The 81,569-nt window shown below is 64.7% G+C and carries 74 protein-coding genes, 1 other RNA gene and 4 pseudogenes; 49 read left to right on the top strand and 30 right to left on the bottom strand.

Annotated features, from left to right (window positions below; translation table 11 throughout):
• The 17 genes from rnpB to lpxC form a co-directional block, all read left to right on the top strand.
• Nucleotides 1-302, top strand: an RNA gene (gene rnpB / locus ABWY06_RS18840) — RNase P RNA component class A; the annotation flags it as partial.
• A 351-nt stretch (nt 303-653) separates the two neighbouring features.
• The gene (gene mraZ / locus ABWY06_RS18835) at nt 654-1,109 is read left to right on the top strand and encodes a division/cell wall cluster transcriptional repressor MraZ (RefSeq protein ID WP_353927110.1); all 456 of its coding nucleotides are present in this window, start codon (nt 654-656) and stop codon (nt 1,107-1,109) included.
• A gap of 2 nt (nt 1,110-1,111) precedes the next feature.
• The gene (gene rsmH / locus ABWY06_RS18830) at nt 1,112-2,053 is read left to right on the top strand and encodes a 16S rRNA (cytosine(1402)-N(4))-methyltransferase RsmH (protein ID WP_353927109.1); all 942 of its coding nucleotides are present in this window, start codon (nt 1,112-1,114) and stop codon (nt 2,051-2,053) included.
• The gene (gene ftsL / locus ABWY06_RS18825) at nt 2,050-2,343 is read left to right on the top strand and encodes a cell division protein FtsL (RefSeq protein WP_353927108.1); all 294 of its coding nucleotides are present in this window, start codon (nt 2,050-2,052) and stop codon (nt 2,341-2,343) included. The genes rsmH and ftsL overlap by 4 nt, the downstream gene beginning before the upstream one ends.
• Nucleotides 2,340-4,076 (top strand): peptidoglycan D,D-transpeptidase FtsI family protein, encoded by a 1,737-nt coding sequence (locus ABWY06_RS18820; protein ID WP_502948226.1) that lies wholly within the window; start codon nt 2,340-2,342, stop codon nt 4,074-4,076. Before ftsL ends, ABWY06_RS18820 begins: the two co-directional genes overlap by 4 nt.
• Complete coding sequence (locus tag ABWY06_RS18815; RefSeq protein WP_353927107.1) at nt 4,076-5,539, top strand: UDP-N-acetylmuramoyl-L-alanyl-D-glutamate--2,6-diaminopimelate ligase; 1,464 nt, start codon at nt 4,076-4,078, stop codon at nt 5,537-5,539. Before ABWY06_RS18820 ends, ABWY06_RS18815 begins: the two co-directional genes overlap by 1 nt.
• On the top strand, nt 5,532-6,911 hold the full coding sequence (locus ABWY06_RS18810) for a UDP-N-acetylmuramoyl-tripeptide--D-alanyl-D-alanine ligase (RefSeq protein WP_353927106.1): 1,380 nt from the start codon (nt 5,532-5,534) through the stop codon (nt 6,909-6,911). The genes ABWY06_RS18815 and ABWY06_RS18810 overlap by 8 nt, the downstream gene beginning before the upstream one ends.
• Nucleotides 6,911-7,993, top strand: a complete 1,083-nt coding sequence (gene mraY, locus ABWY06_RS18805; RefSeq protein ID WP_353927105.1) for a phospho-N-acetylmuramoyl-pentapeptide-transferase — start codon at nt 6,911-6,913, stop codon at nt 7,991-7,993. Before ABWY06_RS18810 ends, mraY begins: the two co-directional genes overlap by 1 nt.
• Nucleotides 7,994-7,999: 6 nt before the next feature.
• Nucleotides 8,000-9,346, top strand: a complete 1,347-nt coding sequence (gene murD, locus ABWY06_RS18800; RefSeq protein WP_353927104.1) for a UDP-N-acetylmuramoyl-L-alanine--D-glutamate ligase — start codon at nt 8,000-8,002, stop codon at nt 9,344-9,346.
• A complete protein-coding gene (gene ftsW, locus ABWY06_RS18795) occupies nt 9,346-10,590 on the top strand; it encodes a putative lipid II flippase FtsW (RefSeq protein ID WP_353927103.1) in 1,245 nt (414 codons plus the stop codon). The genes murD and ftsW overlap by 1 nt, the downstream gene beginning before the upstream one ends.
• Nucleotides 10,580-11,650: an undecaprenyldiphospho-muramoylpentapeptide beta-N-acetylglucosaminyltransferase gene (gene murG, locus ABWY06_RS18790; RefSeq protein WP_353927102.1), complete on the top strand. Its 1,071-nt coding sequence runs from the start codon at nt 10,580-10,582 to the stop codon at nt 11,648-11,650. Before ftsW ends, murG begins: the two co-directional genes overlap by 11 nt.
• A 13-nt stretch (nt 11,651-11,663) precedes the next feature.
• Nucleotides 11,664-13,088, top strand: coding sequence for a UDP-N-acetylmuramate--L-alanine ligase (gene murC / locus ABWY06_RS18785; protein WP_353927112.1), 1,425 nt, complete (start codon nt 11,664-11,666; stop codon nt 13,086-13,088).
• Nucleotides 13,085-14,044, top strand: a complete 960-nt coding sequence (locus ABWY06_RS18780; RefSeq protein ID WP_353927101.1) for a D-alanine--D-alanine ligase — start codon at nt 13,085-13,087, stop codon at nt 14,042-14,044. Before murC ends, ABWY06_RS18780 begins: the two co-directional genes overlap by 4 nt.
• A 2-nt stretch (nt 14,045-14,046) precedes the next feature.
• The gene (locus ABWY06_RS18775; RefSeq protein WP_353927100.1) at nt 14,047-14,922 is read left to right on the top strand and encodes a cell division protein FtsQ/DivIB; all 876 of its coding nucleotides are present in this window, start codon (nt 14,047-14,049) and stop codon (nt 14,920-14,922) included.
• Nucleotides 14,923-14,942: 20 nt separating this feature from the next.
• Nucleotides 14,943-16,196, top strand: coding sequence for a cell division protein FtsA (gene ftsA / locus ABWY06_RS18770; RefSeq protein ID WP_353927099.1), 1,254 nt, complete (start codon nt 14,943-14,945; stop codon nt 16,194-16,196).
• A gap of 46 nt (nt 16,197-16,242) precedes the next feature.
• Complete coding sequence (ftsZ, locus tag ABWY06_RS18765; protein WP_353927098.1) at nt 16,243-17,424, top strand: cell division protein FtsZ; 1,182 nt, start codon at nt 16,243-16,245, stop codon at nt 17,422-17,424.
• A 112-nt stretch (nt 17,425-17,536) separates the two neighbouring features.
• Nucleotides 17,537-18,448: a UDP-3-O-acyl-N-acetylglucosamine deacetylase gene (lpxC, locus tag ABWY06_RS18760; RefSeq protein ID WP_353927097.1), complete on the top strand. Its 912-nt coding sequence runs from the start codon at nt 17,537-17,539 to the stop codon at nt 18,446-18,448.
• 112 nt (nt 18,449-18,560) lie between these two features.
• On the opposite strand, the gene ABWY06_RS18755 is transcribed toward lpxC, so the two are convergent.
• Nucleotides 18,561-19,025 carry a DUF721 domain-containing protein gene (locus ABWY06_RS18755; RefSeq protein WP_353927096.1) on the bottom strand — a complete coding sequence of 155 codons (465 nt, stop codon included), beginning with the start codon at nt 19,023-19,025 and terminating at the stop codon, nt 18,561-18,563.
• A 72-nt stretch (nt 19,026-19,097) separates the two neighbouring features.
• Here ABWY06_RS18755 and ABWY06_RS18750 point away from each other — a divergent pair, with 72 nt between their 5' ends.
• The 5 genes from ABWY06_RS18750 (at nt 19,098) to ABWY06_RS18730 (ending at nt 25,989) form a co-directional block, all read left to right on the top strand.
• Nucleotides 19,098-20,021, top strand: a complete 924-nt coding sequence (locus ABWY06_RS18750; RefSeq protein ID WP_353927095.1) for a M23 family metallopeptidase — start codon at nt 19,098-19,100, stop codon at nt 20,019-20,021.
• 118 nt (nt 20,022-20,139) lie between these two features.
• A complete protein-coding gene (secA, locus tag ABWY06_RS18745; protein ID WP_353927094.1) occupies nt 20,140-22,875 on the top strand; it encodes a preprotein translocase subunit SecA in 2,736 nt (911 codons plus the stop codon).
• A gap of 115 nt (nt 22,876-22,990) precedes the next feature.
• Nucleotides 22,991-24,208, top strand: coding sequence for a bifunctional glutamate N-acetyltransferase/amino-acid acetyltransferase ArgJ (gene argJ, locus ABWY06_RS18740; RefSeq protein ID WP_353927093.1), 1,218 nt, complete (start codon nt 22,991-22,993; stop codon nt 24,206-24,208).
• Nucleotides 24,209-24,415: 207 nt separating this feature from the next.
• On the top strand, nt 24,416-25,051 hold the full coding sequence (locus ABWY06_RS18735) for a glutathione S-transferase family protein (protein WP_353927092.1): 636 nt from the start codon (nt 24,416-24,418) through the stop codon (nt 25,049-25,051).
• Nucleotides 25,048-25,989, top strand: a complete 942-nt coding sequence (locus tag ABWY06_RS18730) for a Nudix family hydrolase (RefSeq protein ID WP_353927091.1) — start codon at nt 25,048-25,050, stop codon at nt 25,987-25,989. The genes ABWY06_RS18735 and ABWY06_RS18730 overlap by 4 nt, the downstream gene beginning before the upstream one ends.
• A gap of 43 nt (nt 25,990-26,032) precedes the next feature.
• On the opposite strand, the gene ABWY06_RS18725 is transcribed toward ABWY06_RS18730, so the two are convergent.
• From ABWY06_RS18725 to ABWY06_RS18710, 4 genes and pseudogenes are all read right to left on the bottom strand, one after another.
• On the bottom strand, nt 26,033-26,608 hold the full coding sequence (locus ABWY06_RS18725; protein ID WP_353927090.1) for a cob(I)yrinic acid a,c-diamide adenosyltransferase: 576 nt from the start codon (nt 26,606-26,608) through the stop codon (nt 26,033-26,035).
• Nucleotides 26,609-26,610: 2 nt separating this feature from the next.
• On the bottom strand, nt 26,611-28,635 hold the full coding sequence (locus ABWY06_RS18720; RefSeq protein WP_353927089.1) for a sensor histidine kinase: 2,025 nt from the start codon (nt 28,633-28,635) through the stop codon (nt 26,611-26,613).
• A gap of 44 nt (nt 28,636-28,679) precedes the next feature.
• The gene (locus ABWY06_RS18715) at nt 28,680-29,594 is read right to left on the bottom strand and encodes a putative 2-dehydropantoate 2-reductase (RefSeq protein ID WP_353927088.1); all 915 of its coding nucleotides are present in this window, start codon (nt 29,592-29,594) and stop codon (nt 28,680-28,682) included.
• Nucleotides 29,591-30,616 (bottom strand): annotated as a pseudogene (locus ABWY06_RS18710) (response regulator); the annotation flags it as partial. The gene ABWY06_RS18715 and the pseudogene ABWY06_RS18710, both read right to left, overlap by 4 nt.
• A gap of 100 nt (nt 30,617-30,716) precedes the next feature.
• Here ABWY06_RS18710 and ABWY06_RS18705 point away from each other — a divergent pair.
• Nucleotides 30,717-31,196, top strand: coding sequence for a YajQ family cyclic di-GMP-binding protein (locus tag ABWY06_RS18705; RefSeq protein ID WP_353927087.1), 480 nt, complete (start codon nt 30,717-30,719; stop codon nt 31,194-31,196).
• 197 nt (nt 31,197-31,393) lie between these two features.
• Here ABWY06_RS18705 and ABWY06_RS18700 read toward each other — a convergent pair whose 3' ends face one another.
• On the bottom strand, nt 31,394-32,950 hold the full coding sequence (locus ABWY06_RS18700) for an AmpG family muropeptide MFS transporter (protein WP_353927086.1): 1,557 nt from the start codon (nt 32,948-32,950) through the stop codon (nt 31,394-31,396).
• Between the two features lie 37 nt (nt 32,951-32,987).
• Nucleotides 32,988-33,356: an MGMT family protein gene (locus tag ABWY06_RS18695; protein WP_353927085.1), complete on the bottom strand. Its 369-nt coding sequence runs from the start codon at nt 33,354-33,356 to the stop codon at nt 32,988-32,990.
• A gap of 172 nt (nt 33,357-33,528) precedes the next feature.
• Here ABWY06_RS18695 and ABWY06_RS18690 point away from each other — a divergent pair, with 172 nt between their 5' ends.
• Entirely contained in the window at nt 33,529-34,536 is a 1,008-nt protein-coding gene (locus ABWY06_RS18690) for a DUF481 domain-containing protein (RefSeq protein WP_353927084.1), read from the top strand.
• 88 nt (nt 34,537-34,624) lie between these two features.
• Here ABWY06_RS18690 and ABWY06_RS18685 read toward each other — a convergent pair whose 3' ends face one another.
• Nucleotides 34,625-35,383, bottom strand: a complete 759-nt coding sequence (locus ABWY06_RS18685) for an SDR family oxidoreductase (protein ID WP_353927083.1) — start codon at nt 35,381-35,383, stop codon at nt 34,625-34,627.
• A 106-nt stretch (nt 35,384-35,489) separates the two neighbouring features.
• Here ABWY06_RS18685 and ABWY06_RS18680 point away from each other — a divergent pair, with 106 nt between their 5' ends.
• The 8 genes and pseudogenes from ABWY06_RS18680 to ABWY06_RS18645 all read left to right on the top strand — a co-directional run bounded on the left by ABWY06_RS18680 (nt 35,490) and on the right by ABWY06_RS18645 (nt 42,257).
• The gene (locus tag ABWY06_RS18680; protein WP_353927082.1) at nt 35,490-36,218 is read left to right on the top strand and encodes a HugZ family pyridoxamine 5'-phosphate oxidase; all 729 of its coding nucleotides are present in this window, start codon (nt 35,490-35,492) and stop codon (nt 36,216-36,218) included.
• 68 nt (nt 36,219-36,286) lie between these two features.
• Entirely contained in the window at nt 36,287-36,742 is a 456-nt protein-coding gene (locus tag ABWY06_RS18675; protein ID WP_353927111.1) for an FxsA family protein, read from the top strand.
• A 191-nt stretch (nt 36,743-36,933) separates the two neighbouring features.
• Nucleotides 36,934-37,227 carry a co-chaperone GroES gene (locus tag ABWY06_RS18670; RefSeq protein ID WP_353927081.1) on the top strand — a complete coding sequence of 98 codons (294 nt, stop codon included), beginning with the start codon at nt 36,934-36,936 and terminating at the stop codon, nt 37,225-37,227.
• A gap of 59 nt (nt 37,228-37,286) precedes the next feature.
• A pseudogene (gene groL / locus ABWY06_RS18665) lies at nt 37,287-38,933 on the top strand (chaperonin GroEL).
• Between the two features lie 190 nt (nt 38,934-39,123).
• Nucleotides 39,124-39,807 (top strand): response regulator transcription factor, encoded by a 684-nt coding sequence (locus tag ABWY06_RS18660; protein ID WP_353927080.1) that lies wholly within the window; start codon nt 39,124-39,126, stop codon nt 39,805-39,807.
• Entirely contained in the window at nt 39,797-41,107 is a 1,311-nt protein-coding gene (locus ABWY06_RS18655; protein WP_353927079.1) for a sensor histidine kinase, read from the top strand. Before ABWY06_RS18660 ends, ABWY06_RS18655 begins: the two co-directional genes overlap by 11 nt.
• A gap of 251 nt (nt 41,108-41,358) precedes the next feature.
• The gene (locus ABWY06_RS18650) at nt 41,359-42,039 is read left to right on the top strand and encodes a lipopolysaccharide kinase InaA family protein (protein ID WP_353927078.1); all 681 of its coding nucleotides are present in this window, start codon (nt 41,359-41,361) and stop codon (nt 42,037-42,039) included.
• Complete coding sequence (locus ABWY06_RS18645) at nt 42,036-42,257, top strand: hypothetical protein (RefSeq protein WP_353927077.1); 222 nt, start codon at nt 42,036-42,038, stop codon at nt 42,255-42,257. The genes ABWY06_RS18650 and ABWY06_RS18645 overlap by 4 nt, the downstream gene beginning before the upstream one ends.
• A 52-nt stretch (nt 42,258-42,309) precedes the next feature.
• Here the strand turns inward: ABWY06_RS18645 and ABWY06_RS18640 are convergent, their stop codons facing one another.
• The 12 genes and pseudogenes from ABWY06_RS18640 to ABWY06_RS18590 form a co-directional block, all read right to left on the bottom strand.
• The gene (locus tag ABWY06_RS18640) at nt 42,310-45,366 is read right to left on the bottom strand and encodes a multidrug efflux RND transporter permease subunit (RefSeq protein WP_353927076.1); all 3,057 of its coding nucleotides are present in this window, start codon (nt 45,364-45,366) and stop codon (nt 42,310-42,312) included.
• A gap of 27 nt (nt 45,367-45,393) precedes the next feature.
• On the bottom strand, nt 45,394-46,545 hold the full coding sequence (locus tag ABWY06_RS18635; protein WP_353927075.1) for an efflux RND transporter periplasmic adaptor subunit: 1,152 nt from the start codon (nt 46,543-46,545) through the stop codon (nt 45,394-45,396).
• Nucleotides 46,546-46,831: 286 nt separating this feature from the next.
• Nucleotides 46,832-47,536: a methyl-accepting chemotaxis protein gene (locus tag ABWY06_RS25975; protein ID WP_502948227.1), complete on the bottom strand. Its 705-nt coding sequence runs from the start codon at nt 47,534-47,536 to the stop codon at nt 46,832-46,834.
• 228 nt (nt 47,537-47,764) lie between these two features.
• Nucleotides 47,765-47,875, bottom strand: a pseudogene (locus tag ABWY06_RS25970) (hypothetical protein); the annotation flags it as partial.
• Nucleotides 47,876-48,648: 773 nt separating this feature from the next.
• A complete protein-coding gene (locus ABWY06_RS18625; RefSeq protein ID WP_353927073.1) occupies nt 48,649-49,743 on the bottom strand; it encodes a DUF1513 domain-containing protein in 1,095 nt (364 codons plus the stop codon).
• 52 nt (nt 49,744-49,795) lie between these two features.
• Nucleotides 49,796-50,857: an imelysin family protein gene (locus ABWY06_RS18620; RefSeq protein ID WP_353927072.1), complete on the bottom strand. Its 1,062-nt coding sequence runs from the start codon at nt 50,855-50,857 to the stop codon at nt 49,796-49,798.
• 20 nt (nt 50,858-50,877) lie between these two features.
• Entirely contained in the window at nt 50,878-52,323 is a 1,446-nt protein-coding gene (locus tag ABWY06_RS18615) for a di-heme oxidoreductase family protein (RefSeq protein ID WP_353927071.1), read from the bottom strand.
• A 174-nt stretch (nt 52,324-52,497) separates the two neighbouring features.
• Nucleotides 52,498-53,826, bottom strand: a complete 1,329-nt coding sequence (locus tag ABWY06_RS18610; RefSeq protein WP_353927070.1) for an imelysin family protein — start codon at nt 53,824-53,826, stop codon at nt 52,498-52,500.
• Between the two features lie 186 nt (nt 53,827-54,012).
• The gene (locus ABWY06_RS18605) at nt 54,013-56,076 is read right to left on the bottom strand and encodes a putative bifunctional diguanylate cyclase/phosphodiesterase (RefSeq protein WP_353927069.1); all 2,064 of its coding nucleotides are present in this window, start codon (nt 56,074-56,076) and stop codon (nt 54,013-54,015) included.
• Between the two features lie 310 nt (nt 56,077-56,386).
• Nucleotides 56,387-56,968: a superoxide dismutase gene (locus ABWY06_RS18600; protein ID WP_353927068.1), complete on the bottom strand. Its 582-nt coding sequence runs from the start codon at nt 56,966-56,968 to the stop codon at nt 56,387-56,389.
• Nucleotides 56,969-57,159: 191 nt separating this feature from the next.
• Nucleotides 57,160-57,762, bottom strand: coding sequence for a LysE/ArgO family amino acid transporter (locus ABWY06_RS18595; RefSeq protein WP_353927067.1), 603 nt, complete (start codon nt 57,760-57,762; stop codon nt 57,160-57,162).
• A gap of 12 nt (nt 57,763-57,774) precedes the next feature.
• Nucleotides 57,775-58,173 carry an ACT domain-containing protein gene (locus ABWY06_RS18590; protein WP_353927066.1) on the bottom strand — a complete coding sequence of 133 codons (399 nt, stop codon included), beginning with the start codon at nt 58,171-58,173 and terminating at the stop codon, nt 57,775-57,777.
• Nucleotides 58,174-58,268: 95 nt separating this feature from the next.
• Here ABWY06_RS18590 and ABWY06_RS18585 point away from each other — a divergent pair, with 95 nt between their 5' ends.
• Together ABWY06_RS18585 and ABWY06_RS18580 are read left to right on the top strand one after the other, a co-directional pair.
• Nucleotides 58,269-59,159 (top strand): LysR family transcriptional regulator ArgP, encoded by an 891-nt coding sequence (locus ABWY06_RS18585; RefSeq protein ID WP_353927065.1) that lies wholly within the window; start codon nt 58,269-58,271, stop codon nt 59,157-59,159.
• A 111-nt stretch (nt 59,160-59,270) separates the two neighbouring features.
• Nucleotides 59,271-60,257, top strand: a complete 987-nt coding sequence (locus tag ABWY06_RS18580; RefSeq protein WP_353927064.1) for an NAD-dependent epimerase/dehydratase family protein — start codon at nt 59,271-59,273, stop codon at nt 60,255-60,257.
• Here the strand turns inward: ABWY06_RS18580 and ABWY06_RS18575 are convergent.
• Entirely contained in the window at nt 60,248-60,538 is a 291-nt protein-coding gene (locus ABWY06_RS18575) for a hypothetical protein (RefSeq protein ID WP_353927063.1), read from the bottom strand. The genes ABWY06_RS18580 and ABWY06_RS18575 overlap by 10 nt on opposite strands.
• A 394-nt stretch (nt 60,539-60,932) precedes the next feature.
• On the opposite strand from ABWY06_RS18575, the gene ABWY06_RS18570 reads away from it, so the two are divergent.
• Nucleotides 60,933-61,775 (top strand): ATPase, encoded by an 843-nt coding sequence (locus tag ABWY06_RS18570; RefSeq protein ID WP_353927062.1) that lies wholly within the window; start codon nt 60,933-60,935, stop codon nt 61,773-61,775.
• Nucleotides 61,776-62,190: 415 nt separating this feature from the next.
• Here ABWY06_RS18570 and ABWY06_RS18565 read toward each other — a convergent pair whose 3' ends face one another.
• The 4 genes from ABWY06_RS18565 to ABWY06_RS18550 all read right to left on the bottom strand — a co-directional run bounded on the left by ABWY06_RS18565 (nt 62,191) and on the right by ABWY06_RS18550 (nt 66,447).
• Complete coding sequence (locus ABWY06_RS18565; protein WP_353927061.1) at nt 62,191-63,642, bottom strand: DUF2867 domain-containing protein; 1,452 nt, start codon at nt 63,640-63,642, stop codon at nt 62,191-62,193.
• Between the two features lie 207 nt (nt 63,643-63,849).
• Nucleotides 63,850-64,899, bottom strand: a complete 1,050-nt coding sequence (locus ABWY06_RS18560) for an alkene reductase (protein ID WP_353927060.1) — start codon at nt 64,897-64,899, stop codon at nt 63,850-63,852.
• 31 nt (nt 64,900-64,930) lie between these two features.
• Entirely contained in the window at nt 64,931-66,091 is a 1,161-nt protein-coding gene (locus ABWY06_RS18555; protein WP_353927059.1) for an MFS transporter, read from the bottom strand.
• 53 nt (nt 66,092-66,144) lie between these two features.
• A complete protein-coding gene (locus ABWY06_RS18550; protein WP_353927058.1) occupies nt 66,145-66,447 on the bottom strand; it encodes an ArsR/SmtB family transcription factor in 303 nt (100 codons plus the stop codon).
• Between the two features lie 256 nt (nt 66,448-66,703).
• Between ABWY06_RS18550 and ABWY06_RS18545 the strand changes: the two genes are divergently transcribed.
• On the top strand, nt 66,704-67,297 hold the full coding sequence (locus ABWY06_RS18545) for an acyl carrier protein phosphodiesterase (protein ID WP_353927057.1): 594 nt from the start codon (nt 66,704-66,706) through the stop codon (nt 67,295-67,297).
• 6 nt (nt 67,298-67,303) lie between these two features.
• On the opposite strand, the gene ABWY06_RS18540 is transcribed toward ABWY06_RS18545, so the two are convergent.
• Together ABWY06_RS18540 and olsB are read right to left on the bottom strand one after the other, a co-directional pair.
• Nucleotides 67,304-68,104, bottom strand: a complete 801-nt coding sequence (locus ABWY06_RS18540) for a lysophospholipid acyltransferase family protein (protein WP_353927056.1) — start codon at nt 68,102-68,104, stop codon at nt 67,304-67,306.
• On the bottom strand, nt 68,104-68,862 hold the full coding sequence (gene olsB, locus ABWY06_RS18535; protein WP_353927055.1) for an L-ornithine N(alpha)-acyltransferase: 759 nt from the start codon (nt 68,860-68,862) through the stop codon (nt 68,104-68,106). Before olsB ends, ABWY06_RS18540 begins: the two co-directional genes overlap by 1 nt.
• Nucleotides 68,863-68,995: 133 nt before the next feature.
• Between olsB and ABWY06_RS18530 the strand changes: the two genes are divergently transcribed.
• The 9 genes from ABWY06_RS18530 to ABWY06_RS18490 all read left to right on the top strand — a co-directional run bounded on the left by ABWY06_RS18530 (nt 68,996) and on the right by ABWY06_RS18490 (nt 76,831).
• Nucleotides 68,996-69,874 carry an acyl-CoA dehydrogenase middle domain-containing protein gene (locus ABWY06_RS18530; RefSeq protein ID WP_353927054.1) on the top strand — a complete coding sequence of 293 codons (879 nt, stop codon included), beginning with the start codon at nt 68,996-68,998 and terminating at the stop codon, nt 69,872-69,874.
• A 374-nt stretch (nt 69,875-70,248) separates the two neighbouring features.
• Nucleotides 70,249-71,034, top strand: a complete 786-nt coding sequence (locus tag ABWY06_RS18525; RefSeq protein WP_353927053.1) for an oxygen-binding di-iron domain-containing protein — start codon at nt 70,249-70,251, stop codon at nt 71,032-71,034.
• Nucleotides 71,035-71,101: 67 nt separating this feature from the next.
• Nucleotides 71,102-72,214: a serine hydrolase domain-containing protein gene (locus ABWY06_RS18520; protein WP_353927052.1), complete on the top strand. Its 1,113-nt coding sequence runs from the start codon at nt 71,102-71,104 to the stop codon at nt 72,212-72,214.
• A complete protein-coding gene (locus tag ABWY06_RS18515; protein WP_353927051.1) occupies nt 72,211-72,564 on the top strand; it encodes an amidase in 354 nt (117 codons plus the stop codon). The genes ABWY06_RS18520 and ABWY06_RS18515 overlap by 4 nt, the downstream gene beginning before the upstream one ends.
• A gap of 126 nt (nt 72,565-72,690) precedes the next feature.
• Entirely contained in the window at nt 72,691-73,266 is a 576-nt protein-coding gene (locus ABWY06_RS18510; protein WP_353927050.1) for a YceI family protein, read from the top strand.
• Complete coding sequence (locus ABWY06_RS18505) at nt 73,266-74,423, top strand: phospholipase D-like domain-containing protein (protein ID WP_353927049.1); 1,158 nt, start codon at nt 73,266-73,268, stop codon at nt 74,421-74,423. Before ABWY06_RS18510 ends, ABWY06_RS18505 begins: the two co-directional genes overlap by 1 nt.
• 85 nt (nt 74,424-74,508) lie before the next feature.
• Nucleotides 74,509-75,111 carry a DUF2846 domain-containing protein gene (locus ABWY06_RS18500; RefSeq protein WP_353927048.1) on the top strand — a complete coding sequence of 201 codons (603 nt, stop codon included), beginning with the start codon at nt 74,509-74,511 and terminating at the stop codon, nt 75,109-75,111.
• A gap of 289 nt (nt 75,112-75,400) precedes the next feature.
• The gene (locus ABWY06_RS18495) at nt 75,401-75,892 is read left to right on the top strand and encodes a PA2171 family ribosome-binding persister protein (RefSeq protein ID WP_353927047.1); all 492 of its coding nucleotides are present in this window, start codon (nt 75,401-75,403) and stop codon (nt 75,890-75,892) included.
• A gap of 30 nt (nt 75,893-75,922) precedes the next feature.
• Nucleotides 75,923-76,831, top strand: a complete 909-nt coding sequence (locus ABWY06_RS18490) for a hypothetical protein (protein ID WP_353927046.1) — start codon at nt 75,923-75,925, stop codon at nt 76,829-76,831.
• A gap of 326 nt (nt 76,832-77,157) precedes the next feature.
• On the opposite strand, the gene ABWY06_RS18485 is transcribed toward ABWY06_RS18490, so the two are convergent.
• Nucleotides 77,158-77,490 (bottom strand): DUF2834 domain-containing protein, encoded by a 333-nt coding sequence (locus ABWY06_RS18485; protein WP_353927045.1) that lies wholly within the window; start codon nt 77,488-77,490, stop codon nt 77,158-77,160.
• A gap of 185 nt (nt 77,491-77,675) precedes the next feature.
• On the opposite strand from ABWY06_RS18485, the gene ABWY06_RS18480 reads away from it, so the two are divergent.
• The 3 genes from ABWY06_RS18480 (at nt 77,676) to ABWY06_RS18470 (ending at nt 79,278) form a co-directional block, all read left to right on the top strand.
• Nucleotides 77,676-78,257, top strand: a complete 582-nt coding sequence (locus ABWY06_RS18480; protein ID WP_353927044.1) for a DJ-1/PfpI family protein — start codon at nt 77,676-77,678, stop codon at nt 78,255-78,257.
• A 40-nt stretch (nt 78,258-78,297) separates the two neighbouring features.
• Nucleotides 78,298-78,600 carry a ribbon-helix-helix domain-containing protein gene (locus tag ABWY06_RS18475; protein ID WP_353927043.1) on the top strand — a complete coding sequence of 101 codons (303 nt, stop codon included), beginning with the start codon at nt 78,298-78,300 and terminating at the stop codon, nt 78,598-78,600.
• A 180-nt stretch (nt 78,601-78,780) separates the two neighbouring features.
• Complete coding sequence (locus ABWY06_RS18470) at nt 78,781-79,278, top strand: hypothetical protein (protein WP_353927042.1); 498 nt, start codon at nt 78,781-78,783, stop codon at nt 79,276-79,278.
• A gap of 230 nt (nt 79,279-79,508) precedes the next feature.
• On the opposite strand, the gene ABWY06_RS18465 is transcribed toward ABWY06_RS18470, so the two are convergent.
• Nucleotides 79,509-80,453 carry a hypothetical protein gene (locus tag ABWY06_RS18465; RefSeq protein WP_353927041.1) on the bottom strand — a complete coding sequence of 315 codons (945 nt, stop codon included), beginning with the start codon at nt 80,451-80,453 and terminating at the stop codon, nt 79,509-79,511.
• 121 nt (nt 80,454-80,574) lie between these two features.
• The gene (locus ABWY06_RS18460; RefSeq protein ID WP_353927040.1) at nt 80,575-81,030 is read right to left on the bottom strand and encodes a hypothetical protein; all 456 of its coding nucleotides are present in this window, start codon (nt 81,028-81,030) and stop codon (nt 80,575-80,577) included.
• Nucleotides 81,031-81,315: 285 nt separating this feature from the next.
• On the opposite strand from ABWY06_RS18460, the pseudogene ABWY06_RS18455 reads away from it, so the two are divergent.
• Nucleotides 81,316-81,569, top strand: a pseudogene (locus ABWY06_RS18455) (IS4 family transposase); the annotation flags it as partial.

The following is an 81,569-nucleotide window of genomic DNA, read 5'->3' as shown; positions in this document are numbered from 1 at the left end:
TCCGGGCTCCATAGGGCGGAGTGCCAGGTAACGCCTGGGAGGCGTGAGCCTACGGAAAGTGCCACAGAAAATAACCGCCTAAGCGCTTCGGCGCCGGTAAGGGTGAAAAGGTGCGGTAAGAGCGCACCGCACGACTGGTAACAGTTCGTGGCTAGGCAAACCCCACTCGGAGCAAGACCAAATAGGGTTCCATTGGCGTGGCCCGCGCTGGAACCGGGTAGGTTGCTAAAGGCGTCCAGTGATGGCCGTCGTAGAGGAATGACTGTCCTCGACAGAACCCGGCTTACAGATCGACTCTCCACCTTTTTTATCCCCGCAAGGCCTCGTAGTCGAATACCCCCGCATATCGTTCCGTCTAGCTTCGCTTCCTGAACACCCCGGTTAATGCCGAAACGGTCTTACTCTTAAGAAGTTACTTTAACTTCTACCTCCATGTGATTGCGCACGCTTATTTTTTCCTCGAAAACCTCATGTTTCGCCTTAACTCTGGCCCCCGTTTTGTTCGCTAAATTGCCGATCCGTAAGGGTTTTTCCCGATCGACGCGCCTTGACGCTTGGGTCCGCCCATTCCTATAGTGTGCGCCAGTGGCATGAAGTGGCACAAAGTGGGTTTTTCGGCAGGGATAGCTAAACAATAGTGGGGAAACAAGACCTTGTTTCGCGGAGCTAATGCCATCTCTCTCGACGCCAAAGGGCGACTCGCGATGCCAAGCCGGTATCGGGATGAGCTCGTCTCGAGATCGGCCGGCCAGCTTATCGTCACTATCGACGCCGTTGACCCCTGCTTATGTGTGTATCCGCTGCCCGAGTGGGAGCTGATCGAGGCCAAACTGCGTGAATTGCCATCCCTGCGTGATGAAACCCGTCGCCTGCAGCGCTTGTTGATCGGTAACGCGGTCGACCTGGAGCTGGATGCCAGCGGGCGTTTTCTGGTGCCGCCGCGGCTACGTGAGTACGCCGGACTGGACAAACACGCGATGCTGGTCGGGCAATTGAACAAATTCCAATTGTGGGACGAGGGTGCCTGGAACGCGGTGGCTGAAGCGGACCTGGCGGCCATTAAACAACCGGGCGGTTTGCCCGCCGAATTGCGTGATCTGATTCTGTGACCATGACCCCGACGTTCCGCCATATCACCGTGCTGCTCGACGAAGCGATCGAGGCGTTGGCGATCCGCCCGGACGGCTGCTACCTGGACGGCACCTTCGGGCGCGGCGGGCACAGCCAATTGATTCTCCAGCACCTGGGGCCCGACGGTCGTTTGCTGGGGTTCGACAAGGATCCCCAGGCGATCAGCACGGGAAATGCGTTGGCGGCCGAGGATGGCCGCTTTGTCGTTGTGCAGCGCAGTTTTGCCGAGTTGGGCGAGGAATTGGCCGCACGGCAGATGGCCGGCCAGGTGTCCGGCATTTTGCTGGACCTGGGGGTGTCTTCGCCGCAGCTGGACGATGCCGAGCGCGGCTTCAGCTTTCTCAATGATGGACCGCTGGACATGCGCATGGACCCGTCACGCGGGGTCAGTGCTGCGCAGTTTATCGCCAGCGCCGAAGAACACGAAATCGCCCGCGTCTTCAAGGAGTACGGCGAGGAGCGTTTTGCCAAGCGTATGGCCCGCGCCGTGGTGCTGCGTCGCAGCGAGCGCCCGTTCGAGCGCACCGCCGATTTGGCGGAAGTGCTGAAGGTGGCCAACCCCGCCTGGGAGAAGGGCAAGAACCCGGCCACCCGCGCGTTCCAGGGCCTGCGTATCCATGTCAACAACGAGCTCGGCGACCTCGAGCGCGGCCTGGAGGCGGCGCTGGCGGCCCTGGACGTCGGTGGACGCCTGGTGGTGATCAGCTTCCACTCGCTGGAGGACCGCATGGTCAAGCTGTTTATGCGCCGGCATTTCAAGGGTGAAGCTGACACCTTGCCGCGTAACCTGCCCGTACGCCATGTGGCGTTCGAGCCACGCCTGCGCCTGCTGGGCAAGCCGCAGTTCGCCTCCGAGGCCGAGCTCAAGGCCAATCCGCGCTCGCGCAGCGCCGTCATGCGGGTCGCGGAGAAATTGCGTTGATGCGGCCAGGGGTCAAGTCCATGCCAGCGGGCAGCCTGTTAATGCTGCTGCTGTTCCTAGCTGTCCTGCTGTCGGCGATCGCGGTGTCCTACAGCGCGCACTGGAACCGTCAGTTGCTCAACGCCCTGTACGCCGAGCTGAGCGTGCGCGACAAGGCGCAGGCGGAATGGGGGCGGCTGATTCTCGAGCAGAGCACCTGGACGGCCCATAGCCGGATCGAGACCCTGGCCACCGAGCAACTGAAAATGCGCATTCCCGATCCGGTGGACGTGCAGATGGTGGCGCCATGATGAAGCTCGAGGGCGCGCTCTACCCTTGGCGTTTTCGACTGATCCTGGTTCTGCTGGTCGGCATGGTCGGCGCCATTGCCTGGCGCATCGTCGACCTGCAGGTGATCGACCATGACTTCCTGCAGGGCCAGGGTGATGCGCGCAGCATGCGGCATATCTCGATCCCGGCGCACCGCGGGCTGATCACCGATCGCAACGGTGAACCGCTGGCCGTCAGCACCCCGGTGTTGACCCTGTGGGGCAATGGCAAGGAGCTGCAAGCGGCGCGCGCGCAGTGGCCGGCACTGGCTGCGGCCCTGGGGCAGGAGCCGGCAGCCTTTATCCAGAACCTGGAAAAAAATGCCGGCCGCGAATTTTTCTACCTGGTCCGTGGCTTGACCCCGGAGCAGGGGCAGGTCGCCCTCGACCTGAAATTGCCGGGGGTCTACAGCATCGAGGAGTTTCGCCGCTTCTATCCCGCCGGCGAAGTCACCGCGCACGTGGTCGGCTTTACCGATATCGATGACCGCGGTCGCGAAGGCATGGAGCTGGCGCTGGATGAGTGGCTGGCCGGCGTGCCCGGCACCCGCCAGGTGCTCAAGGATCGGCGAGGGCGCCTGATCAAGGACGTCCAGGTGACCCAGAACGCCAAGGCTGGCAAGGCCCTGGCGCTGTCCATCGACCTGCGGTTGCAGTACTTGGCGCACCGCGAACTGCGCAATGCCCTGGCTGAATCGGGCGCCAAGGCGGGCAGCCTGGTGATGCTCGACGTCAAGACTGGCGAGGTGCTGGCGATGGTCAACCACCCGACGTACAACCCCAATAACCGGCGCAACCTGCAGCCGGCGATGATGCGCAACCGCGCCATGATCGACGTGTTCGAGCCTGGCTCCACGGTCAAGCCCTTTTCGATCAGCGCGGCCCTGCAAACCGGACGCTGGAAACCCACCGACAAGGTCGACGTCTACCCCGGGACCTTGCAGATCGGCAAGTACACCATTCGCGATGTGTCGAAGAACGAGGGGGTGCTCGACCTCACCGGTATCCTGATCAAGTCGAGCAACGTCGGCATCAGCAAGATCGCCTTCGACATTGGCGCTGAGTCCATCTACGGCGTGATGCAGCAAGTCGGCCTGGGTCAGGACACGGGGCTGGGCTTTCCGGGCGAACGCGTGGGCAACCTGCCCAATCACCGGATCTGGCCCAAGGCCGAGACCGCCACGCTGGCATACGGTTATGGCCTGTCGGTGACTGCCGTGCAGTTGGCGCACGCCTACGCCACCTTGGCCAATGGCGGGCGTAGCGTGCCCCTGACCCTGACCCGCGCCGACGAACGCCTGCCCGACGGGGTTCAGGTGATTCCCGAGGAGGTCGCCAAGACCGTGCAAGGCATGTTGCAACAGGTGGTGGAGGCACCCGGTGGGGTGTTCCGCGCCAAGGTGCCGGCCTACCACGTGGGCGGCAAGAGCGGCACCGCGCGCAAGGCCACCGTGGGCAGCAAGGGTTATACCGCCAACGCCTACCGTTCGCTGTTCGCCGGCTTCGCGCCGCTGAGCAACCCGCGCATCGCCCTGGTGGTGGTGCTCGACGAACCCAATTCCAGTGCTTATTACGGTGGTCTGATTTCAGCGCCGGTGTTCGGTCGGGTCATGGCCGGCGCCTTGCGCCTGATGAATATCGCCCCCGATAACCTGCCGCCGCCGGTCGAGCCCGCCGCGGTGGCCGCCGTGACCGCTCAGGGAGTGACGCGCTGATGCCCATGCCGCTCAATCAATTATTGCCCGAAGCCGAGAGCGCGGTGCTGATCCGCGAACTGACCCTGGACAGCCGCAAGGTGCGCCCAGGCGATCTGTTTCTGGCCGTGCCCGGCGGCCGTCAGGATGGCCGCCTGCACATTGCCGATGCCATCGCCCGTGGCGCGGCCGCGGTGGCCTACGAGGCGCAAGGCGCCCAGCCGATCCAGGCCGAGGGCGCGGCCTTGCTCGCGCTGAAAAACCTCGGCGGTCAGCTCTCGGCCATCGCCGGGCGTTTCTATGGCGAGCCGAGCCGCGGCTTGCACCTGGTCGGCGTGACCGGCACCAACGGCAAGACCAGCGTCAGCCAGTTGCTGGCCCAGGCGCTGGACCAGCTGGGCGAACGGTGCGGCATAGTCGGGACCCTGGGTACCGGCTTTCACAACGAACTGGCCCTGGGCCTGCACACCACCCCGGACCCCATCGGCGTGCAAGCGGTGCTGGCGAACCTCAAGCAGGCCGGTGCACGCGCCGTGGCCATGGAGGTGTCGTCCCATGGCCTGGAGCAGGGCCGTGTCGCGGCGCTGGCCTTCGATGTGGCGGTGTTCACCAACCTGTCGCGCGATCACCTGGACTACCACGGCTCGATGCAGGCCTACGCCGCCGCCAAGGCCCAGCTGTTCGCCTGGCCGGGTTTACGCTGTCGGGTGCTGAACCTGGACGACGACCTGGGCCGGCAGCTGGCGCAGGACGAGCAGCCCTCGCGCCTGATCACCTACAGCCTGGATGACCAGCGTGCCTACCTGTATTGCAAGGCGGCCAGTTTTGCCGACGACGGCATCCGCGCCACCCTGGTCACCCCCCAAGGCGAAGGCAACCTGAGAAGCCCGCTGCTCGGTCGCTTCAACCTGAGCAACCTGCTGGCGGTGGTGGGTGCCTTGCTCGCCATGGACTATCCACTCGACGAAATCCTCCGCCTGCTGCCCACCCTGCAGGGGCCGGCCGGGCGCATGCAGCGCCTGGGCGGCGGCCAGCAACCGCTGGTGGTGGTCGACTATGCGCACACCCCGGACGCCCTGGAAAAAGTCCTCGGCGCCTTGCGTCCGCATACCCGTGGCCGCCTGCTGTGCCTGTTCGGGTGTGGCGGCGACCGTGACCGCGGCAAGCGACCCTTGATGGCGCAAGTGGTCGAACGCCTGGCCGATGGCCTGCTGGTCACCGACGACAACCCGCGCAGCGAAGCGCCTGAGCAGATTTTCGAGGATATCCGCGCCGGCCTGCACGCCCCGCAAAGCGCCCTGTTTATGCAGGGTCGCGGTCAGGCCATCGACCATCTGATCACCAGTGCGGATGCCGCCGATGTGGTGGTGCTGGCCGGCAAGGGCCACGAGGACTACCAGGAAATCGGCGGCGCCCGCCAGCCGTTTTCCGACCTGGAGCAGGCGCGCCAGGCCCTGGCACGCTGGGAGGCGACCCATGCTTAAGGCGTTGCGGCTCAGTCAGGTCGCGGCCGCCCTCGAGGGGCAGGTGCTGGGCGACGACGTGGCGTTCTCCGCGGTCAGCAGCGACAGCCGGGCCCTGCAGCCCGGGCAACTGTTTGTCGCCTTGAGCGGTCCGCGTTTCGATGGCCATGACTATCTGGCGCAGGTGGCCCGCAGCGGCGCGGCCGCCGCGCTGGTCGAGCGCGCGGTTCCCGAGGTGGATGTGCCCCAGCTGCGGGTGGCCGATACCCGCGTGGCGCTTGGTCGCCTGGCCGCGTTGAATCGCCAGGCCTATACCGGCACCCTGGCTGCCGTGACCGGTTCCAGCGGCAAGACCACCGTCAAGGAGATGCTCGCCAGCATCCTGCGCGCGGCGCACGCCGGCCGTGAGGCGGCGGTACTGGCCACCCGCGGCAACCTGAACAACGAACTGGGGGTGCCGCTGACGCTGCTGGAGCTGGGCCCCGAGCATGCCGCCGCAGTGATCGAGCTGGGCGCCTCGCGGGTCGGCGAAATCGCCTACACCGTGGGCCTGACCCGGCCGCAGGTGGCGATCATCACCAATGCCGGCAATGCCCATGTTGGCGAATTCGGTGGGCCGGACAAGATCGTCCAGGCCAAGGGCGAGATTCTCGACGGTCTGGACCCGGCCGGTGTGGCGGTGCTCAACCGCGACGACCCGGCGTTCGAGCTCTGGCGCGCCCGGGCCGGTACCTGCCGTGTGCTGAGTTTCGCCTTGCACGACCGTGCCGCCGACTTCCAGGCCCATGAACTGAGTCGTGACGCGCGCGGCTGCCCGGGCTTCACCCTGCAGGGGCCGGCCGGAGAGGTGCGCGTCCAGCTTAACCTTTTGGGTCTGCACAATGTCGCCAATGCCCTGGCTGCCGCCGCCGCCGCCGCGGCCCTGAATGTGCCATTGGTCGCCGTGCAGGTCGGACTCGAGCGTTTGGCACCGGTCAAGGGCCGCGCGGTAGCCAGCCTGGCGGCCAATGGCGTGCGGGTCATCGATGACAGCTATAACGCCAACCCGGTGTCGATGTGCGCCGCTGTCGATATACTGGCCGGCTTTTCCGGTCGCACCCTGCTGGTGCTCGGCGATATGGGCGAGCTGGGCGAGTGGGCGGAACAGGGCCACCGGGATGTGGGGGCTTATGCCGCCGGCAAGGTCGATGCCTTGTATGCGGTAGGGCCCCTGATGGCCCATGCCGTGCGCGCATTCGGCCCCGCGGCGCGGCACTTCGCCGACCAGGCCAGCCTGATTCAGGCCCTGGGCTCGGAACAAGGCGATACCACCATTTTAATCAAGGGTTCGCGCAGCGCGGCGATGGAACACATCGTCGCGGCCCTCTGCGCCACCCCGCGGGAGATTCACTAATGCTGCTGCTGCTGGCGGAGTATCTGCAACAGTTCCACAAAGGCTTCGCGGTCTTCCAGTACCTGACCCTGCGCGGCATCCTCGGTGTGCTGACCGCGTTGTCGCTGTCGCTGTGGCTGGGCCCCTGGATGATCCGCACCCTGCAGATCCGCCAGATCGGCCAGTCGGTGCGCAACGATGGACCGCAGTCGCACCTGTCCAAATCCGGCACCCCGACCATGGGCGGTGCGTTGATTCTCTCGGCGATCACGATCAGTACCCTGCTGTGGGCCGACCTGGAAAACCGCTATGTCTGGGTGGTGCTGGGTGTCACCCTGCTGTTTGGCGGCATTGGCTGGGTCGACGATTACCGCAAGGTGATCGAGAAGAACTCCAAGGGTCTGCCCAGTCGCTGGAAATACTTCTGGCAGTCGGTGTTTGGTCTGGGCGCCGCGACCTTCCTTTACCTGACCGCCCCCAGCGCCGTCGAGACCACGCTGATCCTGCCGATGTTCAAGGATTTCAGCCTGGAGCTGGGCCTGGGCTTCGTGGTGTTGAGTTACTTCGTGATCGTCGGCTCGAGCAACGCGGTCAACCTGACCGACGGCCTCGATGGTCTGGCGATCATGCCAACGGTGATGGTCGGCGGCGCGCTGGGGATCTTTTGCTACCTCTCGGGCAACGTGAACTTTTCCGACTACCTGCTGATTCCCTATGTGCCGGGCGCCGGTGAGCTGATCGTGTTTTGCGGCGCGCTGATCGGTGCGGGGCTTGGTTTTCTCTGGTTCAACACCTATCCGGCCCAGGTTTTCATGGGCGATGTCGGTGCCCTGGCCCTGGGGGCGGCGCTGGGTACCATTGCGGTGATCGTGCGCCAGGAAGTGGTGCTGTTCATCATGGGCGGGGTGTTCGTGATGGAAACCCTGTCGGTGGTGATCCAGGTCGCCTCGTTCAAGCTGACCGGCAAGCGGGTGTTTCGCATGGCGCCGATCCACCATCATTTCGAATTGAAAGGCTGGCCCGAGCCCCGGGTCATCGTCCGCTTCTGGATCATCACGGTGATCCTGGTGCTGTTCGGTCTTGCCACCCTGAAGTTGAGGTAAGCGCGCGTGTCCCTGATCGCTTCGGATCATTTTCGTATCGTCGTCGGCCTCGGGAAGAGTGGGCTGTCGCTGGTGCGTTTTCTCGCGCGGCAGGGCGTGCGATTTGCCGTGGCCGATACCCGCGAACAGCCGCCGGAACTGGCCAGCCTGCGTCGTGACTACCCCGAGGTGGAAGTGCGTTGCGGCGCGCTGGACGTCGACTTCCTCTGCCGTGCCGACGAGCTGTATGTCAGCCCGGGCCTGGCCTTGAGCAACCCGGCGTTGCAGGCCGCGGCGCAGCGCGGGGTCAAGTTGTCCGGTGACATCGAGCTGTTCGCCCGCCATGCGCGGGCGCCCATCATCGCCATCACCGGCTCCAATGCTAAAAGCACCGTCACCACCCTGGTGGGTGAGATGGCCGTGGCGGCCGGCAAGCGCGTGGCGGTAGGTGGCAACCTCGGTACCCCGGCCCTGGACCTGCTGGACGACGACGTCGAACTCTATGTACTCGAACTGTCCAGTTTCCAGTTGGAAACCACCGACCAGTTGAACGCCGAAGTGGCCACCGTGCTGAACGTCAGCGAAGACCATATGGACCGCTACAGCGGCCTGCCGGCGTATCACCAGGCCAAGCACCGGGTGTTCCGCGGGGCGCGCCAGGTGCTGGTCAATCGGCAGGACGCGCTGTCGCGGCCGCTGGTGGGCGAACAGGTACCTTGCTGGACCTTCGGCCTGAACAAGCCGGATTTCAAGGGTTTTGGCCTGCTCGAGGTCGAGGGTGAAAAACACCTGGCCTTCCAGTTCGAACCGCTGCTGGCGGTGCGCGAGCTGAAAGTGCGTGGTGCACACAACCAGGCCAACGCCTTGGCTGCCCTGGCTCTGGGACACGCCGTCGGTCTGCCGTTCGCACCGATGCTGCAGGCGCTGCGGTCCTTTACCGGCCTGGCGCACCGTTGTCAGTGGTTGCGTGAGCACCAGGCGGTGGCCTATTACGACGACTCCAAGGCCACCAACGTCGGCGCGGCGCTGGCGGCCATCGAAGGCCTGGGCAGCGATATCGACGGCAAGCTGCTGTTGATCGCCGGTGGCGATGGCAAGGGCGCGGATTTTGCCGCCCTCAAAACGCCGGTACAGCGTTTCTGCCGGGCGGTACTGCTGATCGGGCGGGATGCCGAGCGCTTGGCCGCGGCCCTCGGGGACCAGGTGCCCTTGGTCCGTCTGGACAGCCTCGAACAGGCCGTGCAGGCCGCCGCGCAACGGGCCCAACCGGGTGATGCGGTGTTGTTGTCGCCGGCCTGCGCCAGCCTGGACATGTTCAAGAATTTCGAAGAGCGCGGCCGCTTGTTCGCCGCTGCGGTGGAGGCGCTCGTCTGATGCTGACCTTCCTGCGCCCCAACCCATCGCCCTTGTTCAGCCGCCGTGGCCTGGACCTCGACTTTCCGTTGTTGGCCGGCTGCCTGGCGTTGCTCGGGTTGGGCCTGGTGATGATCACCTCCGCCTCGTCCGAGGTGGCCGCGGTGCAGACCGGCAATCCGCTGTACCACATGATCCGTCACCTGCTTTACCTGGTGATCGGCCTGGTCGCCGCCGGCGTGGTGCTGATGATTCCCCTAGAAACCTGGCAGCGTCTGGGTTGGCTACTGCTGCTCGGGGCCTTTGGCTTGCTAGTGCTGGTGCTGATCCCCGGGATCGGTCGTGAAGTGAACGGAGCGATGCGCTGGATCGGCTTCGGCGCCTTCAACGTGCAACCGTCGGAGATCGCCAAGGTCTTCGTGGTGATCTACCTGGCCGGTTACCTGGTGCGGCGTCAGGCTGAGGTGCGGGAAAGTTGGGGCGGATTCTTCAAGCCTTTTGTGGTGCTGCTGCCCATGGCCGGCCTGTTGCTGATGGAGCCCGATTTCGGCGCTACCGTGGTGATGATGGGCGCGGCGGCCGCCATGTTGTTCCTCGGCGGCGTCGGTCTGTTCCGTTTCGCCCTGATGGTGTCCCTGGCCATCGGCGCGGTGGTCATCCTGGTGCAGGCGCAGCCCTATCGCATGGCGCGCCTGACCAACTTCACCGATCCCTGGGCAGACCAGTTCGGTGCCGGCTACCAGCTCAGCCAGGCCTTGATTGCCTTTGGTCGCGGCGAGTGGTTTGGCGTCGGCCTGGGCAACAGTATCCAAAAGCAGTTTTACCTGCCCGAAGCCCATACCGACTTCGTGTTTTCGGTGCTAGCCGAGGAGTTGGGCCTGGTCGGTGCGTTGGCGACCGTCGGCTTGTTCCTGTTCGTCTGCATCCGCGCGCTGTACATCGGCCTGTGGGCGGAAAAGGCCAAGCAGTTCTTTGCCGCCTACGTCGCCTACGGACTGGCATTTCTCTGGGTGGGCCAGTTCCTGATCAATATCGGGGTGAACACCGGGCTGCTGCCGACCAAGGGCCTGACGCTGCCGTTCCTCAGTTACGGCGGCAGTTCGCTGGTGATCTGCTGCGTCAGCCTGGCGCTGCTGCTGCGTATCGAATGGGAGCGGCGTACCCAGTTGGGCAGCGAGGACGTCGAGTTCGTCGAGTCCGATTTCATCGAAGACGAGTCGCCCTCCCACCTGGCCGCCGAGAAGGAGCCGCACTATGGGCGGTAATGTACTGATCATGGCCGGCGGTACCGGTGGCCATGTGTTTCCGGCGTTGGCCTGCGCCCTGGAGTTCAAGGCGCGCGGCTACAGCGTGCATTGGCTGGGCACGCCCCGTGGCATCGAGAACGAGCTGGTGCCACAGGCGGGTTTCCCGTTGCACCTGATCCAGGTCAGCGGCTTGCGTGGCAAAGGCAAGCTGGCGCTGCTCAAGGCGCCCCTGCAGTTGCTCAAGGCGCTGTTCCAGGCGTGTCGGGTGATGCGAGAGCTGCAGCCGGTCTGTGTGCTCGGCATGGGCGGTTATGTCACCGGCCCCGGCGGCCTGGCCGCGCGCCTGAACGGCGCGCCACTGATCATCCATGAGCAGAACGCGGTAGCCGGTACCGCCAACCGCAGCCTGCGGCCCTTCGCCCAGCGGGTCTGCGAAGCCTTTCCGAACACCTTTCCCGCCAGCGCCAAACGGCGCACCACCGGCAATCCGGTGCGCGAGGAGCTGTTTCTGGAAACCCCCCGTGCGGCCTTGGCCCGCCGTCGGCCTCGGCTGCTGGTGCTGGGCGGCAGCCTGGGCGCCGAGCCGCTCAACCAGCTGCTGCCCGCGGCGCTGGCCCAAGTGTCGGCCGAGCTCTGTCCGGAAGTCTTCCACCAGGCCGGCAAGCAGCACGACGGAATCACCGCCGAGCGTTATCGCGAGGCCGGGGTGCAGGCGCGGGTCGCTCCCTTTATCAAGGACATGGCGGCCGCTTATGCCTGGGCCGACCTGGTGGTCTGCCGTTCCGGCGCGCTGACCGTCAGCGAGCTGGCGGCAGCCGGCTTGCCGTCCTTTCTGCTGCCGTTGCCCCATGCCATCGACGATCACCAGACCCATAACGCCGCTTATCTCGCCCGGGACGGCGCGGCCGTCCTGCTGCCACAACGCTCCACTGACGCGGCCACGCTGGCCGCGCAGCTGACCGAGGTGCTGATGCAACCTGAACGACTGATCCATATGGCGGGCATTGCCCGCAGCCTGGCCAAACCTGACGCCACCCGATGCGTCGTCGACACCTGCCTGGAGGTCGCCCGTGGTTGAGCGTCAGAAAGCCATGGCGCAGCCTGAGATGCGCCGCATTCGCCGTATCCATTTCGTCGGCATCGGTGGCGCCGGCATGTGCGGTATCGCCGAGGTGTTGTTGAACCTGGGGTATCAGGTTTCGGGCTCGGACCTCAAGGCGTCGGCCGTGACCGAGCGCCTGGAAAATTTCGGTGCCACGGTGTTCGTCGGCCATCGCGCGGAAAACGCCGAGCAAGCCGATGTGCTGGTGGTGTCCAGCGCGATCAACACCGCCAACCCGGAAGTCGCCAGTGCCCTGGAGCGGCGCATTCCGGTGGTGCCGCGCGCCGAAATGCTGGCCGAGTTGATGCGCTATCGCCACGGCATCGCGGTCGCCGGCACCCATGGCAAGACCACCACCACCAGCCTGATCGCCTCGGTGTTCGCCGCCGGCGGCCTGGACCCGACCTTCGTCATCGGTGGCCGGTTGAATGCCGCCGGCACCAATGCCCAGCTCGGAACCAGCCGCTACCTGGTGGCCGAGGCCGATGAAAGCGACGCCAGTTTCCTGCACCTGCAGCCGATGGTCGCCGTGGTCACCAACATCGACATGGACCATATGAGCACCTACGAAGGGGACTTCAATAAACTGAAGAAAACCTTCGTCGAGTTTTTGCACAACCTGCCGTTCTATGGCCTGGCCGTGGTCTGCGTGGACGATCCGGTGGTGCGCGAGATCCTGCCGCAAATCGCCCGGCCGACCCTGACCTACGGCTTGGATACCGACGCCGATGTGCGCGCCATCAATATCCGCCAGGACGGCATGCTGACCCATTTCACCGTGCTGCGTGCCGGCCATGCCCCGCTGGATATCTCGGTCAACATGCCTGGCAACCACAATGTGCTCAACGCCCTGGCCACCATCGCCATCGCCACTGACGAAGGCATCGCCGATGCCGCCATCGTCCAGGGCCTGTCGCAGTTCCAGGGCGTCGGACGGCGCTTCCAGGTCTACGGGCAGCTGCCGGTGGACGGCGGTAGCGTGATGCTGGTCGACGACTACGGCCACCATCCACGCGAAGTGGCGGCAGTGATCAAGGCGGTGCGCGGTGGCTGGCCGGACCGGCGCCTGGTGATGGTTTACCAGCCGCACCGCTTCAGTCGTACCCGTGACCTCTACGAGGACTTCGTGCAGGTGCTGGCCGAAAGCAACGTATTGCTGCTGATGGAAGTCTATCCGGCCGGTGAAGAGCCGATTCCCGGCGCCGACAGCCGTAACCTCTGCCACAGCATCCGGCAACGGGGGCAACTTGACCCGGTCTACATCGAGCGGGGTGTCGACCTGGCGCCGCTGGTCAAGCCACTGCTGCGTGCCGGCGACATCCTGCTGTGCCAAGGTGCCGGCGACATCGGTGGCCTGGCGCCGCAGTTACTGCAGAGCCCCTTGTTCGCTCCACGGGCGGAGGGCGCGGTATGACCCAGGCGCATTTCGACCAGCTGCATTCCACGCTGGCGCCCGCCGCCTTCGGCCGGGTCGCGGTCCTGTTCGGCGGCAAGAGCGCCGAGCGCCCGGTCTCGCTCAAATCCGGCAACGCGGTGCTGCAGGCCTTGCAGAGTGCCGGCGTCGATGCCTTCGGCCTCGATGTGGGCGACGACCTGCTGCAGCGCCTGGCAAGCGAGCGCATTGACCGCGCCTTTATCGTGCTGCACGGTCGCGGCGGTGAAGATGGCAGCATGCAGGGTTTACTCGAGTGCCTGGGCATTCCCTACACCGGCAGCGCGGTGCTGGCCTCGGCCCTGGCCATGGACAAGCTGCGCACCAAGCAGGTCTGGCAGAGCCTCGGCCTGTCGACCCCGCGCCATGCGGTATTGGCCAGCGTCGACGATTGTCTTGCCGCCGCCAGGGAACTGGGGATGCCGTTGATCGTCAAACCGGCCCATGAAGGTTCCAGTATCGGCATGGCCAAGGTGCATGACATCGAACAGTTGATCAGCGCCTGGCAGGCCGCCAGCGTCTACGACGCCCAGGTGCTGGTCGAACAGTGGATCCAAGGGCCCGAGTTCACCATCGCCACCCTGCGCGGTCAGATATTGCCGCCGATCGGCCTGGGCACGCCGCACGCCTTTTATGACTACGACGCCAAGTACCTGGCCTCCGATACCCAGTACCACATTCCCTGTGGCCTGGCGCCGGACAAAGAAGAAGAACTGCGCCAGCTGACCGCTCGCGCCTGCGAGGCCGTGGGTATCCGCGGCTGGGCGCGGGCCGATGTGATGCAGGACGCCGACGGACGTTTCTGGCTGCTGGAGGTCAACACCGTGCCCGGCATGACCGACCACAGCCTGGTGCCCATGGCGGCCCGTGCCGCCGGACTGGACTTCCAGCAACTGGTGCTGGCGATCCTGGCCGATAGCGTGGAGGCACGAGCTTAACCATGCGCGCTCCCGTCCGCCCTCAAACCTCGGTTCCCGGCCGTGCTCCCGCACGCAAGCCGGTGCCGCGGGGCGCGAGCCGGATGGTGGCCAAGGAGCCGCTGGCACAGCGGCTGCCAAAGCCCAGCGGGGCGGCGTTCAAGCGCCTGGGCTGGCCGCTGTTGCTGGTGGTGCTGGGGTTTGCCGCCTATGAATTGGCGCAGCGGGTACTGCCCTATGCCGATCGACCGATCGCCAAGATCAGCGTGCAGGGTGATTTGAGCTACATCAGCCAGCAGGTGATTCAGGCCCGTATCGCCCCTTACGCGGCGGCCAGCTTCTTCAGTGTCGACCTGGCCAGCATGCGCGCCGAGCTGGAGGCCATGCCCTGGATTTCCAGCGCCGAGGTGCGCCGGGTATGGCCCGACCAGGTGCTGATTCGCCTGGAAGAACAACTGCCCATCGCCCGCTGGGGCGACGAGGCACTGCTGAACAACCAGGGGCAGGCGTTCGCCCCACGTGACCTCAGCCATTACGAACATCTGCCCAAGCTGTCCGGGCCGCAGCGTGCCCAGGAGCGGGTCATGCAGCAGTACCAGGTACTTAGCCAGATGCTGCGGCCGCTGGGGTTTTCGGTGGCGCGCCTGGAGTTGCGTGAACGCGGCAGCTGGTTCCTGTCCACCGGACCGGACAGCACGGGGCAGAGCATCGAGCTGCTGCTGGGCCGCGATCACCTGATGGAAAAGATGCGCCGTTTTATCTCCATCTATGGCAAGACCCTGAAAGAACAGATCGCGAATATCGCGCGCATCGATCTGCGTTACGCCAACGGCCTGGCCGTTGGCTGGCGTGTACCGGTGACGCCCCCGGTGGCGGATAAACCCGCCACCGTGCAGTGAACGAGGAGAAGGCAGGACCCATGGCAAACGTGCAAAGCGGCAAGATGATCGTCGGCCTCGATATCGGCACCTCCAAAGTGGTGGCACTGGTCGGCGAAGTCACGGCCGATGGACAACTGGAAATCGTCGGTATCGGTACCCACCCTTCCCGCGGCCTGAAAAAGGGCGTGGTGGTGAATATCGAGTCGACGGTGCAGTCGATCCAGCGTGCCATCGAGGAGGCGCAGCTGATGGCCGGCTGCCGGATCCACTCGGCTTTCGTCGGGGTGGCGGGGAACCATATCCGCAGCCTTAACTCCCACGGTATCGTCGCCATTCGCGACCGCGAAGTCAGCCAGGCCGACCTGGAACGGGTGCTGGATGCCGCCCAGGCGGTAGCCATTCCGGCCGACCAGCGGGTCTTGCACACCTTGGCCCAGGATTACGTGATCGATAACCAGGAGGGTGTGCGCGAGCCCCTGGGCATGTCCGGCGTACGCCTGGAGGCCAAGGTGCACGTGGTCACCTGTGCGGTGAACGCCGCGCAGAACATCGAGAAGTGCGTGCGTCGCTGCGGCCTGGAAGTCGACGATATCATTCTGGAGCAGCTGGCCTCGGCCTACGCGGTGCTGACCGATGACGAGAAGGAACTCGGTGTCTGCCTGGTGGACATCGGCGGCGGTACCACCGATATCGCCATCTTCACCGAGGGCGCGATCCGTCATACCGCGGTGATCCCGATCGCCGGCGATCAGGTCACCAACGACATCGCCATGGCCCTGCGCACGCCGACCCAGTACGCCGAGGAAATCAAGATCCGGTATGCCTGCGCCCTGGCCAAGCTGGCCGGTGCCGGTGAAACCATCAAGGTGCCGAGTGTCGGCGACCGGCCGCCGCGCGACCTGTCGCGCCAATCGCTGGCCGAAGTGGTCGAGCCGCGGTACGACGAACTCTTCACCCTGATCCAGGCCGAGTTGCGCCGCAGCGGTTACGAGGACCTGATCCCGGCCGGCATCGTGCTGACCGGCGGTACATCGAAAATGGAAGGTGCGGTCGAACTGGCCGAAGAGATTTTCCATATGCCGGTGCGCCTGGGCGTGCCACACAGCGTCAAGGGCCTGGCCGACGTGGTGCGCAACCCGATCTATTCCACCGGTGTAGGCCTGCTGATGTACGGCCTGCAGAAGCAGGCCGACGGCATTTCCCTGTCCGGCGGCAGCTCCAGCCATTTTAACGATGAACCCAAGACACCTGTACTGGAACGGCTGAAACGCTGGGTCCAAGGCAATTTCTGAAAAATAAGCGGTAGGCGTTACAACTAGAAAGGAAGGAGAGAGAACCATGTTCGAGCTCGTAGACAGTATCCCGCAAAGCGCCGTGATCAAGGTTATCGGCGTCGGCGGCGGCGGCGGCAACGCCGTCAACCACATGGCCAAGAACAACATCGAAGGCGTCGAATTCATTTGCGCCAACACCGATGCCCAGGCCCTGAAAAACGTCGGTGCGCGCACTGTGCTGCAACTGGGCACTGGCGTGACCAAGGGTCTCGGCGCCGGCGCCAACCCGGAAGTCGGCCGGCAGGCGGCCCTGGAAGACCGTGAGCGCATCGCCGAAGTGCTGCAGGGCTGCGACATGGTCTTTATCACCACTGGCATGGGCGGTGGTACCGGTACCGGTGCAGCGCCGATCATCGCTGAAGTGGCGAAGGAGATGGGCATCCTGACCGTTGCCGTGGTCACCCGGCCGTTCCCCTTCGAGGGCCGCAAGCGCATGTTGATCGCCGAGGAGGGCATTCGTGCTCTGTCCCTGAGCGTCGACTCGCTGATCACCATCCCCAACGAAAAATTGCTGACCATCCTCGGCAAGGATGCCAGCCTGTTGTCCGCCTTTGCCAAGGCCGACGATGTGCTGGCCGGTGCGGTGCGCGGCATCTCCGACATCATCAAGCGCCCAGGCATGATCAACGTCGACTTCGCCGACGTGAAAACCGTCATGAGCGAGATGGGCATGGCGATGATGGGCACCGGCTGCGCCAGCGGCCCGAACCGTGCGCGTGAAGCGACCGAGGCGGCCATCCGCAACCCGCTGCTGGAAGACGTCAACCTGCAGGGCGCGCGTGGCATCCTGGTGAATATCACCGCCGGTCCCGACCTGTCCCTGGGCGAATACTCGGACGTGGGTAATATCATCGAACAGTTCGCCTCCGAGCACGCCACCGTCAAGGTCGGTACCGTGATCGATCCGGACATGCGCGACGAACTGCACGTCACCGTGGTCGCCACTGGCCTGGGCGCGAAGATCGAAAAACCGGTCAAAGTCATCGACAACACCCTGCAGGTGTCGCCGTCGGCTGCCCCGGCCGTCGCCTCGCGTAGCGAGCCGACCGTCAACTACAAGGACTACGAGCGCCCCACCGTACAGCGCCAGAGTCATGCCGGCGGTGCCGCCGCAGCCAAGCTCAGCCCGCAGGACGACCTGGATTACCTGGACATCCCGGCCTTCCTGCGTCGCCAAGCCGATTAATGGAATTTATCAGGAGTATTAGGGTGATTGGTGTTCAGCAAAGGCCGGCTCTGCTATCATCGCCGGCCATTGTTGAAAACAATTCGCAACTAGTGTTATAGCGGCCAAAGCCATGATCAGACAACGCACCCTGAAGAACATCATCCGCGCCACCGGTGTCGGTCTGCATTCCGGGGAGAAGGTTTACCTGACCCTCAAGCCCGCACCGGTGGATACCGGTATCGTGTTCTGTCGTACCGACCTGGATCCGGTCGTGCAGATTCCTGCGCGGGCGGAAAATGTCGGCGAAACCACCATGTCGACAACGTTGATCAATGGTGATGTCAAGGTGGACACCGTGGAGCACCTGCTTTCGGCCATGGCTGGCCTGGGCATCGATAACGCCTACGTCGAGCTCTCGGCGTCCGAAGTGCCGATCATGGATGGCAGTGCCGGTCCCTTCGTATTCCTGATTCAGTCCGCGGGTCTGCAAGAGCAGGACGCCCACAAGAAGTTCATCCGCATCAAGCGCGAAGTCACGGTGGAAGAGGGCGACAAACGTGCCACCTTCATTCCCTTCGATGGCTTCAAGGTGAGCTTCGAGATCGATTTCGATCACCCGGTGTTCCGCAATCGCACCCAGACCGCCAGCGTGGATTTTTCCAGCACCTCCTTTGTCAAGGAGGTCAGTCGGGCGCGGACCTTCGGTTTTATGCGCGACATCGAGTTCCTGCGTTCACAGAACCTGGCCCTCGGCGGTAGCGTGGAAAACGCCATCGTGGTCGATGAGAACCGTGTACTTAACGAAGACGGCCTGCGGTATGAGGACGAATTCGTCAAGCACAAGATCCTCGATGCGATCGGCGACCTGTACCTGTTGGGCAATAGCCTGATTGGCGAATTCCGGGGTTTCAAGTCCGGTCACGCCCTGAACAATCGCCTGCTGCGCAGCCTGATCGAGCAGCAGGACGCTTGGGAAGTGGTGACCTTCGACGACCCGAAAAGCGCACCGATCTCCTATATGCGCCCGGCCGCGGCGGGTTAAGCGACATCTCTCTCCGATGTATTTGAAGGCCACCCGCGGGTGGCCTTTTTTTTGCTCGGGCATCCGTTCAGCGCTGCAGCCGGTGGGGCCGTCATGGCGGCGCTTGTCGCCCTCAGCTGGGTTCCTGGCGGACCTTGCCGTGGCCCGCCAGGCGTTCGAGGGCGGCTTTGAGGCGGGGGTCGCGAATGCCCTCTGCGGTCTCGTGCAGGCTCTCGGCGGCGCTGCTGGACAGCTGGCGCACCGCGCTTTGAGGCGTGCGCTGGGTGGTGGGAGGTTGCACCTTGAAGAGGATTTTCGTTAAGGTCGCGAACTCTTCGAAGGCCTGCAACTGGCGTTGCAGACGCTTCTGCTGGTAGCGCAGGCGTGTCGCCCAGTGACCGTCGGTGACGATCAGCAGCAGGCACTGCTCGCGCCAGGTGGCCACGTGACAGTGCTCACGGGCTGCCGGTTGCAGTTGGCTTTCGACCAGCTGTTGCAGGCGGGCGAGGCGCTGGGCTTCGCCGAACAACGCCTTGAGCGGTTTGGCTTCGCGTATCAGCGCAGCGCTGGCGCGGGCCGGCAAGGGACGAAAGGTCATGGCGGAACGCCTTGAATAACAGAGTCGGCATGGTAGCAGAAGCCTGCTGCCGGGACTGCCGCAAGGGGATCTATGGATATTATGTTTCTCAGTCGCCGGCACGGCGCGACGCGGGCCTTGAGCCTGGACTTGCGGCTGTTGACGGGCCTGCTGTCATTGGTCGTGGTGCTCGCCGGACTGGCCGGTGCAGGGCTCGGCGGGCGCTGGCAGACACCGGTGGCGGTGCAGGATGAGCAGCAGCTGGATCGGCTGATGGACGAGCAGCGCGCCGAGGTGGGCGTCGTGCGTGGCGACGCACAGCGCCAACTGCAGGCCTTTGCCGTGCACCTGGGGGAGTTGCAGGCGCGGCTGACCCGCCTGGACGCCCTGGGCGCACGACTGACCGAGCTGGCGGAACTGGATGCCGACGAGTTCGATTTCTCCACCGAGGTCGGTCAGGGCGGGCCGCAGGAATTGCTCGAAGGCAGTGCCTATGCCGCGCCGCCCTTTATGGCCAGCCTCGATGAGTTGGCGCAGCGCCTGGACAGCCGCGAGCAGCAGCTCGAAGTGCTGGAGCAGCTGTTGGCCGAGCGGCGTCTGAACGAGGCCGAGACCCTGTCGGGTCGCCCGGTGCTCAAGGGCTATGTCTCCTCGCCCTTTGGCCGGCGCACCGATCCATTCAGTGGACGCCTGAGCGTTCATAAGGGGGTCGACTTCGCGGCCAAGGCCGGCAGTGCCGTGGTGGCGGTGGCCGCCGGGGTGGTGACCGCGGCAGGGCGCAAGTCCGGATATGGCAATGTAGTGGAAATCAGCCATGCCGATGGTTATGTGACCCTCTATGGGCACAATCAGAGCAACCAGGCGAAGGTCGGCGACCTGGTCAAGCGCGGCCAGGTCATCGCCACCGTGGGCAGTACGGGGCGCTCCAGTGGCTACCATGTGCACTTTGAGGTAACCAAGGACGGGCAGGTGGTCGATCCGGCCAGTTATATTGCGCGAGCCAGCACTCCTGAATAACGCCGCTTTCCTCGATCCCGTTTCCGGGTAGAATGCCGGCTTCGCACGCAGCCATCAGGGCTGCATGGGTGACTCTACGGGCCACCCTCCATCCATACGCGTGGAAGATCCTGTCGATATGTTTGCGCCTTTGTTGAAAAAACTCTTTGGAAGCAAGAACGAGCGTGAAGTCAAACGCATGCTCAAGACGGTGCAGCTCGTCAACTCCTTCGAAGAGCAGCTGCTGGCCCTCTCCGACGAACAACTGCGCGACAAGACCGAGCAGTTCAAGGCCCGCTTAGCCAAAGGCGAGACCCTTGACCAGCTGCTGCCGGAGGCCTTTGCCGTGGCCCGTGAGGCCGGCAAGCGGGTGATGGGCATGCGCCATTTCGACGTTCAGCTGGTCGGTGGCATGACCCTGCACGAGGGGCGCATCGCCGAAATGCGTACCGGTGAGGGCAAGACCCTGGTGGCGACATTGGCGGTCTACCTTAATGCGCTGTCCGGCAAGGGCGTGCACGTGGTCACGGTCAACGACTACCTGGCGCGTCGTGATGCCAACTGGATGCGTCCGCTCTATGAGTTCCTCGGCCTGACGGTGGGCATCGTTACCCCGTTCCAGCCGCCCGAGGAAAAGCGCGCGGCCTATGCCGCCGATATCACCTACGGCACCAACAACGAATACGGTTTCGATTACCTGCGCGACAACATGGCCTTCAGCCTGGAAGAGAAATTCCAGCGCGGCCTGAATTTCGCGGTGATCGACGAAGTGGATTCGATTCTGATCGACGAGGCGCGTACCCCGCTGATCATTTCCGGCCAAGCCGAAGACAGCTCGAAGATGTACGCGGAGATCAATCGCCTGATCCCGCGCCTCGAGTTGCACATCGAGGAAGAGGAAGGGGTGGTCACCCGCGCCGGTCACTTCACCGTGGACGAGAAGACCCGCCAGGTCGAGCTGAACGAGGCCGGGCATCAATTCATCGAGGAGATGCTCACCGAGGTCGGGCTGCTGGCCGAAGGCGAAAGCCTCTATTCGGCGCATAACCTGGGTTTGTTGACCCACGTGTATGCCGGCTTGCGCGCGCACAAGCTGTTCCACCGCAACGTTGAATATATAGTGCAGAAGGATCAGGTACTGCTGATCGACGAGCACACCGGGCGGACCATGCCTGGTCGTCGCTTGTCCGAAGGCCTGCACCAGGCCATCGAAGCCAAGGAAGGGTTGCCGATCCAGGCCGAGAGCCAGACCCTGGCCTCGACCACCTTCCAGAACTATTTCCGTCTCTATAGCAAGCTGTCCGGCATGACCGGCACGGCCGACACCGAAGCCTTCGAGTTCCACCAGATCTACGGCCTGGCCGTGGTGGTGATCCCCACCAACCGGGGCATGGCGCGCAAGGACTTCAACGACCTGGTCTACCTGACCCAGGAAGAGAAATACACCGCCATTGTCGCCGACATCAAGGACTCCATGGCCCAGGGTCGCCCTGTGCTCGTCGGTACCGCCTCGATCGACAGCTCCGAATACGTTTCGCAGTTGCTGACCCAGGCGGGCATCGAGCACAAGGTGCTCAACGCCAAGTACCATGAAAAGGAAGCCGAGATCATCGCCCAGGCCGGCCGCCCGGGAGCCTTGACCATTGCCACCAACATGGCCGGTCGTGGTACCGACATCCTCCTGGGCGGTAACTGGGAGGTCGAAGTGGCCGCCCTGGAAAACCCCAGCGACGAGCAGGTTGCGCAAATCAAGGCCGAGTGGCACAAACGCCATCAACAGGTCATCGAGTCCGGTGGCCTGCATGTGATCGCCTCCGAGCGGCATGAGTCGCGGCGTATCGACAACCAGCTGCGTGGCCGTTCCGGTCGCCAGGGCGACCCGGGCTCCAGCCGTTTCTACCTGTCGCTGGAAGACAGCCTGATGCGCATCTTCGCCTCTGATCGGGTGAAGAACTTCATGAAGGCGCTGGGCATGCAAGCCGGCGAGGCCATCGAGCACCGCATGGTGAGCAACGCCATCGAGAAGGCCCAGCGCAAGGTCGAAGGCCGCAACTTCGACATGCGCAAGCAGCTGCTCGAGTTTGACGACGTGGCCAACGAGCAGCGCAAAGTGATCTATCACATGCGCAACACCTTGCTGGCCTCCGACGAAATCGGCGAAACCATCGCCGAGTTCCGTCACGAAGTGCTGGATAACACGGTCAACACCCATATTCCGCCGCAATCGCTGCCGGAACAGTGGGACGTGGCAGGTCTGGAAGCGACACTCTTCAGCGATTTCGGTGTCAAGTTGCCGATTCAGCAGTGGCTGGACGACGACCATAAACTCTATGAAGAGCCCCTGCGGGCCCGCCTGCTGGAAACTCTGGTGGCGGCTTACCACGAGAAGGAAGAGCAGGCGAGCGCCGAAGCCCTGCGCACCTTCGAGAAGCAGATCCTGTTGCGGGTGCTGGACGACCTGTGGAAAGACCACCTGTCGACCATGGATCACCTGCGTCACGGTATTCACCTGCGTGGTTACGCGCAGAAAAACCCCAAGCAGGAATACAAGCGCGAGTCCTTTACCCTGTTCCAGGAGCTGCTGGACTCGATCAAGCGCGATACCATCCGGGTGCTCTCCCACGTCCAGGTCCGTCGCGAAGACCCTGCCGAGGAAGAGGCGCGTATGCGTCGCGAAGCCGAGGAAATGGCTCAGCGCATGCAGTTCGAGCATGCCCAGGCCCCTGGTTTGGATCAGCCGGTGGACGCTGTCGAGGGTGAGGAGGGCGACCTGGCTGTGGCTCCGGTACGTACCGAGCCGAAGATCGGCCGTAACGAGCCGTGCCCCTGTGGCTCCGGCAAGAAGTACAAACACTGCCACGGCCAGCTCAGCTAAATCAGGCTGACGTTGTCTCGACGCCGCGAACGGCCTAGCCGTTCGCGGCGTTTTACCATCGATTCGTGTCCGGACCTGCCGCCAGCAGCCGGCGTTTTAACAAGGAGCGTACCCTATGCCCGTTGGTCTTGGCCCTCTGCCCACCCTGCACCCGGTCCCCGGTTTCGAACTGGGGATCGCCTCCGCCGGCATCAAGCGTCCCGGGCGCAAGGATGTGGTGGTCATGCGCTGCGCCGAAGGCTCCAGCGTGGCGGGCGTGTTCACCCTCAACGCCTTTTGTGCGGCACCGGTGATCCTGGCCAAGAAACGTGTATTGGGCCCGGTGCGTTACCTGCTGACCAACACCGGCAACGCCAATGCCGGCACCGGTGAGCCGGGGCTGCTCGACGCCACGCGCACCTGCGCGCGGCTGGCGCACCTGGCTGGGGTGTCCGAGGCGGCGGTGCTGCCGTTTTCCACCGGGGTGATCGGCGAGCCGTTGCCGGTGGAGAAAATCGAGGGGGCCCTGCAGGCGGCCCTGGACGACTTGGCCGAGGACCACTGGGCCGAGGCCGCCAGCGGCATCATGACCACCGATACCCTGCCCAAGGGCGCCAGCCGGCAGTTCGTGCAGGAGGGCGTGACGGTCACGGTCACCGGTATTTCCAAGGGGGCGGGGATGATCAAGCCGAACATGGCGACCATGCTCGGTTATATCGCCACCGACGCCAAGGTGTCCCAGGCGGTGCTGCAGGACCTGCTGCGCGATGCGGCGAACAAGTCGTTCAACCGCATCACCATCGATGGCGACACCTCCACCAACGACTGTTGCATGCTGATCGCCACGGGCAAAGCGGCGTTGCCGGAGATCAGTCAGGCCTCGGGCGCGTTGTTCGCCGCGCTCAAGCAGGCGGTGTTCGAGGTGTGCATGGAGGTGGCCCAAGCCATCGTCCGCGACGGCGAGGGTGCTACCAAGTTCGTGACGGTCCAGGTCAACGGCGGTGCGACCCATCAGGAGTGTCTGGACGTCGGCTACGCGGTGGCCCATTCGCCGTTGATCAAGACGGCGTTGTTCGCCTCCGACCCCAACTGGGGACGTATCCTCGCCGCCGTTGGCCGCGCCGGCCTGGCCCAGCTGGACGTCGGCAAGATCGACGTCTACCTGGGCGAGGTGTGCATCGCCAGCCGCGGCTGCCGCGCCGCCAGCTACACCGAAGCGCAAGGCGCGGCGGTCATGGCCGAGGCTGAAATCGGCATCCGCATCGAGCTGGGCCGCGGGACCTGCAGCGAAACGATCTGGACCACCGACCTGTCCCACGAGTATGTGAAGATCAACGCCGAGTACCGGACCTAGCACAACGGCAGTTGCAAGCCTCAAGCGGCAAGCAGCAAGCAGCAAGCGGCAAGCGGCAAGCGGCAAGCGGCTGGCGCGGCGTACGCGCTGGACTGCAGCGCTGCTATTCCGGACGCTTATCCAGGGATAAACAATCGGAATTTGCCGCAGGTGTCTGGCCGCCGTATGGTCAGGGTCCTTCTTTCGCGATATGACACGGGTGGCTCCATGGCTTTGCACTTGGTAATCGGCGACAAAACCTATTCCTCCTGGTCGTTGCGCGCGGCCCTGGCGCTGGAGCTGACCGGTGCTCCCTATACCGAGCAACTGATCCGCCTGAACCAGCCCGATACCCGCGCGCAGATCCTGGTCCACTCGCCCACCGGCAAGGTGCCGCTGCTGGTCACTGAGGAGGGCTCGATCTGGGACTCCCTGGCGATCGGCGAATACCTGGCCGAGCGTTTCCCCGAAGCGCCGCTGTGGCCCCGAGACCGCTATCCACGTGCGGTGGCGCGTTCGGTGTGTGCGGAGATGCACAGCGCCTTCGTTGCCCTGCGCAGCCACTTGCCGATGGACCTCAAGCGTGACCAGGCGCTGGCCGAGGTGCCGTCCGAGGTGCAGGTGGAGTTGCAGCGGCTGTTCGCCCTGTGGGCCGATTGCCGTGCCCGTTTTGGCCAGGGCGGTCCCTTCCTGTTCGGCCTGCCGAGCCTGGCCGATGCCTTTTTCGCCCCGGTGGCGACGCGCCTGCGCAGTTATCGGGTCGCGCTGCCGAGCGAAGCGGTGGCCTATGTCGAGACCATTTACCAGTGGCCGGCCTTCCAGCGCTGGTACCGTGCCGCCCAAGACGAGGACGCCATCGCGTGAAACCGTTGCATGTAGCCGCCGCAGTGATCCGCGGCCGGGATGGCCGGGTGCTGATCGCCCGGCGTGGAGAGACGCAGGATCAGGGCGGGCTGTGGGAGTTTCCCGGCGGCAAGCTGGAGGACGGCGAGGCGGTCCTGGCCGCCCTGCACCGCGAGCTGGCCGAGGAGCTGGGCATCCAGGTGCGCGCCGCCCGGCCGTTGATTCAAGTACGCCATGCCTATCCGGACAAACAGGTGTTGCTGGATGTCTGGGAAGTCTCGGCGTTCGATGGCGAGCCGCGTGGCGTCGAAGGCCAGCCCTTGGCCTGGGTCGCACCGCGGGCGCTGGCCGACTACGCCTTTCCCGCCGCCAATCAACCGATTGTCGCCGCTGCCCGACTGCCGTCGCAGTACCTGATCACCCCCGGCGGCTTGTCCACGCCGGAGCTGCTGCAGGGCCTGCAAAGGGCCCTGGCCAGTGGCATCACACTGGTCCAGTTGCGCGCCCCGGATTTCTACGACCCGCAGTACCGCGACCTGGCGGTGGATGCGGTGGGCTTGTGCGCCGGCAAGGCGCAATTGATGCTCAAGGGGCCGCTGGAATGGCTGGGGGACTTCCCTGCGGCCGGGTGGCATCTGACGGCTGCACAATTGCGCAAGTATGCCCGCAATGGCCGGCCGTTTCCCGCGGCGCGCTGGTTGGCGGCTTCCTGCCATGACGCCGAGGAGCTGGCCCTGGCGCAGCAGATGGGGGTGGACTTTGTCACCCTGTCACCGGTGCAGGCGACCGAGAGTCATCCGCAGGCCGAGCCGCTGGGCTGGGACGCTACGCAAGCCTTGATCGCCGGCTTCAACCGGCCGGTCTACCTGCTCGGCGGCCTGGGGGCGGGCGACTGCCAGCGTGCCTGGCACGCTGGCGCCCAGGGTGTGGCCGGCATTCGCGGGTTCTGGCCGGCGTAAAAAAGTGGTTGATGGGTATCGACGCTGCGCGTCTCCACCCATCCTACGGTTTTTGCGCGGCCTGCCAGAGGATCTCGGCGATCCCTTGGCGGCGGGCGATCAACCGCGCCGCGACAAACAGCAGGTCGGACAACCGATTGAGGTAGGCCAGGCCGACCCCGTCCAAGGGCTCCACCGCATTGAGTTGCTGGCAGCGGCGTTCGGCGGTGCGTGCCAGGCTGCGGCACACGTGAGCCTGGGCGATCAGGTTGGAGCCCCCGGGCAGGATAAAATTCTCCAGCGGACCGAGCTCTTCGTTCCAGCGATCGATGACCGTCTCCAGGGCCTGTACTTGCGCCGCATTCAGGGCCTGGTAGACCGGCATGGCCAATTCGCCCCCGAGGTCGAACAGGCGGTGCTGGCAGGGGCTCAGGACTTCCACCAATTCGCCCAGTGCCGGCCAGCGCGGCAGCTGCTCGGTCAACGTGGCCAGTAACAGGCCCAGTTGGCTGTTGAGCGTGTCCACCTCGCCCATGGCTTCGACGCGCGGGTGGTCCTTGGGTACCCGTCGGCCGTCGGCCAGGCCGGTTTCGCCCTTATCTCCGGTGCGGGTGTAGATTTTCGACAGACGATAAGCCATGTTCAATCCTGTTCGGTGGCGTTGGGTTCCGCGGGCAGCTGCTGCGGCAGGCGCAGGGTGATGCAGGTGCCCTGGCCGGGCGTCGACTGCACTTCCATCTGACCCTTGTGGTTGTTGGTGATGATGAAGTACGAGACCGACAGGCCCAGGCCGGTGCCCTGGCCGACTTCCTTGGTGGTGAAAAACGGCTCGAAGATGCGTTTGCGCACCGGCTCGGGCATGCCGGCGCCGTTATCCTCGACCTGCAGTTCGACCCAGGGCGGGTTGAGTCGGGTGCGCAGGATGATGCGCCCGGGTTCGCGCTCATCGTCGCGCTGATGAATGGCCTGGGCGGCGTTTTTCAGCAGGTTGAGCAGGACCTGCTCGAGTTCATTGGCGGTGCAGGGCACCAGGCCGACCTGCGGATCGAATTCGCGCTGCAGGACCAGGCTCTTGAAATCGAACCCTTCAATCAGGGCAAAGTCGTTGCCGGCAATCTCCACCGCCTGGTCGATCAGGGCGGGTAGGGAACAGGGCGCCAGTTGCCGGTTGCTCAGCCGGCTGAAACTGAGCATATGACTGACGATCCGCGCTGCTCGGGTGCCGGCGTGCTGGATGCCGTCGAGCAGTTGGGGGATTTCGCGGTTGATCAGGTAGCGACTGACCGTCTCCAGGCTGATGCCGAGCGCCGCGGCCTGCTCCTGGTTCTTGGCCAGGTCGTTGGAGAGGCGCCGGCGGATATTTTGCACGTTGTGCAGGATTGCCCCCAGCGGGTTGTTGATCTCATGGGCCATGCCGGCCGCCAGCCCGCCGACCGAGAGCATTTTTTCGGACTGCACCATCAGTTCTTCCATGGCCAGGCGTTGGCTGATGTCGTCGATACGGATCACCACGCCGCGGCCGCTGCCGCCCATCAGCGGGTAAAAGGTCAGGGCATAGTGCCGCGGCTGCTCGTCCTTGATCCAGGTGACCCGCTCGATTTTTTCCACCCGGTGCTGCTCGGCGGTGCGCTTGAGTTGCAGGTGGAAGGGCTTGAGCGGTGGAAAGGCGAGGAATACCGGCTGGTTCAATGCCTCGTCCAGGCGTGTGCCGGAGAGGGCGCTGGCCTCCTGGTTCCATTGGGTCACGTAGAGCTGCTCGTCCAGGGCGATCAGCGCCGACGGCATGGAGTCGATGATGCTGTTGAGGTAGTTCTGGAAACCGGTGAGTTTCTTTTCGATCTTGCTGCGCACCTGCACTTCCAGCTCCAACTTGCGGTTGGAGTGGCGGGTTTCCTCCGCCAGGCTTTGGGCCTGGTCAAAGGCCAGCTGGGAGTCGTCGCGGGCCCGTTTGAGCTGCTGCTCACGGGCCTCGATACGCGACAGCATGGTATTGAACGCTTCGGCCAGGCTGCCGATTTCGTCATGATTGCCGCGTCCGGCCCGCAACGCATAGTTCTCCTCGCGGGTGACCTGACGCGAAAGCTCCTCCAGCTTGCGGATGGGCCGGGTCACCAGGCGACGGATCTGCCGGGCGACCAGGAACCAGAGCAGCACGCTGATCAGCAGAATCGCACCGCTGGCGGTCAGGGTCCCGGTGAAAAAGGCTCCCGGCAGTTCGCTGGACGCCACCAGCAACAGGTGCCCGGGCGGTCCCTCGGGTTGCGGCAATTCGAGCAGCAGGTTGGTGCGGAATTCGCCATGGCGCCAGCTGTCGAGTGCTTCCAGGCGGTCTGGCAGCAGCAGGCGTTGCCCGCGCAGGTGCGCCAGGCCATTGCCCTGGCTGTCATAAATGGCCGCGGCCCGCAGCGGCGCGTAGTCATCCAGGCGCTGCAACACATCGGCGGCGGCAGCGGGCGATCTCAGCGCCTCGTGGCTCAGGGCCGGGGTGGTGATCAGCCGACCGAGGGTGTGCAGCGCCTGGGGCGCCATGTTCTCCTGGGAGATCCAGTAGGCCGCGCTGATAAACGCCAGATTGGCCACCACCAGCACGGCGGCCAGCAGGGCCAGCAGGGCGGCCAACACCTTGCGGCCGACCGGCAGGTTTTCGAGGCGTTGGCGCAGGGTCATGGGCGATCGCATCGCAGGAGGAGCGGGTCAGGGTAACGCGTCGGTCAGTGGCTCGGCAATCCGCGGGCGGTCAGGTGCGCGACCAGCCGCCGCTGCAGCGCCTTGAGGTGCGGCAGGCCAAGGCGATGGCGGGTCGCCACCGCGCAGGCCTGGTCGAGCAACACACCGATCTCGGTGCGGCGTTGGCGGGCCACGTCTTGGTGCATCGACGAGTAGTTGCTGGCGGTCGCCTGGATCACCCGCAGCACCTCGCTGTGCAGGTCCTCGGCCGCGGCCGGTTGGCCACTGATCAGCAGCAGTTCGGTCAGTTCGGCGCAGAGGGTGGCGACCTCGGCGGGGTGTTCCAGCAGGCCACCGTTGCGGCAATCGTGCAGCACGGTCAACGGATTGATCGCGCAGTTGAGTGCGAGTTTGCGCCACAGACGCGTGAGAATATCGGTCGTCCATTCATGGGCAATGCCGGCCTCGTCCAGCACTGTCAGCCAGGGCGGGGGGCTGGGATCGCGCGGATCGCCCAGCCAGGTGTAGCCGTGACCGGCAAACACCACGCGAAAATCCGCCTCGCGAAAGGCGCCTTCGGTACTGGAGGCGAGGATACAGCGGCTGCGCGGCAACCGAGCGGCCACTGCGTCCTGGCTGCCCAGGCCATTCTGCAGCAGGATCAGTTCGGCGTCCGGTGCCAGGCGCGCGGCCAGGGCGGCCACCGCTTCCTCTGCGTCGTAGGCCTTGCAGGCCAGCAGCAGACGGTGGATCGGGGTGGTCGCGTTGGCCGTCTCGGCAGGGATGGGGTAGGCGCTGCTGCCACCCGGCTCGACCAGGGTCAGGCCGCCAGCGGCGCGGTACGCCGCCAGCCGCGCCGAATCTCGCAAGATCAGCCGCACCGGCTGCCCGGCACGCGCCAGGCGTGTGGCCCAGAGACTGCCCAGGCTGCCGACGCCCAACACGTGCCAGGCGGTCATGGCTTGTTCAGAGGCGACAACCGCATGGCGGCGACGCGGCCACTTTCATAGGACTGTGGCAGCTGCAAGGCGGCCTGCTCAATCAGGGTCAGCGGATCGACCGGCAGCGACTTGGCATCCAGCCCCACCAGGCTGATGCCGGCCTTGAGGGAAATAAACCCTTCGCTGGTCTTGAACGCCTTGAGGTTCAGCCCCTCGTGCAAGCGCTTGAAGCTGCTGGGCGAGCACTCGTGCAGGTCTTCGAGCAGCGTGACCAGGCCAAAATGGTTGTCATCCAGGCGCGTCAGCACGTCCAGCGGACGCACCAGCTGTTGCAGGCGGCGCGCCACCCCATGCAGCAATTCGTTATAGAACAGGCTGCCGTACTGCTGGCGCAGCTCGCCGGCCTCCTGCAGGCCGATCAGCAGGTAACACACCGCGCCACCGCGAGACTCGACCTGGCGCAGGCTGTCCACCAGCTTTTGCTGCAGGTAGCGGGGATTACCCAAGCCGGTCAGTGGGTCGACCAGGTTGCGCTCCTCGAGGCTGGCGATGTTCTGCGTCAACAGGCGATTTTCCTGCAGCAGGCGTTGCAGCGTATTGCACAGGCGGTCGGCGGCGTACACCCGCGGCACCAGCTGCTCGTTCATCACCGCCTTGCTGATGAAGTCGTCGACGCCACGGTCAAAGGCCTCGCTGAGGACGTTCTCGCCTTCCTTGCCGGTCAGCAGCATCACATAGGTGTAGTGGTGGGCCATCTCGTCGAGCTGACGCACGCGGCCGGTGAGTTCCAGGCCGTCGATTTCCGGCATCAGCCAGTCGGCCAGCAGCACGCTGGCTGGGCGTTGTTCCAGCAGTTGCAGCGCTTCGACCGCGCTGCTGGCGAAGCGTACGTCCAGATAACCGGCCTGGGCCAGGGCGCGTCCGATCATGGCGCTGGAGAATTTGGCATCGTCCACCACCAGAATGCTGAGATGGGGGTTGGGCATGGGCAGGCTCGCAGGGGAGAAAAAAAGAAGTACCGGTACATGGCCGGACAGTGAGTATGGCTGCGGATATATAATGGGGGTGCATTTTAACCGTCAACAAGCTTGGTGCGGCCCGTCCGTGAGGTCCGTCGCGCCGTTTATCTGGAGGAATTCCATGCCCTCGTTTGACGTGGTGTCCGAATTGGACAAACACGAAGTGACCAACGCCGTCGATAACGCCCTGAAAGAGCTGGAGCGTCGCTACGATCTGCGCGGTAAAGGCACTTTCGAACTCAAGGACCTGACCATCAACCTCACCGCCGACGCGGATTTCCAGCTCGAGCAACTGGTCGAGATTCTCAAGCTCAGCCTGGCCAAGCGCAAGATCGAGGTGCAGTGCCTGGAGCTCAAGGATGCCTATCCATCGGGCAAGTCGGTGAAGCAGGAAGCGACGCTGCGTGAAGGCATAGACAAGGAATTGGCGAAAAAGATCGTTGCCCATATCAAGGAGTGCAAGCTGAAAGTGCAGGCGGCCATCCAGGGCGAACAGGTGCGTATCACCGGCAAAAAGCGCGATGACCTGCAGGAAGCGATCGCCGCGCTGCGGGCCAAGGACTTCGGCATGCCGCTGCAGTACAACAATTTTCGCGACTGAACAGCGGCCTTCTACGGCCGCTGCAGCGCCCAGTGCTGACCGGCAGCGTCCCCGGCGAAGGGGGCCCTGTTCGGCGGATCAGCGGCGCGAGGGAGGCTGCCGCGTGGCGGCTGATGGCTCGCTGTGCCGTGGGGCATGTCAGCCCGGTACAGTGACCGGATGTGCCGCCACGGCGGTCTGAGGCCGTTCAGCGCTGATCATGGCGTGCGGGGTTCGGGCTCGGCGGTGGCGATCGACGTGGTCTCCACCGCCGGCTGGCTGTCGCGCCGCCATTGCCAGGCAATCAGGATCAGGGTCGGCACCCCCAGCAGGGCGGTCGCCAGAAAGAACTGCGCATAACCGAGCTTTTCCACCATCACCCCTGAGTAGCCCCCGATCAGCCGCGGCAGCAGCAGCATGATGGAGCTGAGGAGCGCGTATTGGGTGGCGGAAAATTTCAGGTTGGTCAGGCTCGAGAGATAGGCGACGAACGCCGCGGTTGCCAGGCCGGCGCTGAAGTTGTCGCAGGAGATGGTCAGGATCAGCATGTTCAGGTGCGCGCCCATACCGGCCAGCAGCAAGAACAGCAGGTTGGTCACCGCCGAGCTCAATCCACCGATAAAGAGGATGGGCATGATGCCGAATCGCACAATCAGCAGCCCGCCCAGGCCTGCACCGAGCAGGGTCATGACCAAACCGAAGAGTTTGCTGACACTGGCGATCTGGTCCTTGCTGAACCCCTGGTCGATATAGAACACGTTGGCCATGACCCCCATCACCGTGTCCGACATCCGGTAGGTGGCCACCAGCCCAAGCAACAGCAGCGCCTGCCAGCGGTAGCGCAGGATAAAGTCGTTGACCGGCGTCAGCACTGGCGCCAGTCCGCGGCGGCCCATGGACGACAGGCACAGCACCGTGAGCACGGTGTAGAGCAGGGCGCGCAGCAGCGCCCGATCGTGGCGCAGCAGCTCGACCAGGCTCTGCTCACCGCTGAGGACACTGCCGAAGTCGGTGCGAAAGAACTGGGTAAGCATGGCCGGGACCGATATCAGCAGTACGATCAGCACCAGCACCGACACCAACTGGTGATTGAAGCCGTAGCGTGCCGCGGCTAACTGGGTGCGCAACGGCACTGCCGGTTCGCTCATCCACAGGCTGGTGGCCAGTCCCGGCAGCATCAGCAGCGCGAAGATCAGGTAGGTGCCGGCCCAGGCGCTGTGGTTGTACAGCTGCACGGTGGAGCCCAGGCCCTCGGCGAAATACAGCGCGCCGGCGGTCGCCAGCAAGGCGGCGACCCGATAGCCAGCCATGTAGCTGGCGGCCAGGGCTGCCTGGCGGCTGTCGTCGGCGATTTCCAGGCGGTAGGCGTCGACCGCGATGTCCTGGGTCGCCGAGGCGAAGGCCACCAACACGGCCAGGGCGATCAGCCAGCGCAGACTTTGCTGGGGGTCGCACAGCGCCATGCCAATCAGGCCGACGGCGACCAGGCTCTGCGACAGCACCAGCCAGGAGCGACGGCGCCCCAGGCGGCCCAGCAGCGGCAGGCGCCATTGGTCGAGCAGCGGCGACCAGACCCATTTGAAGGCATACGCGAGTCCGATCAGACTGGCGAAGCCGATGGTGTCGCGGGCCACCCCGGCTTCACGCAGCCAGACCGATAGGGTGGAGAACACCAGCATGTAAGGCAGGCCCGCGGCAAAACCAAGCAAAAGCAATGCCAGGGTGGCGGGGCTGGAGTAGGCGGCGAGGGCGGCCCGCCAGGTTTTACGGGGCATTGAGCGGGATTCTGTTCGGCTAGGCAAAGCGCGCACTCTAACCGCTGTGCTCCATCGGGCGCCAGCCGTGACGGCGCATATCCACACGATCGTTGTGTAAAAACACCCCCTCGGCCCGTAGGCGGGCCCGTTGTTCCTGGCCGGACGGGCTGTCAGCCGGCAAACTGAGCCGGCCCGTGGCGCCCACCACCCGGTGCCAGGGCAGGCGGCTGCCGGCGGGCAATTGGCTCAGCGTGCGGCCAACCCAGCGCGCGGCGCGGCCCAGGCCGGCGGCCTGGGCCAATTGGCCGTAGGCGACGACCCGACCGGCGGGCACTTCGGCCAAGGCGATGTACAGGGCCTCGCGTCGCACCTGGGGGGCGTTGTCGTCGGGCAGGTCGGGGGCACTGGCAGCGTCGCGTTGCATGGGCGGTGGGGTTCCTGAATGACGGGTGGGCAGTGGGCGAGGGACTCGCCGGGGTTCGATTGCCGCGCTGCCCGGGTGAACTTTGCGGCGCGACTATCGGTCTGTGCTTGTTCTACAGCTGAGTATGCGGATAATGCACAGCTTTTTCGCGAACCGAGCCTGAAGCTGAGATATGTCGTCCAGAACCCTGCTGTGCCTAGCGCTTGGCCTTGTATCGGTGCCCGTCGTGGCCGATACCGTATGGCTGAAAAACGGTGACCGTCTGACGGGCACCATCAAACTCTTCGACGGCGGCAAATTGCTGCTGCAGACCGACTACGGCGGCGCCATCGCGGTCAAGCTGGATAAAATCGCCACCCTGCAGAGTGATCAGCAACTGCTGATCAAGCAGGACGATCTGGTCGGCGAGGTGGCCAAGTCGCTGCAGCCCGCCGAGTCGGGCAAGGTCACCCTGCTTAACGGCGATGCGCCCAAGACCGTGGAGTTGGCCAGTATCGAGCAGATACTGCGGCCCAAGCCGGTGGTGCAGGACCTGGTCTGGTCGGGCAATGTGGATGTCTCGCTGGATTACGAAGAGGCGGAAAACACCACGGAAGACTACGACCTCGACTTCAAGACCAAGGCGCGCCATGGTCAGTGGCGCCACATCGCCGAGGGCGGCTACAACCGCGAGTTCAAGGACGACACCAAGGTCACCGACAACTGGGACGCCGAGTACTCACTCGATCGCTTCCTCGACGAACACTGGTTCTGGCAGGGTCGCCTGGAGTACAAGCGTGACCGTGTCGAGGACGTCGCCCGGCAACGCACGGTCGGTACCGGCCCCGGCTACCAGTTCTGGGACAACGAGCTGGGAGCGTTTTCCCTGGGTTCGCTGCTCAACCGTACCGACTATGAGTACCGCAACGGCGAGAAGGAGAATTTCTACTCGCTCGGCATGAAGTGGGACTACAACCGCTACCTGATCGGCAAGAGCGTCGAACTGTTCACCAACGGCGAAGTGGGCAAGCCCCTGGACAGTGTGGCGGACTACTCGCTGGATGCCGAAGCCGGTTTGCGCTACAAGGTCACCGAATGGGCTTCGCTTAACCTCAAGGCGGAGAAGGAAATGGTCAGCGGTGGTTCCGATGGCGAGCTGGACGAGACCCGCTACAGCATCGGGTTCGGCGTCGGCTGGTAATTGCGCCGCGCGTGATAAAAAGCCCCGCATGCGGGGCTTTTTTTGCCTGGCGATCGGCTCCCTGGTGGGGGGGGGCTCGGCGCTCGAATTACAGGCGCAGGCCGCCATCGAGCTCCAGAATACGCCCGGTGTAATAGTCGTTTTCCAGGATATAGGCCACCGAGTGGGCGATTTCCGCCGGTTTGCCCATGCGCTTGAGCGGAATGCCCGAGGTCATTTTTTCCAGCGCTTCGGGTTTCATGCCCAGGGTCATTTCGGTTTCGATAAAGCCGGGTGCCACACCCGCCACCCGAATGCCGTAGCGTGCCAGCTCCCGGGCCCAGACCACGGTGTCGGCCGCGACGCCGGCCTTGGCCGCGGAATAGTTGGCCTGACCGATGTTGCCCGCGCGGGAGATCGAGGAAATATTGACGATCGCACCTTGGGTGTTCAACTCGATCATCTTCGCCGCCACTTCACGGGTACAGAGGAATACGCCGGTGAGGTTGACGTCGATCACCGACTGCCACTGGGCCAGACTCAGTTTGGTGATCTCGCCATCCTTGACCTTGATGGTCAGGCCATCGCGCAGGATGCCGGCATTGTTCACCAGGCCATGAATGGCGCCGAAATCCTCGGCGATGCGGGCAACGGTCTGGATGACCTGTTCTTCATCGGCAACGTTGCACAGGTAGGCGCGAGCCTCGCTGCCAGCGGCCTTGCAGGCGGCCACGCTGTCGTTGAGTTTCTCCTGGTTGAGGTCGACCAGGGCCAGTTTGGCGCCCTTGCCCGCCAGGTACTCGCCCATGGCGCGTCCCAGTCCCTGGCAACCACCGGTGATGATGATGACCTTATCCTTCAATTGCATGGCAATATCCCCTCAAAGTGAGTCTGTAGGTGCCCCCGCCTGCGCCGTAAACCGTTAAATCGAGCGCCTGTCCGTTTGTGACGGATTCTGTACGAGGAGTCATATTGTGAGTGTTAAGGCCGGCAAGCATGCCCGAGAATTGCTGCTCAAGGAATACCGCGGGGTGCTCAGCACCCTGTCCAAGGCCATGCCGGGATACCCTTTCGGATCGGTGGTGCCTTACTGCCTGGACGAGCTGGGGCGGCCGCTGATGCTGATCAGCCGCATCGCCCAGCACACCCATAACCTGCAGCAGGACCCCAAGTGTTCGCTGCTGGTCGGCGAGCGTGGGGCCGAAGACGTGCAGGCGGTGGGGCGCCTGACCTTGCTCGGCGAGGCCCGTCGGCTGGAGGTTGCCGAGCAGGTCGAGGCGGCGGCACAGCGTTATTACCGTTATTTTCCCGAATCGCGCAATTACCACAGTGCCCACGACTTCGAGTTTTGGCGGCTGGAACCGGTGCGCAGCCGTTACATCGGCGGGTTTGGCGCCATCCATTGGCTGAATACCGTGACGCTGGAGAACCCCTTTGCCGGTGCGGTGGAAACCAGCATGGTTGAACATATGAATGCCGACCATGCCGCGGCCATCGCCCACTATGTGCTCCTGGCGGGCTTGCCCGACACCGCGCCTGCCGAGCTGGTCGGCATCGATAGCGAAGGCTTTCACCTGCGCATCGGCCAGGGCCTGCACTGGCTGCCCTTTGCCGAACCCTGTACCAGCGCGGGCGCGGTGCGCCAGGCGCTGGTGGCCTTGGCCCGCGCCGAATGCTGGCCGAATACCGCGAAGCCGGCTTGAAAAGCCTGGCCTTCGTCGCCACTTAATGATCATTGGAAGTTCGTCTTCCGTACAGGACCTGCTGCGTGATGCGAGTTTTTTTGCTGCTGTTGCTGTGTTTGCCCATCATCGAGTTGGCGGTGCTGATTCAGGTGGGGCGTACCATAGGGCTGCTGCCCACCCTGGCACTGGTGGTCGGCAGCGCGCTGCTGGGCAGTTACCTGTTGCGGGTGGCTGGGCTGGCGACGGCGCTGCGTGCCCGGGAGCGGCTGGCCCGCGGTGAGTTGCCTGAGCAGGAAGTGCTGGAGGGGCTGCTGATCGCGGTCGGTGGCGGGTTGCTGCTGTTGCCGGGCTTCGTCAGTGACCTGGTCGGCCTGTTCTGCCTGTTTCCGCCGACGCGCCGTGCCTTGGTCGATCGCTTGCGCCGTCGCGCCGTAGCCCAGGCCCTGCGCCAGCGCGCCTTTGTCGACGAGCCGCCCGGCGCGGGCGCGGCCAGCGGTCGAGCGAACCTGATCGAAGGCGAGTTCGAACGGCGCGATCCGTAAAAAAAATCACCGCGCCCCCTTGAAATACCCTTGTCCGCCCACACATAGAGGTCACCGCAAGGTTTCTGTCGGTCACGACAGGCAGTCTTCAGCGGTTCGCTCCGCGGGCCGCACCCGGCAACGCCGGCTGTACCAATCCGCCGATGAGTTCATCGGCCGCTCTAAACCACTTTTTTGGGAGAGATTCGACAATGAAGCTTCGTCCTCTGCATGACCGCGTTGTGATCCGTCGCAGCGAAGAAGAATCGAAAACCGCAGGCGGCATCGTGTTGCCAGGTTCGGCCGCTGAGAAGCCGAACCGTGGCGAAATCCTGGCGGTGGGTACCGGCCGTGTGCTGGACAACGGCGAAGTGCGTGCTTTGGCCGTGAAAGTCGGTGACAAAGTGGTGTTCGGTCCTTATTCCGGCAGCAACGCCATCAAAGTCGACGGCGAAGAACTGCTGGTGATGAGCGAGAACGAAATCCTGGCCGTGGTCGAAGGCTGATTTCGTCGCCCACCGTACCGAATCCTGTGCCACCGAAACGAATTTGAGGAAAGATCATCATGGCTGCTAAAGAAGTTAAATTCGGCGACTCCGCACGTAAAAAAATGCTGGCCGGTGTCAACGTCCTGGCCGACGCGGTAAAAGCCACCCTGGGCCCGAAAGGCCGTAACGTGATCATCGAGAAGAGCTACGGCGCTCCGACCATCACCAAGGACGGCGTTTCGGTTGCCAAGGAAATCGAACTGAAGGACCGTTTCGAGAACATGGGCGCGCAACTGGTCAAGGACGTTGCCTCCCGTGCCAACGATGACGCGGGCGACGGCACCACCACCGCCACCGTACTGGCTCAGTCGATCGTCAACGAAGGCCTGAAAGCCGTCGCTGCCGGCATGAACCCGATGGACCTCAAGCGCGGCATCGACAAGGCGACCATCGCCATCGTCGCCCAGCTCAAGGCTCAATCCAAGCCATGCGCCGACACCAAGGCCATCGCTCAGGTCGGTACCATCTCGGCCAACTCCGACAGCTCCATCGGTGACATCATTGCCGAAGCCATGGAAAAAGTCGGCAAGGAAGGCGTGATCACCGTTGAAGAAGGCTCGGGCCTGGAAAACGAACTGTCGGTCGTCGAAGGCATGCAGTTCGACCGTGGTTACCTGTAGCCCTACTTCATCAACAAGACGGACACCATGGTCGCCGAACTCGACGGCCCGCTGATCCTGCTGGTCGACAAGAAAGTCTCCAACATCCGCGAAATGCTGCCGGTGCTGGAAGCCGTGGCCAAAGCCGGTCGTCCGCTGCTGATCGTGGCTGAAGACGTTGAAGGCGAAGCCCTGGCCACCCTGGTGGTGAACAACATGCGTGGCATCGTCAAGGTCGCGGCCGTCAAGGCCCCGGGTTTCGGCGACCGTCGCAAGGCCATGCTGCAGGACATCGCCGTCCTGACCGGCGGTACCGTGATTTCCGAAGAAATCGGCCTAAGCCTGGAAAGCGCCACCCTGGAGCACCTGGGCAACGCCAAGCGCGTGATCCTCAGCAAGGAAAACACCACCATCATCGACGGTGCTGGCGTCCAGACCGACATCGAAGGTCGTGTGCTGCAGATCCGCAAGCAGATCGAAGACACCTCGTCGGACTACGACAAGGAAAAACTGCAAGAGCGTCTGGCCAAACTGGCAGGCGGTGTTGCCGTGATCAAGGTCGGCGCCGGCTCCGAAGTGGAAATGAAAGAGAAGAAGGCCCGCGTTGAAGACGCCCTGCACGCCACCCGTGCCGCCGTCGAAGAAGGCGTGGTACCTGGCGGCGGTGTGGCCCTGGTGCGTGCCCTGCAAGCCATTTCCGAACTGAAAGGCGACAACGCCGATCAGGACGTTGGCATCGCGCTGCTGCGCCGCGCCGTTGAAGCGCCGCTGCGTCAGATCGTCGCCAACTCCGGTGACGAGCCGAGCGTGGTGGTCGACAAGGTCAAGCAAGGTAGCGGCAACTTCGGCTACAACGCGGCGACCGGCGAGTACGGCGACATGATCGAAATGGGTATCCTCGACCCGGCCAAAGTGACCCGTTCGGCCCTGCAGGCCGCGGCGTCGATCGCCAGCTTGATGATCACCACCGAAGCCATGATCGCCGAGATCGTGGAAGACAAACCGTCCGCCGGTGGCGGCATGCCGGACATGGGCGGCATGGGTGGCATGGGCGGCATGATGTAAGCCGAGCTGTCCCCGGGGCTTGTCCCTGTTGTAACGGCTGTAGAAAAAGCCCCGCCTCGTGCGGGGCTTTTTTATGCCTGCCTGGTCGCCGCCAGGCTATGGGCGATTTCCTCAGTGAAAAAAACGTCAAAGCGCTCGAGCGACGGCCGCCGCAGGTTAAGGTAGCGGCACTTTGTGGAGCACCCTGGTCATGCGTATCCTGTTGGTTGAAGACAATCGCGACATCCTGGCCAACCTGGCCGACTACCTGAGCATCAAGGGCTACAGCGTCGACTGTGCCCAGGACGGCTTGTCGGGGCTGCACCTGGCCAGTAACGAGCATTACGACCTGATCGTGCTGGACATCATGCTGCCGGGGCTGGATGGCTACACCCTGTGCAAGCGCCTGCGCGAGGAGGCCCGGCGCGATACGCCGGTGATCATGCTGACCGCCCGTGATCAGCTCGATGACCGCCTGCAGGGGTTTCGCGCCGGTGCCGACGACTATCTGCTCAAGCCCTTCGCCCTGTCGGAGCTGGCCGCGCGAATCGAAGCGGTGCTACGCCGCAGCAGCGGTGGCGGACGGCGCAGCCTGCAGGTTGGCGACCTCAGCTACGACCTCGATACCCTGGAAGTCAAACGCCAGGAGCGGCCCCTCAAGCTCAACCCGGTGGGCCTCAAGCTGCTCGCGGTGTTGATGCAGAAAAGCCCGCACGTGGTGCGCCGCGAGGTCCTCGAAGAAGCGCTCTGGGGCGACGATTGCCCGGACAGCGACAGCTTGCGCAGTCACGTGCACCAGCTGCGCCAGGTGATCGACAAGCCCTTCTCGAGCCCGCTGTTGCACACCCTGCATGGGGTGGGTTACCGCCTGGCCGAGGTGGTCGATGGAGTTTAAGCAAAGCCTGTCACGCCGGATCGTCATCGCCTTCGCGCTGATGACGGCCCTGGTGGCCGGGGTCTTTGGCCTGGGCATCGTCGAGACGGTGCACCTGGTGGAGGAGCGCCTGCTGTCCAGCGAACTGGGCGGTGACCTCGATCGGCTGCTGAAGATGGATAGCATGGAAGCCTGGCGGCACCGCCCGGAAACCGGGCAACTGTTCTATTTCAGCGGTGGCCGCGACGACTTCGACCTGCCCGCTGACTTGCGCAATCTGCCGCCGGGCTTTAGCGAGGTGTTTCGCGAGGAGCACTCCTACTACGCATTCTCCCGTGAAGTGGTGGGGCGTCGTTATGTGCTGCTGCAGGACCAGAGCGAGTTCGAGGAGCGCGAGCAAGTGCTGTTTGCCGTGGTCCTCAGCGGTTTTCTGCTGAGCATCGCCCTGGCGGTGGTGCTGGGCGGGGTGCTGGCGCGCAAGGTGATCGAGCCGGTAGTGCGCCTGGCGCGCCAGGTGCGCCACCGTGACCAGTTGTTGGCACTGGCGCCGCCGCTGGCGCTGGACTATGCGGCGGACGAGGTCGGTCAGCTGGCCGCGGCCTTCGACACCACCCTCGGGTTGCTGCGCCATGCGCTGACCCGCGAGCGTCTGTTCACCAGCGATGTCAGCCATGAGCTGCGCACGCCGCTGATGGTGCTCGCCAGTTCCTGCGAGCTGTTGCTGGCCAATCCCGGGCTGGACCCCCGGGCGCGGGCCCAGGTGGAGCGCATGGGGCGGGCCTCCGAGGAAATGCGCGACCTGGTGCAGACCTTCCTGCTGCTGGCCCGGGCGCAGCGGGAGGACACCCAAGTGGCGCCCAAGGCCAACCTCCTGAGCGTCGCCGAAGAGATGCTGGCCCAATGGCGAGGGGCGGTTGAGAGCAAAGGCTTGCGCCTGGACTATCGGCTCCTGGCCAGTCATTTTGGCGACTACAACGGCCCCTTTCTGCGGGCGGTGATTGGCAACCTGTTGCGCAACGCCTTGCACTACACGGACCAGGGCTCGATCAGCCTGAGCCTGGGGGCGCAGGGCTTCGTGGTCGAGGACACCGGTGTCGGCATCCCGGAAAATGAGCGTGAGGCGATGTTCCAGCCTTTCGTCAGGGGCGGGGAGCAGCGCGGCGACGGGCTCGGCCTGGGGCTCTCGCTGGTGCTGCGGATCTGCGAGAGCCAGGGCTGGCAGGTCAGCCTGAGCGCGGTGGAGCCCAGTGGCTGTCGCTTCGAGGTCCGTCTCGAGGCCGCCTGCGCTGACGAGGTGAGGGACAGAATCGCCGCGCGCTGACTGGGTCTTGGCCTTGCCTTGTGCCCCCGCTAGGGGGGCTGGGCAATCCGGCCCGCCGGTGTCCGTGGTCGGTTGGACCGGACAGACGCGCCCGAGGCTGCCAGAATAGCCGCGGCCAGCCGCGTCACTCAATGACGGGGGTAACTGCCCGGCCGCCGCCGCTGGACGGCGGCGGTGCAAGCTCGATTCAATACCGTGCCTCGATGGGGTGCGGATGGTGCGGTATCTACAGCTTAGGGGTGAGGCGGTTGATGTATTCGGCACGAGAAGGCCAATTCGAAGCCTGGTGGCAGTGCAACGGTGAGTGGGTCGAGCCGCCCAATGTCCGACGTGGCGGCGAAAGTGGCGTGCAGCGCCTGCAGACCCCGGACGCCGGCCTGGTGTACGTCAAGCGCCAGACCGGGCACGTCTACCGCAGTCTGCGGCATCCCTTCGGCTATCCGACCGCCATGCGCGAGCGCAAGGCGCTGCTGGCCTACCAGCAGCTGGGTGTGGCCGTGCCGGCCCTGGTCTTCGCCGCGTGCCGGCGTCAGGCCGGTGATTGGCAGGCCCTGCTGGTGACCGAAGCGCTGGACGACTACCGCTGCCTGGAGGAACTCTACGCCGCGGGGCAGGCCGAGCGCTGGGGCGAAGCCCTGCACCTGCGGATCCTGCAGCAGGTCGGGCAGACGTTGGGGCGCCTTAACCGCGGACGCTGGCAACATGGCTGCCTGTACCTCAAGCATGTATTCGTCCGCCTGCGCGGCGAGCAGATCGAGATCGCCTTGCTCGACCTGGAGAAAAGCCGCCAGCGCTTGAGCGCTCGCCAAGCGGCGCGCCATGACCTCAGGCAGCTGCGCCGCCGTTCGTCGTGGAGCGACGTGCAGTGGCAAGCCGTGGTCTACGGTTATCAGACAGCGTATGGCAGCGCTATCAAGGGGTTGCAGCTATGAAATTAGAAATTGCACGAGGTTTGTTCCTGGTCGCCGCGCTCGGTGTGGCTTCTCTGGCTGCCGCCGCCTGGCAAGAACCGGCCCCCCAGGTGCTCAGTGCCCAGGCGGATGCCTGTCCGATGCCGGCCAAGGCACGGGCGCAGATTCAGTTCCAGCCCGACCATAACCTGCCCTTGTTGCTGCTGAGCCTGTCCCGGGTCCTGATCCCGCTCGGCTGAGCCCACCCATAAAAAAGCCCCGCCAGTGCGGGGCTTTTTTGTGGGCAGGGCTTTAGCCGTGCAGTGCGACACCGGTACCGGCCGGTTTGAGCTCGGGCTTGGCCAGCAGGCTGTAGACGCAGGGCAGCACGAACAGCGTAAACAGGGTGCCGATCGACATCCCGGTGGCGATCACCAGGCCGATATCGAACCGGCTGACGGCCCCCGCACCGGTGGCGAGGATCAGCGGCACCATGCCAAAAACCATGGCCGCGGTGGTCATCAGTACCGGGCGCAAGCGGATCGAAGCGGCTTCCTCCACCGCCTCGCGGGCCGACAGGCCCTTATCCCGGCGCAGTTGGTTGGCGAACTCGACGATCAGGATGCCGTGTTTGGTGATCAGCCCGATCAGCGTCACCAGGCCCACCTGGGTATAGATGTTCAGGCTGGAGAAGCCCAGGAACAGCGGGATCAGCGCGCCGCAGATCGACAACGGCACCGTCACCAGGATCACCAGTGGGTCGCGGAAACTCTCGAACTGCGCCGCCAGCACCAGGAAAATCAGTGCCAGCGCCAGGCCGAAGGTGACGTACAGGGCGCTGCCTTCCTGGACGAACTGACGGGAGGCGCCGGCGTAGTCGAAGGCGAAGCCCGGGGGGGCTTCTTCCTCGGCGATTTGCCGTACCACCTCGATCGCCTCGCCCATGCTGACGATCGGAAAGCCTTGGATGATCGCCGAGTTGAGCTGCTGGAACTGGTTGAGCTGGGTCGGGCGCGCGCGGTCGCTGATGGTGATCAGGGTCGACAGCGGCAGCATCTCGCCGCCCTCGCTGCGCACATAGTAGTTGGACAACCAGCCCGGGTTGTCGCGGTAGGCCCGCTCCACCTGGGCGATCACCTTGTAGCTGCGGCCGTCGATGGTGAAGCGGTTGATCTCGCCTTCGCCCAGCAGGGTCGCCAGGGTCGAGCCCAGGTCTTCCATCGAGACGCCCATCTGCGCGGCTTTTTGCCGGTCGATATCGACCACCACCTCCGGTTTGTCGAAGGCCAGGTCGACGTCGAGGAAGGCGAACTTGCCCGAGGCTTCGGCGCGCTTTTTCACCCGTTCGGTCAACTGCAACAGCGACTCGTAGTCGTTGGGGGTGTTGATCACGAACTGGAAGGGCAGACCTTCGCCAGTGCCCGGCAGGGAGGGCAGGTTGAAGCCGAAAATCTGCAGGCCGGGGATTTGTGCCAGGCGTTCCTGCACCTCGGGCAGGATCTCCATCTGGGTGCGTTCGCGCTCGTCCCAGGGCGTGAGCAGGAAGCCGCCGATCCCCGATTGCACCCCGTTGAAGCCGTTGATCTGGAACGAGGAGTAGTACTCGGGGAACTCCTTGAAGATCTTCACGAACTGTTCGGTGTAGGCATTGAGGTAGTTCAGGTTGGTCGGCTGCGGCGCGGTGGCCATCAGGAACACGATGCCCTGGTCTTCCTCCGGCGCCAGTTCGCTCTTGGTGAACTTCAGCAACACCGGGATCAGGCACAAGATGATCACGGCGAACACCACCACCACCGGCCGGGTATTGAGCGTGCCGTGCAAGGCGCGCTGGTAGCGACCCTTGAGGCGATCGAAAATCTTGTCCAGGCGATGAGCCAGTCCCGACGGATTTTCCTCATGGCGCAACAGCAGCGAGCACATCATCGGGGACAGGGTCAGGGCCACGATCCCGGAGATAATGACCGCCCCGGCCAGGGTCAGGGCGAACTCCTTGAACAAGGCCCCCGTCAGGCCTTCGAGGAAGCCGATCGGCGCGTAGACCGCCGCCAGGGTAATGGTCATCGAGACCACGGGCACGGCGATCTCGCGGGCGCCTTCGACGGCGGCGTCGAACGGGGTCTTGCCTTCCTCGATATGCCGGTGGATGTTTTCCACCACCACGATGGCATCGTCCACCACCAGGCCGATGGCCAGGACCATGGCCAGCAGTGTCAGCAGGTTGATCGAGTAACCGAGCAACTGCATAAAGAACATCACGCCGATCATCGACAGCGGAATGGTGATCACCGGGATCAGCACCGAGCGAAAAGCGCCGAGAAAGAGGAATACGACCACTATGACGATCAGCACCGCTTCGAACAGGGTCTTGACCACCTCGTCGATCGAGGCCTGGATAAACAGGGTGGCGTCGTAGGCGATGGACACCTTCAGATTTGGCGGCAGCTGGGCCTCGAGCTGCGGCAAAAGCTTGCGCACCTCCTTGATCACGTCCAGGGGGTTAGAGCTGGGGGTGCCCTTGATCGCGATATAGACCGACGGGGTGCCATCGAAGGAGCTGATCGAGTCGTAGTTTTCCGCCCCCATCTCGACCCGCGCCACGTCGCCGATCAGTACCCGGCTGTCGCCGACAGTCTTGATCGGGATGGCGGCGAAGGCCTCGGCGGACTTGAGGTCGGTGCTGGCATTGATGCTGGTGACCACGTATTCGCCCTTCACCTCGCCCGCGGCCGAGAGGAAGTTGTACTTGCGCACCGCGTCGTTCACCTCGGTGGCGGTCAGGCCGTAGGCCGCCAGCTTGATCGGGTCGAGCCACAGGCGCATGGCAAAGATCTGGTTACCGAGGATTTCCGCTTCGGCCATGCCCGGCAGCGTCGCCAGCTTGGGCTGGATCACCCGCGACAGGTAGTCGGTGATCTGCGGGTTGCTCAGTTCCTCGCTGTAGAAGCTGATGTACATCAGCGCGGAAGCATCGGCCGCCTCCTTGCTCAGCACCGGGGCCTCGGCGTCCTGGGGCAGCTGGTTTCTCACTTCGTTGGCCTTGGCCAGCAATTCGGTGAACAGGCGATCGGTGTCCGCGCCGATGCGCGCATAGATCGAGACGATCGACAGGTTCTGCCGGCTGACCGAGGTCATGTAGTCAATGCCTTCGGCGCTGGCCAGGCTCTGCTGCAGCGGCTGGGTGATATAACCCTGGATGGTTTCGGCGTTGGCCCCGGGGTAGGCGGTGGTCACCGTGATCAGGGCGTTTTCCATCTCCGGGTACTGGCGGATGGTTAGCTTGCTGAACGCCTGGAACCCCAGGAGGATGATCAGCAGGCTGACGACCGTGGCCAGTACCGGGCGACGGATAAAGGGATCGGTAAAAGCCATGTTGGAGTTCCTTTCGCCAGCGGCGGATCAATCGGCGGAGGTCGGGCCGTTCAGGGTGGCGGCCTGGGCCGGATCATCGACCAGGGCCACATGGGCGCCGGTGTCCAGTTTGAGCTGACCGGCCGAAATCACCTGCTCGCCAGCCTGCAGCCCCTTGAGGATCACCACCCAGCCGTCGCGGTGCTCGCCGGTCTCGACGAAACGCCGCTCGGCGATCAGGTACGGCTGGCCTTTGTCATCCTTCTGCGGCTGACCCTGCTCGTCCTTTTTCTCGGCAACCACATAGACCGAGTTGCCATACAAGGTGTAGGTCAGGGTGGTTTCCGGCACCACCACGTGCTGGGCGTCACCCGGTAACAGCACCTGCAGATTGGCGAACATGCCCGGCAGCAGCTTGCGTTCGGGGTTGGCCAGTTTGGCTCGCACCTGCAGGGTACGGGTGCTGTTCTCGACCTTGGGGTTGACCGCATTGATCTGGCCTTCGAACACCTGATTCGGATAGGCCGCCACTGCGATCCGTACCTGCTGGCCGAGGGCCAGTTGCGGTATCGCTTGTTCCGGCAGGTAGAAGTCGACGAACAGCGTGCTCAAGTCCTGCAGGGTGGCGATGGGCGTGCCGGTGGCGACAAAGGCGCCGACGTCGACCTGGCGGATGCCGATGGTGCCGGAAAAAGGCGCGAGGATGCGCTTTTTCGCCAGGGTCGCACGCAGCTGGGCGACGCTGGCATTGGCTTTTTGCTGTTCGGCGGCCAGACGGTCGAATTCGCTCTTGGAAATCGCCTGGCGGGTGACCAGGTTGCGGCCGCGACCGAACTCGACCTGGGCCAGTCCCAGGTCCGCCACAGCGGTGGCCAGGCTGGCCTGCTCCACCGCGCTGTCGAGTTGCACCAGGGGTTGGCCGAGTTCGACTTGCTGGCCGGACTGGAACATCAGTTCCTGAACCGTGCCGCCGACTTCCACGGTCAGGTCGACGCCCTGAAAGGCCTTGAGCGTACCGATGGCCGGCAGCCGGCTCTGCCAGGCGCGCTGCTCGGCCTTGACCGCCGCCACCGTGATTGCCGGTGGCGGCAGGGAGAACTGGGCGATCTGGGCGCTGATGTTCTTGTACTGGTAGTAGGCGAGGGCGCCGACCACGATGACAACCCCGATGATCATAAACAGCATGCGGCGCAGCAACATATTCCGGTTCCTTGGCGAGGCAGAGAGAGGCCTGGGAATAGGCAAAGGGAAGCACAGTAGACCGCCGGTCGGTCACTGTCAAAAAGACGCATTTGCAAGAAGTTGCAAAGGGCGATATCCGCAACAGAGTGTCGCGCCCGTGCCGCTTATTCAGCGGCAAGTCTGTATAGGGCAGGGGTGCAACTGACACCGATGGTCGTGCGCACCAGGGTTCGTGGCGGACCAGCCAGACGCTGTCCACCCTGCGCGCGGCCCAGGCGGGCCGCCGCGGGGGGGGCTTAGGGCCCTAGGCGCTGAGTTGGCGGGTGACCTCGTTCAACTGCTGGGACAGGCCGTGCAGACCCTGGCTGGCGCTTTGGGTGCGTTGCACATTGGCTTCGTTGGCCGTGGCGATGGCGGTGATCTCGGTGAGGTTGCGCGAGATGTCCTCGGCCACCGACGTCTGCTCCTCCGCGGCGGTGGCGATCTGCCGGTTCATGTCGCGAATGGCTTCCACCGCCCGGGTGATGCCTTGCAGCACCTGTCCGGCCTGGGTGACCTGCTCGACGCCTTGTTCGCTGCGCTGCTGGCCGCTCTCGATGGCTTGCACGGCATTGACCGCGCCGGTCTGTACGGTGTCGATGATCTGGTGGATCTCGGCGGTGGACTGCGCGGTGCGCTGGGCCAGGGTACGCACCTCATCGGCAACCACGGCGAAGCCGCGCCCGGCGTCCCCGGCGCGGGCGGCTTCGATGGCTGCGTTCAGGGCCAGCAAATTGGTCTGTTCGGCAATGCCACGGATCACTTCCAGGACCTTGCTGATACGACCGCTGTCGCTTTCCAGGCGGCGGATCACCTCGGCGGTGTGGGTAATTTCTCCGCGCATGGCGGTGATGGTGGTGATGGTGGCTTGCATCACCCGATCGCCTTCCTGGGATGCGTGGTCGGCCTGGTCGGCAGCGCCCGCCGCTTCGGCGGCATGGCGGGCGACCTCCTGGGCGGTGGCGGACATTTCATGCATCGCGGTGGCCACCTGGTCGGTGCGCGAGAATTGCTCCCGGGTGCCCTGGGCCATCAGGGTGGCAATGGCATTGAGCTCGCCACTGGCGTTGTCCAGGTCGCTGGTACTGCGTTGCAGGCGGGTGAAGGTGTCTGCCAGGAAGCCGCGCAGCACATTGGCCGCCTCGGCCAGCCGGCCCAGCTCGTCGCGGCGGCTGGTGTCCAGCGGTTGGCCGAAATTGCCCTGGCTCAGGCGCGCGATATGCTCGATCAGCACGCGAATCGGGTTGATCAGGTTACGGTTGACCAACCACAGGCTGAGCAGGCCGACCAGGATGCCGGAGAGCAGCATCACCCCGGTGCCGATCAGGATGGTGCGGTCGGCATCCTGGCTGATCCGCGTGGCCTGTTCGACGCTGCCGGTGCGCAACTGTTCGACCAGTGCGCTCATCTGTTCGCCCGCGGCGCGGTCGATGCCCTTGACGGCCGCGTCGCCCGCCTTGGCATCGGCCCCCGCGGCGACAAAGGCATCGCGGCCGGCGCGGTAGCGCTGCCCAAGCTCGCGGTGCTCGCTGCGCAGGCGTTCGATCTGGGCATGCAGGGTCTTATCCGCGGCGGAAAGGGTGGCGAGATCGCCGAGTACGGTCTGGACCTTGGTTTCCTGGGCTTCGAACTGCGCCCAGTACTTGTTCAGGTTGGTCGGGTCCTGGCCGCGCAGCAGGACGTTCTTCCATTCCTGGACTTGCACCTTGAACTCGAGATTGGCCTGGTCCACCAGGCGCGAGGCCTCCAGCGGCCCCTCGAGCAGGCCGCGGTAGGCCTGGATACCGCCGGACAGGAAGTGAAAGCAGGCCAGCGCGATGATCAGGATCAGCGCCAGGCTGCCGCCCAATAACGCCAGCAGCTGGGCACGCAGGGAATTGTTGAGGAACATGGTCGACGCCTCGCAGGACTCACAGGGAACAGCCGGGATGCGCGCCTGAGGAGCGTGGTGTGAGTCCTTTCACCGAGGGCGGTTTTCGTCGGGGGCGACTCCCTGACCGGCCAGACCTCGGGCCTGCAGCGCGCGACACTTGCTCAGTATAGGCAGCCCACCGCCTGGGTTGTGCTCACCAGGAGGATTATTCAGGCCATGCGCAGGTGGTTGTCCCAGAGCCCCGCGGGCAGCGTGAGGGGCGTGGCCAGCACGCGGTCGCCGCGGCAGTCGTAGTGGCGGCAGCGGCCGACGCCGGCGCTGACCACAAACCCCTCCGCCACGGCCGCCACGCCCGCGCAGTCGGGCAGGTGGCTGTCCAGGCGCAGCGCGGCGCTGTCGAGGTCCCAGATCAGCAGGCGGTTGCCCCGTGGCGCGGTCAGCGCCAGCAGGCGCAGTTCGCTGTGGATGGCCAGGCTGGCGCAGTATTGGTTGAGCATCTGGCGTTGCGCTTCGGCCACTGGAAACGCCTGGAACGCCTGCCCGGGACGTTTGATCGCCACCAGCGCCGCCAGGTCGCCCGCGTCGCCCATGTATTGCTGGCCGCTGACCAGGGTGCCGTCCGCGGCGATCGCCAGGTGGCGCACGCTGTTCATGCGCTCGGGCAAGGCTTCATGGCTCAGCAGGCTGCCGTCGCGCTTCATCAGTACCAGGCTCGAGTCCATGGCCTCCAGGTTCATCGCCACGCGGCTGTCGGCCTCGGTGCGGATGCCGCCGTTGGCCACCGCCAGGGTTTCGCCATCGGCCATCCACAGCAGCTGGTGCGGGCCCACGCCATGGGTCGAGAGCTCGCCGCTGCGCCGCAGGCGTCCGTCTTCCAGGCGGTAGACCCCCAGCACGCCGCGGCCAGGCTCACCGGTGTCATTTTCCGTGCTGTACAGCCATTCGCCACTGCGATGAAACACTGCATGGCCATAAAAATGCCGGCCCGCCGGCGAGTGCAAGGTTTGCAGCAGGCGTCCGTCGACGGTGTCGATCAGGTAACTCTCGATGCCCGGCCGGCGGCCGACGAACAGCGCCAATGGTCGGCTGGGGTGCGGCACCACGTCATGGCAGCGCTGCGCCACCGGGGTGGCAAAGGCCTGGCGTCCGTCGAGGTGGTAGCCAACGGCCCAGTGGCGGCCCTGTTCATCGTTGCGTGCCGACAGCAGCAGCGGTTGCCGGCCCTGTCGCGCCACTGTCCAGCCGCCCAGGGCCGACGCCGCCAGCAGGCTGCCGGCCAGCCCGAGAAAAACACGTCGTTGCATCGTCAACCCTCACTCCACCCATAACAGTTGTCAGTCCTGAACAACAGCCGCCTCAGTCGCCATCATGGGCGTTAAAACCCAGCTGGATGCCCAGGGTCTTGGCCAGTTCCACCTCGTGCAGCCGGTGCAGGCGGTTGAGGCTGTCGTACAGCGCATTGAGACTGTCCAATCCGGCCTTGTCGGCCAGCAACTCGCCCAGTGGCCGTTGCAACGCCGCCAATTGCTGGCGGGTGTCGCCATAGGCGGCATCGATGCGCTCGGCAAGGGGCGCCTGTTCGGTCGTCAACAGGTTGCGTACGCCGTTCTGCTCCGCGCCCAGCCAGACCCGCTCGGCGCTGGCCAGGCTGGCGGCGAGGTTCGCCAGGCTGGTCTGGCTGCGCCAGGCCTCGGCCTGGTATGGCTGTGGCAGGCCCTTGCTTTGGCGGCCGAGGGGCGTGCCGAGTTTTTTCTTCAGGCCATCGATGCCGCTGACCTGGGTACGCAGCACCTCGGCGACCGCTTCGCGGGCATCGGCAAAACGCGCGTTGGGAAAGCTGCGCAGTTGCGCGGCCATGCCCTCGTCGCCTTGCCAATGGGCCAGCACGTCGCCCGCCAGCGTCTGCTGATGGTCGCCGATGGCGGTCAGCAGCGGACAGTAGCGGCTCTTCTGGGCAGCCTGATTGAGGTCGATGGCGCTGTCGAACAACAGGTATTCGTAGGCGGTCAGGCCTTGCACCACCACGCTGGCGGCGTTGAGGTCGGTCGGGGTCAGCTGCGGTTTGGCCGTGACCAGGGCCTCGACCTGGCGCTGTACCAGGTTTTTCTTGTCGGGCCAGAACTGAATTTGCCAGGCGCGGTTGCCCTCGGCCAGGGGGCCCAGCAACAGCGGCTGCAAGGCGGCCCAGGCGCTCTGCGCACTGAGGAAGGCCTGGCGCGCCGCGGGCAGATCCTGGCTGCCGGCACAAAAGGCCCGCGCGCTGTCGGCCAACTGTCGGTCGGCCTCGTTCCAGGCGCTGTAGGCCGGCAACAACACGCCGTCGGTCAGCCCGCTGGCGACGCGCGGGTAGGGGTCCTGCGGGCTGCAGGCCAGCAGGCTCAACGCCGCCAGGGCAACGGCTAGGGGGCGGATCGACATACGCGGCTCCAGGGACAGGGTCAAAGGGAATTGAGAAAGGCCAGGAGCGCGGCACGCTCCCCGGCATCGAACTGCAAAACGGCCTGGCGGGCCGCTTCGGCTTCACCGCCGTGCCAGAGTATCGCCTCCAGCGGGGTGCGGGCACGCCCGTCATGAAGCAGCTGGGTATGGCCGCTGACGGTTTCGGTCAGGCCCAACCCCCACAGCGGCGGGGTGCGCCATTCTCTGCCACTGGCCTGGAACTCAGGCCGACCATCGGCCAGGCCTTCGCCCAGGTCGTGCAGCAGCAGGTCGCTGTAGGGGTGGATGCGTTGGCTGGCCAGTTCCGGTTCGGCCGCATCGACTGCGGTGTCGAAACTCGGCACATGGCAGGCCGCGCAGCCGGCCTGGTGAAACAGGGCCTTGCCGGCCAGCACCTGGGGCGACTCGGCGTCGCGCCGTAGCGGCACGCCGAGATGGCGGCTGTAGAACAGCACGCTGGCCAGGATGCTGTCGCTGACTTCCGGCACGCCGCCCTCGGGCGCGTCGCGGCAGGCGGTCTGCGCCGCGCTGCAGTCATCCCGGGCGAGCAGGCGGGTGGTCAGCCCCAGGTCGCCGGCAAAGGCGTGGGCGTTCTGTTGGTTGAGGCTGGGCTGGCCGGCTTTCCAGCCGAAGCGGCCAAGCACGCTACGCTTTTGGCGGTCGTCCCAGACCCGGTTCGGACGTCCCGAGATACCATCGCCGTTGTGGTCGTCCGGGTCCGCATGGGCCAACAGGGCGGCCTCGGGGATGGCCTCGAGCAGCCCCAGGCCGATCATCGGCGGGGCAATCCGGGCGGAAAACAACGTTTGCGGGTGCAGCGGACCATAACCCAGGCGGTCGATCTGCAGCCGTGGTTGCCGCAGTTCGACCTGGCTACCGTCGGCGAAGCGCACGGCCAGGGGTTGGTAGTCGACGCGTACACGTCCTTCGGGGGCCACGCCGGGGTTGGCCATGTCCTGTAACTGGCCACCGTAGGTGGGTTCGGCCAGCACACCCAGGCGTTCGAGCACGGCTTGCTCAGTGGGCGAGGGCGCCAGCGCCGGAATCGACAGGCGCACCAGCATCGAGACCGCATTCCGGGCGTCGGCGGCTGGGGGGTGGCCGCGACCGTCCTTGATATGGCAGTTCTGGCAACCGTTGGTGTTGAACAAGGGCCCCAGGCCGTCCCGGGCCGTGGTGGTGGACGGCGCGATGACCCAGGGACTGCGAAAAAAACTGTTGCCCACGCTGAAATCCAGGCGCCGCGAGGGCGACAGGTTCGCCGAGGGCAGGGAAAAGGCATTGCCACTGCGGTTGTTCACCGTGGCGCGGCCAGCGGACAGCTGCTCGCCGGGTTCGAAGCGCGCGAAGTCCGCTGGCGCGTCCGCGTCGCAGCCCCCCAGGCCGATCAGCAGCAGGGCCGGAACAAGGTCGCGCAAACGGCGCGCAGCCAACAGGGCAGACATCGATAGCACGCTCGGGATCGGGGATCGGGCTCGCAACAGGCGGACAAGCTTAGCAGGCTAAGGGAGTTTAAATAAGAGGGATTTGCATTCGCTGGGCGAGCTGAGCACCAAGGGTGGCGCGGCCTCCAGCCCGGATAAAACGGCTGCGGCGTTGCGCCGCAGCCGAACGCTCGGTTAGAACTTGTGGTCGGCGGTGTCCGGGTTCAGGTCGCTGATGCCCAGCTTGCCGGCGGCTTGCTCCACCGCGCCGGTCTGCTTGACCAGGGCGCCAATGGCGTCGCGCACCAGTTGCTGGCCGGCCGTGTTGTCGGCGGCGATCAGTTGATCGAAGTGGTTGCCGGCCTTGGCGCTGTCGACCAGGGCCTGGAGTTTCGCTTCGCTGGTCTGCAGGTCGGCTTTCAGCGTGCTGTCGACGGCGGCGTCGGCCTTGGCCACCAGGGACGACAGGCTCGGGCCGGTCAGGGTGGTGCCATCGACCTTCTTGTATTCGCCCAGGTAGACGTTGCGGATACCCTTGCCGTTGTAGAAGTGCGAGTTGTGGGTGTTGTCGCTGAAGCAATCGTGTTCGTCTTCGGTGGAGTTGGCTTCCAGCGCAACCTTCATGCGCTCGCCGGCCAGTTCACCCAGGCCCAGGCTACCCATGCCGAACAGCATCTTGCGCAGGCCGTTGTCCGCCGTATCGGCTTCCAGGGTGGCGCGGTAGTTGTCGGCCTTGCCCGGTTGCCATTGCACGACCATGGCGTCCAGGTCAGTCACCAGCAGGTCGCTGGCGGCTTTCAGGTAGGCACGGCGGCGCTCGTTGTGGCCACCGGTGGCACCGTCGCCGACGCGGAAGTCGCTGGCCGGCCGCTCACCGGCGCCGGGCTTGCTGCCGTGCAGGTCCTGGCCCCAGAGCATGAATTCGATGGCGTGGTAGCCGGTGGCGACGTTGGCCTCGGAACCGCCCAGCTCGTTCAGGCTGGCCAGTTTTTCCGGGGTGATGGTGGTGACGTCGAGTTTGTCCTCGCCGACCTGCAACTGGGTGTTGGCGATGATATTGGCGCTGGCACCCGGGTTGCCCAGGGCGTGCTGGTAATCCTTGGCGACGTAGTCGATCAGGCCCTCGTCCAGCGGCCAGGCGTTCAACTGGCCTTCCCACTCGTCGACCACCGGGTTGCCGAAGCGGAACACTTCACTTTGCATATAGGGCACACGGGCGGCCAGCCAGGCGTCGCGGGCGGCCTTCAGGGTCGCGTCGCTGGGGTTGGCCAGCAGCGCGTCGATCGCCACCTGCAGGGTTTTACCGGTGCTGGCGGCGTCGCTGAAGACGGCCAGGGCCAGGTCGGCGTAGTGGCTGACCACCGCCTTGCGCGCCGCTTGCTCGTCCTTGGGTGCAGTCGGGGTGGCTGCGACGGTGGTCTCGGGAGCCGCTACCGGCGCGGAGGGGGTTTTGTCCTCGCCGCAGCCGGCGAGAGCGATAGCGAGGGCCAGCAGGCTGGCGGAGGCCAGGGGCATACGAATCATGGCGAAATCCTTAGCGTCGGAGGTGAGAGTGATACGCGGCTGCGCACGAAAACCAGCGACATAATGCGAAAGATTTGCATTTTGTGCAAAGGGCCAGCACCTGGCCAGCTGAAAAAAGGGTGACTCCGGGGCGACGCGGCGTCGCTGGGGCCTTGCCGATGGCAGCCACGCCAGGCCTGCCGAGGTCTAGAGCGTGGCGGGGTTGACCGCGGCGTTGAGGCGGCGGGCCTGTTTCAGGTAGAGCATCAGCTCGCGCGGCGGCAGTGGTTTGCTGTACAGGTAGCCCTGCCCCTCGTGACAGCCCTGGGCAATGATATAGGCCTCCTGCTCGGCGGTCTCCACGCCCTCGGCGATCACCTGCATGCCCAGGCTTTTGCCCAGTTGGATGATGGCGCGCACGATGGTCGCGTCATCTTCGTCGTCCAGCAAGTCCTGGACGAAACTCTTGTCGATCTTGATCTTGTCCAGCGGCAGGCTCTTGAGGTAACTGAGCGAGGAATAGCCGGTGCCGAAATCGTCGATGGCGATCAGTGCGCCGGAGCGACGCAGGCTCAGCAGGTGCTGGGCAGCGGTGGTGATGTCCTCCATCAGGCCGGTTTCGGTGACTTCCAGTTCCAGGCTGCGCGGCGGCAGGCGGTAGACCTGCATCAGGTTGTTGACCACCCGCGGCAGCTCGGCGTGGTGTAGCTGGACGGTGGACAGGTTGATGGCCATGCGCAGGTCGCTGAAACCTTGGTCGTGCCATTCGCGCAGCTGTCGGCAGGCCTGGTCGAGAATCCACTCGCCGATCGGGATGATGGTGCCGTTCTGCTCCGCCAGCGGGATAAACAGGTCAGGCGGTACCAGGCCATGCTGGGGGTGTTGCCAGCGCAACAAGGCCTCGACGCCGACCACCCGGTGGTCGCGGTAGTCCACCTGGGGTTGGTAGACCAGGTGCAGCTCGCCACGGCCCAGGGCCTCGCGCAGGTCCTTCTCCAGTTCGCGCCGGCGGCGCATCTCGCTGTCGACGCTGGCGATGTAAAACTGATAGCGATTGCGCGAGCGGCTCTTGGCCAGGGTCATGGTCTGCTCGGCTTTTTGCAGCAGGCTCTCGGTATTGTCGCCGTCCTCGGGGAACAGCGTGATGCCGATGGTGGCCCGCAGGCGCACCTCCTGTTGCTCGAGGGCAAAGGGCGCTTCCAGGTCGTCGAGAATGGCCTGGGCCAGCTCCGCGGCTTCGTAGGGTTGCTCGATATCGGCCTGCACCAAGGCGAACTGGTCACCGCCGAGCCGTGCCAGGGCGCCAAGGCGACCACTGTGGCTGCGCAGGCGATCGGACAGCGCCAGCAGCAACTGGTCGCCGGTCTGGTAGCTGAACTGCTCGTTGATGCCCTTGAAATCGTCCAGGCCGACGCAAAGCACCGCCACCCGCCGCTGCAGACGGCCGGCGTCGCCGAGGATCTGGTCCAGCTGCTGCTGCAGTTGCTGGCGGTTGGGCAAGCCGGTGAGAAAGTCGTACTGGGCCATGCGCAGCAGGCTGTTTTCCGCTTCCCGGCGCAGGGAGGTGTTGCGTTCGATCGACGAGAGCAACTGGTTGGCGGTGTTGATCCACAGTCCCAGCTCGTTTTTCTCATTGCCCTTGAGCATCGGCAGCTTGTGCTCGCTGGGCCGGTCGGGGTTGATATTGGTCAGGTGCTCGATGATCTTCGACAGCGGTTTGGTCAGCAGCCAGTGGTAGACCAGGTACAGCACCAGGCCCATGGCCATGGCCCGCAGCACCCCGGAGATAAAGATGATCACCGAGCTGGTGACGAAGTCCTCGCCGTAGGGGGCGGTGTCGAGGGTGATGGTCAGGTCGCCGTAGTACTCGCTGTAAGGGCCGCGACCCACCAGTTGGGTGGTGAAGCTCTCCTCGTCGCCGAGTATGGGGTCGGTCATCCAGCGGGTGGGCAACTTCATCAGCTCGCGGGATTTTTCCGCCAGCATCGGTTCATTGGGGTGACCGATAGAGGCGAAACGCACCGACTCGTGCTGGAACAGGCCCTCGATGACCTGCATGCCCATCTCGCGGTCCAGGCTGTAGACGGCCTGGGTCGAGGGGTCGCGAAACATGCCGAGGATACGTTGCGCATCGTTGGCCACGGCCTGGCGGGTCTTGTACACGTCGAACACGATCTGCGCGCAACTGAGCACCACGCCAACGACCAGGGCCGACAGCAGGACCACGCGGAGCAACTTCAGCGACAAGCTGTTTTTAAGTTCCAGCTTCAAATGGCGATTCCTTGTACGAATCCCGCAGACGTCAGACAGCTGAGAGTATTGGCAAACAGACGGTTGCCGTCAAAGGGCCATTATCGAGGTCATCCGCAAAGGCCGGTATGCCTGGGCGCAGGGCTCGATTTTGTCCAGTCTAGTCGGGCTTGGCTGTCTTGTGTCGGACGACTTCCTGCGGTTCTTGAGTACCATTCGGCGGATAGCCTGGCGCCCGCTGGCGAATGCCCGGGGCTGGCGTGCTGGTCGGCGCGCCGCAGAAACGAAAAACCCGGCCGAAGCCGGGTTCCCCGTGATCAGGTAGCGAGGATCAGGCCGCGTAGTTCTGCGCGACGAAGTCCCAGTTGACCAGGTTCCAGAAGGCTTCGACATACTTCGGCCGCAGGTTGCGGTAATCGATGTAGTAGGCGTGCTCCCAGACGTCGCAGGTCAGCAACGGAGTGTCGCCGCTGGTCAGCGGGCAACCGGCACCGATGGTGCTGGCCAGGGCCAGGGAGCCGTCGGCTTTCTTCACCAGCCAGCCCCAGCCGGAGCCGAAGGTGCCGATGGAGGTCTTGCTGAACTCTTCCTTGAACTTGTCGAAGGAACCGAAGGCCGCGTTGATGGCATCTGCCAGTGCGCCGGTCGGTTGGCCACCGGCGTTGGGCGCCAGGCAGTTCCAGTAGAAGGTGTGGTTCCACACCTGGGCGGCGTTGTTGAAGATGCCGCCCGAGGAGGTCTTGACGATCTCTTCCAGGGTCTTGCCTTCGAACTCGGTGCCGGGGACCAGGTTATTGAGGTTCACGACATAGGTGTTGTGGTGCTTGTCGTGGTGGAATTCCAGCGTCTCGGCGGAAATGTGCGGCTCGAGCGCGGTCTTTTCATAGGGCAGTGGCGGCAATTCAAAAGCCATGGTGTATCTCCTACTCAGGTCAGGTGCGGTGAACGCAAGGCCGATCACGGGCGGCCAGACAGGCGGCGGGGAGTTTGTACTCTTTGCGCCGCGAACCACCGATCATAGCATCCGCCCCCCGGCATAACCACGCAGCATCTGTGTGGAAAAGGCGGTGCCAGGGCCCTCGCGACCGCGCGCCGGTCCCGCTTTCAGGGCCCGAAGGTCAGCTGCGCAGCGACCGCGAACATCATCAGCGCCACGGCCAGGTCGACCAGGCGCCAGGTCAACGGGCGTGCCAGCCAGGGGGCCAGCCAGGCCGCGCCCAGCGCCAGGGCGAAGAACCAGCACAACGAGGCGCTGGCGGCGCCCAGTGCATAGGCGCCGGGCACCGCCTGCTGCGCCCCCAACGAGCCGATCAGCAGCAGGGTATCCAGGTACACATGAGGGTTGAGCAGGGTCACCGCCAGCGCCGCCAGCAGCACGGCCTTGAGCGAGCGGGGCGCGGCATCGCGGGTCGCGTTCAGGGCCTGTGGGCGCAGTGCCCGGCCCAGCGCCTGCAGGCCGTAGGCGAGCAGGAACAGCGCCCCGCCCCAGCGGGCGATGCCCAGCAGCAACGGGCTTTGCGCCAGCAGGCTGGCCAGGCCGAAGACGCCTGCAGCTACCAGCAACGCATCGCACAGCACGCACAGCGCCGCCACGCTCAGGTGATGCTCGCGGCGCAGGCTCTGCGCCAGGACAAAGGCGTTTTGCGCGCCCAGGGCGATGATCAGGCCCGCGGCCACCAGCAGGCCGTTGAGGTAACTCTGCCACATGGTGCGTACTCCTTATGGGCGGGGGGCCAGTTGCCGCAGTACTTGCAGGGCGCGCCCGGCGTCCGCACGGGCGACGAACAGGTGATCATGGTGGTAGCCGGCGATCACGTTGCAGCTGATCCCGGCCGCGGCCAGCGCCGTGGAGAAGGCCGCGGTCAGGCCCACGGCCTGCAGCGCCGAATGCACCTGCAAGGTGATCCAGGCGGCGACGTAGTCGAAACGCAGCCCCAGGGCCTCGGCATCCTGCCGCGCCAGGATCACGCTCAATCCCTCGACTTCGCGAATACTGCCGAGCACCTCGCGGCCCTCCAGGATCGAGGCGTCGGGCAGGCTACAAAACACGTAGTCGCCCTCGTTGAGGCGTGGCGCCAGGCAGTGCAGCAGTTGCGTCAGGTCGGTTTCGGCGGCCATGGGGAGTTCTCGGTAAGGGCGGGTCTGGCCAGTCTGTTGAAAGAGGGTGTATAAGAGAAACAACTATTGCTGATCCTGTATTAGGAAAATCGATAATGTTCGATTACAAGTTGCTGGCGGCCCTGGCCGCGGTGGTGGAGCAGGCCGGTTTCGAGCGCGCCGCCCAGCAGCTGGGGTTGTCGCAGTCGGCGGTGTCCCAGCGCATCAAGCTGCTTGAAGCGCGGGTGGGCCAGCCGGTGCTGGTGCGCGCCACGCCGCCCCTGCCCACCGAAGTGGGGCGGCGTCTGCTTAACCATGTGCAGCAGGTCCGCCTGCTGGAACGGGACCTGCAAGGCCAGGTACCCGGCTTGGAGGATGGAGCACTGCCGGAGCGCCTGCGTATCGCGCTTAACGCCGACAGCCTGGCGACCTGGTGGGCACCGGCGGTGGCGAGCTTTTGCGCGCAGCACCGAGTGCTGCTGGAACTGGTGGTCGAGGATCAGCAGGTCGGCCTCAAGCGCATGCGCACCGGCGATGTCGCGGCCTGCGTTTGCGCCAGCGACCGGCCGATCGGTGGTGCCCGCTGCGTGGCCCTGGGCGCCATGCGCTACCGCGCGCTGGCCAGTCCGGCCTTTATCGCCCGGCACTTTGAGCAGGGCGTCAGCCCGGCGGCACTGGCCCGGGCACCGGCCATCGTCTACGGTCCCGACGACCTGCTGCAGCACCGTTACCTGGCCGGGCTGGGGGAGCAGGAAAGCCTGATCCACCACCTGTGCCCCTCCTCGGAAGGCTTTGTGCGCCTGGCCCTGGCCGGGCTCGGCTGGGGCCTGGTGCCGGAGCTGCAGGTGCAGGATTTGCTGACCCGGGGCGATCTGCTGGAGTTGTTGCCGCAGCAGCCGGTCGACGTGCCGCTTTACTGGCACCATTGGCGCAGTGGGGGCGCGCTGCTGGGCGAGCTGACCCGCCAGCTGACCGTCACCACCAGCGGCTTGCTGGTGGCCGCGTAGGGCGAGCGCTTTGGCTCGCCGCGCCACGGCGCCGCGCGGAGGTGGCTGCTACAGTCGCAGGCGAACAACCGGTCCCGACAGCGCGGGCCGTTAACCATGTGGGGGCGGGGTATGAAAATTCTGGTGACCGGTGCGAGCGGTTTTATCGGCGGGCGCTTTGCCCGCTTCGCACTGGAGCAGGGGCTGACGGTGCGGGTCAATGGCCGTCGCCGCGCGGGTGTCGAGCATCTGCTCACGCGCGGCGCCGAGTACGTCGAGGGCGACCTGTCGGACCCCGATCTGGTCCAGCGCCTGTGCCAGGACGTCGAAGCCGTGGTGCATTGTGCCGGTGCCGTTGGGGTCTGGGGCAAGTATGCGCAGTTCCACCAGGCCAATGTGATGGTCACCGAGAACGTGGTCGAGGCCTGCCTGAAGCAGCATGTGCGGCGCCTGGTCCACCTGTCGTCGCCGTCCATTTATTTCGATGGTCGGTCCCATGTGGGGATTCGCGAAGAACAGGTGCCGAAGCGTTTTTCCGACGCCTACGGCGCCACCAAGTACCTGGCCGAGCAGAAGGTCCTGGGGGCCGAGGAGTTCGGTCTGGAGGTGATCGCCCTGCGGCCGCGCTTCGTCACCGGCGCGGGGGACACCAGTATCTTTCCGCGGCTGATCGCCATGCAGCGGCGCAACCGCCTGGCGATCATCGGCAATGGCCTGAACCGGGTCGATTTCACCAGCGTGCACAACCTCAACGATGCGCTGTTCAGTTCGTTGCTGGCCGCCGGCCCGGCCCTGGGCCAGGTCTATAACATCAGCAATGGCGCGCCTGTGCCGCTCTGGGACGTGGTCAACTACGTGTTGCGCCAGCTCGACCTGCCACCGGTCACCCGTCACCTGCCCTACGGTCTGGCCTACGCGGCGGCGACGCTCAACGAATCAGTCTGCAAGCTGCTGCCCGGACGTCCTGAGCCCAGCCTGTTTCGCCTGGGGGTGGCGGTGATGGCCAAGGATTTTTCCCTGGACATCAGCCGGGCCCGCAAGTACCTCGACTACGACCCGCAGGTCAGCCTGTGGACGGCGCTGGACGAGTTCTGCCTGTGGTGGAAGGCTCAGGCGTAGACCCGCTGTCCACGGTACATGCGCAGCGAGCCGCGGGCGGGGGCTGGGTGTGCGGCGGGGGCGAACGGCGACGCAGCGGCGGTTGGCGTTTCGCCGGTATCGAGAAATTGCGCCAGGCGCTGGCCCAAGCCCCGGGTTTCCAGGTCATTGGAGCGCAGGCAGGCGACCAGCATGGCTTCGATGGCATCGGCCTGACTGAGGCGGATATCCACCGCCAGTTCGGCGCGCAGGCGCCGCCGCAGGGCTTGCATGCAATCCAGTACGGCCTTGTTCAGTTCCATGGCGACTACTCCAGTGGTGAAAAGAACCCCGTGCCACTCCTCCCTGAAGGCACGGGGCCCGTCCCAGCAGGGGTGACAGCGATCCCATCCGATCGGTTGCCGCCCCTGCTGGGGATGGTGCCGTGCGAGCCGAGGCTCGCAGGCGCCGGGTGCATCCCTGACATGACCACCACGAGGGCAGCTCAGGGGAAGCGAAGCAAAGGGCGTACCAGTTCACCAAAGCGCCCGGCAGGGGGCTTGGCGCGCACACGGTAGGGCTGGGGCGCCCTTCGTCGGTGCGGGCTGCACTGGCATGGCGCGAACCTGAAGTGGCGGGTCCGAATCGGTATACTGCTGGCCATTTAATTTTGTACCGGTTCGACGGTCTTCCGTTTTTCACTTCAAAGGTTCACCCATGCGTAACGATGCACTCGACGAACTGGACTCCGTGCCCAGCCTGACCACCGACAGCCGCGACCGCGAGGACTTTGGCCGTGCCGAGGCCCCGGAGCGCGGCCATGGACCGGCCCGTGGCGCGGCTCCGGTGGTGGTCAAGTCGAGCAGCACCGGTGCCCTCTGGGCGCTGGTGGGCGCCTTGGTGATCACCCTGGGCGGGCTGGGGTGGTGGAGTTACCAGCAGATCAGCCTGATGGAGGCGCAACTGGTGGCCACCCAGGAGAGTTTCGCCCGCATCAGCGAGGAAGCGGCGGGGCGCATCAAGGACATCTCCGGCAAGGTGGTCGCCACCGAGTCGAGCGTGACCAACGACACCGAGGCGCTGAAACTCAAGGTCAAACAGTTGGACGGCAAGCTGACCGAGTTGCTCAAGCAACAGCAAAAGTCCAGTGGCGAACAGTCCGGACAGGCCAAGCAGGTCGATCAATTGGTCGCCGGGCTCAATGCGCAGCAGACCGCCGCGGCCCAACTTGTCACGCAGCTCAGCCAGCTGGAGGGCCAGCTCAAGGGCCTGCTGGCCGAGCAGGCCGCGCTAAAGGCCTCGTTCGCGGGGGTGGCGGCGTTGCCGGCTCAACTCAAGGAGGTGTCGGCGGCGGTCGAGAGCCTGAAGAAACAGGGCAACCCCGGCGTGGCCATCGCCCGTCTCGAGCAGGACCTGCTGGTGCTGCGCAGCGAGCTGGAGAATCGCCCGGCCGCTGGCAATACCGCCGAATTCGACGCCTTCCGACTGCAGATGACCCGCAATGTCAGCACCCTGCAGACCCAGGTGCAGAACCTGCAGCAGCAGCTCAACGCGCGTTAGGTCGTATCTTTCAGGTCCGCGAGGGTGCTCTTTGCGTCATTCCCGCGAAGGCAGGAATCCAGTGGTTCGCACGGGTGGCACTGCAGGCACGGCTCCAACGTTGTTCGTCCAGACCAGGCGCAAGCAGCCGGGTCGCGTGTTCTGGATACCCGCCTGCGCGGGTATGACGATGGGGGTAGTCTCCGGCGTCTGGCCGAGCCCGCAGCCGGCCACCGCGAGTCGTCGCTCGCATCTGCGGGGGCGGACGAGGGGTCGAGTCCGGTCCCGCGAGAGCCTTGTGTCGTCATTCCCGCGAAGGCGGGAATCCAGCGGTTCGCACAAGTGGCGCTGCAGGCACGACTCCACCGCTGTTCGTCCGGGCAGGTGTCCACGGGCCCTAAGGCATTCGCAGGCCGTGCAGGGAATCGCTGACCGTTCAGGGGGCCAGCGGCACTGCGTTAGGTGCTGCGCCCGTTGCTAGGCTGAAGCCTCCTGCCGCAGGGGTGCCCGCCTGTGTCGCGTGCTCGACCGCCAGGCGCAGCATGCTCGGGGTCACGTAGGCGCGATGCACCCGATCGATGGCTGCCAGGTAGAAGTGGCCGAACAGGTTGCGGCAGCGCACCCGTGTCCCCAGCGTAACCTCCACCCGCGTGCCGTCGATGATTCTCACCGCGACACAGGAGCGGAAAAGCAGGTGCTTGTCGTCCGCCCCCAACAGCACCTGTGCCCACTGGTCTTCAAGGTCGCGGCGTTGCTCCAGCACCGGGTAGCGTCCAGCGAACAGGTTGCAGCGGTCCTTGGACAACAATGACGACACGGGACAGCCTAGGGGGGAGCGGCGCAGACCCAAGGGCCGTACCAACAGGTTACGAATGGCCATCATCCGCGACACGCCCGTGGGCGGGTTGCAGAGGAAACCTTCCAGAACCCTGGCCAGGCTTTCGGTAGCACCCAGGCCCGCCCACGGCGCCGCGTTGAGCGACAGACGAAACATGTCCTGGTGGTGGAACGGGCGGTCGTTCAATTGATCGAGCAATAACGAACCTATCGGTGGCTCGGCTAGCTCGCTGACCGCCAGGGCCGCGCCATGGGTGGCCCAGTAGCCGCCGGCGCGACGGCGGTTGGCCCAGGCGCCGCGCAGCAGGCCGGCACCGCCGCGGGCGGTTAGGCACAGGCCGCTGTGCAAACTGCCTGGGGGCGCATCGAGCGACAACGCGGTGGTCGGCACCCGCACATGGGTAAAGTCGGCTTGGCGCATCAGCGCCAGTACGCTCTCGGGCAGCAATTCGGTCAGTGCCGGGATGTTCGCCTGGTTGGCCAGTACCTGGGCCTTCAACTCGTCCGACAGCGCGCCGCCCAGTTCATTGGTGTGGCAGGACAAGGCGAAAAAAACCGGGTGGCGCGAGGGCGATTGCAACGGTGCGAACTGATGCCAGGTGTCGCCGCCGAAACGTACACTGAACAGGCTGTCCGGCGGAATATCGATATGGTGCAAGGCGTCGATAAACGCGTGCGGGTCGTGCTCGATCTGCTGCGGTGAGGCGCTGGAGAAACGCAATTGCGCACCGCCGCTGCCAGAGACGGCGGTGAAGACCCGGTGCCCGGCATGGCGGTGAAAGGGATGGCCCTGTGGACCTACGACAAAGGAATACAGTGACGTCGCGTCTCCCTTGTCGAAGTCGGTGCCGCCGAGCCGCGCCGAGGGCTCGTCTAGTTCATCGACAAAGGCTTGATGGGCCTGCTGGCGTGCCGCCACGCTGGCAAACAGGTGATTGCCGGCGCCATGGCCCAGGGTGGCGATCAGTGACACCTCGACCGCCAGGCCGCCTGAATGCGAAGGCAAACATACAGAGGGAAAGGTCTGGGTGAGGCGAGTCGTTGCGAACATGAGCGTTCCTTAGGCATGCCGACGCAAAAGGGGGAATCGCGGCCCGCGCTGTCTTAAGCAGCGGTGGGCGAGGCGGCTTACGCGGTCACTATAAAGGAATGAGGTGACTCGGGCTCGCTGGTGCGCGCGGAGCGGTTGTCTGACGCGGCGCGGTCAGGCATAAAAAAGCCCCGGCATTGGCCGGGGCTATTTGTAGCAACGATGCCGTCAGAGGCGCGGGTAGTCGATATAACCGACCGGGCCGCTGCCGTAGAAGGTTTCCGGATGCGGCTCGTTCAGCGGCGCGTCCTGGGCCAGGCGGGCCGGCAGGTCCGGGTTGGCGATAAAGGGCACGCCAAACGCCACCGCGTCGGCCTTGCCACTGGCCAGCCAGGCATTGGCCGAGGCTTTGGTAAAGCGTTCGTTGGCGATGTAGACGCCGCCGAACAAGGCCTTGAGCTGCGGCCCGAGGCTGTCGTCAGCGTCCTTTTCCCGGGCGCAAATAAAGGCGATGCCGCGTTTGCTCAGCTCGCTGGCGACGTAGCCGAAGGTTTCCAGGCGGTTGGCGTCGCCCATGTCGTGGGCATCGGCGCGTGGCGCCAGGTGCATGCCGACCCGGCCTGCTTCCCACACCGACAGCACCGCGTCGGTCACTTCCAGCATCAGGCGGGCGCGGTTTTCCAGCGAGCCGCCGTATTGGTCGGTGCGCTGGTTGGTGCTGGTCTGCAGGAACTGGTCGAGCAGGTAGCCGTTGGCCCCGTGGATCTCCACCCCGTCGAAACCGGCGGCCTTGGCATTCTCCGCTGCCTGACGGTAGGCCTCGACGATCTCGCCGACCTCTTCGGTTTCCAGGGCGCGCGGGGTTGGGTAATCCCGCAGCGGGCGCAACAGGCTGACATGGCCCTTGGCGGCGATGGCGCTGGGGGCCACGGGGGCTTCGCCGTCGAGGAAGGACGGGTCGGAGATCCGGCCGACATGCCACAGCTGCAGGAAAATGCGCCCGCCGGCGGCGTGTATGGCCTTGGTGATATTGCTCCAGCCGCGCACCTGGTCATTCGACCAGATGCCCGGGGTATCCGGGTAGCCCACGCCCAGCGGGGTAACCGAGGTCGCCTCGCTGATGATCAGGCCGGCCGACGCCCGTTGGACGTAGTACTCGGCCATCAGCGCATTGGGCACCCGGCCGGCGTCGGCGCGGCAGCGGGTCAGCGGGGCCATGATGATGCGGTTGGGCAATTCGAGTGCGCCCAGGGTGATCGGATCGAACAGCGTAGCCATGGTGAGTCTCCAGGGATCAGGGGAACAACGGTCAGTCGAGGACGGGGGTGAGGCGGGTTTCGGCGGCGTGGGTCAACTGGCTGGCGATCAGGGCCAGTACCGCCAGGGCTCCGGCGGCCAGCGGCACACTGGTCAGGCCCAGGCCGTGGCTGATCACCAGTCCGCCAATCCAGGCACCCAAGGCATTGCCCAGGTTGAAGGCGCCGATATTCAGGGTCGAGACCAGGTTGGGCGCGGCCTTGCCGAAGCTCATCACGTTGACCTGCAGCGCCGGTACCGCGGCAAACCCGGCCACGGCCCAGAGGAACAGGGTGACGTGGGCCGGTACCAGCAGCGGGCTGGTCCAGCTGAACAGGCTGGCGAGCAGCGCCAGGGCGATAAAGGCGCCGCCGAGGGTGGCGACCAGGTGCCGGTCGGCCAGGCGGCCGCCGAGCACATTGCCCAGGGTCAGGCCCAGGCCGATCAGCAGCAGGGCCCAGGTCACGCCGACCGGCGAGACCCCGGTGACTTCCCCCAGCAGGGGCGCGATATAGGTGAACAGGGCGAAGACCGAGGCGGAAAACAGCACCGTGGTGCTCAGGGCCAGCCACAGGCCGCTGCCGCGCAAGGCGCGGATTTCGCTGCGCAGGTCGGCTTTTTCGCTGTCCTCGCGGGCCGGCAGGAAGCGCCAGAGGCCGATCAGCGCCAGCACGCCGATCAGGGTCACCGCCCAGAAGGTCGAGCGCCAGCCCGCGGCCTGACCCAGGGCGGTGCCCAGCGGCACCCCCAGCACATTGGCCAGGGTCAGGCCGGTGAACATCAGGGCCACTGCCGAGGCGCGGCGATTGGCCGGCACCAGGCTGGCGGCGACCACCGAGCCGATGCCGAAAAAGGCGCCGTGGCAGAGCGACGTCAGCACCCGCGCCAGCATCAGCATGCTGTAGTCGCTGGCCAGGGCGCAGAACAGGTTGCCGCCGATAAAAATGCCCATCAGCAACAGCAACGCGGCTTTGCGAGGCCAGCTGGAGGTGATCAACGCCATCAGCGGCGCGCCAATGGCCACCCCCAGGGCGTAGCCGGTGATCAACCAGCCGGCACCGGGAATCGATACGCCGAGGTCGGCCGCAACCTCGGGTAACAGGCCCATGATGACAAATTCCGTGGTGCCAATGGCAAACGCGGACAAGGCGAGGACAAGAAGCGACAGCGGCATGGGCCTGCTCCGGATAAAAAGGATGGGGGACGCAACCAGTAACGGGGTTGCGGTTAGAGTTGCTCGCCGATTTGCTGAAGAAAGGCCTGGATGACCGCTTCCTCGCGCTTGAAGAAACTCCATTGGCCGACCTTGCGACTGCTGATCAGGCCTGCCCGCTGCAATGTCGCCAAGTGGGCCGAGACCGTGGATTGCGACAGTCCGGTACGCTGGTCGAATTTGCCGGCGCACACCCCGAGTTCGAACGGGTGATCCTGTTCGGCGAAATACTTCTGTGGCTCCTTGAGCCACTGCAGCATTTCACGGCGCACCGGATGGGCCAGGGCCTTGATGATTTCGTCGAGATCGATGGGCATGGCACCCTCGCAGGAGGACAGGTGTATCGGCATGGGGCGAACTATATATCGGTCTTTGGCGATATTCGGATCGTTTGCCTCGATAGTCCCCATCGACCGGCTCGATACCCGGGCGGCCGGGCCAGTTTTGATACGATAAGGACTTACTCGTTGTTCGTTCTGAAGCCCCAACGGGCCGTGTTATGCCGGGTCCGGTTGCAAAATCAGGCGCCGGCGCGGCCGTGCGCATAGTGTCAACAGGCCCTGGAGTACGTCGATGAACTATCTCGCCCATCTTCATCTTGGTGGCCAGCAACCGGCCCAGCTGCTCGGCAGCCTGTATGGCGACTTCGTCAAGGGGCCGCTGGTGGGGCGTTATCCGCCCGCGGTGGAGGCCGCCATTCGGCTGCACCGGCGCATCGACGTGTTCACCGACAGCCACCCCCTGGTGCTGCAGGCCAAGGCGCGTTTCCCCGCCGCGCGCCGGCGTTACGCCGGCATCCTGCTGGATGTGTTTTTCGACCATTGCCTGGCGCGGGACTGGTCCCGGTACGCGGCGCAGCCTTTGGCCGGTTTTACCGCCCGGGTCTACCAGGTGCTGGATGCCGAACCGGACTTGCCGCCCCGGCTGGCCCAGGTGGCCCCTCTGATGGCGGCCCAGGATTGGCTCGGGGCCTATCGCGAGTTCGCCGTGCTGGAGCGGGTGGTGCAGGGCATGAGTCGACGGCTGTCGCGGCCTGAGGGCCTGGCGGGCGGCATGCTCGAACTCACCGTCCTGTACGAGCCCCTGATGGCTGATTTCCAGGCCTTTTATCCGGCCTTGCAGGCCTTTGCCGAGGCTGCCGTGGGCGAGGCCGCGGCCGCGCTCTGAGTCCTGTCAGGCCTGCTGCGGGTCGAATGCTGCGCCGAGGTCGGCACCGCTGCTGGCCGGACTGATCACCTGCGCGCCGATGGCCTGTTGGGCACGGCGCGCCAGTTGACTGCGGTTCTCGTCCGGTTGCGGATAAATCAAAGGCAGCAGGTGAATCTCGACCTGCGAGGTGGGCGCCCGCAACAGCCGCAGCAAATGGCCCAGCAGCTCGTCGTCGCCGATAAAAGGGGCCACGTCGTCGGGCTGGCCATCGCGGCGGTAAAGGAGCGCCACCGGCTGCACCGGCGTGCGGGTTTCCAGCACGCTGGCCAGCAGGCGGCCATGGAAGGCGCGCACCCCGCGGCCATCGGTGGTGGTGCCTTCGGGGAACAGCAACAGCGGCCGCTGTTGGCGCAGGTAGCGACGAATTTGCTGGCTGAGGTCGGCGCTGTCGCCCGCACCGCGGCGAATAAACAGCGTGCCGGCCTGCACCGCCAGCCAGCCCGCCAGCGGCCACTGGCGCACCTCGGCCTTGGACAGGAACGACATCGGCTGCAGCGCCCCGAGCAGGGCGATATCGCACCAGGAGACATGGTTGCTGACCCACAGCACCGGCTCGGCGGGCCGCTGGCCATGAACCCGCACGCGAAACGGCAGGCACGCGACCAGGCCGGCCAGCCACGCCCGCATCAGGCGCTGGCGCAGTTGCAGCGTCGCCCCGCCCCGGCGCAGCGCCAGCAGGCTGACGACCAGGCCGGCCAAAGCGCCGACCGTCAACCACAACACCAAGCGCAGGCTGCGCAGGACCAGGCGCAGAGTGCCGAGCATCAGACGGCCGCCTTGAAGTGGCGGGCGTAGCGTGGGCACAGCTCGTCGCGCTTGAGCAGGATGAACACATCGGCGACCTGGAAATCCGGATCCCAGCAGGGTTCGCCGCAGATCTTCGCGCCCAGGCGCATATAGGCCTTGAGCAGCGGTGGCAGCTCGGCGATCACGTTACCCGGCAGGTCCAGGGCCGGCAGTGGCGTGCGTGGCTGGGCGCGCAGGTGCTCGGTGCACAGGTAGCGTTCGCGCAGGCGTTGCATGATGGCTTCGGCTTGGATGCCGCCATCCTGCATGGGGATGCTGGCGCACCCCATCAGGTAGCGGTAGTTGCCTTCGTTGAGCACCTCAGCCAGTTCGCTCCAGAGCACCGCGATGGTGCCGCCGTTGCGGTAGGCCGGGTCGACGCAGGTGCGGCCGATTTCCAGCACCGCGCCTTCGAGCCCCTCCAGGCCGTCGAGACGAAACTCCTCCTCGCTGTAGTAACCGCCCAGTCCGCGCGCGGCGTGGTGGTCAAGCAGGCGGGTGGTGGCGACCAGGCGACCGCTGCTGAGGTCACGCACGCCGATATGCGCGCAATGGCCGTCGTAGTCGTCCATGTCCAGGCCCAGCTCGGCGCCTTGCAGCTTGGCATCGAATTCGGCACTGAAGACGCGAAAGCGCAGGGCCTGGGCTTCGCGTAAGGCCGCGGCGCCCAGCAGGCGCTCGGCCTGCAGGCGACGTTCCGGGGTGCTGCGGTCGCGGGTGCGGGCAATTTGGGTCATGGGAGAGCCTCCGTTAGCCAGCCTGATGGGTTGCGGCCAGTCGACTTTGTTGTGCAAGCTCACGTTAGGCAGCCCTGGTGTCACCCCGGTGAACCTTTGGTGATGCTTGCATGACAGCCATCGAGGAATTCCTATGCCCTGGCAACACCTGCTCGACACCCCGCAACGCCTGCCCGAGACAAGCCTGGAGCTGTGGTACGCGGCGCTGCTGGAGCGCCTGGGCGAGGCCGGTACGTTCGAGCGCGCGCTGCGCGGTGGCTGGTTGGCGGCGACCCCGGGGCTGGCCTTTCTCGCCGGTTACCAGGCGGCCCTGCGTGCGCTCTGGCCCTCGGCACCACCATCGCTGGGCGCGTTATGCGTCACCGAGCAGCGCAGCACCCGTCCGGCGGACCTGGGCACGCGCCTGGACGGCCTGGCGCTGACCGGTCGCAAGGACTTTGTCACCGCCGCCGATGCGGCCGACTGGCTGCTGGTGGCGGCGCGTGCCGAGGCCGCGGGCGAGCCGCCGCGGCTGGTGCTGGCGGTGGTCCACAGCGGCGCCCCGGGGGTGCGCATCGAACCCTTGTCGGCCCTGCCCTTGATGCCCGATATCGGACACGCCCGCCTGCACCTGGACCACGCCCACTGCGAACTCCTGGCCGGCGATGGCTGGGACGCCTATGTAAAACCCTTCCGCACCTTGGAGGACGTGCACGTGCTGACCGCCATCAGCGCCTGGCTGCTGGGCAACGCCCGGCTGCAGGGCTGGTCCCAGGACCTGCAACTGCGGCTGCTGGCGCTGCTGAGCGGCTGCGCCGAAACGAGCCGGCAACCGCCTGCGGCGCCGGCCACCCATCTGCTGCTGGCGGGTTTGTTCGCCCAGTGCGCGGCGCTGCAGGAGGAACTGGCCGCGGCCTTCGCCAGCGGTCCGGCCGAGCTGGCGGCGCTCTGGCAGCGCGACCGTGCCCTGCTGGAAATCGCCCGTGGCCCACGGGCCAAGCGCTTGGACAAGGCCTGGGCGCAGTGGCGCTAGGGCCTGGTTGGGCGCGATACGGCGCCCTTAGAGCATTTTCATCAACCGTATGTGTGCCACCGTTTTGGCAGGTTACGCCGCGCGGAAGGTGCAGCGTGGCTGGCCAGAGCGGTTGTCTGCGCGGCTAACCACACCCTACGAAAAGCGATCCGCAGAAGCCTGCGGGTCATGCGGGGGGCTTTTGTAGGGTGGAATCCGCGAGCTTTTGCGCAGTTTCGGCTTTATCCCATGGGCTTGTGCGCCGAGCGAGCATGGCGCCCAAGGTTAAGGTGAAAATACCCTGGCGTGGTTGGCGGCTCCCTTGACCTGGATCAGTGAGGACGGCGCGCCCAGGGGCTATACCTGCGCGTCGCTTTTTTTACCTCGAGGTTTCCATGCGTCGCGAACCCCTGGTGCTGTTCGATAACGGCACCCATCAATGCCTGCAGTTCGACGATCTGGTCTCGGGCGAAGGGCTGCAGTCCAACCAGTTCCTGATCACCGACCACGGCCAGTACCTGCTGCTCGATCCCGGTGGCGACCTGACCTACACGCCGCTGTCGCTGGAGCTGTCCAAGCACATGCCGGTGCATGAGCTGGACTATATCTTCGCCTCGCACCAGGACCCCGACATCATCGCGTCCCTGGATAAATGGTTGCTGCACACCCGCGCCAAGGTGATTTGCTCGAAACTCTGGGCGCGTTTCCTGCCGCACCTGACGGCCAATTACCTGGCCATCAGCCATGGCATCTCCACTTACGACCGCATCATCGCCTTGCCCGATCGCGGCCAGTCGATCCCCCTGGGGCGCTGCCAGCTCAAGGCGGTGCCGGCGCATTTTCTGCATTCGGTGGGCAATTTCCAGCTGTACGACCCGATCAGCAAGATCCTGTTTTCCGGCGACATGGGCGCCTCGCTGGTCGACGACGCCAGCCCGGTGAAAGACTTCGCCGAGCACGTCCCGCATATGGCCGGCTTTCACCGGCGCTATATGGCCAGCAACAAGGTCTGCCGCTGGTGGGCGCAGATGGTGCGCGGCATGGACGTGGCGATGATAGTGCCGCAGCACGGCCGACCTTTTGTCGGCGCGGCGATGATCACGGCCTTTCTCGACTGGATCGAGCAACTGGAGTGCGGCATGGACCTGATGGGCCCCGAGGATTACTGCCTGCCGAAGTAGCGCGCGCTGTTGGCGGGCGCCGGTCGCGTGCTAGGGTTGCAGGTCCTTGATCCTACTTGGGTTCATCATGATCCGCGCCACCCTGCGTTACCTGAGCCTGGTTGCCGCCCTGGGCGGCGGCCTGGTGCAGGCCGAGACCTGGCCGGCGGCCGAGTGGCAGACCGCCGAGACCGCCGCCGGCCCGGCGCTCGAGGCCCTGCAGGCGTATGCCTTCCCACCCCGCGACGAGCAGGTGCGCGGCGGCGTGCGCACCGATGCCCTGCTGGTGATCCGGGACGGCGTACTGGTCTATGAGCAGTACGCCGGCCCCTCCGGGCCGCAGACCCCGCACCTGGCCTGGTCGGCGACTAAAAGCCTGCTGGCCTGCGTGCTCGGCGTGGCCTATGGCGAGGGGCGTTTCCAACTGGGCGATGCGGTCGGCGGCTACTACCCGCCGTTCGCCGCCCACCCCCAGGTCAAGCTCGGGCATCTGCTCAACTGGGCCTCGGGCCTCGACTGGCAGGAGTCCTACGAGTACGCGCCGCTGAAATCCTCGGTGGTGGCCATGCTCTACACCCGCGGTCGCGAGGACATGGCCGCCTTCGTCAGCAGCCATCCCGCCGCCGTTGCGCCGGGCGTGCGTTCGGTCTACTCCAGCGGCGACAGCAATGTGCTGGCAGCGGCGCTCAAGGGCATGCTGGCCCCGGACGAGTATGACGACTACCCCTGGCGCGCCTTGTTCGAGCCCCTGGGGATCCGCAGCGCGGTGTGGGAGCGTGACACCAGCGGCACCTTCGTCGGCTCCTCCTATGCCTACCTGACCGCCCGCGACCTGGCACGGGTCGGCTTGCTGATGCAGCGCAACGGTCGTTGGGGCGATCGCCAATTGCTGCCCGCGGCCTGGGTGGCGTTCAACCGCACGGCCTTCGTCAACCCGCAGGGTGCGCCGGCCGCCGCCGGTGAGGTGGTCCCGGGGGGGCACTGGTGGCTCAACCAGGCCGCGCCGGGCGAGGCCCTGGCCTGGCCCTCGGCGCCGGCCAGCACCTTCGCCGCCCTCGGCCATTGGGGCCAGGCGCTCTATGTGCTGCCCGAACAGGGGCTGGTGATAGTGCGTTATGCCGACGACCGCGATGGCAGCTACCAGCACGACGAGCTGCTGAAACGCGCCCTCGCCGTGTTCGCCCCGCAGGCCCTGCCATGAGCCTCCTCGGAACGTGGCGGCGGCGGGCGCTCGGGCTGGTGCTGCTGGCATTGGCCGGCCTGGGGGTTTGGGCCTGGCAGGAGCGTGTCCACCTGCGGGCTTTTCCGGGCATAGTCGGCGCCTACTCGGCCAAGGAGTATTGCTCCTGTCGGTACGTGACCGGCAACAGCGCCCAGTACTGTGCCGGCTACATCGAGCAGTCCGTGCCGCTCAGCGGCTTTTTCGACGACGTCGCGCGCAAGCGGGTGACCGCCCGTGGCCTGGGCAGCAGCCAGACCGCCGTCTGGGTCGGTCAGCGCCAAGGTTGCCAGTTGCTGCCCCAGGCCGACGCGCTGCCGGAGACGCCCTAGCGACTCCAGCGACATAGCGCGGGCCTGATGTGGCTGTGTCGGCGGCGCCTCGACCGGCGTCCTTGAAAGCGAGTGGGTGGGCCTGGTGGGCTCGCCCTGTGTTCCGTCCCGTGATCCGAGCCTCCCATGCGCCCCTTGTTCGCCTTGCTCCTGAGCCTGTTTATAAGCCTGCCGGCCCAGGCGGGCTGGTACCTGGATAACGAGTCCTCGCGGCTGTCCTTTATTTCGACCCAGGGCGGCGAGGTCGCCGAGGTGCACCGCTTCCTCACCCTACACGGCCAGGTATTGGCCAGCGGCACGGTGCGCGTGCGGGTCGACCTCGATTCGCTGAGCACCGGGGTACCGCTGCGCGACGAGCGGCTGCGCACTGAGCTGTTCGCCCAGGGCGGAACCCCCGAAGCGCACCTGGAAGGCCAGGTTGCGCTCGAGGCCATCACGGCGCTGGCGCCCGGCGCGCAACTGGAGCTGCGCATGCCCCTGAGCCTGACCCTCAATGGGCAGAAGCAGTCGCTGGCCGCCGAGTTGCTGGTGACCCGTCTGGACGACCAGCGCTTCCAGGTGGTGACCCTGGCGCCGCTGGTGCTGCAGGCCGATGCCTTTGGCCTGCAGCCGGGGCTCGAGGCCCTGGGCAAATCGGCCGGCGTGCCGGCCATCGGCTTGGCGGTGCCGGTGTCCGCCGTGCTGATTTTCACCGAACGTTGATGAACGGGGCGATTTTCCCCTGGCGCGGCGGCAACCACTTCGAGTTGCTGATCGACGGCCCGGCTTTCTTTCCGCGCATGCTGGCGGCCATCGAGGCGGCCGAAACCGCCGTGGACCTGGAATTTTACCTGGTGGAGCAGGGCGCCTGTGCCGATGCCCTGGTGCATGCCCTCTGCGCCGCGGTGCGCCGCGGAGTACAGGTGCGCTGCCTGTTCGACGACTTCGGCACTCGCGCCTTCGCCGCGGTCGAGGCCGAGGCCTTGCGCGCCGCGGGCGTGCAACTGCGTTTCTACAACCCCATGCGCTGGGGGCGTGGCCTGAGCAACCTGTACCGCGACCACCGCAAGCTGCTGCTGATCGATGCCCGCCAGGCGTTCGTCGGCGGTACCGGGGCGACCGACGCGTTCTGGACCCCGGGGCAGCCGACCAGCGACTGGCATGAAGTGATGGTGGCGCTGAACGGGCCGCTGGTGAGCGACTGGGTGCAGTTGTTCGAGCACCTCTGGCAGGTCTGTCCGCTGCCCTTCGCCTGGCGCGAGGCCTATGCCCAGGGCCTGCCCCGGTTGCCGCGCAATCCGCCGGTGGGCATTGGCCTGGGCCGCGTAGCCTATGCCAGCGCCCGGCAACACCGCGATATCCTGCAATCGCTGGTCAGGGCCCTGCGTGGGGCGAAAAAACGTATCTGGCTGGCCACACCGTATTTTCTGCCCACCTGGAAGGTCCGCCGGGCGTTGCGCAAGGCCGCGGAACGTGGGGTCGAAGTTCGGCTGTTGCTGACCGGGCGGCATACCGATAACCCACCGGTACGGTTCGCCGGCCAGCGGTATTACCCGCGATTGCTTAAGGCGGGGGTGCGTATCCACGAATTCCAGCCGAGTTTCCTGCACCTGAAAATGGTGCTGGTGGACGACTGGGTCAGCCTCGGCTCGTGCAACTTCGACCACTGGAACCTGCGTTTCAACCTGGACGCCAACCTGGAGGCGCTGGACCCGCACCTGGCCCGGGCAGTGGCGGCGAGCTTCGTCGAGGACTTCAGCCGTAGCCGCGAAATTACCCTGGAAGTTTGGCGCAGCCGGCCGCTGTGGCGGCGGGTGCAACAACGCCTGTGGGGATGGCTCGACCGCTTGGTGATCAACCTGCTGGACCGCCGCCGCTAACCGGCTGCCGCCGCACTTTTGTCGGGTGGCGCCAGTGTGGCCCCGCGTTATGCTCTTGGCCCTTTACCACCACAGAGCCTTGCGCATGCGCCACCTGCCATTGCTGATGCTGTTGGGCGTACTGGGTGGCTGTTCGACCCCGGGGGCCTTTTTCGGCGCGTTGGACGGGCCGTCCTTCCAGGCGCGCGGCATCGAGCCGCAACATGCCCTGGTTTACCTTTATCGCCCGCGCAGCGACTGGGCCGACCAGGAGCTGGAAGCGCCGGGCCTGTTCCTCGATAACCGGCTGATTGGCGGCCTGCCGAGCCAGGGCCATCTGGCCCTGGGGTTCGAGGGTGCGAGTTACCAGTTGGAAATGCGTCGCCCCTTGTTCGGCAGTTACTGGACCTGGTTCGCCGATGGGCCGCTGGATTTTACCCGTATCACCAGTTTTGCCCTGGAAGCCAAGCCGGGGGAGGTCTACTACCTGCGTTATGACGAACTCGGCCCACCCCCGCAGTGCGAGGCCGCGCCGGATGCTGCCGAAGGCCCCTTGCAATTGGTCTGCGTGTCCTTGGGCGAAACGGAGATCGGCGCCACCCATGAAGTCCAGCCATTCGAGCGGATCACCAGCGACGGCCAGGTGGAGCGGCCGCAGCGCGGATTCTGGCGGGGGGTTGGGCGGGCCTTGGGCCGAATCGGTATTTAGGCCCGTGCCCGCCTGACCATTGCAGCCCCCGCACGCGCCTCAACCGACAGGCGCGCCACGACCCATTGTCGCCCCCTGCACCGCCCGCCCCGACGCTGGGCGAGGGTTATGCAAAATGCCTTGGTGCCTTGGCGCAATCATGCAACCTGCACGGTTCGCTTTCCCGGTATTCATTTTAAGTTATTGTAAAATAAGGGAAATATAAAATATTCAGTGTTGGCATGGTCGATGCTCTTTCTCTGGCAGTGCTGCAAACCCGTGTTTATCCAGAAGAAGAGAGCCTGAAACCATGAATGCCATTGACCTGCTTGAAGCCGATCATAAGACCGTAAAAGACATCCTTGCCCAGCTGAGCGAATCGACCGATCGCGCGGTGAAAAAACGCACCGAACTGCTGCGCAAGTTGGAGCTGGAGATCACCGTGCACACCAGCCTGGAGGAAGAAATCCTCTATCCGGCCTTTAAAGCGGCGGGCGGCAAGGACGAAGCCGAGATGTATTTCGAGGCCAAGGAAGAGCACCGCACCGTCGACTCCCTGGTGTTGCCGGACCTGAAAGTCACGGATCCGAGCGCGCCGGAGTTTGCTGGCCGGGTCAAGGTGGTCAAGGAACTGCTTGAGCACCATATCGAGGAAGAAGAAACCGAGATGTTCCCCCATGCCCGCAAGCTGCTGGGCAAGGCCAAGCTGGACGAATTGGGCGCGCAGATGGAAGCCCTCAAGGCCCAGCGTAAAAAGGAAATCAGCGCCGCCGCCAAACTCGATTCGAACCAGGCCGCCTGATGATCCGCGCCATCAAAGGGAGTGTTCGCCATGATTGACCCCACCACCGCCTATCCCGCCGATCGAACTGATCTGGCCAACACCTCCGGGGTGTCCTGGGCCGCCATCTTTGGCGGGGCCCTGGGCGCCGCTGCGTTGTCGTTGATCCTGATCCTGTTGGGCGCCGGCCTCGGTTTTACCGCCGCTTCGCCCTGGGCCGACCGCGGTGCCAGCGCGCAGGCGCTGGGTATCTCGGCCATCCTCTGGTTGACCTTGACCCAGATCGTCGCCTCGGGCCTGGGTGGCTACATCGCCGGGCGCCTGCGCGTGCGCTGGGCCAATGTTCACGACGACGAAGTGTACTTTCGCGACACTGCCCATGGCTTCCTGGCCTGGTCGGTGGCGACCCTGATCACCGCCAGCCTGGTGCTGGGTTCGGTGGGCAGCTTGGTGGGCAGCGGTGTACAAGCCGGCGCCCAGGTCGCCTCCGGTGTGGTGAACGCTGCCGGCAGCGCGGTCAGCTCGGCGGTTAGTCGGTCCGACGGTAACTCCCTTGAATACTACGTCGACACCTTGTTCCGTTCGAACCAGGCGGCGCCCGCCAGCGATGCCGACATGCGTGGCGAAGCGCTGCGTATCTTTACCACCGGCACGCTGTCCGGCCAGGGCCTGGACCCTGCCGACCGTCAGTACCTGGGGCAGGTGATTGCCCAGCGTACCGGCATGACCCAGCCAGAAGCCGAACGCCGGGTGGATGAAACCTATGCCCGCGCCACTCAGGCGCTGCAGCAGGCCGAAACCAAGGTGAAGGCCGCGGCCGACAGCGCCAAGAAAGTCGCTGCCTGGAGTGCCTTGTGGATGTTCGTGGCCCTGCTCTGCGGTGCCTTCGTCGCCAGCCTGGCCGCGACCTTTGGCGGCAAACAACGCGACCAGGTGCACTACACCCGTAGCCTGGCCTGATAACTCGACCCACCCGCGACCGGAGAGACTCCTATGCGCTCGATACTGCTGTTCTTCCTGGGTGTTCCCATCCCGATCATCATCCTGCTGGCGATCTTGTTGTAAGGATCGAAGGGGCGCTTAAAGCGCCCCTTTTTTATGGGTAAGCAGTGACGGGACGCGGAGCGTCACAGGCGGGCATTCCTACGCGGAGCGGGGGAACGATCAGGGACAGGAAAAACGCGTAGGGCGGCCTCGGCGCGTTGTTCAGCGACAGCCCGCCATCTGGCGGCCTCGATCCGTTGTTCCGCGTTAGCGCGGCAGGCCCCTGGTAGGCGGTGACACCGTCAACCCGCCCGTCCCGTCCCGCGATCCCCGCCACGGAGCACCAGGTACAGCAACGGCCCGGCCGAGACGAAGACCAGCGTGAGCAGGCAGTAGGGCAGCACCGCCCATCCCGAGCGGCCCTGGCGGCGGTTGTGCTTGATCATCCACAGGCAGGCCAGCGTTGCCAGCAGATAGAGGTCGATAACCACCTGGGCGGTATCGGCACGACTCATCAACTGCAGGCCGAACTGCCACAGCGATTGTTCGGCCTGGGCCATCACCCACAGCGTGTAGGCACTGAAGGCGATCAGCACCAGCAAGGGCAAAAATCTGTTCTTGACGGTTGTTTTCATCGCGGCGCGGGCCTGTCGGTCAGGGAGGGGGCGTCAGTTGTGACACGTCCAGCCTGCCTGGCAGGCAAGGTGCTGTCAGTGGGGCCGGTTGTCGCACCCGGTATCCCGGGTAGTACCCGGCTGTTACCCACGCCTCGCCGGGCGGATCCATACTGTCGGTCCACCTGATTGCCTGGAGAACGACAATGGCTGCAAAACGGATCCTGATGCTGGTCGGCGACTATGTCGAAGATTATGAGGTGATGGTGCCCTTCCAGGCCCTGCAGATGGTTGGCCACCAAGTGCACGCGGTCTGCCCCGGTAAAACGGCGGGGCAGACCGTGCGCACCGCTATCCACGATTTCGAGGGTGACCAGACCTACAGCGAAAAACCCGGGCACCTGTTCGCCCTCAATTTCGATTTCGACCGGGTCGCCGCCAGTGACTACGATGCGTTGCTGGTGCCGGGCGGGCGTTCGCCGGAATACCTGCGCCTGAACGAACAGGTGCTGGCGCTGGTGCGGGCGTTCGATGCGGCCGCTAAACCGATCGCCGCCGTCTGCCATGGCGCGCAATTGCTTGCGGCGGCGGGTATCCTCGGCGACCGTGAATGCAGTGCCTACCCGGCCTGCGGGCCCGAGGTGCGCCTGGCGGGCGGACGTTATATCGAGCTGGCCGTCGACCAGGCCCATGTCCAGGGCAACCTGGTGACCGCGCCGGCCTGGCCGGCTCACCCTGCCTGGCTGGCGGCCTTTCTCGGGCTGTTGGGCACCCGTATCGAACTCTGAACGACTCCCGGGACACTGACGCAGCAGCGAGGCAAGGACCATGTGTGAGCTTTACGTCAAGGCTGATCCGATCCTGTACGAGTCACGCTCGCGCTCGCTGCGCATCGGTGGGGTGGTCACCACGCTGCGCCTGGAAAACCAGTTCTGGGACCTGCTGCAGGAGATCGCCGCGGTGGACGGTATGACCACCAATCAGCTGATCGGCAAGTTGCATGAAGAGGTCATGGACTACCGCGGCGAGGTGGTGAATTTCGCCTCGTTCCTGCGCGTCAGCTGCAGCCGTTACCTTGCGCAGCGTTCCGCACCGGCCGCCCTGGCACTGGTTGCCAGGCGTGCAACCTGAGCAGCCTGGAAAAGCGCGGCGGGACCGCAAAATAGCGCGCATTTCGTTCCTGGCTGTGATGGCCCGAACACTTCCACGCGCCGAAACGGAACTAGAATAGCCGGCCTTGGGTCTATCTTGACCAGTCGGTTTTCCGCTTCTCCTACGTTGATAAAGGGACGTTTAATGCGCAACAAAAGCATGTCTTTCGTACCGGCCGCCCTGTTGGGCCTGCTGCTGGGCGCCTCCTGCCTGAATGTCGCCGTGGCCGCCCCCAGCCTGGCCGAACGCCGTGCCGTGGCGGCCTACCAAGCCGGCGCCTACGCCACTCAGCTGAAGGAAATCCAGGCCGCTGCCGGCTTCGAGGTTCCGGTCGAAGTGCAATGGGACAGCCTGGCCTTGCCCGGCCAGGAAGCCAATTACGCCGACGAGGCGTTCTGGACCAAGATCTACTTCAACCCGCTGAGCAAGGCCCTTGGCACTATCGCCACGGATGAAATGGGCAAGACCGCGGTCAAGGAAAAGCTGAAGAACGTCGTCGTACGTTATGACGCGGCCACGGCGCCGGCCAGCAACTACGACAACGGTGTGACCTTTACCGGTGGCGTGCTGACCCTTAACTTCCAACCGTACAGCAACGCCGACGACGTGGATGCCCGTGCCCAGGCCATCCAGAAAGCCCTGGAAGCCGGCCTGTAATCACCCCCGCCGATTCAAGCCGTTGCGTCCCGTAACGGCTTGACGGCGATCGCAGCGCCTGGCGTGGCGTGCTCCGCGCCAGGCCGTTGCCAAATGCCCTTTCTACTGGCCGCAGCGGTTCGCTCTGTAGCTCGATAGCCAAGCAAAAATATGGGTTCAGCCGTAGCGGAAGGAATTGGTATTGCATTCGGTTCCCACGGTCGCTCTGGTTAAAAAGCTATTGAGCTCTTTCATTTTTTGAGCTCAGAATTCTCAAGTATTTTTCTTATTTTTGTGATTGTAATTTCTGTAAGAATGCTTAGGGTTTCCTTTAGATTCCTGGGGTTTGGTTTTATTTCAAAAACACAGTCGTCTAATATTCCTCCTTGGGTTTTGCATATATCTGCATGCAATAAGATTTCACTATCTATGGTTTTTGCTTCAATTAAAAAATCAATTTCGTATTGGTGAAAGCAAATAAATGCCCCTGGCTCTGCACTCCAGGCTCGCTTCTCTGTTGAAATTTTGCCCCACTCTCCCACATTTAAAAGGCGATGCTTAATTTCTTCTGTGAAAATCATGAGCTCCGTAATTATTATTGCATGTGCCTGCAATAGGTGAATAAGGAACTCATTGCTTTCTGATCTTAAGCTGTCGTGAAAGCGTGGAAGAGGTGATTCCCAGGGGTATCCCAGATGAAAAATTTCCAGCATCAGGGATCTAAAGGCATCTTTTTCCCTGAAGTCGGCGCTGTTCACCCACGCTTCACGCAACTGGGTCAGTATTGATTCTGCATGCTCTGGAAGTATAAAGTTATCGGTATGGTAGTCGGTGGAACCAAGCCTGTAACAAGCATAATTCGAGCCCAGCCGAGCGATCAGATAAATCAAGGCGTCTATATATTGGTCCGGGGATATATCCAGTTCACGGGGAAGCGCAAGCCCATCCGCCACCAGCGCATTTCTCTTGTCTAAACACGCGCACAGATAGTCGGTTATCAGTGTGTCTGGCGTTTCTTCGAAATCCTTATCGGGATCATCGTGGTCTTTTGATTCTTCATAGCGTTGGTAGGCCGTTTTGCGTACTTCTTCAGCGTTGTAGCCTTGGATCTGGGCGGGATGAATCCACCGGTACACACCTACAGCGTGCTCTTCGTATTCAAGTTTGTATAAGTCTGTTAGAGATAAAGTATGCATTTATGTATGTCGTTGAGAGTTTAAATTTTGCTCGCGCTCAAAAGGCCGCTGGGTTCGCAGACGTCCTGAGCTTGGAAAAATATCTGCCTTGGTCGGTGAATAAAAATGTATGCTTCATGGTTTAATTATTTATGTCAATGTAAAAAGAATCAGGGTTGGAAAGTGGAAATGCCCAGCGTTCGTCGTTGTTGTTAACGGCTATTAATTCGTCGCCTCGGTGAATCAGTTGGATAAATGGATTTGAACATTCGAAAGCGGCGACCCAGACTATATGATCCTTATCGTCAAGTACAACGACAAATCCGTCACTCCCCCAGCTGCCTTCTCCGCAAATGGCTTTTGCTACATCTGCCCTGCCTTTTAAAATCAGCTCCGCTAAAGAGCCGATAGAGGAAAGCACCGCGTCATCCGTGCTCAGAAACTTATTTAAATCATAGGCTAAGCCCGGCAAGATTTTCCGTTCCGGACCGTATCCGGTTATTGTAAATGGCATGACATGGTTTTTCTGAGAAACTATGCCATTTACCATGGGTAGGGTGCCGTCTTGCCATAGATGGTCAATATCAGGTAACGGCATATTCTCTCTTTATGGGGCGCGTTGAGTACACAGATGGATTGCTTTGGCGAAACGGAGCGAAACCGTGGTCTGTCCCCTATTTCTCTTCCCAGAACCGCAGACGGTTGGGTTTATGGGCGCGTTGAGTACAAAGATGGATTGCTTTGGCGAAACGGAGCGAAACTGTGGTCTGTCCCTGAGTGATCCCCACAAAATCTCGTGACGGCTCAGACGCTTGGGCTTGAAGAGGTCTGCATGGGCGGGCACCTTGGTTGTCGCCAAACAGTCCAGACCCCCGTGATCCCCATGCAGACCGTTCGATTTTTACACGCCGCACTCGCGCAAGCACTCCGCAGCGTGCACGCTCGTCGCCTCACCGCCCTGATGTGCACCGTGGCCGCGCTGTTGCACGGGCGCCGCCTGACCTTAACCGGGCTGGGTCGCGCCATGCCGGGCACCGCGTACCCCAAGCACGCCATCAAACGCGTCGACCGCCTGCTGGGCAACCCGCACCTGCAGGCCGAGCGCCCGCTGTTCTACTGGGTGATGCTGCGCGCCGT

Origin of the sequence: Pseudomonas sp. (assembly GCF_040514055.1) — a bacterium.
Lineage (GTDB): Bacteria > Pseudomonadota > Gammaproteobacteria > Pseudomonadales > Pseudomonadaceae > Aquipseudomonas.
Note: the sequence above shows the minus strand (reverse complement) of the source record. Positions and strands in the feature narration are given on the sequence as shown.

Coding starts and splice junctions, on each gene's coding strand:
- ABWY06_RS18520 (WP_353927052.1), top strand. CDS start 71,102: ATGATCCGCGCCACCCTGCGTTACCTGAGCCTGGTTGCCGCCCTGGGC.
- lpxC (WP_353927097.1), top strand. CDS start 17,537: ATGATCAGACAACGCACCCTGAAGAACATCATCCGCGCCACCGGTGTC.
- ABWY06_RS18705 (WP_353927087.1), top strand. CDS start 30,717: ATGCCCTCGTTTGACGTGGTGTCCGAATTGGACAAACACGAAGTGACC.
- ABWY06_RS18530 (WP_353927054.1), top strand. CDS start 68,996: ATGCCCTGGCAACACCTGCTCGACACCCCGCAACGCCTGCCCGAGACA.
- ABWY06_RS18585 (WP_353927065.1), top strand. CDS start 58,269: ATGTTCGATTACAAGTTGCTGGCGGCCCTGGCCGCGGTGGTGGAGCAG.
- ABWY06_RS18460 (WP_353927040.1), bottom strand. CDS start 81,030: ATGCCGTTACCTGATATTGACCATCTATGGCAAGACGGCACCCTACCC.
- murG (WP_353927102.1), top strand. CDS start 10,580: ATGGGCGGTAATGTACTGATCATGGCCGGCGGTACCGGTGGCCATGTG.
- ABWY06_RS18550 (WP_353927058.1), bottom strand. CDS start 66,447: ATGCCCATCGATCTCGACGAAATCATCAAGGCCCTGGCCCATCCGGTG.
- ABWY06_RS18470 (WP_353927042.1), top strand. CDS start 78,781: ATGTCTTTCGTACCGGCCGCCCTGTTGGGCCTGCTGCTGGGCGCCTCC.
- ABWY06_RS18505 (WP_353927049.1), top strand. CDS start 73,266: ATGAACGGGGCGATTTTCCCCTGGCGCGGCGGCAACCACTTCGAGTTG.
- argJ (WP_353927093.1), top strand. CDS start 22,991: ATGCCCGTTGGTCTTGGCCCTCTGCCCACCCTGCACCCGGTCCCCGGT.
- ABWY06_RS18720 (WP_353927089.1), bottom strand. CDS start 28,635: ATGACCCTGCGCCAACGCCTCGAAAACCTGCCGGTCGGCCGCAAGGTG.
- ABWY06_RS18650 (WP_353927078.1), top strand. CDS start 41,359: ATGTATTCGGCACGAGAAGGCCAATTCGAAGCCTGGTGGCAGTGCAAC.
- ABWY06_RS18545 (WP_353927057.1), top strand. CDS start 66,704: ATGAACTATCTCGCCCATCTTCATCTTGGTGGCCAGCAACCGGCCCAG.
- ABWY06_RS25975 (WP_502948227.1), bottom strand. CDS start 47,536: ATGTCCGCCACCGCCCAGGAGGTCGCCCGCCATGCCGCCGAAGCGGCG.
- ftsA (WP_353927099.1), top strand. CDS start 14,943: ATGGCAAACGTGCAAAGCGGCAAGATGATCGTCGGCCTCGATATCGGC.
- rsmH (WP_353927109.1), top strand. CDS start 1,112: ATGACCCCGACGTTCCGCCATATCACCGTGCTGCTCGACGAAGCGATC.
- ABWY06_RS18660 (WP_353927080.1), top strand. CDS start 39,124: ATGCGTATCCTGTTGGTTGAAGACAATCGCGACATCCTGGCCAACCTG.
- ABWY06_RS18565 (WP_353927061.1), bottom strand. CDS start 63,642: ATGTTCGCAACGACTCGCCTCACCCAGACCTTTCCCTCTGTATGTTTG.
- ABWY06_RS18725 (WP_353927090.1), bottom strand. CDS start 26,608: ATGGCTTATCGTCTGTCGAAAATCTACACCCGCACCGGAGATAAGGGC.
- ABWY06_RS18495 (WP_353927047.1), top strand. CDS start 75,401: ATGAATGCCATTGACCTGCTTGAAGCCGATCATAAGACCGTAAAAGAC.
- ABWY06_RS18510 (WP_353927050.1), top strand. CDS start 72,691: ATGCGCCCCTTGTTCGCCTTGCTCCTGAGCCTGTTTATAAGCCTGCCG.
- secA (WP_353927094.1), top strand. CDS start 20,140: ATGTTTGCGCCTTTGTTGAAAAAACTCTTTGGAAGCAAGAACGAGCGT.
- ABWY06_RS18615 (WP_353927071.1), bottom strand. CDS start 52,323: ATGTCTGCCCTGTTGGCTGCGCGCCGTTTGCGCGACCTTGTTCCGGCC.
- ABWY06_RS18475 (WP_353927043.1), top strand. CDS start 78,298: ATGTGTGAGCTTTACGTCAAGGCTGATCCGATCCTGTACGAGTCACGC.
- ABWY06_RS18570 (WP_353927062.1), top strand. CDS start 60,933: ATGCGTAACGATGCACTCGACGAACTGGACTCCGTGCCCAGCCTGACC.
- ABWY06_RS18610 (WP_353927070.1), bottom strand. CDS start 53,826: ATGATTCGTATGCCCCTGGCCTCCGCCAGCCTGCTGGCCCTCGCTATC.
- ABWY06_RS18580 (WP_353927064.1), top strand. CDS start 59,271: ATGAAAATTCTGGTGACCGGTGCGAGCGGTTTTATCGGCGGGCGCTTT.
- ABWY06_RS18640 (WP_353927076.1), bottom strand. CDS start 45,366: ATGGCTTTTACCGATCCCTTTATCCGTCGCCCGGTACTGGCCACGGTC.
- ABWY06_RS18755 (WP_353927096.1), bottom strand. CDS start 19,025: ATGACCTTTCGTCCCTTGCCGGCCCGCGCCAGCGCTGCGCTGATACGC.
- ABWY06_RS18735 (WP_353927092.1), top strand. CDS start 24,416: ATGGCTTTGCACTTGGTAATCGGCGACAAAACCTATTCCTCCTGGTCG.
- ABWY06_RS18575 (WP_353927063.1), bottom strand. CDS start 60,538: ATGGAACTGAACAAGGCCGTACTGGATTGCATGCAAGCCCTGCGGCGG.
- ABWY06_RS18490 (WP_353927046.1), top strand. CDS start 75,923: ATGATTGACCCCACCACCGCCTATCCCGCCGATCGAACTGATCTGGCC.
- ABWY06_RS18655 (WP_353927079.1), top strand. CDS start 39,797: ATGGAGTTTAAGCAAAGCCTGTCACGCCGGATCGTCATCGCCTTCGCG.
- ABWY06_RS18635 (WP_353927075.1), bottom strand. CDS start 46,545: ATGTTGCTGCGCCGCATGCTGTTTATGATCATCGGGGTTGTCATCGTG.
- ABWY06_RS18480 (WP_353927044.1), top strand. CDS start 77,676: ATGGCTGCAAAACGGATCCTGATGCTGGTCGGCGACTATGTCGAAGAT.
- ABWY06_RS18715 (WP_353927088.1), bottom strand. CDS start 29,594: ATGACCGCCTGGCACGTGTTGGGCGTCGGCAGCCTGGGCAGTCTCTGG.
- ABWY06_RS18690 (WP_353927084.1), top strand. CDS start 33,529: ATGTCGTCCAGAACCCTGCTGTGCCTAGCGCTTGGCCTTGTATCGGTG.
- ABWY06_RS18750 (WP_353927095.1), top strand. CDS start 19,098: ATGGATATTATGTTTCTCAGTCGCCGGCACGGCGCGACGCGGGCCTTG.
- ABWY06_RS18560 (WP_353927060.1), bottom strand. CDS start 64,899: ATGGCTACGCTGTTCGATCCGATCACCCTGGGCGCACTCGAATTGCCC.
- ftsZ (WP_353927098.1), top strand. CDS start 16,243: ATGTTCGAGCTCGTAGACAGTATCCCGCAAAGCGCCGTGATCAAGGTT.
- mraY (WP_353927105.1), top strand. CDS start 6,911: ATGCTGCTGCTGCTGGCGGAGTATCTGCAACAGTTCCACAAAGGCTTC.
- ABWY06_RS18525 (WP_353927053.1), top strand. CDS start 70,249: ATGCGTCGCGAACCCCTGGTGCTGTTCGATAACGGCACCCATCAATGC.
- ABWY06_RS18465 (WP_353927041.1), bottom strand. CDS start 80,453: ATGCATACTTTATCTCTAACAGACTTATACAAACTTGAATACGAAGAG.
- ftsW (WP_353927103.1), top strand. CDS start 9,346: ATGCTGACCTTCCTGCGCCCCAACCCATCGCCCTTGTTCAGCCGCCGT.
- ABWY06_RS18540 (WP_353927056.1), bottom strand. CDS start 68,104: ATGCTCGGCACTCTGCGCCTGGTCCTGCGCAGCCTGCGCTTGGTGTTG.
- murC (WP_353927112.1), top strand. CDS start 11,664: ATGGCGCAGCCTGAGATGCGCCGCATTCGCCGTATCCATTTCGTCGGC.
- ABWY06_RS18700 (WP_353927086.1), bottom strand. CDS start 32,950: ATGCCCCGTAAAACCTGGCGGGCCGCCCTCGCCGCCTACTCCAGCCCC.
- ABWY06_RS18675 (WP_353927111.1), top strand. CDS start 36,287: ATGCGAGTTTTTTTGCTGCTGTTGCTGTGTTTGCCCATCATCGAGTTG.
- ABWY06_RS18515 (WP_353927051.1), top strand. CDS start 72,211: ATGAGCCTCCTCGGAACGTGGCGGCGGCGGGCGCTCGGGCTGGTGCTG.
- ABWY06_RS18815 (WP_353927107.1), top strand. CDS start 4,076: ATGCCCATGCCGCTCAATCAATTATTGCCCGAAGCCGAGAGCGCGGTG.
- ABWY06_RS18670 (WP_353927081.1), top strand. CDS start 36,934: ATGAAGCTTCGTCCTCTGCATGACCGCGTTGTGATCCGTCGCAGCGAA.
- ABWY06_RS18820 (WP_502948226.1), top strand. CDS start 2,340: ATGATGAAGCTCGAGGGCGCGCTCTACCCTTGGCGTTTTCGACTGATC.
- olsB (WP_353927055.1), bottom strand. CDS start 68,862: ATGACCCAAATTGCCCGCACCCGCGACCGCAGCACCCCGGAACGTCGC.
- ABWY06_RS18590 (WP_353927066.1), bottom strand. CDS start 58,173: ATGGCCGCCGAAACCGACCTGACGCAACTGCTGCACTGCCTGGCGCCA.
- ABWY06_RS18780 (WP_353927101.1), top strand. CDS start 13,085: ATGACCCAGGCGCATTTCGACCAGCTGCATTCCACGCTGGCGCCCGCC.
- ABWY06_RS18620 (WP_353927072.1), bottom strand. CDS start 50,857: ATGTCGATCCGCCCCCTAGCCGTTGCCCTGGCGGCGTTGAGCCTGCTG.
- ABWY06_RS18645 (WP_353927077.1), top strand. CDS start 42,036: ATGAAATTAGAAATTGCACGAGGTTTGTTCCTGGTCGCCGCGCTCGGT.
- ABWY06_RS18600 (WP_353927068.1), bottom strand. CDS start 56,968: ATGGCTTTTGAATTGCCGCCACTGCCCTATGAAAAGACCGCGCTCGAG.
- ABWY06_RS18685 (WP_353927083.1), bottom strand. CDS start 35,383: ATGCAATTGAAGGATAAGGTCATCATCATCACCGGTGGTTGCCAGGGA.
- ABWY06_RS18810 (WP_353927106.1), top strand. CDS start 5,532: ATGCTTAAGGCGTTGCGGCTCAGTCAGGTCGCGGCCGCCCTCGAGGGG.
- ABWY06_RS18595 (WP_353927067.1), bottom strand. CDS start 57,762: ATGTGGCAGAGTTACCTCAACGGCCTGCTGGTGGCCGCGGGCCTGATC.
- ABWY06_RS18695 (WP_353927085.1), bottom strand. CDS start 33,356: ATGCAACGCGACGCTGCCAGTGCCCCCGACCTGCCCGACGACAACGCC.
- ABWY06_RS18555 (WP_353927059.1), bottom strand. CDS start 66,091: ATGCCGCTGTCGCTTCTTGTCCTCGCCTTGTCCGCGTTTGCCATTGGC.
- ABWY06_RS18625 (WP_353927073.1), bottom strand. CDS start 49,743: ATGCAACGACGTGTTTTTCTCGGGCTGGCCGGCAGCCTGCTGGCGGCG.
- ABWY06_RS18485 (WP_353927045.1), bottom strand. CDS start 77,490: ATGAAAACAACCGTCAAGAACAGATTTTTGCCCTTGCTGGTGCTGATC.
- ABWY06_RS18500 (WP_353927048.1), top strand. CDS start 74,509: ATGCGCCACCTGCCATTGCTGATGCTGTTGGGCGTACTGGGTGGCTGT.
- ABWY06_RS18775 (WP_353927100.1), top strand. CDS start 14,047: ATGCGCGCTCCCGTCCGCCCTCAAACCTCGGTTCCCGGCCGTGCTCCC.